Genomic DNA, 115,343 nt, shown 5'->3' with positions numbered 1-115,343 from the left:
GAGGCGCTTGACACGACGGCGCTGCCGGTCCGCGTCCTGTTCGCCGAGCGGACGGTCGCGCGGATCTGCCGCCGGTTCACCGAACTGGAGGAGACGCCCGGACGCCTGGAGGCCGTAGCCGCGATCTGGTTGGAGGTGGAGGCCATGACCGAGGAGCAGCTCGCCGCGCGCCTCGGATGAGGCCGGGATCAGCCGGGCTCGGGCTCCGGACGCAGCGTCGCGGTCCGGAGCCCGGTGAGCGTGAGGGCCAGCGCGAGGGCGAGGACGGCGCTCACCGTCCCGTACAGGACGATGGCGGCACCCGGGGCGAGGAACCGGCCGAGCGCCCCGGCGCCGAGCGCTCCGACGGCGCCGCCGCCCGTCTCCTGCGCCGACCACAGCGCGTTCACACGGCCGAGGTGCGAGTCGGGCGTATGGGACTGGATCAGCCCGTACCGGAGGATCTCCTCGACCGACTGGACGAACCCGTACACGAACAGGATCGCGACGGCGAGCGCCGGGTGACGCGCCAGACCGAGGCAGGCGAGCGCGGCGAATCCGGAGACGGAAGCGACGAGCAGCGCCAGGCCCGGTGTCCTGGCCCGCCCGGCCCAGCCGCTCGTCAGGGAGGCGAGGACGGCGCCGCACGCCGGCGCCGCGAACAGCAGCCCGACCGTGGTGGCGCCGCCGTCCAGGCTCCGGCTCGCGAACGCCGGCATCAGGACGGGGATGCCGCCCGCGACCATGAACAGCAGGCCGAGGAGCATCAGCGAGCCGACGACCCGGTGCGAGGCGACGAAGCGGAACCCGTCCCAGACCGACCTCAGCGGATTGACGTTCGGCTCCGAGGCGGCGGGCTTGAGCTGCGGCAGGCCGGTCAGCAGCCCGAGCGTGCCGAGCGTCCCGGCCGCCGCGGCCGCGTAGTTCCAGCCCACGCCGAACGCCGAGACCACGAGCCCGCCGAGCGCGGGGGAGGCCATCGACCCGAGCCGGACGGTCAGCGCGTTGAGCGCGCCCGCCGCGACGAGCTTGTCCGGCGCGACCAGCGCCGGTGTCGCGGCGAGCAGCGCGGTGATGCTGACGCCGGTCATCAGCCCGTCCCACGCGGCCAGCGCGTAGAGGGCGGTCAGCGAGGGGGAGGGGAGGAACGCGTTGAGCGCCAGCAGGACGAACCCGGCCCCGGCCGCCGCGCGCGCCCGCAGCATCAGGCGCCGGCGGTCGTGCCGGTCGGCCAGCACTCCGCCCCACAGGAACCCGGCGAGGAGCGCGAACCCCTCGGCCGCGGAGACCCCTCCCACGTGCACGGTGGACCCGGTGAGGCCGTAGACCTGCACCGGAAGGGCGACCACCAGCATGCCGATCCCGAAGACCGAGACGGTGCGGGCGACGAACACGTCGCGGAACGGCCTGCTGTCGCGCAGCGGCCCGACGTCGATGACCAGTCGCCGGAGCATCCTCGGGGTTCTCCTCTGCCGATCGGGTAGCTAAGGTTAGCCTAGCCTTACTTGATCGTGGAAAGAGGAGCCGTGCAGCGGACGCTGATGAACGGGAAGATCCACCGGGCGACCGTCACCCAGGCGGACCTGCACTACGTGGGCTCGCTGACGATCGACGCCGACCTGATGGCGGCGGCCGACATCGTGGAGGGCGAGCAGGTCCACCTCGTGGACATCACCAACGGGGCCCGGCTCGTCACTTACGCGATCACCGGCGAGGCGGGCAGCGGGGTCATCGGCGTCAACGGCGCGGCCGCCCGCCTGGTCCAGCCCGGAGACCTAGTGATCATCATTACCTACGCCGCCGTGGAGGACCCGGCCCGGCACGAGCCCCGCGTCGTCCACGTCGACGCTGCGAACCGCATCGTCGCCTTGGGGGCCGACCCTGCCGAGCCCGCGCCCGGCGCCCCCGCCCAGCTCGCGGGACGGTGACCGTGGACGGCTTCACCCCCTGGCCGGCCGACCTCGAAGCCCGATACAAGGCCGAGGGCCACTGGACCGACCGCCTCCTCGGCGACGTCCTGCACGGCGACCCAGACGCACTCGCCCTGGTCGTGGGCGACGACCGCCTCACCTACGCCGACCTGGACTCCCGCGCCGCCCGCACCGCCGCGGGCCTCCTCGCCCTCGGCCTGCGCCGCGGGGACCGCGCCGTCGTCCAGCTGCCGAACACCGCGGGCTTCGTCGTCGTGTTCCTGGCCCTCGTCCGCCTTGGCGCGGCCCCCGTCCTCGCGCTCCCGGCGCACCGCGAGAGCGAGATCCGCTACCTGTGCGAGCTGTCCGAGGCCCGCGCCTACATCTGCGCCGACCGCGACGGCGACTTCGACTACCGCGCGCTGGCCCGCACCCTCCCCGTGGAGCATGTGATCGTCGAAGGCGAGGCCGAGGAGTTCACGCCGCTCGCCTCCGTCGACGCCGACCCGGTGGCCGCGCCCGCCCCCGATCCGTCCGATGTGGGCGTCTTCCTCCTCTCCGGCGGCACCACCGGCCTCCCGAAACTGATCCCCAGGACGCACCGCGACTACGTCTACAACCTGGCGGCCAGCGCCGAGCTGTGCGGCCTCGGCCGCGACACCGTCTACCTGGTCGTCCTGCCCGCCGCGCACAACTTCGCCCTGGCCTGCCCCGGCATCCTCGGCGTCTTCGCCACGGGCGGCACCGTCGTCCTCTCGCCCTCCGGCGCTCCCGACGAGGCGTTCCCCCTGATCGAACGCGAGCGCGCCACGGTCTGCGCGGTCGTCCCGCCGATCGCCCTCCTCTGGCTGGACGCGGTGACCTGGTCGGACGAGGACCTCTCGTCCCTCGAACTCCTCCAGGTGGGCGGCGCGAAGCTCGCCGCCGAACGCGCCGCCGAGATCCCGGCCGCCCTCGGCTGCCGGCTCCAGCAGGTCTTCGGCATGGCCGAGGGCCTTTTGAACTACACCCGCCTGGACGACCCGCAGGACCTGGTCGAACGAACCCAGGGCCGCCCCCTGTCCCCGTCCGACGAGGTCCGCGTGGTCGACGAGGACGGCGAGCAGGTCGCCCCCGGCGAAGTGGGCGAACTCCTGACCCGCGGCCCCTACACACTCCGCGGCTACTACCGCGCGCCGGAGCACAACGCCCGCTCCTTCACCCCGGACGGCTTCTACCGCACGGGCGACCTCGTCAGGGAACTGCCGTCCGGCCACCTCATCGTCGAGGGCCGCGAGAAGGACCAGATCAACCGGGGCGGCGACAAGATCTCCGCCGAGGAGCTGGAGAACCACCTCCTGGCCCACCCCGCGATCCACGACGCGGCCGTGGTCGGCGTCCCGGACCCGGTCATGGGCGAGCGCACCTGCGCCTTCCTCATCATCAGGGAGGGGGAGAAGGCCCCCGGCCTGCGCGAGACGAAGGACTTCCTCCGCACCCGCGGCCTCGCCGCCTACAAGTTTCCCGACCGCCTGGAGACGACCACCGAATTCCCCCGCACCCCGGTCGGCAAGATCAGCAAAAAACTCCTGACCGCCCGCCTCCGCTGAGACGATGCCCCGATACAAGCCGGGCAGCTCCGTGTCATCTACCGACGCATCCCCGCCCGGCGACTTGGGCCACCTTCACGGAACGAAGGTCTTGAGAAGACCGGCGAAGGCATCGACCTGTTTCAACTGGGTTTCCGTGAGCGGGTTGGGTCGGAAGTGCGCCACCTCGTTGCGGATCTTACGAACCGCGTCCAGCCTGGTCACGAAGTCGTCACGGTGCAGCGCCCAGGGCAGCCGTGCCCAGCAGTCCGGCTTGGCGAACACCTGCTGGATCTGCCAGATCGTGAGGTCCTCCGGGCAGTCGGCCTTGTTGTTACCAGACGCTGCACGAAGTTCCTCTGCCGTGCCGCACATCCGGTTGACGCATTTGCGGAGCCGTCGCTCGATCTCGCCGAGACGCAGAAAAGGGCCAGTGAGCCGACCGAACTCCAGGCTCAGATCCGCGACCGTCACGAGTCCGGTGATCTTGTGATCGTCATGTACGAACACGCAGTTGTTCTCGATGATGTCGGGAATGGTGACCAGGAGTTCCGCGTCGATGCTCACCTCCCGGGCCGGCTCCGTCACGTCTGTCAGCGATTCACACTGCCCGCGGGCGTGGGCCATCGCGATCGACTGCCAGCTGACCACGCCCTTGAGCATGACCCCCGACAGCACCGGGAGTTGCGAGAAGCGATTCTCGAGCATCAGCATGCGCGCGCGTGGCAGGTCGTCTTCCGGGAGTAGATGGACGAGTGCCCCATCCGGCATGCGCGCCGTCGGCAGATCTCCGATGCGCAGGGCGGTGGCGGCGAGGGTCTCTTCCTCTCCACCGGGTTCCGGGGCCTCCCTGGCCTCCTCAAGCGGTCCCACGGTCACCGTCGAGCTCAGGTTCCCGTGGATCAGTGACGGGACGCAGCGAAGCCCGGCTTCCGACAGCGCGGTGTCGATCCCGGCGACGATCCCCGGATCGCGATTGCGCTCGCCGAACAGCGCCAGCAGTCTTCCCACCGTGAGCTCGACAGGGTCGGCCGCCGCATTCTGGAGTTCGGGCGGAAGAGTCATGCCACCAGCTCCGGGTCGGTCTCGTAGTCGGCCGCCGACTCCGAAGCCTGCTCGGCCGGGATCGCCGCCTTACCCATCGCCTTCTCGATCAGGGCCCGCAGTTCTGCCGCGCGGTTCTGGTAGAACAGGTCGAAATCTTCGGACCGCAGTGCGGCGGGGTCGACCAGATGCGTGGCGATGATGTCGTCCAGCCAGTTCGCGGGCAGTCCGGTGTCGGTCTCCAGGGTCTGCAGGTAGGACCGGGGGGACTTCTTGCCCATGAGCTGCCCGGTCCGGCGGGTGAGCACCGTCTTGTTGACGATGCTCTCGGCCTTCTCCCACGGGATGCCGTGCCTGTCGCACCAGCCCTTGGAGAAGATCTGGTAGATCCCGGCCTGGTGGTTGCGGAAGACGTCCTCGTCGATCGCCTCCCGGTTGTAGGTCCAGTCCTTGGCGCCCTGTTGCATGACCAGCGCGTACAGGCCCTTGTAGGCGGCGCTGTTGCGGCTGCGCATGGTGCCCAGCCGGGCTTCCCGGAAGATGGCCTCCCCGACGGAGGCCGGCTCATCGCCGTCACGAACCCAGCCGATCACTTGCTCCAGGTCGCGCGGGAGCCGGGTCTCGGGCGATCCGCCGTACTGCTCGCCGAAGACGCCGCACCAGAACCAGCGGGAGATCTTCTCCTGGGCGTCCTCCGTGTCGGTCTCCTTGCCGAGGACGGTCCGGATCGCGGCCAGCGCGACCAGTTGGGTCATATACGGGATGTCCGCTACGTCGAAGACGCACTGCTGCCGCAAGAACCGTGCGGTCCAGTGGTAGGCGTCGAGCACTCGGGGGGACCATGTCCGGTACTCCTCGAGCGGCAGCTCAAGGATGTCCTTGCGTTTGCAAGCTGCGCGCGCTCTCCTCCGGAAGTGCGTGGACACCAGGGTGATGGTCTGGAGGAAGTCGGTGTTGCTCAACCCGGCACGAGCACCGACCAGCATTGTGCCGCCGTCCAGTTCGCTCCAGATCCGGTCCCAGTCCTCATGGAGTTGGAAGTCGTCCACGGCATACGAGGCGGTCATCAATTCGAAGACGGTCAGGGGAACGCCGCCGGTGTTCACTTTCTCGAAGACCGTGCAGACGGCCTCCTTCGGAGTGTCCTTGGTAAGGCTGATGACGGGGATCATGTACTGGGCGACGTTGTGGATCACCTTTGAGTTGAACTTGTCCCACACGTCCCAGTGGGCGCCATCGAGGCCCACGTAGATGCGCATCCACTTCTGGGTCGCGGACTGGTCGAGGACCAGCCGCAGCGGGAACAGCCCGGCCGCCGCCTCCTTGTCCGGGGTGCTGAGATCGTAGGTCACGCCCCTGCCGAAGTCCTCTCGCAGGATGCGGTCTTCGGGTACGGAGAGGATCGCCTCTTCGCGGTCCACGTCGTCATCGACGGCCTTCGCGATGTCGATGTAGTACCAGCGCCGCAGCTTCTTCTTGCGCGCGTCCATGGTTTCGACCGGGGCATCAGAGCGGAGGGCCTGGTAGAGGGAGGTGAGCCGCTGCTGACCGTCCATGAGCAGTATTTCTGGTTCGAGGTCGGCGACCGGCGCCCCGGCCAGCGGCCGCGGTTTGAACCTCGTTCCAGGACCGCCCGTCTGGAGCGCCATGAACACGCCGACCGGATAGTGCCGGGTCACGGTTCCGAGCAGCGCCACGATCCGCTCGTCGTCCCACTTCCAGGACCGCTGGAAATCGGGCAACTGGATCTTTCCCTCATGGACCTTGTCAAGTAGGTCTTTGAGTCCTTCTTGGGGGGTGTGGAACGGCACGCGCCGGCACTCCTCGGATCCGGTTTCGGTTTACGTGCGAGAGTAGCGCCGCCCATCGCGTTGTAAACGCCGAACGGCTCCCTGGGGCCGCATGTGGCAAAGTTCCCCGTTTGTGATCCGCTCAGGATGCGGACTGTCGGTGACTACTCCTATCCTGTCCAGGCACGACACCACCGGGGATGGGCAGGCATGGCGACGGGCGGTAACCGCTGGCAGGGAGCGCGATCAGAGTTCCCCTGGGAGCAGGACGCCCTCGACTTCGTCCGTGAACGCATGCCGTCCGCCGAGCCCTACCGTGCCTGGACGACGTTCACCTTCACCGCCAAGTCAGGCCACGTCCGCGAGGTCGACCTGCTCATGGTCACCCCGTCTGGCCTCTATCTGGTGGAGATCAAGAGCCACCAGGGCCGCCTGGTCAACAACGGCTCCACCTGGATGTTCCACCACCGCGGCCGGGTCAGCACGATCGAGAACCCGCTGCACCTCGCCAACCGCAAGGCCGTCGAGTTGAAGGAGCAGCTCATCTGGGCGCTGCGCCGCAACCCGGCACGCGGCCTCGCCGTCCCCTACATCCGGGCGGCGGTCTTCCTTTCCGACCCGGCGCTGAACTCGGAACTGGACGAGGTGCAGGCCACCGGCGTCTACGCGCGCGACCGCTCCAACGGCCTGCCCGCAATCTGGGGCGACCTTCTCGGGGCCGGACGTCCCGCCGGGCCGGCGCGCAACGAGGCCACGTTCTCCCGCAAGATGCCCGAGCTGATGGAGGCCATCGGCATCCAGGGCTACCGCAAGCACCGCACGGTCGGTACGTGGCGGCTGGAACCGAAAGCGATGGACGCCGGCCCCACCTGGGAGGACTACCTCGCCGAGAACACCGCCCTCGAAGGCGATCACCGGCGGATCCGCCTCTACCTGTCTGAGCTGGGCGCGTCCCGCGAGGCGCAGGAGTCGACGCGCCGCGCCGCCCGCCGCGAATACCTCGTCCTCCAGGGCATCGACCATCCGGGGATCGTCAAGGCAGAGCAGTTCAGCGACGACCACGACGCGGGCCCTGCGATCGTGTTCCCGCACCGCCCCGAGTGGCTGCGCCTCGACCACTACATGGCCCAGTACGGCGACGGCCTCGACGTCGAGACCCGCCTGGACATGATCCGGCAGCTCGCCGAAGCCGTCGAGCATGCGCATCGCCGCCACCTCTACCACCGCGCGCTCGCCGCCCGCAGCGTCTACGTCGCGTTCCACGGCGCCGGCTACGAACCCGCCCTGAAAATCGTCGACTGGCAGGCGGCGGCCCGTCCGGGTGGCGGTTCCGGCGGCGTGGCGCAGGGACGCACCTCCACCCTCGCCGGGAACGCGGCCACCGCCGCCGGGCATATCGAACGCTCGGCCGAGGCGTACCTCGCGCCCGAGTTCGGACGTGCCGAGGCCGACAGCGTCCCGCTCGACGTGTTCGGGCTCGGCGCTCTCGGCTACCTGATCATGACCGGGACGCCGCCCGCCGACAGCCGCGGCACCCTTGCCAGCCGCCTCACCGAGGAGCACTGCCTCACCCCGTCCGCGGTGGACGAGTCCATCACTCCGCTGATGGACGAGGTCATCCAGGACGCCACCCAGCTCGAAGTCTTCAAGCGCTGCGAGTCGGCGAAGGACTTCCTGGAATACCTCGACATGATCGAGGAGGAACTGACCGCGCCCGACGCCGAACCCGACCAGGACCCCCTGGACGCCGTCCGCGGCACAGTCGTCCACGGTTGGACGGTCCAGCGCAACCTCGGCCAGGGCTCCACGTCCCGCACGTTCCTCGCCGAACGCGAAGCGCCCGACGGCACGCAGACCGGCGTCCTGAAGGTCGCGCTGACCGAGGCCGCCGCCGACCGCCTGCACGCCGAGGCCGCGCTGCTCGCCCGGCTGCGCAGCACCCGCATCGTCGGGCTGATCGAGGGCCCGTTCGAGGTCGCCGGCCGCACCGTCGTCGCGCTCGAATACGCCGGGCAGGCCACCCTCGCCGAGCACATCAAACGGCAGGGCCGCCTCTCCCCGGACGAGCTGGAGAAGTTCGGCGACGAGTTGTTCGACGCCGCCGACTACCTGGAGGAGGAAGGCGTCCGGCACCGCGACATCAAGCCGGAGAACCTCGCCATCCGACGCCTCGCCAACAACACCAGCCGCCTGGTCATGCTCGACTTCTCCATGGCGGGCACCCCCGACACCGCCGTCAAAGCCGGAACCCCCGACTACCGGGACCCGTTCGTCGGCATCGACCGCCGCCCCCGCTACGACGAGCACGCCGAGCGCTACGCCATCGCCGTCACCCTCCACGAGATGGCCGCCGCGGAACGCCCCTCCTGGGGCGACGGCATGGCCGAGGCCGAGTTCATCGACAAGGCCGAGTCCACCCCGCAGATCTCCGAGGACCGCTTCGACGCCGGCCTCCGCGACGCGCTCGCCGCGTTCTTCCGCAAGGCGCTGCACCGCGACGCAGATAAGCGGTTCGCGTCGCTCAAGCAGATGCGGGACGCCTGGCGCGGCATGTTCCTCGACCTCGACCAGACCGCGCCGCCGACCACGCCGGGCAGCACCGACGAGGACACCGACGACGTCATCCAGGCCCGCAAGGCCCAGGCCGAGGCCGCCGAACCGGGGACGCCCCTCGTGGAGGCCGGGCTGTCGCCGCGCGCTCTGTCCGCCGCGATCGACGGCCTGGGCGTGTCCACGGTCAAGGACCTGATGGCGATCCCGGCGACTCGCGTCCACCGGCTGAGCCGTCTCGGTATCGGCTCCCGCCCCCGCAACGAGCTGCTGGACCTGGCGACCGGATGGCGGGCGAAGTTCCACTCGCGCGAGTCGGTCACCGACGCCGCGAAGGACCAGCGCGCCGCCGCCGAGGACATCTCCGTCGCGGGCACCACCGCCAAGGACAGGTTCAAGAGCCTCAGCCTCGACGAGATCGCCGGCCGCCTCGTCCCCAAGGGTGACACCCAGGAGACCCAGATCATCAGGCTCGTCCTCGCCCTGCCCGGCCCGGACGGCGCCAAGGCCCCGCTGGAACTGTGGGCGCCGCAGCGGGACATCGCCGACCTCAAGCGCATCAAGCCCACCGACGTCTCGCAGGCCCTCGCCGTCGCCCGCCGCCGCTGGACGGCGGACAGCGCGATCCGGCCGCTGCGCGAGGACGTCGTCGCGATCCTCGCCGAGAAGGGACGCGTCCTCGAAGCGGACCAGCTCGCCACCGAGCTGCTCGCCCGCCGCGGCAGCGGCCTCGCCGACCCGGACGCCCGCCGCGCCGTCGCCGGCGCCGCCCTCCGCGTCGCGATCGAGACCGAGGAACGCCTGGACGAGCCGCGCCTCGCCAAACGCCGCACCGGCCCCGGGGGGAAGGTCGTCCTCGTCGCCCTCCGCGCCCCCGAGGACTCGGACCTGCCCAGCGCCGCCGACCTGTTCGACTACGCCGAGGAGCTCGGCAAGCGCGCCGACGACCTGGCCGGGATGGACCCGCTGCCCAGCGCCGTCACGGTTCGCGGAACGCTCCGCGAAGTGATCGTCCCGGCCGAGATGCCGCTGCTCCCCGATACGGCTCTCGTCGCCTTGGCAGCGGCCGCGTCCACGAACGCGGCCGTCACCGCCCGCCTGGAGCTGTACCCGCGCGACCTGGACCCGGTGCGTGCGCTGAAGCTGGCGCAACTCTCCGGATACCTGGCGGGGGACGGCATCACGCCGCGAGACCTGCGCCGCCGCGTCCTCGCCCGCTTCCCCCGCATGACCACACTGCCGGATGGTGACGGTTTCCCCGCCGCGCTGTTCAAGGCGCTTCGCAAGGCGGACTACCAGGTCGAATGGAACAAGGACGGCAAGCGCCTCGTCGACAAGCGGTTCGACAACGCCGCCCGCACATACAGCCACGGGCGCAGCTCCGGGACGTCCGCAACCGGCCACCTGGACACCGACCAGGTCACCGGGCGGCTCCTCGGCAGCATCGACGGCGGCGGCTTCCTCGCCCTCAAGACCCGCACGAGGCACGCAGAGGCCGTGCTCGCCGCACTCGCCGTGTTCGACGAGGTCACACCCATCAACGTGACCACCGAATTCATGCGGGCGCTCCGCGAAATCGTCGCCGCTCGAGGCAAGCCCACTTGGACGACGATGCTCGGCGCGGACCCGGCCACCGCCCCGCCCGTCTACCACCAACTCGTCGCCCAAGCGTTCACGGACGTCGAGAAGGTGATTCGTGCGGCCGGCTGCGTGCCGCTGCTGCACGACGCGACACCCCTCGCGCGCTACAAGGGTGGGCCGGAACTCCTGTCCCGCCTCGCCGACGCGGCCCGCGACCCGCACGAAGCGCCGCACGGACTGTGGCTGCTCTGCCCGATGCAGGACCCGAAGGCCCTGCCCCTGCTGGACGACGTGGTCGTCCAGACCAACACCAGCAACGAACGCCTCGTGCTGCCCGGAACCTTCGGGCAGCACGACGAACTTTCGACCGGGAGAGCCTCATGATCGACCGCAAGGCGCTGCTCGCCGACCTGAAGAAGCAGGTCGGCGCCCTCGAAGGCGACTTGCGGGAGCGCGCGGCCGACGACGGGGACATCCACGCCCGCCTGTACGGGGAGTGGCAGCAAGCCCGTGCGGCGAGCCGGATCGCGGCGACGTACGAGTCGTGGTTGGACGATCGGGTGACACAGGCGGCGGTCGCCTGGGTGCTGGGCACGGTGTTCCTGCGGTTCTGCGAGGACAACGGCCTGATAGAAGTGCCGTTCCTGGCCGGGCCGGGGGAGCGGCTCGACTTGGCGCAGGAACGGCAGGCCGACTACATCCGGCAGCATCCGCATGACACTGACCGGGACTGGATCCTGGCGGGGTTCGGAGAGATGTCGCGCTCCCCGGTTGCGGCGGGGTTGTTCGACCGGGCGCACAACCCGATGTGGCAGATCGAGATCCCGCACCACGCGGCGAAGGCGCTGCTGGCGTTCTGGCGGCGGCGGAGCGAGGACGGGGAGATCGTCCACGACTTCACCGACCCCGAGTGGGACACCCGGTTCCTGGGCGACCTGTACCAGTACCTGTCTATTGAGGCTCAGGAGAAGTACGCGCTACTGCAGACTCCGGAGTTTGTGGAAGAATTTATTCTCGACCGAACTCTTGAACTTGCCGTCGACAGCTTCGGACTGAGGGGTCTTAGGGTTATCGACCCCACCTGCGGCTCTGGACACTTTTTGCTGGGTGCATTCAATCGAATTTTCCGCAAGTGGCAAAACGCGGAGCGTGGAGCGAATAAGTGGGACCATGTCCGCCTAGCGTTGTTGTCGGTCCATGGAGTAGACAAGAACCCTTTTGCGACTGGTATAGCGCGGTTTCGGCTACTCGTTGCGGCGATGAGAGCAGGTGAGGTTTCTTCACTTGCAGGCGCGCCTGATTTTCCGATAGTTATAGCGACCGGAGACTCGCTGCTTCATGGGAGAGGTGCGCCTGGGATACAAGCGGACTTGATCTCGCAGGCGGAGCCGCACGTTTATGCGACAGAAGACATTTACGATTATGTGAGTGCCCAGCCGAAGAGGGGCGTGGAAGAAGCAGATCTCCTCGGCGTGGGAAGTTATCATGTTGTGGTGGGAAATCCACCCTATATTACCCCTTCTGATGCTCAGGAAAGCCTTAACTATAGGGCCTATAGTAGTTGCTATAGGGAGTATCAATTGTCAGTACCTTTTGCTGAGCGCTTTTTTCAACTAGCTGTCCGGGGTGAGGTAGGTGGAAGCCCTGCTGGCTACGTTGGACAAATAACATCGAACGGGTTTGCCAAGCGTGATTTCGGGAGGAAACTTGTAAATGACTTCTTGCCGACTGTAGATCTATCATTGGTGATCGACACTTCCGGTGCGTTCATTCCTGGCCATGGGACCCCCACAGTTATTCTCATAGGCCAGCGTCGCTGGCCTAAGGAGACCACTCCGGTTCGAACTGTAATGGGCATCCGTGGTGAGCCGCGAGAACCAGCAGACCCGAGTAGAGGAAACGTCTGGCAAGCTATTGCTAATGGCTACGATGAGCCGGGATTCATCAACGAGTGGGTTAGCGTAGCTGATGTCGCTCGTGAAGTGTTCCGCAAGCATCCATGGTCTTTGGGTGGCGGGGGCGCAACTGATCTTATTAAGGATATTGAGTCTGCTGCGCACGATCGGCTTAGAAAGGTCGCTGCCTCTATTGGGTATACCGGCCAGACTAATGCTGATGACGCCTTCCTGTTCACGCCCGAGACTCTCCGACGGCTAGGCGTGGAGGCTGACTGCTGGCGTGCGTTCATAACAGGTGACGACGCTCGTGACTACCAGGCCATCAGCAAGAATGTTGCCATTTTCCCTTACCGGGAAGAAGCCCGCCTTGTTGATATTGACATGCGGCCCATGCTTAAGAAATTGATGTGGCCGAACAAGACGCGTCTTTGGGCTAGGGCGACCTTCGGGAGATCAACTTATCGGGATCAGGGACGATCCTGGTGGGAGTGGCATCAGGTTGCAAAAACGCGGCTAGGCGGGCCTGTACTGACTTGGCCATTCGTTCAAACTCATAATCATTTTGCATACCTACCTAGCTGCAGATTGCATAATCGACATGCCCCGGTGATCCAACTCTCCAGGGAAGCTACGGAAGAGGAATACGTTCAACTTTTGGGCTTGCTCAACAGTTCCGTAGCCTGCTTCTGGCTTAAGCAGGTATGTCATAATAAGGGTGCGCAGGGGGTAAACGAGGGCTTCAAATCCCAGGATTGGGAGAGGTTTTTCGAATTCGCTGGCAACAAGTTCCAAGACTTCCCGTTGCCCGAGAATCTGCCATTGGCATATAGCCGTGCTCTCAACAGTCTTGCCGCGCAACTCTTGCAGTCAAGTCCCGCAAGCGTAATCGAGGACGGTCAAGTAAACCGTAGACTTCTCGACAAGGCCCGCGATCGATGGGAAATGCTTCAGGGGCGGATGATTGCGCTGCAGGAAGAGCTCGACTGGGAGTGCTATACGCTCTACGAGCTTCTCGGTGAGAAGTTGACCGTGCCAATTGATGAGCTACCTGCTATTCGCCTAGGCGAGCGAGCATTTGAGATTGTGCTCGCTCGCAAAATAGAACGAGGCGAGTATGAGACCGAGTGGTTCAATCGACATGAATCTACGCCGGTCACGGAGATTCCTGAACATTGGCCAGAGAATTATCGGCAGCTCGTCGAGAAGCGGATTGAAATAATCGAACTTCGGCGAGATATTGCGCTGATCGAGCGGCCGGAGTGTAAGCGGCGGTGGGCCACGGAACCTTGGGAGAAGCAGGAAAAGTCTGCACTTCGGAGCTGGTTGCTGGATCGGTGTGAAGGGCGTTCGCTCTGGTTTAAGAACGATGAGTACGGTGTCGAGCAGCCGCAGGCTATGACGGTGAACCAACTTGCTGACCAGCTTCGGCGGGATGAAGACTTTGTGTCCGTTGCTCGTCTGTACGCGGATGATGACGCAGAGTTGGCCAAGGTGGTCGCGGAGATCGTGCAGGATGAGCATGTGCCACATCTAGCGGTTCTGCGCTACAAGGACCCGTCTGGCCTGCGGAAGCGGGCGCAGTGGGAGGACGTCTGGGAGCAGCAGCGCGAAGAGGACCGGACGGGTAAGCGGCTCGACATTCCGGTACCTCCCAAGTACACCTCGGCTGACTTCCTCAAGACCTCGTACTGGCGGAACCGTGGGAAGTTGGATGTGCCCAAGGAGCGGTTCATCTCGTACCCGGGGAGTGGGCCGGACGGGGACTCGTCCATGCTTCTCGGGTGGGCTGGATGGGATCATCGGGAGCAGGGTCAGGCGCTCATGACATTGATCGAGGAGCGGGCCACTCAGGACGGGTGGGACGCAGCTCGCTTGACTCCGTTGCTCGCCAGTCTGGCCGAAGTACTGCCATGGGTGCGGCAGTGGCATGGCGAAGTTGACCCGGCGTTCGGGCAGAGCCCAGCCGACGCCTACGGCATGTACCTAGAGGACAAGCAGCGCACGTATGGGATCTCGGACGACGATCTCAAGAACTGGCGTCCCGAGAAGCCGAAGCGCGGCGGTTTCAGGAAGAAGACCTCCTGACCGTGCCGAGGTCGGGAATGCCCGCTTAACTCGTTCGGGCGAGTCGAGCAGGGCTGTCCGCTCTTGGCGCATCAGCTTCAGGGCCGGGCCGATACCGTGAGTCTTGGGGTCACGAATTCCTGTGGCGTCCTATCAATTTGACCGGATGGCACCAAGGAAGGTTGCCCACTCTGGACGTGTGAACTCTAGGGTCGGGCCGATGCCTTGCTCCTTGGAGTCGCGAACACCGATGGTCTGTTGGTTCGTGGCCAAGGCGACCTCGACGCACTCGGCTCCTGCTTCACTGCGACGCGCCTTGCGCCAGTGGGGGTACTTCTCCCTCATGAATGGGGTCCTGTCTGCTCGGTCAGTCGATCCGCTATGTCGGTCAGCATCGCGATGCTGTCCTCTGGGGGGAGTGCGGCTTGGCTGAGGTGATCGTACCTCCGTGTGTACCGCTCAACGTCCTGCCGCGCGGTGTGGATGATGTCCGTTGTGACTGTGTCGACAACGGTCATCGGCGGATCGTCCTGGTCAGGGAAGGTGTAGAGAAAAAACGGGACGGTGGGGAGGGGGTACCCTTGTATACAAAAGTTGACTGGCAGGACTTGGATGTTGAGGTGAGGCACCTCCGTGACTGTCCTAATGATGTGGCGCACCTGTGCTGCAAAGAGCGACTGGGGGACGACGATGCGGCGGAGAACAACCTCATCCAGGATGAAGTCGTACCGCGGACCACCAGGGCGGAGAATTTCTTCTTGGCGACGTAGGCGTGCCTGGGTCATCTTGGCGGGCACGAAGTCGGACGTCCCCTCGGCCTTCGCCAGCCGGATCATGGCAGCGATCATCTCTGGGGTTTGCAGTACCCCGGGGATGGAACTGGGACTGTAGCCGCGGATGGTGGCTGCCCCAGACTCGATATCCGCGTAGAGCCGCTGACGCGCTCCCATGGCCTCGCCATAACGATCCCACCAGCCTCTCTCAGCGGCAACTGTTGCGAGGCGAATGAGTTTCGTCCATTGGTCGTCAGGGACTTCCAACGCGTCAAGGATCTTGACGACGTCGGCGACGTCGGCGACGTCGGGGCGGCCGTGGGCGTTCTCCAGGCGGCTGATCTTCATGCGCGAGTAGTGGATGCGCTTGGCTAGCTCGTCCGCCATCATGCCGCGCTCCTCGCGGAGCTTGCGGAGTTAGGCCGCCAGACGCTGGCGTCGTACGTACGGGCTGGCCATGCTGACCCCCGAGAGGTGGGACCGTAACCATGTCACTACCGTGTGTACACGGTGCGTCCATCACTCGGCAGAGAAATGAACGCCCGGTCAGCCCGAACGCGGGGACAATTGTGTATCGAACAGGTCCTATGCGCTGTCGGGACAGCGTTCGCTGGCCCGACGTCCACCGCTCCCATGCACGTCCGGCTGCCCGAACCGTGAGGACCCTTGCCTGGGAGGCACGTCACCCATTGCGCCGTACTCACATCCTCAGGCACGAGTCGGCTTCCGGCACCTCCACCGCGCCGTCTTCACGCGTCGGCGCTGGACGGGCGCCTTGGTGAGCCGCCAACGCCGGCCACCGCGTAGAGTTCGGCATGCTTGATCGCGTCGTCGAACACATTATGAGCAAGAGCAGGGCCACCGCCCACACGCGGCAACGGGCGTTGCTCTGACAAGGACAGTCGTGGACGCCCAACCGCGCTGACAGCATCAACCCAACCAACGCGCCTCGGCCTACCGCTGAGACGGGCATCCGGGCCGAGCCTCGCCTACCCCCGGCGGGACCCCAGTCGACCTGTTGGCCATGCTTCGCCCGCCGAAACTGGTCCGTGATCAGGCCGGGGTCGGGGCAGCGGCCAGATCGACGTATCCCCGGTGTCCTTGTGGACCACGAGGCATGAGCCGCCGATGGTCTCCGGTGGACGGGCGGGACCCTCGCGCGGCCGGGGCATCCCGCTCCGCCGCGATCCCGCCGGCCGTCCCACCGAGGTCCGGGAGATCAGGGAAGGTCGCAGAGCCCGCAGGTTCGGCGGCCACTGCGGGCGCGTCGACGAAGCGGACCGACGCCGTTCACGTTTTGCCAGTGCCCGTCGCCCTACGAGATCCGCCCCAACGGGGATGTGTCCCGCCAAGCCGCGAGCCACTCAGCGGCGTACTCGGCAGATTCATCGACAAACTGCTCCAACTCCGCGTCATCGGGGTCTTCCTCGAAGACAAGGGCAATCAGGAGGCAGAGCTGGGCGCGCACCATGGTCGCCTGGTCGGCGCCGAACGGCGGGCGGGCGCTGAGGGTTGGGTCGCCGAGCGCATGGCGGAGGAGTCCCTCGGCGACCTGAGGGTTCACCTCATGCGCGCCTTCCCCAAGGCCGAGTCGGACATCGGCGACGTATCGGATGATCTGCGGCAATGAGTAGGTGGGCGAGAACCTCCGGTGCGCCGCCCTGGCGAGTGCGCTGTTCATCAGGAATGAGAACCCGAAGTCGTCCTCGTGCTTGAGTTGCTCCTCGTACCGCTCGGCCCAGACAGCCGGGCCCTGCACGAGGAGGGTACGCAACGCCGCCACGTGCATGTCGCTGAACATGATAGGTCGACTGTCCATCTCTCCTGCTTCCCGGCTGCTGATCGCCGTTCAGCCGATATGTGCGTCTGCCTCGGCCCGCGCCTTGACCAGGAAGGCTTCGAGTTCGGCTTCGCTGAGCTCGGCGTCGGCGGTCAGCGCCGCGAGGAGAAGGATCTTCGTGCCGAGAAGCGTCTCGCCATCGACGTCCTCACTGATCGGTCCCTTGCCCAGAGCATGCAGGACGACCTGCTCGGCAACGTCCGGATCGAGCTGCTCGGCCGCGACGGGGTGAGCCGAGCGCTGAGAGGCGATGAAGTCAAGGACCTCGCCCCTGTCGGCCACCCTGCCGTCGGTGATGAACCTACGATCAACGGCCTCGAAGAACGCTCCGGTTACCAGGGCTATGTAACCGGACTGGGCCTCTGGTGTGTCCAGTCGGTCCAGCAGACGTTCGTGCTCCTCCGACCGCCCCGCGAGTTGAGCGCGCAGGGTGGCGACCTGATCATCAGTTATCGGCATGATCTCTCCGTCTTGGATTACCGATCTTCCGGTAAGTCTGTAGCGCCCAGCCCGCGACTGTGAGCGTGACTATTACGGCGTTCCCTAAGGCATCTGCAGGATTCCCTACGTGAGCATCAGGCGCATGTATGGTGGTATCTGCTCTGACTTCGGCGCGCCCTGTCGGCGGTGGTTTCGCCTGGAGATCTTCCACCCCTCTGAGTACCTTCTTCGTCGCGTCGAATGCGGTATGGGCGCGATCGAAGTTCTCCCATCGACTCCGTCGCCCGTCCTCCGGGTCAGGATTCCGATCCGCGGGATCGTCCTCGGGGGAGACGGGGTCGCTGTGATCAGCAGTTCCGGACGGAGCGTGTTCGGGTAGCCGGCGGTATTTGTCTGTTTCATCGTCGGTGGTGGCAGGGGATTCCGGTCGTGCCTCGGCATTCCTATCACGGGCTCCGACCTGAATCCCGGGTGTTCCCTCTCCGACTTGGACGACCGGGGATGTCCAGCGGGTGACCCCTTCTTCCGGCTCCAGTGGCCAGGTTGCCGCCGCATTTCCGGGCATGCCGGACGGTTCAGGTGTTTCGGCTGCCGAGAACTGTCCGTCCGCCGTCCGCTGCACGTCGCCCTCGGTGGGCGGCTGGGCGTCTGATGTGCCTTCCGGTGGCTCGGCTGGGATGGGGCCGGGTGCGTCTTGGGAAGCCTGTCGGTGACCGGTGGGCGGGTGATCGGCTTGAAGGATCTGCCCGGTGGCGGCTTCCTGACCGGTGCCGGTGGTGACGGATGGTCGACCGTCCTGCGGGGGGAGCGGCTGCCGGTCGCGGGCTTCGGACTGGTCATGCTCGCCGGGCGGTCGCGGTGCGGCCTCATCGGCGTCCTGGGCGCGGCGCTTCTCCCCGTGCCCGTCCGGACGTCCCGCCTGATCGGCTTCGGGTCCGGTCTCGGGTTGGTCGGCCGGGTCCTCAGTGGCCCCCGGCTCGGCGGTCTCTTCCGGGTTCTCGGCCGCCCCGGCCGGAGACGGCTCGACCTCCTCGTCCTGAGTTTCCGTGGGCCATCCCGCCTCTGTCTCTGGCGCGAGTTCGTCGGTGTCCGAGGTGCCGAACTCCGCTTGCGGCTCGTCCTGCCGCGTCGCCTCGGCGTTCTCAGGCCCTGGCGGCGAGTCGTCACGTTCGCCGAGCCCGGAGCCGACTTCGGACTCGGTCTCGCCGGCCTCAGCCCCCTTCTCCGACTCCTTCGGGTCGTCCTGGTCCCCTTGCCGCTCGCCGGGGGGTTCGGCGGGGGAGGACTCGGCCGCCGTCTCCTCCCGTTCGTCTGGCTGCTCGGTGCCGGTCTCCGGTGGGGCGGCCTGCCCGCTCGCCAGCTCGGCCGCGCGGGCCTCTTGGGCTTCGCGGGCGGCGCGGAGACTTTCGAGGCGGGACGGGAAGCCGGGCTGTCCGGGCCGGTCGGGCGGCGGTCCCGGTGGACGCTGGGGAGCCTGGGGCTTGTCGGCGTCCTCCGCGCGGGCGTCGGTCCCGCCGGACTGCTCGATGCCCACGCTGCGTCCTTCCACCCGGGGGAGCGGAGCCCAATTGCCGGAATCGCCTGACAGTGGACTTAACGCCCTTTTTGTTCCATGTTGGACAGAGTTCCGGCGGACGTGCGGGGGCGACCTCCGGAGGCGTCACCGACCATGTAAGCGTGAACGTTCGGGATTTGCACGTTCAGCCGCCGAACGCACACACCGCATATATCCGAGTTGGTGGCGTGGGCACGGGAGGGGCCGTCGGTTCGGCGGAGATGACGCTCCAGTTCTGCGTTCGTCGCGTGGGTGCGCTGTTCTGGAAGGGATCCGCAGACCGTGGCGGTGGCGCTCTCCTTGTCGCGCCGCCGGCCGTGGCCGGGTACGGCGGTCAGGTTGACGCCGGAACGTCCGCGGAGCACAGTGCGTCTGACTGGAAAGTGTCCGAACTGTCACGACCTCGGTTGGAAGTGGAACTGATGCGCGATCACACCGAAGTCGGCCCCTACGAGATCGCCTACCTGTGCGGTGGCCCTGAGCGTGTCGCGATGACCGTGCTGGTCAGGTTGGCCGGAGACGGTCAGATCAGGGTCTCGCCGGATCGGCACCGGGTGTACGCGGAACGGCGCGAACCCCGCGACCCCGTCGAGAGCGCCGCACTGGAGGTCGTGCCGAAGGTCGGCAGGGTGCTCGGCCTGACCATGCTGATGATCGCGGACTCCCCAGCGGTCGAGGAGGTCGGCCGGCGGCTTCGGGTGCAGCGGCTGCTGCCGGGCTCCCGCGTCCATGCGCTGTGGCAGTGGGGCCGGGTCCGGCGGGCCCGGCGGTTGCGCCGTGCGCTTGACCGGGGGCTGTCGCTGGACGCCCTGTCCCGCGTCGCGGCCACCGGCGCCGCGGGCATCGCCGACCACGAACTCCGGATGATCTTCGAAACCCACACGTGGGAGCCGCCGGTATCCATCGAGATCAGCATTCCGAAGCCGCGGGTCAGTGATCCGCTTCCCGAAGTGCCTTACCGGTCCGGCCTGTACGGCGCGTACTCCGACTTCGGGGGCTACTGAACCCGGACCCGCGGGGTGGAGCAGTCCGGCGGCGGGGCCGGGTCCGCCGCCCGCCGGTTCTAGCGGACGGCCTGCAGGAGTCGTGCGCAGCTTCTCGGGGGTGGTCTCACGAGGATCGGACAGGTCGATCTCGTGGTCCAGGTCGTGGTGCGTAACTCCTTGCACCTTCATCAGTGCGGCCCTGCGCGCCAGAAGCGCGGGCTCGTCCACGTAGGGGCTGCGGTGCATCATCTGGACGCACCGCCCGTCGATGTACATGTCGGCCTGGCTTTCCGGCGGTGCGCGAGGGGCGACGACGAGGTCGCCTACGTTCGCGCTCCGACCGGAACCGAGCAAGGACGAGGCGGTGCGCTCATCGCCTGGCTTCGGCACTCGCCCGCAAGTGATTCGACACCTGGCCGGAACCGGCACCGTGCAACTGGTCGCTTTTGACCTGGGACGTCGTCGACTGGTGTCAAAATGATCAGGAACTTGAGGGAGATGCCATGCCATTCTTCATTCCTGTCGTACTGGTTGCTGTCGGAGCCGCCACCGGGGGCGGTGGCGTTGCACTGGGCGGCAAGGGCGCCTACGACCTGAAGAAGGCCAACGAAAGGGCGAAGAAGGCGGCTTGCGAGTATGAGCAGCGCCGTGCCGTCACCGAGAACAAGCTCGAGAGCAGCAATCAGAAACTCAAGGCACTGGGGATGCAGCAGGAGCAAGCCCTCATCGATGTCGTCGTCCGGATGGGGGACTTCCTGCGCCGCCACGAGCGCCAAGTCCGCGAGAGCGATCGCCTGTTGGTCGAAGGTATAGGCGCCACTATGACGCAGGTGCCTGAACAGCAGGGCTTGGAGATGGAAGCTGCGGCTTTCATCGGCGGAGCTCTCGGGGCCGCGGTCGCGGGAGCGGGAACCGGAGCCGGCGTCACGGCTGCGGCCGGCAGCCTGGGTGTGGCCAGCACCGGGGCCGCGATCGGGGGGCTCAGCGGCGCTGCCGCGGAGTCCGCCACCCTGGCGTTCCTGGGGGGCGGGAGCCTCGCCTCCGGTGGGGGCGGCATGGCGCTGGGAGCCGCCGCCCTGAACTTCGTCACCATCGGCCCCGCATTGCTCGTCGGCGGCCTCGTCGTCAAGGGGCAAGGTGCAAAGGCGATCACCAAGGCCCGTGAGCGCGAGGCCGAGATCGCCGTGGCCATCGCGGAGCTGGACGAGACCGAGGTTCGGCTCGAAGGCGTCGACGCCCGCGCCGATGAACTCGGTGACCTGCTCGCGAAACTGTCGGCACAGGCGACGTCAGCGCTCGACATCTTGGAGTCCGAGCCTTTTGACTCCCAGGTACACGCGCCCCGCTTCCAGCGGGCGATGAGCCTGGTGATGGCCGTTCGCGACGTTGCCGCCACGCCGATCATCGACGCTGAGGGCACCCTGACTGAACGAAGCGCCAACCTCACTGTCAAGTACCGGGCCATGGCCGAGGAGACTGCCGATGCCTGACCAGCCGAAGGTCCACGAAGGCAGGGTTGTCCCGCCGCCCAAGGGCGGTGGACCCCCTGCCATGGAGGCCTTTGCCGCGCTCAATCAGGTCGTCGAGGCGGTGCGGGACTGCATCAAGACCCACGAGGAGCGAGCGACCATCCGCAGCCGTATCGCCGCCTATGAGGCCACGGAGGTGGCTCGCATCAAGGCGGGCGAAGCGGTGCTCAAGGACTACTTCTCACAGGTCTTCGCCGAGCGGCGAAGCCTGTACGACGAACTGTTCTCCCGACTCGACCGGGCTTTCGACGAAGGCAACGGCGAAGCCCTGAACAGTGTCGTGCGCGGCATCGTCGACATCGCACAGAAGTCACCGCTGGCAGACATCGGTGACCTCAGCCAGGTACGCGCTGCCCTCGACGACCCCGACCAAGTATGGGATTTGTAGCTGCGGGAGACGAGCGGGGAGTCGGGGGGCAGCGTTCTGGCTTGCGGCCGGTGGGGAAGGGGAGAGGCCCAGACGTAACCGTCGCTGGCCTGGGTGTTGCCCGGCCGCGTCACCGCCTACGCGGCCCGGCCCCCGCCATGTCAGAGACATCGCTCTCGGTGATGCGCACGGGCTTCCGGATCGAGCGACGCGTTCCGTCGTGAACGCCGGCGACAGTGTTGGCACCGCTCAACCACATCACGTCCGGCCGTGGTGTGCCGGTAGCGTGCGGCCTGGGGAAACCGGATCACGGAGAGGGCGGCATGGATCAGATGGCGCGGGCGGGCGACCTCAAGGGGGAGCTGGTGAGCTTCGCCATGTCCGACCGTGTTTCGGACGTGCTGGAGGAGTTGATACTGGACGCGTTCCCGGGCGGTTTCGTCCACGACGAAGGCGTCTTCGCGGCCGCTATCGAGGACTTCCTGTTCACTCACCGGCTCCCGAACGGTTCCCGGGTGGTGGAACGGTTCGTCGCCGAGCACCGTGACCTGGAAGAGCAGGACAAGGCCCTGGTCCTGGGCTGGCTCGACAACGTGCAGGGCATGTTCGAGATCATGGAGCCGTACGGCGACGACGGCATCATCGCCTACAACCACGTGGACGAGCTCACGTACCGCGTCCGCTCCAACATGGGACCCAAGGGTGTTGAGTCGCTGACCCCCGGCACGATCGTCATCGGAGGGATCGTGCCGGTGGGCGCCGAGTGGATGATCAGCGGTACGCCGATGGCCTTCGCCGCCGAACAGGCCGACGACGTCCTGGCCGGCCTCCCCGAGATCGTGATGCGGTATCCGGCGCGCGCGTTCCGTAACCCCGAGATACTCGCCCGAGCACGCGAGCTGCAGGATGAGCAGCGCCGGGCCTTCATCGACCTGTACGGCGATGACCTGACTGTCGTCTCCGGGGACGAGGTCGACCAGACGCTGATGGCCTTTTACCGTCACGTCTACGAGTTGGGCGGCAGCAAGGCGGGACCGTGGACCGAACCGAACCTGCCGCAACTGCCCGGCGAATGGACGGACGCGGACACGTCGCGCTCATCTACGACGCCGAGGACGGCCTCGGCTTCTACGTCGACTACGCCGCGGCCCAGCAGGCGTTCGCCGAACCCGACCTCATCCGGCGGCGGATCTACCGCGAGGTCGTCTCCGCTTACCTGCGGGAGGAGGAGATCAGCCCCGTCCCGATCCGGCGCCTGGTGGCCGAAGCCGGTCCCGACGCCGCCAGCAGGGTGTTCCAGAAGCTGCTGAAGAAGCCGCGTTTCTCCTGGGATCGCGACGGCGAGGCGTTGCTCCGCAGGCACAAGGTCCACTGGTACGCCAACCCGCCGCTGCCCCGGGTGACGCCTGTTTCGCCCGCCGTCGCCCGGCGGCTCCAGGACGCAAACCGTCAATGAGCCGGAGAACGTTCCTCTCGTGAACGTGCGGGCCATGTAAGGCCCAGCTGGACGACGTGCATGCCGCAGGCGTGCGAATCAGTTGGCTGACCTGGGATTTCCCGTGTGATCGCCGGTGCCTGGTGTGACGATGAACACGCACGATGACGAACCGGCCACGACGCGCTGAGGGACCTATGTCCCATCCGATTCCCACACTGTCCGTCCCCGAGACCGCGCAGCGGTGGCGGCGCGCCTTCCCCGGCGAGCTCGTCCAGGCCCGCGCCGCCCGCCGCTTCACCACGATGCTCCTCGACGGCTGCCCGCTGCTCGACGAGGTGCTCCTCGCCGTCGACGAACTCGTGGTGAACGCTCTGCGGCACACCAAGTCCGGCCAGCCGGCGGGACCTTCACCGTCGAGATCACCCGCTGGGGTGCTGCGGTCGCCATCGCCGTCACCGACGAGGGCGCCCCATCCGAGCCCTCCGTCATCGAAGCCGTCGAGGACGCCGAGTCCGGTCGAGGCCTGCGGACCGTCTCCCTCCTGGCCACCGGCTGGGGCTGGTTCGGCAACGACCACTCCCGCACGGTTGCGGCCCTTTTCGGCACGACCTTGGGCGAGGCGGCGTGAGCGGCCACGACCTGCGCGAATGGACGGTCGGCCAGGTACGGTCCGCGATGACCTACGCCATGCGCGCGGATCCGGACGCCCTGGACCGGCTCGCCGGAGCGAACTCCGCCGTCCTCGACTCGCACAGTGCGGCGTTCCTGCGCTCGGCCCGCATGCTGACGCTGGGGACCTCCGCGGCGCTGTTCACCGTCCTCACCGTCCACCGGTCCGAGCGCGACCGCCACGAGCGGCCCGTCTGCGCGGCTTGCGGCACCGGCCGCTGCCGGACGGTTCGCGCGATCTCCGACGCCCTCGCCGCCTACGGGCTGCAGAGCCGTCTGGTCGACCGTGCCGAAGCCTGGCGCCGCGCCGATGCCTGGTACACCCGGGCGGCGGCCCGCCCCGTCCTCCTCTCCATCGAACCCTTCGACGAGGGCTTCATCGCCCGCCCCACGCCCCATCCGGACACCCCCGACGGCATGCTCGTCGTAGACCGCCACACCGGCGCCCTCACCCAGTGGCCCTCGCTGGACACTGACCACCTGGCCGCCGAGTACCACACCTACAAGCACGGGAACCGATGACTCGTCATGGGCAGGGCGGAGTCACGGGGCGATGATGGCGTTCCGCAGCTCCGGGAAGCGGGCGAAGACGAGGAGGGCGATCAGGAGCAGCACGTAGTACACGGCGGGCATCCGCCACATGCGGCGAAGCAGGGTGTCGAGCGCATCGATGACACCGAGCATCCGCCGCAGCGCCGACTCCCAGCGGTCGAGCCGGCGGCCCTGCCCGTCGCCGCCGGACGCGGCAGCCTGCCGGGCGTGCCCATCGTCCGTCGTTCCCCGCCACGCCGCGCAGTCCTCGCACGGGCCGCCGGAACCATCGCGGGGAGCGCTCCGCCGGTTCCGGTCCACGGGACCGGACGCGCCGAACCGCTCTGCCTCCTGTGACACCTCCGGACGAAAACCGGAAGCGGTCTCCCACGGGCCGATCCAGGAAGGGCGGGGAGCGGCCCGGAGGAGGAACAGCACCGCTGCCTCGGCCTCGAAACCGTTCCCGGTGATGAAACCGTGGATCGAGGCCCGCAGCCGCGGGTCGTGCGCGAGGTCGGACACCGGGAGCGTGAAGGCGCGCAGCCCGCGGTCCCACCGGACGCGGTGTCCGCTCGCTGCCTTGAGCGTCTCGTTGAGCCGCAGGGAGTAGCCGAACCGAAAGACGATCTTCGTGTCGATGCGGAGCACCGAGCGGGTCATCGGAAACCTCCAGGAGGATGCGCTAACACGCATGGAGAATATTCGAGGGCGGTCGTCTGCGCGGGATGGTTGCCTGGGTTGAGGTGACGGAGAGGTGCTCACGCGACGGCACTGTGCCGCCCACGCATAGGAGGATACCTCCGGATCCGCTAACACGTACTATGTTTTTTGAAGACCGGCGTGCCCCCCACGCCCTGCCTGCCGCCCCGACTAGGGTGACGTGACGTCAGGCGGACCTCGTGCGGGACGGCGACGATGGCGAGGAGACACTGAGTGATCGACCGGGCTGCCCTGCTCGCCGACCTGAAAAAGCAGGTCGCGGGCCTGGAGTACGGCTTGCGGGAGCGCGCGACGGAGGACACCGGCACCCGTGGACGCCTGCAAGAGGAGTGGCGGCGCGCGCGCGAGGCGCGGCGGACGGCGGCCACGTATGAATCGTGGCTGGACGATCAGACAGGGCAGACTGCGGTCGCATGGATCCTCGGGACGGTGTTCCTGCGGTTCTGCGAGGACAACGGCCTGATCGAGATGCCGTTCCTGGCGGGTCCGGGGGAGCGGCTGGACCTCGCGCAGGAGCGGCAGGCGGAGTACATCCGGCAGCATCCGCACGACACCGACCGGGACTGGCTCCAGGCAGGGTTCGCGGAGATGTCGCGCTCCCCGGCCGCCGCAAAGCTGTTCGACGAGGCCCACAATCCGATGTGGCAGATCGAGATCTCGCACCACGACGCCCAGTCGCTGCTCGCGTTCTGGCGCCGGCGCGGTGAAGGCGGCGAGGTCGTCCACGACTTCACCGAGCCCGGGTGGGACACCCGCCTCCTGGGTGATCTCTATGAGGGACTGTCGGAGCATGCGAAGAAGACGTATGCGCTGCTGCAGACGCCGGAGTTCGTTGAGGAGTTCATCCTCGACCACACGCTGGAACCCGCCACCGACCAGTTCGGACTGGAGGGCCTACGCCTGATCGATCCCGTCTGCGGTTCGGGTCACTTCGTGCTCGGCGCCTTCCAGCGCGTCCTGGGCAGATGGCGGAAGGCCGAACCTGACACCGACGTATGGGAGTTGATCCGCCGGACGCTGCTGTCGGTGCACGGTGCGGACAAGAACCCGTTCGCCACCAACATCGTTCGTTTCCGTCTTCTCGTCGCCGCGATGAAGGCTGGGGACATCTCCACACTGGCAGACGCCCCTCGTCTCCCCTTGGTCGTGGCGACAGGCGACTCGCTACTTCACGGCCGCGGGGCGCCTGAGGTTCAGGATGCGCTGTTCGACGAGCCGCTCATGTTCCCAACCGAAGACATCGGCGAATACGTCCGGCTGTACGACCTGCTCGGCGCGGAAAGCTATCACGTCGTGGTCGGCAACCCGCCGTACATCACTCCCAAGGACAAGGTCGAGGCCTTGACGTACCGACGGGCCTACCGATCGTGTACGGGGGCGTTCTCTCTCGCTGTGCCTTTTGTCGAGCGCTTCTTCGGGCTCGCGAAGAAGCCCGGAAAGGCTGGCGAGGCTCGCGCGGCCGGACACGTTGGCCTGCTCGTGGCGAACGCATTCATGAAGCGGGAGTTCGGCAGGAAACTGATCGAGGAATTTCTGCCCACGGTGGACCTGACGCATGTGATCGACACGTCCGGTGCCTACATCCCAGGACATGGGACGCCGACCGCCGTGATCTTCGGCAGGCAGCGTTTCCCCCACCCCGGCGGGACGGTGCTTACCGTGATCGGAGTGCGAGGGGAGCCCGCCGCGCCGGAGAGGCCCGGCGAGGGGCGGGTCTGGCAGTCGATTCGGGACCACGTGGACGGGGCGGACGTGTCCGACGAGTGGACGCAGGCCGTATCCGTCCCCCGCGATGAAATGGCCCGGTTTCCTTGGAACCTGGCCGATCCGGCAACGTCCGACCTGCTTCGCACGATGGGCGAGGGCGGGCGCCTGGCCGACCGTGTACTGCGGATCGGATATGTCGCGAGCACGGGCGCGGATGATGTGTTCACCGCACCTGGGGCATCCTGGCGGCGGGCGGGAGTGGAGACCCGGCCACTCGTGCACGTGTTTACCGGCTCGGAAGTGCGGGACTGGGTGGTCACGCCCGAGCGGCAGGCGTTTCTGCCGCATGCCGCCCCCGAAGAGGGAAATCGGTGGGCGCCGATCGGCGACTTTCCCGGCCACTTCCGGCGGCTCTGGCCTTACCGGACGGTACTGAGGAACCGGATCAACTTCTCCGGCCAGACGTTCGAGAAGGCGGGCCGAAGCTGGTACGAGTGGCACCATCTGACGCTGGACCGGGCGGCGCATCCCTGGTCCATCACCTTCCCGTGGGTGGCGACTCATCCGAGTTTCGCGATCCTTGCGGACGAGGCGGTGATGCCGCTCAACTCGGCACCGGTGATCAGGCTGCTCGGCACGGCGTCAGAACAGGAAGTGATCCAACTCGCGGCGGTGCTCAACAGTTCGGCGGTCGCGTTCTGGCTCAAGCAGCACAGCCATTCCAAGGGTCGGCAGGGAGGGGGGCCGTCTGGAACCGGCGAACCGTGGAGTGCCTTCTACGAGTTCACCTCCACGTGGCTGGGGAAGTTGCCGCTGCCGCCCGAACGTGCCGTGGGTGCGCGCTGGTCGGCGTACGCTGAAGCACTCCATGCCACGGCGCAAGAGCTCGCGCGTTGCCTGCCCGAGGCCGTCCTCCAAAGGTCCGGGCGGCCGGCCCGGCTCGCCTCGGCCGAAGCGCGCGACCGGTGGGCCGGCCTGAGGGGGAGGATGATCGCGCTGCAGGAGGAGCTCGATTGGGAAGTCTATGCACGTTACGGCATCTCCCCGGACGAAGAAATTCCACTTGACCCGGAGCACGTCCCGGAAATCGATGCCGGTGAGCGGGCGTTCGAAATCGTCCTGGCACGGAAAATGGCGCAGGGGCAGGCGGGCAGCACATGGTTCGAAAGGCATGGTGTGCAACCGGTGCTGGAAGTGCCTGAACGCTGGTCCGACGACTATCGTGAGCGGATACTGCACCGCATCGAGTTGATCGAAAATCATGAAGCGATTGGGTTCTTGGAACGTCCGGACTTCAAACGGAGATGGGCGACGCAGGGTTGGGATGCCTTGCGCGACAAGGCTGTCCGCGAATGGCTCCTCGACCAACTAGAGGACCGTGACCTGTGGTTTTCGGAAGGCCGAGCGGCTCCGCGCACGGCTGAGCAGCTCACCGATCTGCTTCGGCATAGGTCAGACATATTCGAGGCAATCGAATTGTGCAGTCCCGGGATGGATCCGTGTGCGGTCGTGAAGGAACTCCTGGCCGAGCATCAGCTCCCCTATGTCGCGGCCTTGTATCTCCGTAGTCCAAGAGGTCTGAAGAAACACGAACGGTGGCTTGAAGTATGGGCGCTTCAACGAGCGGAGGATGAGCAGGGGCGACGGCTCGACATCCCGGTTCCGCCGAAGTATGTCCCCCAGGACTTCCTGCGCCCCGGCTACTGGAGACAGCGTGGCGGCTGGAATGTTCCGAACGAGCGGTTCATCGGTTATCCAGGACACCAGCTGTTCGGATGGGCAGGCTGGAACCATGAGGAACGCGCCATGGTGCTCGTCGATCTCCTGGAGAACGGCGGGGACCCGTACCCGCTGCTGGCAGGGCTTCTGGAATTGCTGCCCTGGTTGAGGCAGTGGCACGGTCAGATTGACCCCGACTACGGGCAGAGCCCGGCGGACGCCTTCGAGGCCTACGCCGCTGACATGATGCGCAAGCGTGGTCTCACCGAGCACGACGTCCTCCAGTGGGGCCCGCCGCCGCCAAAGCGGGGACGACCCCGGAAGGTGCGCTAGGCGGCATACTTGACCGGAACGTTTCGCGAGTTGAGAGAGCCGATGACGAAGCTGCTGCGCGACCTGATCGACATCCCGGCGCGGGTGCACGCCGGGGATCTGGTGCTGAAGCTGACCGCCGGGATCGCCGACCACGGGACTGTGACCGAGTACGTGGTCACGCCGCAGCTCGCCGGGTCGTTCGACCGGGCGCTCGGCATCGTGCAGTCGGCCGTGGAAACGGGCACGTCGCACGCCGCCTACATTGATGGGTCGTTCGGGTCCGGCAAGAGCCATTTCATGGCGATGCTCCATGCACTGATCCAGCAGGATCCGGACGCTCGCAGCAAGGAACTGCTGCGGCCCGTCGTCGACAAGCACGACGGATGGCTGCGGGGCCGCAAGATCCTGCTGGTGCCCTACCACCTGAGCGGGTCCACCACGCTGGCGTCGGCGGTGCTCGGCGACTATGTCAAGCATGTCGCCGAACTCCACCCGGAGGCGTCCCCCGCTCCGGTGTACCGGGACGACCTGCTGCTGGAGAACGCGCGGGCGCTGCGGGCGTCGATGGGGGACGAGGCGTTCCTCAATGGGCTACCGGCGACTGAGGACGACGAGTGGGGTGCCTCCGGCTGGACGGCCGAGACGCTCGACGCCGCGCTGAACGCGACGCACGGTGATCCCAAACGGCAGAACCTCGTCTCCGATCTGCTGGCCACGCACCTCGCCGCCTACCGGCAGGCCGTCAGCGGCGACGCCGACGCCTTCGTCCCCCTGGACGAGGGGCTCGCCATCATCAGCCGGCACGCCAAGGAGGTCCTCGGCTACGACGCCCTCATCCTCCTGCTGGACGAGCTGGTCCTGTGGCTGAATACCCACCTCGCCAAGCCCGCGTTCGTCGCCGAGCAGGCCAGCATGGTCGCCAAGCTCGTCGAGTCGGCCGACTGGCGGCGGCCCGCGCCGATCATCAGCTTCGTGCCGCGCCAGCGCGACCTGCGCGAACTCGTGGGCCGGGACGTGGCGGGCGCGCAGCAGACCTCGCTGTTCGACACCCTCAAGCACTGGGACGGCCGGTTCGACTTCATCCGGCTCGCCGACGCGAACCTGCCCGAGGTCGTCCGGCAGCGGTTGCTGCGGCCGAAGGACGAGCAGGCCCGTGCCGAGATCGAAGCCGGGTTCGAGCGGATCACCCGCACGCAGGCGCAGGTGTGGGAGGCGCTGCTCGACTCGCAGGGCGGCGGCACCGACCAGGCCGCGTTCCGGTCGGTGTACCCGTTCAGCCCGGCGTTCTTGCACACTATGGTCGACATCTCCAGCGCCCTCCAGCGGGAGCGAACGGCGCTGAAGCTGATGCTGCAGTTGCTGGTCGACCACCGCGACACCCTGCCCGCCGGGCAACTCGTGCCGCTCGGTGCGATCTTCGACGTGCTGCTGACCGGCGGCGTCGACCCGTTCAGCGACAAGCTGCGCTCGGAGTTCGACCAGGCGAAGAACTTCTACCTGCAGCGGCTGCGGCCCTGGCTGCTCGCCCGGCACCGGCTCGACGAGGACGCGGCCGCGAAGCTGCCGCCCGTGCACGCCTTCCGGGCCGACGACCTGGTCGTGAAGACGCTGATGCTGAAGGCGCTCGTGCCGAATGTTCCGGCTCTGAAAACCCTCAATCCGGGGCGCCTCGCGGCCCTCAACCACGGATCGATCCCGTCCATGCTGCCGGGACGCCAGGGCGAGGTCGTGCACAAGACGCTGCGTGATCTCGCCAGCGAGTTCGGCGAGATTCGGCTGCAGGGCGAGGGCAACCCCACCGTGGACGTCGCGCTCATCGGAGTCGACACTAAGAGCATTCTCGACGCGGTGCGCAACGTCGACGATGAGGCGGCCCGGCGGCGCCTGCTCAAGGAGATGCTCTGGGAGGAGTTGAAGGCGGGCGACAGCGACGCGTTCGTCAGTCGCCGCGCCATCACCTGGCGCGGAACGTCCCGTGTCGTGGAGTTGGTGTTCGCGAACGTCGCCGACCCGAAGACGTCCGCCGACGTGTTCGCGGCTGAGGAACCAGGCGCGCTGCGCGTCATCGTTGACTACCCGTTCGACGATGTTTTTGGCCCCGCCGAAGACCGCAACCGCGTAGAGGAACTGCGCGCCGATCCGCGCCGGGCGAACCTGTCCACGCTGTGCTGGCTGCCCTCCTTCCTGTCGAACGACCGCCTGTCTGACCTGGGCGAGTTGGTCGTCATCAAGTACATCCTCGAACGCGACCGGCTGCGCGAGCAGACTCCGCTCCTGACTGACGAGGACCGCTACCACGCCCGCACCCAGTTGGGGAGCCGCTGCAACGCGCTCGAAACCCGGCTCAAGGACGTCCTGAAGAAGGCATACGGGCTCGCCGCGCACGACGACGCCGACATCGGGCAGCAGATCGACCAGCACATCATGGGCATGGACGCCGCCGTCGACATTCGACCGCCCGCCGCACTCGGATTCGACGCGGCGCTGGAACACATCTGCGGCAAGCTCCTCGACCACCGCTACCCCAAGCACCCCAACTTCGCGCCGTCCGGCAAGCAGGCTCCCTACCGGCTCAAGGACCTCCAGGTTGCGCTCGCGGCCATCGAGCAGGCGATGGAGAACGACGTCCGGCGGCACGAACCGCCGCGCGTCGAAATCCCCGTCATCCGCCACATCGTCAATCCCCTGGACCTCGGCGCGATGGGGGAGGCCGCGCTCGTCCTGAACGACAATTGGCCGATGGCGCTGGACCGGCACGTGGCGGCGGCGGGTGCGGCTTCTGGGGACGTCACCGTGACGCAGGTCCGCGGTTGGATCCTGCAGGAGCAGCCTGGTCTGCCCCCCGATGTAACCAACCTGGTCGTCTGCGCGTACGCGCTGATGCGGGCGCGGGCGTGGGTGCGGGGTGGGCAGATCGTTCCGCAACCCGACCTGAAGAACATCCCAGGCGACTACGTACTCCGGCCACAGGAGCTTCCTTCGCCGGAGGAGTTCGAGGCCGCAGGGAAGCGCGCCCATGACGTCTTCCAGGCGACCCGCCCGCCGGTGCGCAGCCCGCGGTCGGTGCATGCGCTGGCCGACCAAGTGCGCCGTACCGCCAGTCTGCGACTCCCGCACACCACGGCGCTGGTCACCGAACTGGAGCGGCACGCGGATCTGCTCGGGCTGGCGGTCGGTGACAGGCTGCCGCTGGCCCGCACCGCGCACCGTCTCGTCGAGTCGCTTGTCGGCCAGGAGGACACGCCGCTGCTCCGCGCGCTCTCCGGGTTCGACCTTGGGACCGTCCAGCCGGTCGCGCTCGGTGTCACGCTGCGCGAGGCGCAGCCGGTCTCCGAGGCGCTCGCGGCTGCCGACTGGCAGTTGTTGAACCGGTTGTCGGACCTCGCCGCGGGTGGCGGCGACCGGGCCGAACCGGCACAGCTCATCATGGAGCGGCTGCGCGCCGTGGCCCGCCGCGACGAGCAGGCCGCTCGGCTGGCGCCCGCGCTCGCCGACGCCAAGCAGGCCACAGTCGCCCTCCTCATGGACGACCCGCCCCCGCCCCCACCTCCACCGCCGCCGCCCCCGGCCCGTGTCTCGGGGGAGGCCCAGGTCCTCGCTGAAGGGCTGGACCAGGTCGTCGAGCGCATCCGTCAGGACATGTCGAGACTCCCGGGCGCCGAGTTCGAGATCACCTGGCGGAGCCTCCAGTGACCGGCTCCGCGGTGGCCCCGGCGAGGCGGGCCGCGCCGGTCGCCACTCCAGGGATCGTGACCGCGGAGATCCGGCGGGCCAGGCGCCGCCATCCAGACGGCGGCACACTCTTCCTGCGCGCCGCCCCGCAGTGGCACGGTCCCGGCACCTTCGACGTTGACGGGGCGACCGTCCAGGTCGTGCCGTGCGGGACGCTGCTCGCCGTCCTCGACGCCGTGTCGGCCAAGCACACCGACTACCTGGTGGTGCTGTCGCCCTCCGAACGACGGGACCTCGGCGACTCCCTGCTCGCGCACGCGATCGGCCAGGACATCGTCGCCGTCAACCGCTGGGACCTGGTACGGCACGCCTTCGGCGCGAAAATGCTGGACCCGCGCCTCACCGGGCCCGACAACGGTTGGGTGTCGGACGCGCTGCTCGAGACGCAGCCGGACGGCGGGTGGCCGAAGGTCAAAGGCGCGCTGCTCGACTACGACACCGCCCTCGGCGCGGTCGCCTCGGCGCGGCTCGGCACCGGCGGCGCCACCGACGCCGCGAGCCTCCTGGAATGGGCCGAGGACATCGCCGCCGTGTCCCGCTTCACCGCGCTCGCCGAGGAGGAGCAGACCGGCATCGCCGACTGGCTCGCCCGCACGGCCGGCCCTGTCGCGGACGTGCTGTTCCGGCTCGTCCGCGCCGGGCACGCCACCGACGCCGTCGCCGTCGGTCTCGTCGCCGGAATCCTGTTCGCCCGCAAGGAACGACGGCAGGCGGTGCTGGCCGCGCGGGTGCGCGCCGAGCGGCTGTTCGGTGGGGCGCTGCCCGCCGAGCCCGCGCTGACCGTGTTCGCCGAGGCATGTGAATCGCTGCTGCTGCGCCGGATCGAAGCCGATCCGCTCCGGGCCGACGCCGTCCTGCTGCGGGCCCAGGATCTGCTCGACGACCTGCAGGCGGGCGACCTCGCCGGAGGGAGCCGTGTCCTGGAGGCCGGATACCGGCTGCGGTTGCGTGTGCTGACCGATGCCGTCGCGGCGGCGGTGCCCGACCCGCTGCCCGCCGATGTGGCGGAAATGGACCGGGCGCTCGCCGAGCTCACCGACCACCATCTGCACCGCGCCCATACCGAGGAAACCCAGGCGGCCGAGATGGCGGCGCGCCTCGTCCGGTGGTTGGCGCGGGACCCCGAACCGGCCGGGTCGCTCCGTGAGCACGTCGACCGGCACGTTCGCGACGGCTCCTGGGTGGACCGTGCGGTCACCGGCATCCGGGATGCCGGTGACGACGCCTTCGGCGGGCTGCTCGACGCCGTCCAAGCCCGCCGGGATGCGTCCGACCGGGAATTCGCCGAGCGGCTCGCCGCGTGGAGCAGCGTCTCCGGCAGCGCCGAGGAACTCGTCCTGGTGGAGAACCTGCTTGAGGCGATCGCCCGCCCCGTCGCGGAGCAAGCCGCCCCGCTGATCGTCGTTCTTGACGGGATGACCGCCGCGATCGCCGGTGCGGTCACCGCCGAGATCACCGGCGCCGGCCGGTGGACGGAGACGGGCCGGCGCGCGCAGGGACGCGAGGGCGCGCTCGCCACCGTCCCCTCCATCACCGCGTTCTCCCGCACGACGCTGCTCAGCGGGGAGCTGCGGGCTGGGCAGCAGGCTGACGAGGAGCGCGGATTTCGCGACTTCTGGGGCACCCGCACGACACGGCTGTTCCACAAGGCCGATGTGAGGGACGGCCTCAGCAGCGAGGTGAAGGCGGCCGTCGCCGACCGCGGGACCGTCGTCGGCGTCGTCCTCAACGCCGTAGACGACAGCCTTGACAAGGGCCGCGCCGACGGGCGCGCCGACTGGCACCCGAGCGGCATCGCCGGCCTTGACCGGCTGCTGGAGGCCGCCTGGCGCGCGGGCCGCCCTGTCGTCCTCACCTCCGACCACGGCCACGTCCTGGACCGCGGCGACGCCTTGATCACCGTGCGCGCGGAGGCGGCCCGGTACCGGACCGGGGAACCGGGCGATGGCGAGGTCACCATCACCGGCCATCGGGTGCTCGCGCCTGGCGGCGCGGTCGTAGTCCCGTGGAACAGCCGCATCCGCTACAACGCACGCAAAGGCGGCTACCACGGCGGCGTCTCCCTCGCAGAGATGGTCGTACCGATCGTGGTTCTCGTCCCGTCCGAACGGCTCGTGCCGGAAGGGTGGGAGACCTACAGCCCGGCCATGCACGAACCCGTGTGGTGGACTCCGTTCACCCCTCCCGAGCAAGCCGATACCCCGAAGCCCGCAAGGAAGCGCGCCGAGGAGCCGCTGTTCGACGTACCCACCTCGGGCCGCTTGGCTGAGGCGGACAAGGCGGACGGCATCGGCGCGCGGGTCGTCGCCTCCGAGTTGTTCGCCGCGCAGCGCGAGCAGCACACCCGCGCCCCCGTCGACGACTCCGGCCTCATTGCGCTGGTCGACGCGCTCGCCGGAGCCGGTGGGAAACTGCCGCTGCCGGTCGCGGCCCAGCGCGCCGGGCAGCTACCCGCACGCATGCACGGATACGTTTCGACGGTGGCGAAGTTCCTCAACGTCGACGGGTACCAGGTGCTCGCCGTCACCGACGGCGGCCGCACCGTCGCCCTCGACCTGCCGCTGCTGCGCGAACAGTTCCTCGGGGGTGGAGGCTGATGGCCGCGGTCAGCGCCGCCCGGCGCCGCGAGGTCGTGGACGCGCTGCGCCGCGGCACCGTCCCGCAGGCGGGCCTCGACCTGTTCGCGGTGGGCCTCGGGCGGTTCGAGACCGCCGTCGACGACGAACTCGCCACGGCCGTCTCCGGCGGCGCGGTGTTCAAGGCCATCCGCGGCGAGTACGGGTCCGGCAAGACGTTCTTCACCCGCTGGCTTGCCGAGCGCGCCAAGCGCCGCGGCATGGCCGCCGCCGAGATCCAGATCTCCGAGGCCGAGACCCCGCTGCACCGCCTGGAAACCGTCTACCGGCGGGTCATCGAACGGCTGACCACCGCCTCCTACCCGCCGAGCGCGCTGCGCGACGTCGTGGAGGCATGGTTCTTCACCCTGGAGGAAGAGGTCCTCGCGGCGGGCACCGTCCCGCTCGGAACTGACGGGCAGCCCGACCTGGCAGCGCTCGCCGCCGGCGTCGACGAGCTGATGGAGCGGCGGCTCGCGGACGTCGCCCGCACCACCCCGATGTTCGCGTCCGCGCTGCGCGGCTACCGGAAGGCGCGGCTGGCCGACGAACACGCCACCGCCGAGGCGCTGCTCGCCTGGGTGGGCGGCCAGCCGAACGTCGCGGCGTCCGCCAAGCACGCCGCGGGTATCAAGGGTCCCCTCGACCACTTCGGCGCACTCGGCTTCCTACAGGGGCTGCTGACCGTGTTGCGCGACTGCGGCCATCCGGGGTTGCTGGTCGTCCTTGACGAGATCGAGACGCTTCAGCGAGTGCGGTCTGACGTGCGGGAGAAGGCTCTCAACGCGCTGCGGCAGCTCATCGATGAGGTGGACGGCGGACGCTTCCCCGGCCTTTTCCTCGTCATCACAGGGACGCCGGCGTTCTTCGACGGGCAGCAGGGAGCCCAGCGACTCCCCCCGCTCGCGCAGCGGCTCGCCACCGACTTCTCCACCGACCCGCGCTTCGACTCACCGCGCGCGGTCCAGCTCCGCCTCAGCGGGTTCGACCTGCCCAAACTGGTGGAACTAGGCGGCACCGTCCGCGATCTATTCGCTTCCGGCGCCCGTCACCCCGACCGGGTCGCCGCCCTTGTCGATGACGCCTACATCTCCGAACTCGCCAAGGCGGTCACCGGCGGGCTGGGCGGCCAGGTGGGCGTTGCACCCCGTGTCTTCCTGCGCAAGCTCGTCGCCGACGTCCTCGACCGCGTCGACTACCTGGACGGCTTCGACCCGCGCCGCGACTACCAGCTCACCCTGGCCTCATCTGAGCTGAGCGAGGTCGAACGAAACGCCGCTGCCTCCACGCTCCGTGCCGGCAGCGCAGACGAGGTGGAGCTCGACCTGTGATGGACGGACTGCACCCGTCCCTCGCGCACCACATCGTCAACGTGCTGGGCTGGCCGTCCCTCCGCCCCCTTCAGGAGGCCGCGCTGGAACCCGTCCTCGAAGGGACGGACGCGCTGCTTCTCGCACCGACCGCGGGCGGCAAGACCGAAGCCGCGATCTTCCCGCTCCTGTCGGCGATGGCCGCGCAGAAGTGGACGGGCCTCTCCGTCCTCTACGTGTGCCCGCTCAAAGCCCTTCTCAACAACCTGCTGCCCCGGCTGGAGACCTATGCCGCCTGGCTCGGGCGGCGGGTCGCCCTGTGGCACGGCGACGTCTCTCAGCCGCGCCGCCAGCGCATCATCGCCGATCCGCCCGACATCCTGCTGACCACTCCCGAGTCGCTGGAATCGATGCTCGTCAGCACGAAGGTCGACCATGACCGCCTGTTCGAGGGCCTGCGCGCCGTCGTGGTGGACGAGGTGCACGCGTTCGCCGGCGACGACCGCGGGTGGCATCTCATCGCCGTTCTGGAACGGCTGACCCGAGTAGCGGGGCGGCCGCTCCAGCGCATCGGCCTCTCAGCCACCGTGGGTAACCCCGGCGATCTGCTCGGCTGGCTCCAGGGATCGGGAACGCACCGACCACGCCAGGTCGTCGCCCCCGAAGCGGGGCCAGCCCCCGAACCCCATGTCGAACTCGACCACGTCGGCTCCGTGGAGAACGCGGCCAAAGTGATCTCGGCGCTGAACCGGGGCGAGAAACGCCTCGTCTTCTGCGACTCCAGGCGGATCGTCGAGCAGCTCGGCGCCGCGCTGCGCGCCCTCGGTGTCACCACCTTCCTTTCCCACGCCTCCCTTTCTCTGGACGAACGCCGCCGCGCGGAAGAGGCGTTCGCGGAGGCACGCGACTGCGTCATTGTCGCCACGTCCACCCTCGAGCTGGGCATCGACGTCGGCGACCTCGACCGCGTCATACAGATCAACTCACCCCCCACCGTCGCCGCTTTTCTGCAGCGTCTCGGCCGCGCGGGTCGCCGTTTCGGCACCCGCCGCAACTGCCTCTTCCTCGCCCTGGAGCGTGAGGACGTCTTGCGAGCCGCCGCCCTCCTGCTGCAGTGGAGCCGCGGTTTTGTCGAGCCGATCGCCCCTCCGCCCGAACCGCGCCACATCGCCGCCCAGCAGCTTCTCGCCCTCTGCCTTCAGGAACACCAGGTGGGGGAGAGGCTGTGGCCCGAATGGTGGGGAGGGCTCGGCCCGTTCGGGGCCTCGGCCGCGCCCATCGCCCGCCACCTGGTGGAACAGGGGTACCTCGACTCCGATGGCGGCATGCTCTTCATCGGCCCCGAGGCGGAGAAGCGCTTCGGCCGCATCCACTTCCGCGACCTCACCGCAGTCTTCACCGCCGCGCCCGAGTTCACCGTCCTCAGCGGCCGCACCGAGGTCGGCCGCGCCGACCCTATGCTCCTCACCGAACGCGTCACCGGGCCTCGGCTCCTGCTCCTCGGCGGCTACAGTTGGCGCGTCACATGGATCGACTGGAAGCGCCGCCGATGCCACGTCGAGCCGGCCGACGGCGGTGGCAAGGCCGGCTGGATAGGCACCGGCACCGGCCTCGTGTCCTTCGAGCTGGCGCGTGCGGCGCGCGACGTCCTGCTCGGCGACGACCCGCCCGTCATGATGACCCGCCGTGCGACTGCCGCCCTCGCCGCCATCCGTGACGACCTGGACTTCTCTGTCCATCCCGGCGGGACATTGATCAGCCGCAGCCCGTCCGGGGATCTGCGCTGGTGGACGTGGGCGGGCGACCGTACGAACGCCACCCTGCAGGCGACCCTGGGCGACCTCGCGGACCAATCCCAGCGCATCGACCCCGGCCATATCCGGCTTCGTGGTGACCTGCGTCCCGACGGATGGCGCTCCGCCGTCGCCGCGCTGGCGGACCACCTCGTCCTGCCCGAGGTGGACGGCCGCGCCGTGCACGGGCTCAAGTTCTCCGCGGCCTTGCCACGCCATATGGCGGAGGCCACGCTCGCCGTCCGCCTCGCCGACCTCGAGCACGCCGCGCAGGTCCTCGGTGAGCCGCATCGCTTCCTCATGCCGTCGCGTTGAGTGGGTGGGCCGGACCGAGGAGGCCGAGGAGCTGTGGCGGCGGGCGGTCGGCACCGACCCGTACCACCTGCCGTCGGTCTACAACTTCGGCCTGCACCGATGGCGGGCGGGCCAGGAGACCGGCGAGGAGGTCGTCTCCAACATCGAGGCCGCGTTGGCCGCGTCCGGAGCCGGCCAGGCGGGACATGGCGCTTTTCTGCTGGGTGCGGTGCAACTGGAGCGGCACGATCACGAGCGGGCCGGCGAACTGCTGCGGGAAGCGGTCGCCGCCGATCCCGCCTCCCCGGACGCCGCCGAGGCGCTGGCCGAATGGGAGCGCCGTCCGCCGCGGGTCCACGCCGACCTCGACGGCCGGAACCGGAAAAGCCCCCGCCTTGAGGACGACGTCTCCGCGGTGGCGGTCAGCGCGGACGGCGGCCTCCTCCTGTCCGGCGATCGGACGGGCAGGCTGCTGCTGTGGGAGACCGGTTCCGGCCGGCGACCGCGCACACTGGCGAAGCGCGGGCGGCCGGTCGCCGCCCTGGCGATGGACGCGGGCGGCGCGCTCGGGGCCGCTCTCCTGGAGGACGGCACCGTCGAACTGTGGGATCTCAAGCGAGGCCGGCGGCAGTGGAGTCGGCCTGCGGTGAACGACGCTCAGATCGTGGCCGTGAGCGGCGACGGCCGCTACGTGGCGACAGGGTCCGCGCAGGGCACGATCCAAGTGTGGGAGAGCGGTGAGGCGCACTGCGTCGCCGCTTTGCGCGGACATGCGGGACCCGTCACATCTCTGGCGCTGAGCCAGGACGGCCGCAGGGCCCTGTCCGGCTCGTTCGGCGGGGACCACGACTGCACGGTCCGCTCGTGGGATGTGGCAGGCGGACAGTGCGTCGGCACGCTGGCCGGACCCGTCAGAGGGACGTTGCACGGCAGACCGGTCCACACCAGCGCGATGGACGTCGGCGGAGTGTCGGCCGACGCGCGATACGCCCTGGTCGCCTGGTGGGAGGGGCCCCTCACCTTGTGGGACGCGCGGCGGTGCGCCGTGGTCAGCGAGGTGCCGCACGCATGGCGGCATGTGGAGGACGTCGCGCTCGCCGCGGCCGGGCCGACCGCGGTGACCTCGGCTGACGGCGGCAGCCAGGTGCAGGTGTGGGAGGCCTCGACCGGCCGCTGCGTGCGCACGCTCGACCGGGAACTGCCGTCCGACGCCGGCTGGGCATGCTCCCTCGACGTCAGCGCGGACGGCCGGGCGGCGGTGGTCGGACTGCCCTGGGGGCGCGTCGCGGTGCGGTCGCTTCCCACCGGCGGCTACCAGGCCCCCTGGTACTACGCGCGGCCGCGGTCGGCCCGCGAACTCACCCGCGCGGACGACGTGTTCCGCGATCTGATGGACCGCGCCGACGAGCTCGCGAGCCGGGGCCGGTACCCGGCCGCGGCGGAGGCGCTGAGGTCCGCCCAGCGGATGCCCGGCTTCGGCCTTCACCCGGACCTGCGGGCGGCGTGGGCGCGGGTGGGCGAGCACGGCCGCAGGTCCACCCTGCTCAGCGCGTCGCCGCTGTACTCCTACGACGCGCACAGCGAGTTCACGCAGCCCCCGACGTTGGCCCTGCGCGAGGACGGTCTCATCGCGGCGACCGGCCGGTGGACCGGTGAGGTGGACGTCTGGGACGTCGCCGCGGGGGAGCGGCTGCACACCTTCGACCGCGGCGAGGGCGGCAACGCCAGGGACATCCGGTTCGCCGTTGACGGGATGCTGCTGCTGGTCCTGACGTCCTCGGGAACGATCCGCCAGCTGAGCCTCGAAACCGGTGTCAAGCGCCTGTTCACCGACGAGTTCGGCGCCATCAGCGCGTTCGCGGTGAACCCGGTGGGCGACCGGATCCTGATCGGCGACCAGACCGGGGGCCTCCGTCTCCGCGACCTGCCCGCGGGCCGCGTCCTGCGCGAGTGGCGGGCGCACGGCGGCGGCGTCCACGCGGCGGCGCTCAGCCCGGACGGCCGGTACGGGGCCACGCTCGGAGCCACGCACCCGGAGGCGAACCGCTTCGGCGGCCCGTCCGACCAGAACGAGATCCATCTGTGGCCGCTGGGGGAGGACCTCCCCGCGTGGACGCTGCGGTCGCGTCCGCACGGCGAACGCCTGGACTTCAGCGCGGACGGCCGAACCCTGTTCGTTTCGCACGGCCTGTTCGTCGGCGCCTGGGACGTGGACACCGGCGAACTCCGGTACTCCTTCCTCAGCCAGGGGGCGAGCGGCGGGCTGGACACCCCCGTCGCCTTCAGCGCCGACGGCAGGCTCGGCGCGTCACCCGACCGGGACGCGCTGCACGTGTGGCGGACCGACACAGGCGAAATCGTCACCACCTTGGCGATCCCGAACTATCTCAGCGTGTTCGCCCTCAGCGCCGACGGGACGTTCGCGGTCACCGGCGAGGACCGGCAGGTCCGGGTGTGGGAGATCGGCTCCGGACGCTGCCTGCGCACGCTGGAAGGCCATGGCGCGCCCCTCTACAGTGCGGCGCTGAGCCGGGACGGCACCCTGCTGGCCACCACCGACCTCGGATCGGGCATGTGGGTGTGGGAGATGGCGTGGGACTTCGACTTCCCGCCCGCCACCGATGACTGAACGGCGCCTCGACCCGTGACCGCCTCAACTTCCCCGATGCCCCCGGAACGCCTGTGACGACGGCGAGTTGGACCGCAGAGGACCTGGTCGCTCTCTCGTCATCCACGTGGACGACGAGAGAGAACCGCGATCAGGACGTCGGCAGCGGCGCCTTCGTGAGGACTCCGTTCAATTCGAAGTCGTAGACCAGGTTGTTGAAGCGGAGCGAGTCGACCGCGCCGTAGAACGGGGTGTCCCTCCCCTTGCTGATTCCCAGACTCAAGGTGATCTCGGCGTTCGGGAGCTTGGTCTTGAGATCAGCGAACGAGCACGGGCTCACCGGAGTGCAGCCGATCGTGGTGCCCGTGCTCCCCGTGGCGAACCAGGCGCTCCCCGACGTGGTGGCGTCGTAGCGCTGCCAGACGTACCTGACCGGGGTCGGGGCCGACGGGCTGGTGGAGGCCGTCGGCACGTAGTTCAGGCTCGAGTAGGTCACGGCCGGATTCAGTTTGGGGTCGATCTCTATGGTGATACCGGGGAAGGCGATGCCGGTCAGGTCGTCCATCCCGGCGTTTATCCAGTACCTCAGTATGTTGATGTCGGCGAGCCGTATTCCGGCGAAGTCCGATTCGTTCCCGAATTCGATCTTATCTGTGCCGCTGCCCACGATGATTCCCAGGCTTCCCAGGCCGTAGGGCGGTGGTTGCTGAGCCGAAGGACTGCTGGTCGGACGCCCGTACGGTCCGTAGCGCAGAGTGGCGCTCGGGGAGCCGGTCGTGTTCCGGTAGACCACCCCCCATTTATACGGAGTTGTGGGGTTGGGAACCCGGGCGCTGGCCGCCGCGGGTGCGCTCACCGCGGAGATAGCGGTGAGGGTGGTGCCGAGCAGGGTGATCAACGGTCGTCTGGCAGTTCGCATGCTTCTCCCCTTGTCGGATTTGGAGATGTGTTCCGCGTTCGGGTGATTCGGGAAAGCGGCGCCACGCGATGCCGGATCGGTCCTCGGGCTCCGACTGGCGCGAATACGAGGCGATCCTTCCCTTGCGCGAATTGGATCACGCCCCATGGAGAGAGATTTTGGGGTCTATTTGCATTCCGGCGTGGCGTAAAGCGAAGAAGGGCTTGCAATTGGTGCATCATGCCATCGGAGGCGGCGTTCGCGCTGGCATGGGCGGAGAAAAGCATCGCTGAGAAATTCATATCCCGGGGCCGGGTCGAACGCGGTGACCAGCCTGTGGTGACTTGGTCCACAAGTGGAAAAAAAGACGTTGGTCGATCTTGCGCGACATGAACGTTCGTCGGCCCGGCTCTCGGACCGGTTCGCCCCTGCGCCGGCATCACCGGGGCCGGATGCCCTGCCCCCCGCGGCTCCCCTAAGTCGATGAGTTGCTCCATCTCAGGGGACCGGCGCTGACCGGACAAGGCCCGCCTGGCCGGAGGGCAGGAGAGCGATGGAGTCATCGTCGGGCTTATTCTAGTACTAGAGTATACGGGTGCCTGCCGACGACCTGACGCCCGCTGAGCTGACCCTGCTGGGCCTGCTCGTGGAGAAGCCGAGACACGGCTACGAACTGGACGAGGTCATCACCGCGCGCGGGATGCGCGAGTGGACCGAGATCGGCTTCAGCTCGATCTACTACCTGCTGAGCCGGCTGCGCGACCGCGGGCTGATCAGCGACGTCGAGGCGCCGCGGGCCGTCCGGGGGAAGGGCCGCCGGGTGTACGGGCCGACGGACGAGGGCCGCCGGGCGTGCGCGCGGGCGGCCGAAGCCGCGGTGGCCGAACCCCGTCCGGTGTTCCCGCCCCTCCTGGTCGGTCTGGCCAACCAGCCGGTCATCCCGCCCGACCGCCTGCGGGCCGCGCTCGACCGGCGGGCCGCGGCCCTCGCGGAGCGGACGGCCGCCGTCCGAGCGGCCCGCGACGCGCAACCCGAGGCGCCCGGCTTCGTCCGCGCGATCTTCGACTACTCGCTGGGCCAACTGGCCGCCGAGCAGCAGTGGCTGGCCGGCTACCGGGCGGCCGAAGGCGACGACCGACCTCCCACCGAACCCCGCACCAGGAAGGCCGACGGCCATGGACCGCTATGACATCAAACGAGAACTCAAGCAGTGCTACGCGCCGAAGAACGCCGACTGGGCGCTGGTCGAGGTGCCCGCGCAGCGCTTCATCGCCGTGGAGGGAAGCGGGGACCCCAACACCAGCGAGGACTACGCCCGCGCCGTCGAGGCGCTCTACACGGTCGCCTACACGCTCAAGTTCGCGAGCAAGGCCGCCGGGCGGGACTTCGTCGTCGGGCCGCTCGAAGGGCTGTGGTGGGCCGACGACCCGGAGGTGTTCATCACCCGCGAGAAGGACGCCTGGCACTGGCGCATGCTCATCAGCCGGCCCGACTGGATCAGCGACGACCTCGTCGACGAGGCCAAGCGGACCGCGCTGGCGAAGAAGGGCCTCCCCGCGATCGCCGAGATCCGCGCCGAGACCCTGAAGGAGGGCACCTGCGCCCAGCTCCTGCACGTCGGCCCCTACGACGATGAAGGGCCCGCACTGGCCAGGCTCCACCACGAGTACCTCGCCGCCAACGACCTGCGCATGGCCGGGCACCATCACGAGGTCTACCTCGGGGACCACCGCCGGACCGAGCCCGCCAGGTTCAAGACCGTCCTCCGGCAGCCGGTCCAGGCGGCGAAATAATGCGATTCCGGGGCAGATGGTCATCTGCCCCGGAATCTCAGCGGATGTAGCCGTTCACGACCATCGGCAGCGACGCGTCCAGGCCCGCCATGTTCAGCACGCCCTCGTCGCGGGGGTCGCCGACGGTGTGCCCGTTCGCGGCCATCGCCGCGAGCACGACCCGCACGCCGCCGTTCACACCCTGGCGGTACGCGGTGAGCGCCTGCGACGCGTGCTGCCGCCCGGCCCACGTCTCGTTGTCGGTGAACAGCACCATCCCGTCCACCTCGAGACGCTGCTGCTGCGCCCACTGGAAGGGCAGCGCCAGGTCCGTCCCGCCGCCCGAGGGGCGCCACTGGGAGATCTCCCGCAGGTTCGTGCGCGCCGTCACCCGGGACGCGTGGACGCTGGTGTCGACGTCGATGACGTGGCAGTCGCCGCCCTCGATCCGGTTCAGGATGACCGCCATCGCGTTCGCGACCTCGTAGCAGGTCCCGAGCGGCGCACCGCCCGAGGTGATGCGGTGGAAGCCCATGGACCCCGAGGAGTCCACCGCCACCAGCAGGCGCCGGCCGGACGGCTCCGTGTGCCCGAACGACAGCTCGTACGCCTCTTCCAGCGCGTCGACGACCGCCGGGACCGGCGACCAGTGCTGCGCGTCGGCGCGCGGGTGCGGCTTCGCCTGACCCGCCCCGTACACGCGCAGCGCGAGGAACAGGTCCATCGGGTGGATCCGGGCCTTCGCGAGCGCGTCGGCGTTCGTGAGCCGCGCCGCGGCACGCCGGGTCGCGTCGCCCATCGGGGTGAGCGTCCCGATCCGCGTCATCCGGGACAGGTTCCGGATCAGCGCGGTCATCCCGATCGTGTCGACGAGCTCGTCCCACACGCCGGGCTCGGTGAGAACCGCGTCCGGGAGGAACTCCCACGGCACGCCCCGCTCCCGCACGACGCCGATCGCCTCGACCGGACCGGTGACGGCCTGCGCGGTGAGGAACGCGTCGACCGCGGGCACCTGCGCGCGGACGTCATCGTCGGAGACGTTCCCGGCGATCCACCCGAACAGGGCACGCCGCGCCGGCGAGTCGGCCTTGGGGTGCGCGATGCGCAGCGCGTCCCGAAGCGCGAACGCCTCACCGGCCGGGGTCTTGCGCTGCCGCGCCTTGCACACGCGCCACGCGACCTGGTCGACGTCGCCGTTGAGGAACCACGACGCGATCGCGGACCGCATCGCGCGCCCGATCACCGGCGCGGTCCCGCCGCCGGTGGCCTTGCCGCCGAGGTTCTTCCAGTAGCCGAAGAACGACGCGAGATGGTCCGTGGTCCGCGCGACCCGCGCCAGCGACGCCTTCACGGCCTGCCGGGTGCCGGCGTCGCCCCGCGCCGCCGCCGCGGCCAGGACGAACAGCGCGGGACGGTTCTTCGGAGCACGCGGCGGGCGCGCCGTGGAGATCTCCGTCGCGAGGTCGACGGCCCGGACACCGTCGGCCGCGATCGCGTCGAACACGACCTGCGCGTTGTCCGCGGTGAGCCTGTCCTCACCGACGTAGTAGGTACCGCCGGTGGTGCCGAGGATGATGAAGTCCTCCAGCCGGGTCCACAGGTCCTTGGCGAACACGTGACCGCCGGCGTTGTTGCGGACCTGCTCGGCCTCGCGACCGGGAATCGGCCGGCTCTGCGGCGTCTGGAAAGCGGAAACAGATGCGAGAGGGTCACGAGCCATCTTGGACCTCCAAGGATCTTCGACCCGCCGCTGGGGCGGATGTGGGGGGAGGAGCCGACCTTAGGGAAGGGCGGATGTGGTGGTGTCCGCCGGGTTTTTAGCCCGATGCGCTGCCTGGCTGCGCTACCACCCGACTTCGTCGGATGGGCAGGATTCGAACCTGCGACCTTTGGGTCCCGATAACCGACGGGCTTCGACCCGCCCTTCCCTTTACGGCCGGCTCGACCGTAGGGCCGGGCACTCGCACGGATGTGGAAACGACCACCGGATTGCATCTGGGAGAGAGATAACCGATGCTCTTCGACCCGTGCGGGCACCGGGCCCGACGCGCTGTTCAGAAGGTAACCTGCTCCCGGATCCGCTCGCATCCGAATATTTGGAAGACTGCTTGCATGCGACCGGAAAAAAACCGTCCGGCCAGCGAACAAGAAGGCGCGGGGAGACGCTTGCAAGCTGTTGTGGAAGCTCTCCAGGGAACACGGCACTGGTATCGGCCTGCATGAGCGGCGCGGCGTTTCTCGTTCACATGGAACACCCGTGCCGCCGTCGCCTGCTGGTCTCGGCCGCCATGGCCGGGGCCCTGGCCACGCCAGCGTGCTCGCGGCCCGCCGACGAAGCCGAACCGCCGGCCAACGTCACGTTCACCGGCCTCGACGACGCCGATCTCCGTACCCGCGTCGGCCGCTGGTGCAGGTCTGCCTCACCTACGGCAACCCGCAGCGTCAACTCATGCTGGACTTCAACGACCACGGGAAGAACGGGCTCTCGGGACTTCGAGCCGCCCTGCCCTGCACGTCAAATCCGATCCGGTGGCAGCGGTGCTCGCACGGATGTGGAAACGGCCACCGGGTTGCGTCTTCCCAAGGAGATGTCGGAAAGAGATGACCGATGGTCTTCGACCCGCGCGGGCACCGGGTCAACGTGCCGATCAGAAGGTAACCCGGCCCGAAGCCGTTCGCATCCGAATATCGATGGGACCGTTCGCGCGCGGCTGGTGACGACCCGGCGGGCTCTGGACCGGACAGACCATGATCGATTAGGTTCTCCGTCGTGGTTCCGGGACTTCTCTGCGTCCATCGCTGGCTGGACGAGGACGACCAGCGGCGACTGGCGGCGAGCATAGACTCCGCTCCCTGGTCGGCGCAGCTGCGGCGTCGTGTCCAGCACTACGGGCACCGCTATGACTACGGCAGCCGTGGCGTGGGCGGCGCTCCGGCACCGCCGCTACCCGGCTGGGCGGTGACGCTGGCCCGACGGCTGCGCGAGGAAGGTCACTTCGACGGTCCGCCCGACCAGGTGATCGTGAACGAGTACCTGCCCGGCCAGGGCATCAGCGCCCACGTCGACAACGTCCGCGGCTTCGGACCGGTAGTCGCATCGGTCAGCCTGCTGTCGGCGTGCGTCATGGACTTCACTCGCCCGGAGGACAAGACGCGAGTGCCGGTGCCTCTTGCCCCCGGAAGCCTGTGCGTCATGACCGGCCCGGCGCGATTCACCTGGCGGCACGCCATCCCACCGCGCAAGACCGACCCTGGCCCAGACGGACGCGTCCCACGCGGCCGACGAGTGTCGGTGACGTTCCGGACCGTTCTTTAGGAAGCGGCTGCCTTGACGACGGCGGCCGCACTCCCCACCGGATCAGTCATGGCGTTCGATCGTTGCTGCGTCCTCGTCTTCTCGGGGCCATCGGCCCTCGATGTGGAGTTGGATCAGCGCGGCGTGGGAGATCGGGCTCGCAGGATCGGCGACGTCGCCGTTGGTGGTGTAGTCGAGGAGCACGACGTCCTTCTTCTCGCGGAGCCGCTCGACCAGATCAACGACACGATGCTCGAGAACCCAGCGGTAGGCCGGCAGGTAGATCCGGCGTCGGGCCGTCTCGTAGGGCAGAAGTCGGTCGCCTTGCAGACCCGTGCGGTGACCCTTGACGGGGCCGTATCGACGCACCGTCCGCTTCAGCCCCTTCATCGTGGTGATCTCGAGCTTCGCGGGGTCGACGTCGCAGTCCTGGAACACCTTGAGGGCCTGCCAGATGCCTTCCACGGACTGTCCGGTCACACCGTCGCAGTAGGGGACCGGGATGCCGCCGTGCGGGTAGAACGGACTCAGGCGCACCCAAGGCTCCGATGCCCGGGAGGTCACATCGACGAACTCCGCGCCGGGAAACGCCGCTGTCAGCGACGCCGTTCCCCGGCGACGGCCGGCAACACGGATCGGCAACTGGAGGCTCCCTGTCTCGGTGACTTGAGCCGCCAGCATCCCCGTTGCCACTGACAAACAGGCCCGAGCCTCCGCCGGCGTGCGGGGGAGGGCGGATATGGTCACGCCCACCGGGCTCTAAGTGCTCTACCGATTGAGCTACCGGGCTGACGCCCGGACGGGACTCGAACCCGCAACCTCTCCATGAAAGTGGTAACCGACGGGACTTCGACCCGTCCTCCCCTGCACGTCCAATTCGACCCGCAGGGCCGGGTAATCGCACGGATGTGGAGACGCCCACCGGATTGCATCTGTTTCGAAGAGATAACCGATGGTCTTCGACCCGCGGGCACCGGCCCTAGGTGACGATCAGAAGGTAACCCCGTCCGGGAACCGCGCGCACCCGAATATCGCCCGAACTGGCTGGAGCGCGACTTTCCCGTTGATCCAGGCTGGTCGCGCGCCTGTCGTTCACGCGCTTCGGATCGGGCTACGGCTTCGATGCGATCATGGCGAGCACCTCGGACGTCGGCCGGACGTCGCCGAAGGACCGGTAGATGGTGTGCAGGGTGGCGTTGTGGTCCTGGTCGCGGCGTGCCGCGTTCGCGTCGGCGACCATGATGACCCGGAATCCGAGGGTGCTCGCGTCGCGTGCGGACGACTCGCAGCACACGTTGGTGACGGTCAGCACACGATCCCGGAGCCCAAGACGGAACAGCCCAGCTCAGCGTGCTCCCCGCATTCTCTGCGAGGGCACGGGTTCGCATCACCCCGCGAGGTCTTTGCCTGGCCGACGCGGCGGGCCGCCCCAGCGGACCAAGTGTTGGAACAGCTCGGCCTGCTCGATCGCGTCGTCCAGCGCGTTGTGCGTGTGCGGCCGGTCGGAGAGCAGTTCGGCGGGCATCTGGCTTTTGGTCGAGCGGATGATCTGGCTGCCGGCCTTGGTGGCGTACGCGGTCTTGATATCCAGGTGCCGGGAGTGCCCGAAAGGGGACCCCGCCTCGGTGAACCGCGTCCAGTACCAGTACAGGAACATCCAGTCGAAGCCGAGTGGATAGGCCACCAGTACGGGCGAGGCCTCCACGGAGGCCGCCACCGCCCTCACCCAGTCGGCGGCGGCGTCCATCGCCTCGCTGGGCTCGCGCCCCTCGGCGGCGAGGCGCTCGCGATCCAGGCCACTGACGGCCAAGGCCTCCGGGACGTAGGCGTCGCTGATCGGCTTCAGCTCCGCATAGAACGTGGTCTCAGCCGGATCGACCGGCCTGAACCCGTCCCCGTCAAGGGCCCCGCACGCGCTCATCCCGAAACTCAGCATGGAATACGCCCCTGGGATAGGCCCATCAGCCTCCACATCAACCGAGACGTACACCTCACGCTTGCCCACCGGTGATCTCCGTCCCGCTCTACAGTGCGTCGGCTGATTATCTCAAGCCGGCGTGAACGTCGGGTTCGGGTTCGGCGCGTTTCGAATCGAGGGGTCCGTGGCGATCATCGCGGAGGGGCGGGAGGCCACGCGGCCTTCTTCCTTGAGAACGATGGGAACGCTGCCTATGACCGCATAGGAGTCGTCTCCGTCTATGATGAACTCGCGAGCGCCGATGTTGAAGACATAAAATTCGTCGTTCTCTCTGATCCACCGGTCGTCCAGGCAGAAGGTTCCCATTGTCCAATTGGGCTCGAAATGGGCGCGGACGAGTTCGCGGGCCTGCTCGTAGGTCACAGCCATGGCGTGCCTCCACTTGCGGCTGGTTCTCAGGGTTCGAGAAACGGGTCTATCCGATTGCTGGACGGTGTCGGGAGGTCATCTACTCGAAGATACTTCGTGGAGTGCCCGACGGTGAAGTAGTGGGCGGCATCGCGGATGGGAGGTTTCGGCTGGCCGTCAACAAAGCGGACCCTGCCTCCAACATTCTCAACGCTGAACACGTGTGCGCCGGTATTGACGCCATTCCAGGCGATGTAGACGATACCTCGCGATCCTGGCTGTTTGAACGCCTCTTCGATCTCGGCCTTGGTCCCAGAAGTGAAGTTGGCACCCCACGCTTGTTCGATGACGCTGAGGTCGCGGCCACCCGGACCGTTCTGGTCGGACCGCAGGGGTTTCTCCAGTGGTCCGGCCTCCACTCCATGGCCGCGTCGCCGTAACTCGTTCGCCTGAACGACACTGGTGCAGTTTTCGGAATAGTCGGAGCGGGACCAGTCGAACTTCGGATTGACTTTGGGAAGCGTCCGGTCGATCTCGTCATCCACTTTCTGGTCGGCAAGCCGGGCCAACTCCTTGCCGAGGTCCGCTTGCCGATCAATCTCGCTTCCGCTTCCCGAGGCCATCGCCGGCTGTTCGGCACCCTCTTCGGAGTCGCGGTCCCGGATCTCGGCCTGCGCGTCGAAGCCGCTCTCGCCGGTGGCCTCTGGCAAGGCCTCGGACTGTTCCATCCTGGTGTCCGAGGATTCGCCGACCGGTTCCTCGGTGGCCTCACCGTTGGCTGTGGGGCCAGGCTGCGCGTCAGTGGGGACCGGGAACGGCGACTTGGTCGACTCTGGTTCGAGGCGTTGGTCGGTGCCGGGTTCTGGTGGGGGTGCCTGTCGGACTTCTGGTTCGGCTGCGCGGGCTTCTTGGGCTTCGCGGGCGGCGCGGAGGCTTTCCAGGCGGGACGGAGGGTCGGGCTTCTCAGCGGTTTCGGGTGAGGGTGCCGATGGCGGGCTCTGGCGTTCGTCCGGAAGGTCGTCCCGACTGGTTTCGGGGTCGGGCTCACGAGAGCCTGAATCGTCCTTGGCGGCCTCTTCGCCAGATGGGGGATTCGGGTCCTCTGCGGAGACCTCGGTTTCCTCGGCCTGGTCGCGTTCCTCGTCGGCGGTTGGTTCGCGGTCGGACTCACCGATCTCTGTGTCGGGCTCCCGGCGGTCGTCCGCTGTATCGGTTTCCCCTGGTTCCTGCTGTTCCTCGCGTAAGGACTCGCTGTCGTTGTCTTCGCCGTCGTCGCGCTGTTCGGTCCCGGATTCCCGTGTGGGGGTCTCGCGGTTCTCGGCCGCGCGGGCCAGTTGGTCCTCGCGGGCGGCGCGGAGGCTCTCGAGACGGGACGGGGTGCCGGGCTGTCCTGGTCGCTCGGGGGGCGGGGCCGCGGATCGGTCCCGGCCCTGCGGTTCGTCGGCCGACTCGACGCGGGTGTCGGTCCCGCTGGGCCGTTCAATGCCCACCCTTTCGGTCCTTTCCGGCGGAGGAGCGGAGATCTGGGCCGCTGCCGGTCTGGCAGCGGGCCTGTCGTCCTTTTCAACGCGCCTTGGACATGTTCCGGCGGGCGTGCGGGGGCGGCCTCCGGAGACGCCACAGCCCATGTAAGCGCGAACGTTCCGTGCCTGCACGTCTCGGCCCGCGGGATGGCCGGTGGTGGCCTGCGCTCGTGGTGGCGCGGGCGTTAGAGGGCGGCGGGTTGGCAGGTGGGGCACCAGACCGTTCTGCGGCCGGACAGGCGGCGGCTTTCCAGTGGGGTGCCGCAGCGGGGGCAGGTGGGGCCCGGGGTGTCGCGGGCTCCCGTCAGCCAGGTCTTTCGGGGCGGGACGCGTTCCGCCTTGACGGAGTCGCGCAGGACGCGGCGCGTCGCTCGGTGGAGGCCGGTGATCTCGGCGGCGTCCAGGTCGCGGGCGGGGCGCAGGGGGTTGATGCGGGCGCGCCAGCAGATCTCGTCGGCCAGGAGGTTGCCCAAGCCCGCGATGACCGATTGGTCGGTCAGGGTTGTTTTGAGGCGTCCGCGGTGGTGGGAGAGGGTGGTGGCCAGGTCGTCGCGGGACAGGTCCAGGGCGTCCGGGCCCAGGGGCTCAAGGGTTTCGTCCGCCTCCTGGAGGTCGGTGGCCAGATGGACGCCCTGGAGTTTGCGCATGTCGCGGAAGCGCAGTTCGCCGTCGGGGAGTTCCCAGATGACGCGGTCGTGGCGGTGGCGCGGGTCGTCCGGCGGTGCCAGGTGAGGGAGCCCGTCATGCCGAAGTGGAGCAGGACGACCGGGCCCTGCGCCGGGGCCAGCAGCCACTTGCCGTGGCGGTGCGGTTCCTCGAAGCGGTGGCCCCGTAGTGCGGTGTCCAGGTGTCGGGCGGTGACCCCGCGCAGGACGCCGGGGTCGAGGACCGACACGGAGGCGATCGGGCGGCCGATGTGCTCGGCGAGCACCCGGCGGAAGCCTTCGACGTCAGGAAGTTCCGGCATGGCGGGTCCCTACCCGCCGATGCCTCAGGTTTGCGGGACGACGTGCGGCGCGATGCTGGAGAGCTTCTCGCAGGTCTCCTCGTACTCGCGGTCGGGGGTCGAGGCGGCGACGATGCCGGCGCCGGCGCGCAGCCACGCGCGGCCGTTCTCGGCGTAGAGGGCGCGCAGTACGAGGGCGGAGTCCAGCGCGCCGTCGTGGGAGACGGTGACGACGGCGCCCGAGTACAGGCCGCGCCGCTCCTCCAGGCGGGTGATGGCCTCGACCGCCTCCGGCTTCGGGATGCCGGACGCGGTGACGCCGGGGAAGAGGGCGTCGAGGGCGTCCCATCCGGTGCGGCCGGGGGAGAGGGAGCCGCTGACGCTGGAGCCCAGGTGCTGGACGCTGCCGCGCTCCTTCACCGTCATGAAGCCGGTCACCCGGACGGTCTCCTGGTCGCACACCCGGTACAGCTCCTCCTGGGACGTCCGGACGGAGACGGCGTGCTCGTAGATCTCCTTGGGGTCGGTCTCCAGATCGCGGCGGGTGCGCGCGTCGGTGTCGGCGCCGAGGCCGAAGGCGCGGGTGCCGGCCAGGGGCTGGGTCATGACGTGCCCCGCCGGGTCGACGCTCGCGAGCACCTCGGGGCTGAACCCGGTGGCCTGGAATCCGCCCAGGTCGAGCAGGAAGGAGCGGGCCGGGGTGTTCGCCTCGCGGCCCCGGACATAGGTCGAGACGACGTCGACGGGATAGGGGACGTCCAGGCGGCGCGACACGATGACCTTCTGGTAGCGGCCCGCGTGGATCTCGGCCACGGCCTCGGCGACACGCGCCCGGTAGGGGCCGCCACCGGCCCTGACATCGACGGGGGAGGGCTCCCCGGCGGGGCGGCCCTCGGGTTTGGCCAGGAGCTTCTCGACCTGCTCGATGTCGGCCTCGTCGACGCCGGTGATGGTGACGCGGCCGTTCTCGGCCCGTACCTCGGTGCGGGGGACGATCAGGTGCGCGAGCCGTCCGGTGGGGCGAGGGGCGGCGCACTCGAACGCGATCCAGCCGTAGGCGTTCCAGGCGGGCAGCGGCGCGGCGGCGAAGGCGTCGCGGAGCGCGTCGGCGGGGCGGCCCGTCCATGGACGGGTGGCCGGGGCTTGGCCCGGCCAGTGGGCGTGGACGGCGCCGGCGTCCAGGACGACCTCGGCGAGCATGCCCCCCGCGAACGTCCATGAGCCGGGCCGCTCGTAGACGACGTAGTCGCCGAACAGGCCCGATCCGGCCAGCCGGGCCATGAGGGCGAGCGGCGCCGAGGAGTGCTCGACGACCCGCTCGGCGGGGTGCGCAGCGGTGCGCGGACCAGTGGACAAGGCAGCTCCCTTTTCGCGGCCGGGAAGGTCAAACTTAGGTAAGGCTAACCTTGCATGATTTTCATAGGCAAGGCTAACCTAACCCGCGATGGCGGAGCCGACGACGAAAGAGTTGAGCGTGCGGGAGCAGACGACGGCGGCGCGGCGACGCGAACTGATGCGGCGGATGATGGCGGAGGCCGGCCTGGGCGCGGACACCGCCCGGCTCGCCCCCCGCGGATCGGACGGGCCGGCGCCCCTGTCCTCCGCGCAGCAGAGCATGTGGCTGCACCACCGCGCCTTCCCGGACAGCCCCGCCTACAACGTCTGCCTGCTCGTCCGCATGACCGGCCGGCTCGACGCCGAGGCCCTCCGCGGGGCGCTGCGGGCGCTGATCCGGCGGCACGCCGTCCTCCGCACCGTCTACGCGGACGCCCCCGAGCAACGGGCCGTGCAGATCGTCACCGACGACGACTCGCTGGACCTGCCGCCCGTCGCCTGCGCGGACGCCGAGAAGCGGGCGGCGGAGCTGGCCGCGGTCCCGTTCGACCTGCGGGCCGAGCGCCCGATCCGGCTGGAGCTGCTCAGGCTCGGCGAGGACGAGCACGCGCTGGTGCTCGTCGTGCACCACATCGCCTGGGACGGCATGACCTGGGGTTCTCTCTCGCGCGACCTCTCCGCGCTCTACCGCTCGGCGGTCACCGGTGAGCCCGACGGACTGCCCTCGCTGGACGTCCAGTACGCCGACTACGCGGAGTGGGAGCAGCGGCGGCCCGTGGCCGAGGACGACCTCGCCTACTGGCGCGAGCGCCTCGATCCGCCGCCCGCGCCGCTCGACCTGCCCGCGGACCGCCCGCGAGGCGCGGCCGTGTCCGAGCGCGGGGGACGGCGGGCGCGCCGCTTCGACGACGCCGTCACCGAGGGCATGCGCGAGCTCGCCGCCGAGGAGAACCTCACCCCCTACATGGTGATGGCGGCCGGTTACGCGGCCCTGCTGCACCGCTACACCGGCTCCGACGACGTGGCGGTCGGGTCGTCGGTGATGAACCGCGAGCACGCCGAGGTGGAGCGGCTCGTCGGGAACTTCGGCAACACGCTCGTGCTGCGCACCGACCTGTCCGGGGCTCCGACGTTCCGGGAAGCGCTGCGCCGTGTCGGCCGCACGGTCGGCGAGGCCTTCGCGCACCAGGCGCTGCCGTACGACAAGCTGGTCCAGGAGCTGCGGCCCGCGCGCGGACGGGGTCGCTCGGCCTTCTTCGACACGATGCTCCTCTTCCTCGCCCAGGAGATCGGCGAGCTTGACCTGCCCGGCATCGCGTCGAGCTGGACGCACGTCCACAACGGCACCACGCACTTCGACCTGTCGCTGGAGGCGTTCGTCCGGCCCCAGGGGATGACGGTCGAGGCGACGTTCCGGCGCGACCTGTTCGAGGACGAGCGCGTCGACGCGCTGCTCGCCCATCTGGAGACGCTTCTCCACGACGCGCTGGACGACCCCGACCGGCCGATCGGCGCGCTGGAGGTCATGAGCGCGGACGAGCGCGCCCTGGTCGGCGAGGCGAACGCCACCGAGCGGGGCCTGCCCGCGACCGACGTCGTCGCGCTGTTCGAGGAGCAGGCGGCCCGGACACCGGACGCCACGGCGGTCGAGGCGGGCGGCGCCGCCCTCACCTACGCCGACCTCGACGGGCGGGCCTCAGCGCTGGCCGCGCGGTTGCGCGCCCGAGGCGCAGGGCCGGAGACCGTCGTCGCGCTGGCGCTGCCGCGCACGCCCGACCTCGTCGTCGCCCTGCTCGGCGTCCTGAAGGCGGGCGCCGCCTACCTGCCCTTGGACCTCGACCACCCAGCCGACCGGCTCGCCTACATGCTGGACGACGCCGGGCCTCTCTGCGCGATCGCCACCGCCGACACCGCGCCGCTGCTCCCGGACGGGACCGGCCTCCTCGTCCTCGACGGCTCCCAGCACCATGCCGGAAACACGCGCACGGCGCCCCGGCACCCCGACGACCTCGCCTACGTCATCTACACCTCCGGCTCCACCGGCCGGCCCAAGGGCGTGGCGATCCCGCACGGCGCGCTCACGAACTTCCTGCTCGCGACCCGCGAGCGGCTCGACCTCGGCACCGGCGACCGGCTCGTCGCCGTCACGACCATCGCGTTCGACATCGCGGCCCTGGAGCTGTTCGTCCCGCTGACCAGCGGCGCGACGGTCGTCCTCGCCGCCCGCGACACCGTCCGCGACCCGGCCGCCCTCGCGGGGCTCCTGGCGGGCGCGACGATCGTCCAGGGGACCCCGTCGCTGCTCGGCACGCTCGACCCGCGGGCGTTCGAGGGCCTGCGGGTCCTGGTCGGCGGCGAGGCGCTGCCGCCCGCGCTCGCCGCGTCGCTGGCCGGGTCAGCGGCGCTCGCGACCAATATGTACGGGCCGACCGAGGCGACGATCTGGGCGACCTCCGCGGACCTGCCCGCGGGCGGCATCGGCACCCCCTTCTGGAACACCCGCGCCCACATCCTGGACGCCGCCCTCCGCCCGGTGCCGCCGGGCGTCCCGGGCGAGCTGTATCTGGCGGGCGCCCAGCTCGCCCGCGGCTACGCCGGACGCCCCGACCTCACCGCCGAGCGCTTCGTCGCCGACCCGTCCGGCCCGCCCGGATCCCGCATGTACCGGACGGGCGACCTCGCGCGCCGCGCCCGCGACGGATCCGTGGAGTACCTCGGCCGCACCGACGACCAGGTGAAGATCCGCGGATTCCGGATCGAGCCCGCCGAGGCGCAGGCCGTGCTCGCCGCGCAGCCGGGCGTCGCGCGGGCCGCGGTCGTCGTCAGGGAGGACCGCCCCGGCGACCCCCGGCTGGTCGGCTACTACGTCCCGGCCGAGGGCGCGGACGAGGCGGCCCTGCGCGGCGCGCTCGCCGAAGCCCTGCCCGACTACATGGTGCCGTCCGCCCTCATCGCCCTGGACGAACTGCCCCGGACGGTCAACGGAAAGCTCGACCGCGCCGCGCTGCCCGCCCCCGAGGCCGAGGTGTCGGGACGCGCGCCGCGCGACGCCCGCGAAGCCGCCCTCTGCTCGATCTTCGCCGAGCTGCTCGGCGTCGAGGGCGTCGGCATCGACGACGACTTCTTCGCCCTCGGCGGGCACTCGCTGCTGGCGGCGCGCCTCGCGGCCAGGGCCAGGGCCGTCCTCGGCGCGGAACCGTCCATCGCGGACGTGTTCGAGGCGCCGACCGTCGCCGCGCTCGCGCCCCGCCTGGTCGCGACCGACACCGTCCGCGTCCGCGACATCGCGCGCCCCGAGGTCGTCCCGGCCTCCGCCGCGCAGCGCGGCCTCTGGCTGGAGGAAAGGCTCCGCGGCCCGTCCGCGTCCTACTCGCTGCCGCTCGGCATCCGCCTGCACGGTCCCGTCGACGAGGACGCCCTCGACCGGGCGTTCGCCGATGTCGTCGCCCGCCACGAAGCGCTGCGCACGCTCCTCGTCGAGGGACCGGACGGCCTGCCCGTGCAGCGCGTCCTCGGCCCGGACGTCCCGGTGCGCCTCGCCGTCCTCGACGCGCGGGACGAGCCGCCGGAAGGCCGCGCGGCCATCGAGAAGGCCGCCACCGCGCACGTCTTCGACATCGGACGCGACCTCCCCGTCCGGGGCACCCTCGTGAGGACGGGCGACGCCGACTGGTCGCTGATCCTGCTCCTGCACCACGCCGCCGCCGACGAGTGGTCGTTCACGCCGCTGCTGGCCGACCTCGCCCGCGCCTACGAGGCCCGCCGGGACGGACGGGATCCCGGCTGGGAGCCGCTGCCCGTCCAGTACGCCGACTACGCGGCCTGGCAGCGCGAAACGGCCTCCGGTACGGCGCCGCAGCTCGACTTCTGGGCGGAGGCGCTCGCCGGGCTGCCGGAGGAGACGGTCCTGCCGTCCGACCGGCCCCGGCCCGCCGAAGCGAGCCGGCGCGGCGGGCTGGTGCCGTTCCGGCTCCCGGCCGCGGGGGCGCGGCGCCTGGCCCGCGAGACCGGCGCCAGCGTGTTCATGGTGCTGCACGCCGCCGTCGCCGCGCTGCTCCAGCGGTCCGGCGCGGGCGACGACATCGCCCTCGGCTCCCCGATCGCCGGACGCGCCGACGAGGACCTCGCGAACCTCGTCGGCGTCTTCGTCAACCCGCTCGTGCTGCGCACCGACCTGTCCGGCGACCCGACCTTCGCCGAGCTGCTCCACCGCGTCCGGACGGCCGACCTCGCCGCGTTCTCCCATGCCGGCGTCCCGTTCGAGCGGGTCGTGGACCGGCTCGCCCCCGAACGCTCCCTCGCCCGCAGCCCGCTGTTCCAGGTGATGATCGTCCACCGGCGGCCGGACGACGTGCGGCTCGCGCTGCCCGGCGTGCGCGCGGAGCCGTTCCTGCCGGAGACCGGCGGCGTGAAGTTCGACCTGGACCTGTACTTCGCGGAGGGCGGCGACGAGGTCGAGGGGTTCGCCGCGTTCGCCGCCGACCTGTTCGACGCCCCGACCGTCGAGCGGCTGATGGAAGACCTCGCCGCGCTGCTCGACCAGGTCACCGCCGACCCCGGCCGCCGGCTGTCCTCCCTCGGCGCGCCCTTCGAGCATCCCGACACCGCGTGCGACCTTCCCGTGCACACGGCCGCGGGCCTCATCGAGGCGCAGGCGGCGCGGACCCCGCACAGGCCCGCCGTGGTCTTCGGCGACGCCTCCCTCACCTACGCCGAACTCGACCGCCGCGCCGAGGCGCTCGCCGACCGGCTCGCCGCCGCCGGTGCGGGCCCCGAACAGGTCGTCGCGCTCGCCCTGCCCCGCTCGGACGAGTTCGCCGTCGCCCTGCTCGCCGTGCTCAAGACGGGCGCCGCCTACCTGCCGATCGACGTCTCGTACCCGCCCGCCCGCGTCGCCGCGATGCTCGACGCCGTCCGGCCGCTGCTGGTCCTCGGACGCGACGAGCCGCCGCCGGACGCGCCCCGCCGCCAACGCCCGGAGGTCCACCCCGGCCACACGTCCTACGTCGTCTTCACCTCCGGCTCGACCGGGACGCCCAAGGCCGTCGCCGGAACCCAGCGCGCCCTCGCCAACCGGCTCGCCTGGGGCGCCGGCCTCGCCGCGCCCGGGATCCGCGCCGCCAAGAGCTCGCCCGCGTTCATCGACGGGACGACCGAACTGCTCGGCGGCCTCGCCGCGGGCGACACGGTCGTCATCGCCGACGCGGAGACCGCCGCCGACGCCGTCGCCCTCGCCGACTTCGTCGAACGCCACGGCATCGGCCTCGTCACGCTCGTCCCGAGCCTGCTCGCGGTCCTCGCGGACAACGGCCTGCCGCCCTCGGTGACCACGTGGATCAGCAGCGGCGAGGCGCTGCCGCCCGCGCTCGCCGAGCGGGTGCCCGCGCGGCTGGTCGACCTGTACGGGTGCTCGGAGGCCGCCGGGGACAGCCTCGCCGCCGAGGCGGGCGGGCTGCGGCCCATCGCCAACACGCGGGCCCACGTCCTGGACGCCGCGCTCCGCGAAGTCCCGGTCGGGGAGCTGTACCTCGCGGGCGACGGGCTGGCGCGCGGCTACCTCGGGGACCCCGTCCGCACGGCCGAGCGCTTCGTCGCGAACCCGTTCGGCCCCGCCGGCTCCCGCCTCTACCGCACCGGGGACCGCGTCCGCCGCCGCCCGGACGGCGGCCTGGACTTCCTCGGCCGCGCCGACGACCAGATCAAGATCCGCGGCTTCCGGATCGAGCCGGGGGAGGTGGAGGCCGTGCTCGCCGCACAGCCGGGGGTGCGGCGGGCCGCCGTCGCCGCGCACGGGTCCCGCCTGGTCGGCTACGTCGCGGGCGAGGTCGACACGGACGTTCTCGCCGCCTCGCTGCGCACCCTGCTGCCCGACTACCTCGTCCCCGCCGAGCTGGTCGTCCTGGACGAATTCCCCCTCAACCCGAACGGCAAGACCGACCGGCGCGCCCTCCCCGAACCCGGCCGCCCGCCGGGCGGCCGGGCCCCCGCCACCGGACCCGAGCGCGTCCTCGCCCGCCTCGCCGCGAACGTCCTCGGCCGCGACGCCGTGGGGGCCGACGACGACTTCCTTCGCACCGGAGGCGACAGCATCAGCGCGGCGCTCCTCGTCGCCCGCGCCCGCCGCGCCGGCCTGTCGTTCACCGTCCGGGACGTCTTCCGGCTGCGGACCGTCGAGGCCCTCGCCCGCATCGCCGCGCCCTTCGAGGAGAAGAAGGCCGCCCGCGTACCGGACCCGGCGGCCGAGCTGCCCCTCTCGCCGCTCCAGGAAGGGCTGCTCTACCACCTGATGCTGGCCGGCGCGGACCGCGACGTCTACGTGCAGCAGGCGGTGGTGACGCTTTCCGGCCCGGTCGATCCCGAGCGGATGGAGCGGGCGGTGCGCGCCACGCTGGAGAAGTTCCCCAACCTCCGCGCCGGGTTCCGGACGGACGGCGACCGCGCGGTCCAGTTCGTCCCGGAACGCTTCGAGACCCCGTGGACGCACGCCGACGTGGCGCCGCGGGACCTGGAGGCGTTCGTCGACGCCCAGCGCGCCGAGCCGTTCGATCCCGCCGCGCCGCCGCTGATCCGGTTCGCCCTGGCGAGCCTGAGCGGGAGCGACCACCGGCTGGTCCTGACCTCCGAGCTGATCCTGCTGGACGGCTGGTCGGGCGGCCTGCTCGTCACCTCGCTGCTCGACGCCTACACCGACGCCGCCGCCGAGGCCCGCCGCGCCGTCGCGCCCTTCGGCGCGTTCCTCGACTGGGTCAACGGCCGCGACAGGGACGCCGCGGCGGACGCCTGGCGCCGCGCGCTCGACGGCTTCGACGAGCCCGCCCTCCTCCGGCCCGGCCTGGTCGACGCGCCCGCCGACCTCGCGGGCGCCGGCGAGGTGCGCCGCGCGCTGCCCGGAGGGCTCGCCGAACGGCTGGACGAGGCCGCCCGGGACCGGGGCGTTACGCCCGGGACCCTCTTCCAGACCGCCTGGGGCCTCGTCCTGATGGGCCTGACCGGACGGGACGACGTGGTCTTCGGCGCCTCGGTCTCCGGGCGCCACCCCGACGTGGACGGCGTCGAGTCGATGGTCGGCCTGCTGTTCAACACCGTCCCCGTCCGCGTGCAGGCGGGCCCGGCGGACGCCCTCGCCACCGTCCTCGACCGGGTCCAGGGCGCCCGGTCCGACCTCTTCGACCACTCCTTCGTCGCGCTCGCCGACGTCCAGCGCGCCACCGGGCTCGGCACCCTCTTCGACACGCTGTTCGTCCACCAGAACTTCCCGGGCATGCCGACCGGCCGCGCGTTCGGCCCGGGCGGCGACCTGCGGGTCCTCGGGCGCGAGGTCCGCGACGCCACCCACTACCCGATCACCATGGTCGTCGAACCGGACGCGGGGCTGCGCGTCATGTACCGGGGCGACGCGTTCACCGCCGCCGAGGCCGAGCGCGTCACCGACCGCTATGTCCAGGTCCTCCGCCGCCTCGCCGAGGCGCCCGGAACCCCGTGCCGCGACCTCGACCTCCTCGTCCCGCAGGAGCACGACCGGCTCCGGCGCGACTGGGACGAGGCCCGCCGCCCGGTGCCCGAGCTGACGGTCGCGGAGCTGCTGGCCCAGCGCGCGGCCGAGCGCCCCGGAGACCCCGCGCTCGTCTCCCTTCCGGACGTCCGCCTCACCTACGGCGAGCTGAACGCCGAGGTCAACAGGCTCGCCCGGCTCCTGCTCGCCCACGGCGCGGGGCCCGAGAAGGTCGTCGCGCTCGCCCTGCCGCGCTCGGCGCGGATGGTCGTCGCGCTGTTCGCCGTCCTGCGCACGGGCGCCGCCTACCTGCCGCTGGAGCTCGACTACCCGGCCGACCGGCTCGACTACATGCTCCGGGACGCCGCGCCGGTCTGCCTGGTCTCGTACCGCGGCATCGCCGCGGGCCTCACCCACTCCGGGGCCGTCCTCGCGCTGGACGACCCGGCGACCGCGCAGGCCCTCGCCGCGCAGCCCGCCCACGACCTGGCGCCGGAGGAGCTCCCCGGCTTCGCGTTCGGCACGCCCGGCAGGCTCGACCACCCCGCCTACGTCATCTACACCTCGGGCTCCACGGGACGGCCCAAGGGCGTGGTGACTCCCTACCGCGGCCTGACCAACATGCAGTTCAACCACCGCGCCAACATCTTCGACCCGGTTGTGGCGTCGGCAAGGAGGCGGCTCCGCATCGCCCACACCGTCTCCTTCTCCTTCGACATGTCGTGGGAGGAGCTGCTCTGGCTCATCGAAGGCCACGAGGTCCACGTCTGCGACGAGGAGCTCCGCCGCGACGCCCAGGCACTCACCGCCTACCTGCGGCGGCACGAGATCGACGTCATCAACGTGACGCCGACCTACGCGCAGCAGCTCCTGGAGGAGGGCCTCCTGGACGGCGGGCACCGGCCACCGCTCGTCCTGCTGGGCGGCGAGGCCGTCCCGACGGCGGTGTGGGAGCGGCTGGCCCGCGCCGACGGCGTCCTCGGCTACAACCTGTACGGCCCGACCGAGTACACGATCAACGCGCTCGGCGGCGGTACCGGGGACAGCACGACCCCGACCGTGGGCAGGCCGATCTGGAACACCCGCGGGTACGTCATGGACGCCTGGCTGCGCCACGTCCCGCCCGGCGCGCCCGGCGAGCTGTACATCGCGGGCGACGGGCTGGCCCGCGGCTACCTCGGCCGCGCCGACCTGACCGCCGAGCGCTTCGTCGCCGACCCGTCCGGCCCGCCCGGATCCCGCATGTACCGGACGGGCGACCTCGTGCGCGTCAGGGACGACGGCAACGTCGACTTCCTCGGCCGCACCGACGACCAGGTGAAGATCCGCGGCTACCGGGTCGAGCCGGCGGAGATCGAGACCGCGCTCGCCGCCGAGCAGGGCGTCGGCCAGGCCGCCGTCGTCGCGGCGGAGACCGGCGTCCCCGGGGTGAGGCGCCTCGTCGGCTACATCGTCCCGGACGGCTCCCGCGAGGGCGCCGCCGAGGAGCAGCTCGCCGAGTGGCGGCAGATCTACGACACCGAGTACACCGAGGTCGGCACGGTCGTCCACGCCGAGGAGTTCGCGGGCTGGGACAGCAGCTACGACGGCGCCCCCATCCCGCCCGCCGACATGCGCGAATGGCGCGAGACCACCGTCGAGCGCATCCGGTCGCTCGGCCCCCGCCGCGTCCTGGAGATCGGAGTCGGCGCGGGGCTCCTGCTCACCCGCCTGGCGCCCGGCAGCGAGGAGTACTGGGGCACCGACTTCTCCGAGCCGGTCATCGCCAAGCTCCGCGCGGACCTCGGCGGCGGCGCCGAAGGCCCCGCGTCCCGGGACTGGCAGGACGTCGGCCCGGACTGGCACGTCCGCCTCAGCTGCCGTCCCGCCCACGACACCGGCGGCCTGCCCGAGCGGCACTTCGACACCATCGTGATCAACTCGGTGGTGCAGTACTTCCCGGGCGCCGCCTATCTGGAGGACGTCATCGCCCAGGCGATGCGGCTGCTCGCACCGGGCGGGGCGCTGTTCGTCGGGGACGTCCGAGACCTGCGCACGGTCCGCTCCCTGCACGCGGCCGTACAGCTCGGACGCGGCGGAGGCGACCTCGGCTCGATCGAGCGCGCCGTCCGCCTGGAGAAGGAACTCCTCCTCGACCCCGCCTTCTTCGCCGTGCTGGACGTCCCCGCCCGCGTGGACGTCCTCATCAAGCGAGGCACCCGCCACAACGAACTCACCCGGCACCGCTACGACGTCGTCCTGCGCAAGGACGCGGCCCCCGCCCCGCCGACCCCGGCGGTCGACTGGACCACCCTCGCCGACCTCAGGAGCAGGCCTTCGGGCCCCCTGCGCGTTCGGGGGATCCCCGATCCGAGGTCGTCGGGCGAGGTCGCGGCGCTGCGAGCGCTGCGCGAGGGGGCCTCGGCGGACGAGGCGCGCGCCGCGCTGACCGCCGCCCCCGAGGGGATCGAGCCCGAGACGCTGCACGCGATGTTCCCGGACGCCGTCCTCACGCCCTCCGACCAGGCCGGCCGCTACGACGCCGTGTTCGGCGGGGGAGCGGCGTGCCCGCCCGCCGAGCCCGGCCGCGCGCCGGCCTCGTACGCCAGCGACCCGGTCGCGGCGCGCGACCACGGCGTGCTCGCCGCGCGGGTCCGCGAGAGCCTCCGGGCGCGCCTGCCCGGATACATGGTCCCGAGCGCGATCATGACGCTGGACGCGCTGCCGCTCACGGTGAACGGCAAGCTCGACCGGCGCGCCCTCCCGAGCCCCGGGCAGGACGCCCCGCGCCGCGCGGGACGGGCCCCGCGCACCCCCGTCGAGCGCCTGCTGTGCACACTGTTCGCCGAGGTCCTGGACGCGCCCGGCGCCGGGATCGACGACGACTTCTTCGACCTCGGCGGCCACTCGCTGCTCGCGACGAGGCTCGTGGGCAGGGCGCGGGCGGTGCTCGGCGCCGAGCTGGCCATCCGCGACCTGTTCGAGGCGCCCACCGTCGCCGAACTGGCCGGACGGCTGCACCGCGGCGCGCCGGCGCGGGCCCGGCCCGTCCTGGAGCCGCGGGAGCGGCCCGAACGCGTGCCGCTGTCGTCCGCGCAGCGGCGGCTGTGGATGCTCGACCAGCTGCTCCGCGAGGACGACGGGCCCCGCGACGCCTACCATCTGCCGCTCGCCGTCCACCTGCGGGGAGACCTCGACCTCGCGGCCCTGGAGGCGGCGATCGGTGACGTCACCGCCCGGCACGAGAGCCTCCGGACCGTCTTCGCCGAGCACGACGGCGTCCCGTACCAGCGGATCCTGGACCCGGGCGCGTCGAAACCCGTCCTGGAGGTGGCGACGTGCGCGCCCGAGGACGTCATCGCCAGGCCGTTCGACCTCGCCGCGCAGATCCCCCTGCGGGTCGCGATCCTCCCGCAGGGCGAGCGGGAGCACCTCCTGCTCGCCGTCTTCCACCACATCGCCTTCGACGAGTGGTCGTTCGGGCCGTTCGCGCGCGACGTGGCCGAGGCCTACGCGGCCCGGCTGGACGGCGAGGAGCCCGCCTGGGAGCCGCCGCCCGTCCAGTACGCCGACCACGCCCTGTGGCAGCGGGAACTGCTCGGCGACCCCGCCGACCCCGGCAGCGTCCACGCCCGGCAGCTCGACCACTGGACACGGGCCCTCGCGGACCTGCCGGAGGAGATCCCGCTGCCGGTGGACCGTCCGCGCCCCGGCACCGTCGGGCAGCGCGGGGGGACCCTCACCGCCGACCTGCCGCCCGGCCTCACCGGCAGGCTCGGGCGCCTCGCGCGGGAGGCGAACGCGAGCGTGTTCATGGTCTGCCAGGCCGCCGTCGCCGCGCTGCTGCACCGCATGGGCGCGGGAGACGACATCCCCCTGGGCAGCCCCGTCGCCGGGCGCACCGAGGAGGACGCGCGGGACCTCGTCGGCTTCTTCGTGAACACGCTCGTCCTGCGCGCCGACGTGTCCGGCGACCCGACGTTCGCGGAGCTGCTGGCCCGCGTCCGGGAGGCCGGCCTCGCCGCGCTCGCCCACCAGGACCTGCCGTTCGAGGCGGTCGTCGAGGCGCTGCGGCCGCGCCGCGTGCCCGGGCGCAACCCGCTGTTCCAGGTGATGGTCGGGTACGAGAACCAGGGCGCCCTCGACGTGCGGTTCCCCGGGCTGGAGCAGCGGGAGGCGCTGTTCGGGCCGGGCGCGGCGAAGTTCGACCTCGACTTCATCTTCCGGGAGCGGCCTGAGGGCCTGCGGCTCGTCGTCGACCACTCCGCCGACCTGTTCGACCGCGCCACGGCCGCCGCGCTGGCGGACGGCCTGATCGCGCTGCTCGCGGCGGTGGCCGACGATCCCGGTGTCAGGGTCGCGACGCTGCCGGCCGTCCTGACCGCCCGCCCCGCGACCCCCGGCGCGGCCCCGGACACGGCGCGCCGGGGCGACGACCGGGAGGCGGCGCTGTGCCGGATCTTCGCCGAGGAGCTCGGCGTCCCGGGCGTCGGCCCGGACGACGACTTCTTCGACCTCGGCGGGCACTCGCTGCTCGCGATGAGGCTGGTGCGGCGGATCCGGCGCGAGCCCGGCTGCGCGGACCTGAGGATCGCGGCCCTGATGGCGGCGCCCACGGTGGCGGGCCTGCTCGCCCGCCTCGCCCCCGTGGGCGGCGGCCGTGCGGCCCCGGGGGAGTGAGGCGGGTCATACCGGCCCGGCCATTGCCTAGTTAGGTAAGGCTAACCTAATATTCCTGATCAACGCCCTCCGGCTTCCCCGCCCCGAACATGGAAGGTCCGCTATGCGCACCATGATGCGGCGCCTGACCGCCGCCGCCGCGCTCGTCCTCGGTCTCGCGACGGCCGCCGCCTGCGGCGACGACGAGCCCGCCGGCGGCTCCGGCGGCTCCGGCGGCGCGGCCGGGGCCTTCCCGGTCACCGTCTCCCACAAGCTCGGCTCCGCGGAGGTGAAGGCCGCGCCGAAGCGGATCGTCGCGCTCGGCGAGGTCGACCAGGACGCGCTGCTCGCCCTCGGAGTCACGCCCGTCGGCATGGCCGAGCTGACCGGCGTCCAGCCCGACGGCCTGGCCCCCTGGAGCGCGCCGAGGCTGACCGGCGGGAAGCCCAAGCTGCTCAAGCAGGGCGAGGCGGGCTTCGACCTGGAGCAGATCGCCGCGCTGCGGCCCGACCTGATCCTCGCCGCCGGCGACTTCGCCATCGACAAGGAGTACGGCAAGCTCTCCAAGCTCGCGCCGACCCTCGCCTACCAGAACGGCCCCGCCGAGGACTCCTGGCAGCAGATCACCCGGCAGGTCGCCGCCGCGATCGGACGGCCGGAGGACGGCGGGAGACTGGTCGCCGACGTCGAGGCGAAGATCGGCGAGGTGAAGTCGAAGCACCCCGAGCTGAACGGCAGGGAGTTCGCGTTCACCAGCGTCTTCCCCAACGGCAACATCGCCGTGATGAAGTCCGGCGACGACACGAGCGTGAAGCTGCTCCAGCAGTTCGGCATGGCGCTCCCCGAGTCGCTGAGGAAGCTGCCGGGCGACGGGTTCGCCGCCGAGCTCAGCATGGAGAAGGTCTCCGTCCTGGACGTGGACGTCCTGATCAGCCACTACAACGACGACCCCGCCACCCAGAAGAAGATCGAGGGCAACAGGCTGTTCGCCGGCCTCGGCGCCGTCGAGCGCGGCTCCTACGTGCCCCTCGACCTGAAGTCGTTCTGGCCGCTGCGCACCCCCACCCCGCTCGCCGTCCCCTACGTGGTCGACCAGGTCGTCCCGAAGATCGCCAAGGCCGCTGCCGCCGCCGGGCCCGCCTGATGCCGGAGGAGAGCGTGCGCACCCCCGTCCGCGACGTGGTCGGCATCGGGTTCGGCCCGTCCAACCTGGCGCTCGCCGTCGCGCTGGAGGAGGAGCACGGCGGCGCGGACGCGGTGTTCTTCGAGAAGCAGCCCGCGTTCGGCTGGCACCGCGGGATGCTGATCGACGGCGCCACCATGCAGGTCCACTTCCTCAAGGACCTGGTGTCGCTGCGCAACCCCGCCAGCCCCTACTCGTTCCTGGCCTACCTGCACGCCCGGGGCCGGCTCGTCGACTTCGTCAACCACAAGACGATGTTCCCGACGCGGCTGGAGTTCCACGACTACCTCGAATGGGCCGCCGCCGCGTTCGAGGACCGCGTCCGGTACGGGGCGGAGGTCGTCGCCCTCCGCCCCCGCGACGACGAGGCCCTGGAGGTCGTCGTGCGGCGCGGCGACGAGCTGGAGACGCACCTCGCCCGCAACGTCGTCATCGGCGCGGGGCTCGAACCCGTCCTGCCGGAGGGCGTCCGGCAGGGGGAGCGGATCTGGCACACCGAGGACCTGCTCACCCGGCTCGGCGAGCGCCCGGACTGGGACCCCCGCCGGATCGTCGTGGTCGGCGCCGGGCAGAGCGCCGCCGAGGCCGCCGAGTACCTGCACCGCACGTTCGGCGGCGCCGAGGTGTGCGCCGTCTTCGCGCGGTACGGGTACTCGCCCGCCGACGACAGCCCGTTCGCCAACCGCGTCTTCGACCCCGAGGCCGTCGACCACTACTACGCGGCGCCCGGCGACGTGAAGCGGATGCTGTTCGAGTACTCGCGCAACACCAACTACTCCGTGGTGGACCTCGACCTCATCGACGAGCTCTACCGGCGCGCCTACGCCGAGAAGGTCGCGGGCGCCGAGCGGCTGCGCATCCTCAACGCCTCCCGCGTCCTGGACGTCGCGGACGGCCCCGGCGGAGTCCGGATCCGGGTCGCCTTCCTCCCCACCGGCGAGACCGCCGATCTGGACGCCGACGCCGTCGTCTACGCCACCGGCTACCGCGAACGCGACCCGTTCGCCCTGCTCGGCGAGGCGGGCGCGCTCTGCCGCACCGGCCCGGACGGGCGCCCGGTCGTCGGCCGCGACTACCGCCTCGCCACCGAGCCCGGCCCCGAATGGGGCGTCTACCTGCAAGGAGCCACCGAGCACAGCCACGGGATCGCCTCGTCGCTGCTGTCCATGACCGCCGTCCGCACCGGGGAGATCGTCCGGTCCATGGCGCGGAGGTCCGCCCGCGTCGCCCCCGGCGGCGTCTCCGTCGGCCCTTAGCTGCCTGCCTTTTCCCTGCATTGCTCCGCAGGAGTTTCGCTCCTCCCCGCCCTAAAGGACGGGGTATCCACGAAGGAGATCCGATGACCAACCCGTTCGACGACCCCGACGGGTCGTTCCTCGTCCTCGCCAACGCCGAGGGCCAGCACTCCCTGTGGCCGGCGTTCGCCGACGTCCCCGCCGGCTGGACGACCGTCCACGGGCCAGGCTCTCGGTCCGACTGCATCGGGTACGTCGTGGACAACTGGAAGGACATCCGCCCGCGGAGCCTGGCCGCCGAGACGCCGTGACCTCCCCACGGGGCACGGGCGCCCGGCCGCCGGGCCCCGCGGCGCGGCGGCCGGGCGGAGCTCAGGGCTTCGGCAGGGACGGCCGGTCGGCGAAGAACCTGGCCATGAGCTCGCTGGCGTAGTCGGGCCATTCGTGCCCCCCGCGCTGCCTGGTGCAGAGGGCGACGACGACCGGGCCCGGGCCTGTCCCGACGCAGTCGTCCGGCCCGTCAGGCACCGGCCATGACAGCGCGGGCAGCTTGTCGATCCACCTCCAGTACTCCATGAGGAGCTGGACGGGGATGAACGGGAAATGGACGTCGGCGTCCATGTTCCCGCCCCCCGTATAGGGGACGGACGGGTCCCACGTCCCGTGGAAGGCCAGCACCGACACCGGCTTCTTCGGCGTGCAGCCGATGGCGAGGGCACCTGACACGACGGCGATGCCCGCGACCTTCTCCGAACGCTCGCAGGCGTACCGGTACGCCATGCCGCCGCCGTTGGAGAAGCCCGTCACGAAGACGCGGCGGGGGTCGGCGACGCCCTGCCGCACCAGCGTGTCGATCAGCTTGTCGAGGAACGCGACGTCGTCGACGCCGGTCCACCGGGCGAACCAGCAGCAGGCGCCGGCGTTCCAGGTGCCGAGGAGCCCGTCGGGATAGGCCACCGCGTAGCCGTGGCGGTCGGCGACCTCGTCGAGCCCGCTCTGCCTGCGGACGTACTCGGAGTCGTTCAGGCCGCCGTGCAGCGCCACGATGAGCGGCAGCGGCGCGGGGGCCTCGCGGCCCGGCGGGACGTGCAGCAGGTAGGGGCGGTTCCAGTCGCCCATGGGAATGGTGTGCTTCGAAGTTCCCGGGGCGTCCTCGAACGCTCCGGCGGGCAGGGGGTGGGCGATGAGCGTCGCGAGGATCGCCACGATCATCGCCGCCCGCGCGGCGATCTTCATAGCGCGATCCAACCCCGCCGCGCCCCGCCCGGCTACGCACCTCCGCGCAGAAAAGGCGGGCGTTTTTTGGCGAGGGCCGCGCAGGTCGTCGCGCCGCGCGGCCCGGGGAGCGCCGCGGCGCGCGATCCCGGCCCGGCCCCGCAACTCCGGCCCCTAGGACTCCGGCCCCGCCCGACCTCCGCCGCCTCGGTGACCCCGGCCTCCGGCTCGGCCCGTCCGTCCAGCTCGGCCTGGCGACGCTCGGCGCCGACGAGGTCGCGGTGGCCCGCCGTCAGGATCACGATGCCGAGGACGATCGCGCCCGCGCCGACGGCGAACGGGACGTGCAGGTTCGTGTGCTCGGCCAGCCGGCCCGCCGCGTACGGGGCGAGCCCGCCGTCGATGAACCGGTCGAACCCGTAGGCGGCCGACGCCACCGGGCGCTCCACCGGCGCGACCATCATGACCCGCCTGCGTGGTGGCGGGCGGGGCCGCGCCCGGGCGGGTCGTTGACGGAGGGGCGGTGACGAAAATATGGTGAACCGACCGGTCGGTATGTGCGGAATTCGCGCGTTCAGACCGTTCCTCTCGCCGTCGCGGGCCTTCGGAGAATTGCCATGATCCTCAGCACGATGCAGGAATTTCCGCTGTCCGTCGCCGCGATCCTGCGGCACGGAGCGCGCGTCTACGGCCGCAGCGAGTGCGTGACGTGGACGGGCGGCGGCGCGCCCCGGCGGGCGACCTTCGCGCAGGTCGCGCGCAACGCCGAGCGGCTCGCGGCGGCGCTGGCCAGGCTGGGCGTCCGTCCCGGCGACCGGGTGGCGACGTTCTGCTGGAACAACCAGGAGCACCTGGAGGCGTACTTCGCGGTGCCCGCCATGGGGGCGGTGCTGCACACGCTGAACATCCGGCTGTTCCCCGAGCAGCTCTCGCACATCATCAACCACGCCGACGACCAGGTCGTCATCGTCGACGACAGCCTCGTCCCGCTCCTGGCGCGCGTCGTTCGCGAGCTCCCCGCCGTCGAGGCGTTCGTGGTCGTCGGGGACGGCGACGCCTCGCCCCTGGAGGCCAACGGCAACGGCGCGCCCGTCCTGCGCTACCACGAGATCCTCGCCGCGGAGGAGACCGGCTACGCCTGGCCCGAGGTGGACGAGCGGTCCGCCGCGTCCATGTGCTACACCAGCGGCACCACGGGCGACCCCAAGGGCGTGGTGTACTCGCACCGCTCCACGTTCCTGCACGCGATGGCCGTGCAGTCGGCGTCGCTGATCGGCATCACCGAGGCCGACCGCGTCCTCACCATCGTCCCGATGTTCCACGTCAACGCCTGGGGCCTGCCGTACGGGGCGTTCCTGTCCGGGGCGACGCTGCACATGCCGGGGCCGTTCATGCAGCCGGAGCACCTCACGAGGTTCGTCGCCGCCGAGCGCAGCACGCTGGCGTCCGCCGTGCCGACGATCTGGAACGCGATCCTCGCCCTCGGGGAGCGGGAGGAGCTCGACCTGTCGTCGCTGCGGGCGGGCACCTCGGGCGGGGCCGCCGTGCCCCGGGTCCTGCTGGAGCGCTTCGAGCAGCGGTACGGCCTGCGCATCGTCCAGGGCTGGGGGATGACGGAGACGAGCCCGCTCGGCGGCATGGCGTTCCCGCCGCCCGGCGTCGAGCCCGGCACCGAGGAGGACGTGCACTGGCGGCTGAAGTCCGGCCGCGTCGCGGCCGGCGTCGAGATGCGCATCGTGGACGACTCCGGCGCCGAGCTGCCGTGGGACGGCGAGTCCGTCGGCGAGATCGAGGTGCGCGGGCCGTGGATCACCGGCTCCTACCACCGCGACCCCGCCCCCGCGAAGTTCGACGGCGGCTGGCTGCGCACCGGCGACATCGGCACCATCGACGACCGCGGCTTCTTCCAGATCACCGACCGCGCCAAGGACGTCATCAAGTCGGGCGGCGAGTGGATCTCCTCGGTGGAGCTGGAGAACCACCTGATGGCCCACCCCGCCGTGGCGGAGGCGGCCGTCATCGGCGTCCCCGACCCCCGCTGGGACGAGCGCCCCCTCGCCTGCGTCGTCCTGCGCGAGGGCGCCGCCGCGACCGCCGGCGAGCTGGCCTCGTTCCTCGCGGACAAGGTCGCGCGCTGGCAGGTCCCCGAGTACTGGACGTTCCTGGAGGAGATCCCCAAGACGACGGTCGGCAAGTTCGACAAGAAGCCGCTCAGGGCTCGGCACCGCGACGCGGAGCTCAAGGTCGAGCACGTGGACCGCTGACGCCTGTGGGGGCCGCCACGCGGCCCCCCGCCGGCTACTTCTCCAGGCCGTGGAGGAGCAGATCCACGTAGTGCTCGCTGATGGCGGCCGTCTTGAGGCGGCCGCCCGGGCGGTACCAGGCGCCGATCTGGTGGACGGTCCCGAAGAAGAAGTGGACGGCGATGTCGGCGGGCGTCTCGGTGCGGAACGTGCCCTCGCGCTGGCCCTCTTCCACCAGGGCGCGGAACCGCTCGTGGTAGCGGCGCCGCTCGGCGCGGACGGCCTCGCGGCGGTCGCGGGGGAGCAGGTGCGTCGAGCGGAAGAAGACGGTGAAGTCGTCCAGGTAGAGGAACGAGGTGTTGAGGACGTCGACGGCGGCGGCGCGGAGCCTCTCGGCGGCCGTGCCGGGGCCGTCCGCGATCTGCTCCAGCCGGGACATCTGCAGGCCGAGGAGCCGGTGGTAGATCTCGTAGAGCAGGTCGTCCTTGGAGCCGAAGTAGTGGTACATCGCCCCCTTGGTGACACCGGCGGCGTTCACGATCTCCTGGACCGAGGTGCTCTCGAAGCCCTTCTCGGCGAACATCCGGGTCGCCACGGCCAGCAGCCGGTCGGGCAGCGGCAGCGTGCCGGAGACCTTCTTCGCGGGCGCCTGGGTCATCACTCCACCTCCGTCCGGAACGCCCCCGGGCCTCGTGCCGCCCCGGCGCGGCCTCCCGCAACTCGCCGATCAGCCTACCGCCGGGCGTGGGACCGCCGGCGCGGCCGCCGGGTGGGTGCGGATCCGCTGTTGACCGGAGCGCCCGGTGATTCTATCTTCATGGAACCGACCAGTCGGTATGTGCATTTCGGCCTCGGGGGATTCGCGCTGATTCATCGGCGAGGTGAGGCGACATGTCCGGCTTCTCCGCGACCCTGGAACTCCGATCGGTGACCGTCCGCTTCGCCGGGCTGGTCGCGTTGGACCGCGTGTCCCTCACGGCGCCCGAGGGCCGGGTCACCGGGGTGATCGGCCCGAACGGCGCGGGCAAGACGACGCTCTTCAACGTCGTGTGCGGGTTCGTCCGGCCGGACGCGGGCGAGGTGCGCTGGCGGGGCCGGGCCCTGCGCCGGCACCGCCCGCACGACCTGACCCGGCTCGGCATCGCGCGCACCCTCCAGGGCCTCGGGCTGTTCCCGGGGCTGACCGTGCTGGAGAACGTCATGGTCGGCGCGGAGCCGCACGCGAAGGCCGGGTTCTGGTCCGGCCTGCTCGCGCTGCCGCGCGCCGACCGCGACGAGGCGGCCCTGCGCGAGCGGGCCATGGCCCGGCTGGCGGAGCTGGGCGTGGCGGGCGAGGCCGCGCGGCCGCCCGGGCAGCTGCCCTACGGCGTGCAGAAGCGGGTCGCGCTGGCCCGCGCGCTCGTGGCCGAGCCGGACCTGCTGCTCCTGGACGAGCCCGCCGCCGGCCTGTCCGCGGCCGAGATGGACGAGCTGGCCGAGCTGATCCGCGGGCTGCGCGGCGGGCCCGCCGTCGTCCTCGTCGAGCACCACATGGACCTCGTCATGAGCGTGTGCGACCAGGTGGTCGTGCTCGACTTCGGCAAGGTCATCGCGAGCGGGCCGCCGGACCGGGTCCGCGACGACCCGGCCGTCCTCGACGCCTACCTCGGCGAGGAGGTCCCCGGTGCTTGAGGTGAGGGACCTCACCGTCTCCTACGGCGCCGTCCGCGCGCTCGGCGGCGTGGACCTGTCGGTCGAGGAGGGCTCGGTCACCGCCGTGCTCGGCGCCAACGGCGCGGGGAAGACCACGCTGCTGCGCGCCGTCTCCGGCCTGCTGCGGCCTCGCGCGGGACGCGTCGGGCTGGACGGCGCGGACATCACCGGCCTGCCGGTCGAGGAGGTCGTCCGGCTCGGCGTCGCCCACGTCCCGCAGAGCGGCGGCGTCATCACCGAGCTGACCGTGCAGGAGAACCTGCGGCTCGGCGGGCTGTGGCGGCGCGACCGGGCGGCGCTCGCGCGGCGGGTCGCCGAGATGTACGAGCTGTTCCCGCCGCTCGCGCAGCGGCGGTCCCGCACCGCCGCCACCCTGTCCGGCGGCGAGCGCCAGATGCTCGCGCTGGCCCGCGCGCTCACCGGCGCGCCGCGGCTGCTACTGGTGGACGAGCCGTCCCTCGGCCTCGCGCCGCGGGTCGTCGCCCAGCTGATGGCCGTGCTGCGCCGGCTGTGCGACGAGGACGGGCGCACCGTGCTGCTCGTGGAGCAGAACGCGCGCAGCGCGCTGTCGGTCGCCGACCGCGCCGTCGTCCTCGACCTCGGCCGCGTGGTGGCGGACGAGGCCGCCGCCGTCCTCGCCGCCGACGACCGCCTCCGCCACGCCTACCTGGGGTTCTGATGGTGCGCTTCATCAATCTCACGCTCGCCGGCATCACCTCCGGGGCGGTGTTCGCGGCGGTCGCGCTCGCGCTGGTGCTGATCTGGCGCTCGACCCGCATCGTGAACTTCGCGCAGGGCGGCATGCTGATGTTCACGACGTTCCTCGCCTGGAGCGTCATCGACGCCGGCGGCTCCTACTGGCTCGCGCTCGGCGCCGCGCTCGCGTCCGGGCTGGTGCTGGGCGCGGTCGTCGAGCGGGTCGTGGTCCGGCCCGTCGAGGACAAGCCGCCGCTGAACGCCGTCATCGTCACGCTCGGCCTGCTGGTGCTGCTGCAGGCGGCCGCGGGCATGATCTGGGGCGACACGCCGCACTCCTACCCGCCCGCCTTCACCATCAAGGGCCTGTCCGCGGGCGGGACGCGGCTGCTGCTGTCGCCGTTCGACCTGTTCGTCATCGGCGCCGTCGCCGCGGTGATGGTGCTGCTGACGCTGCTGTTCGTCCGCACCGACCTCGGGCTGCGGCTGCGCGCGTCGGCGTTCGCCCCCGAGATCGCCCGCCTCCAGGGCGTCCGGGTCGGCCGGATGCTGACCCTCGGATGGGCGCTCGCCGCGCTCGTCGGGTCGCTCGCCGGGGTGCTGGTCGCCCCGTCGGTGTTCGTCGGGCCCGCCCAGTTCGACGCGATGCTCGTCTTCGGGTTCACCGCCGCCGTGATCGGCGGGCTGGACAGCCCCGCGGGCGCCGTCACCGGCGGCCTGCTGCTCGGCTGCGCGCTCAGCTACGTCTCCGGCTACCTCAGCTCCGACCTGGTCGCCTTCGGGGCGCTCGCCGCGCTCATCACCGTCCTGATGATCAGACCGAACGGGCTGTTCGCCGCGAGCACCGGACGGAGGGTGTGACCACGTGACCGCGCCCATGCTCGTGCCCGTGCGAAGCGTCCTGCGCCGCTCGACCCTGGCCCGGCACGCGGCCGGCGCCCTCGTCGCGCTCGCCGCGCTGTACCTCCTGACCACGGCCGCGAGCCCCTACCGGGACCTGCAGATCGCGCAGGCCGCCTACCTCACCTGCGCGGTCGCCGGCCTGACGGTGCTGACCGGGCTCGGCGGCCAGATCTCCCTCGGGCACGGCGCGTTCATGGCGGTCGGCGCCTACACCGCCGCGCTGGTCATCGGGCACTGGGGCTGGCCCCTCGCGGCGGTCCTCGCGGCCGCGGCCGGCGTCACCGCGGTCGCGGGCACGGTGGTCGGCGCCGTCGCCGCCCGGCTGCACGGCCCCTACCTGGCGGGCGCGACCCTAGCGTTCGCCGTCGGGCTGCCCGGCCTCGCCAACTACGAGCCGCTCGCCGGCGTGCTCGGCGGCCAGAACGGGCTGACGGTCGCCCCGCCGGTCCCGCCCGCCGCGCTCGGCCCCGCGTTCCCGCTGGAGCGCTGGCAGGCGTGGATCTGCTGCCTCGGCGCCGTCGCCACGCTGTTCCTGCTCGCCAACCTGACCGGCGGCAGGTTCGGGCGGACGCTGCGCGCCGGCCGCGACGACGAGATCGCCGCCGCGCTGAGCGGGGTCCGCGTCGCCCGGGCGCGGATCGCGGCCACCGTCGTCTCGGCTGCCTGCGCCGGGCTCGCCGGCGGGCTGCTCGCCGTGGTCGCCACGCTGGCCGCGCCGGGCGCGTTCCCGCTCACGCTGTCCCTCCAGCTCATCGCCGCGATCATCATCGGCGGGCTCGGCACCCTGCCGGGCGCCGTGTGGGGCGCGCTGATCCTGGTCTACGTGCCGACGTGGGCGGCGGACCTGTCGTCCTCGTCCGGCCTCTCGCACAACATCGCGTCGAATCTGCCCCTCGCCGTCTACGGCCTCGTCCTCATCGCGGTGACGCTGGCCTTCCCGCGCGGCGTCCAGGGAGGCCTGCGCGACATCGGCGGCGCCATGCGGCGCCGCGCACGCGGGACGCGCGACCGGGCTCCCGGGCCGCGCGGTCCCGCGTCGAGCGACAGATCGGGGCCCACCACAACGCACCCAGGAGGAGCAGATGAAGCGACCCCGGACCAGGCGGGCGCTAGCCCTGATGACCGCGGCGACGCTGGCGGTCGCGGCGAGCGGCTGCGGCGGTGACGGCGGGGACGGCGGCTCGGCGCCGGGCGTGACCGCCACGACCGTCACGATCGGCAGCCACCAGCCGCTGACCGGGCCGGCCGCGCCCGGCTACAGCGCCAACTCCGCGGCGTCCAAGGCGTTCTTCGACTACGTCAACGCGAACGGCGGCGTGCACGGACGCAAGATCGTCTACAAGTACGTGGACGACGCCTACAACCCGACGCAGACCGTCAGCGTCACGCAGAAGCTCGTCCTCCAGGACAAGGTGTTCGCGATCTTCAACGGGCTGGGCACGCCCACGCACTCCAAGGTCGTCGACTACCTGAACGCCCAGCGCGTCCCGGACCTGTTCGTCGCGTCCGGGTGCGGCTGCTGGGACCAGCCGGACAAGCATCCGCAGACGTTCGGCTGGCAGGTCGACTACATCCGCGAAGGCAAGATCCTCGGCGACCACGTCAAGAAGACCTACGCGGGCAAGAAGGTCGCCTACTTCTACCAGAACGACGACTTCGGCCAGGACGGGGTGAAGGGCCTCGACAAGTACATCCCGAAGGACCAGGTCGTGTCCCGGCAGACCTACCAGCCCGGCGGCACCGACATCGGCGCGCAGGCGCAGGCGATCGCCCAGTCCAAGGCGGACGTCGTCGTGCTGTTCAGCATCCCGACCTACACCGCGCTGTTCCGGCTCGCCGCGCTGAAGCTGAACTACAAGCCGACGTTCGTCGTCAGCAACGTCGGATCCGACCCGATCACCCTCACCGGCCTGCTGGAGAGCTTCGCCAAGAAGGGCGGCAGCGAGGTCGAGGGGAGCCCGCTCATCCAGGGCATGGTCACCGACGGCTACCTGGCCGCGCCGGGCGACGCCGCCAACAGCTGGACCGCGCTGTTCAAGAAGATCCACGGGCAGTACATCCCGAAGCTGCCGTTCAACGGGAACATCGTCTACGGCATGTCGGTCGCCTACACCTTCGTGCAGGCGCTCCAGGCGGCCGGCAAGAACCCGACGCGCAAGGGCCTCGTGGACGCGCTGGAGAAGTCCCACTTCACCGGGCCGGGCGTCGTCCCGTTCGCCTACGGCGCGGGATCGCACGCCGGGTACACCGGGGCGGTGATCGGCACGATCAAGGGGCAGAACGTCGTGCCGCAGGGGCAGCCGCTCACGACCGACGACGGTGACGGGCCGATCCAGCCCTACACGACCCCGCAGCCGCAGGCGCCCGCGAACGGCGTCCCCGCCGCCGGCTGACGCGCCACCGCCGCCGTCCCGCGCCCTCCCGCGCGGGCCGGCGGTTCAGGCGCGGACGACCTCCGGGCCGGCGGCGGCGAGGTCGGCGGCGAGGTCGGTGTCCAGCCCGGTGTCGCTGATCAGCACGTCGACGTCGGCGAGGCCGCCGAACCGCATGAGGTGGTCATGCCCGATCTTGGTCCGGTCGGCGAGCAGCACCCGCCGCCGCGACGAGGCGATCATCGCCCGCTTCACCGCGGCCTCGGCCTGGTCGGAGGTCGTCAGCCCGCGCTCGACCGAGCAGCCGTTCGTCGCCATGAACGCCACGTCCACCCACAGGTCGGCGAGCGGGCGCAGCACCGCGACCTGCTGCACAAGCTGTCCCCGCCGGCACATCCGCGCGTAGGTACCGTCCGGCACGCCCGGCGGCAGGCTGCCGCAGCCGACGACCCGGCTGGCGGAGCGGGCCGCGGCCGCCACCGCGGCGCCGACCTCGTCCAGCTCCCCGGGCGACAGGGGCCCGCCGGGCTCGTTCAGCTTGGTGACGACGCCGCCGGGTTCGGCGATCGCGACGTTGGACCGGGTCCGGCCGCCGACGCGCACGGCGTGCACCCGCAGTCCCTCGGTCTCCAGCAGCCGGCGCTACCGGTCGCCGTCCGAGCCGCCCACCGCGACCACGGCCGCGGACTCGACGCCGTTGGCCAGCAGTGCCCGGGACACGTTGACGCCCTTGCCGCCCGGGTCCAGCCGCGCGGACCGGGCCCGGATGACCGCGCCGCGGGTCAGCGCGTCCACCTCGATCGTGCGGTCGAGGCTGGGGTTGAGCGTCACCGTCACGATCATGCGCCGCCCGCTCCCGGCTTCATATTGCTTCCCTTCTGTTTGAGTTGGTTTCTATTGTTTTCGATCCGTTTTCCGCCGGGTCAAGGGGGCCCGGGCGAGGGAAGAGGTCCGGTCGTGGTCGGCTCGTCCGGGGGCGGGCAGGATGATCTGTGGTGGGCGGTGCGGTGCGCGAGGCGGGAGGGGCGGCCTGATGGCGTGGTCGATCGGCTTCAGCCTGCTCGCGGCGTTCCTGTTCGCCGCGGCCGCCGCGCTGCAGTACCGGGCCGCGCGGAGGGCGGTGCACGGCGGATCGGACGCGTCCGCCGCCCACGGGCTGATCCGCCGGCTCGTCCGCGACCCGGTGTGGCTGACGGGGTGGGGCGTCAACCTCGCCGGGTTCTTCACGCAGGCCGTCGCGCTGCACTTCGGCTCGACCGCCGTCGTCCAGCCGCTGCTGGTCACCCAGCTGGTCTTCACGATCGCGCTCGGCACGATCGGCACGGGGCGCCGGCCCGCGCGGCTGGACCTGCTCGGCGGCGCCGCCGTGTCCGCGGGGCTCGCCGTCCTGTTCACGGTGCCGGGCGCGATCCCGCCCCAGGGCGAGCCCTCCCGGCCGCGGATCCTGCTCGCCGGCCTCGTCGCCGCGCCGATCGTCGTGGTGCTGTCCCGGGCGGCGTGGCTGCGCAGGGGCCCGGTGCGGTCCGCGCTGCTCGGCGTCTGCGCGGGCCTGTGCTTCGCCGCGACCGCCGTGCTGATCAAGCTCACCACCGCGGACCTGGTCGACCGGGGCGTCGCGGCCACCGCGGTCGACTGGCCCGGCTACGCCCTGGCGGGCAGCACGCTGCTCGGCCTGGTCATCGAGCAGCGCGCGTTCGCGGCCGGGTCGCTGCCCGTCGCCATGACCGCGATGACGATGACCAACCCCATCGCCTCCTACCTCGTGGCCGCCTTCGCCTTCCAGACGCTGCCGCCCCGGACGGCCGCGGCGTTCACGGCCCTGTCCTTCAGCGTGCTCCTGCTCACCGCCGGCGTGGCGCTGCTGTCGCGGTCCGCGCACGCGACGCGCGAGGGCGATACGGTTCCCGGACCCTCCCGAGAGGACGCCTCTTGATCACCCGACGCGCCCTCGTCCTCGGCGGGCTCGGCGGCATCGGGGCCGCCGCGGCCACGGGCGGCACCGCCTACGCGCTGGTGGAGAGCGAGGTCCTCCCCGGAAAGGTGCGGCTCGACCGCGCGCTCGGCAAGTGCGGCGACGCGCCGGCCCCGCCCGCCGCGTCCGTCGAACCCGAGCGGGTGACGTGGCGGTCGGCGCACCGCCGCGCCGCCGTCACCGCGACCATCGTCCCGCCCGCCGCGGGCCGGCCGCTGCGCGGCCTGCCCGTGGCCGTCGCGCTGCACGGCACCGGCGACGACGGCTCCTCCCTGGTGCGCAAGCTCGCCCTGGACCACTACCTCCCCGACGCCGTCGCGCGCGGCGGGGTGCCCCCGTTCGCCCTGGTCAGCGTGGACGGCGGGCCCGACACCTACTGGCATCCCCGCGCCGGCGGCGACGACCCGCTCGGCATGATCGTGGACGAGCTGCTCCCGCGGCTGCGCGAGCGCGGCGCCAGGACCGGCCGCGTCGGCGCCATCGGCTGGTCCATGGGCGGCTACGGAGCCCTCCTGCTGGCCCGCCGCCTCGGCCCCGCGCGCACGGCGGCCGTGGTCGCCGCGTCCCCGGCCCTGTTCGCCTCCTACGAGGACGCGGTCGCCGCCAACCGCCGCTCGTTCGACGGCGCGGCCGACTACGAGCGCCACGACGTCTTCCGCGCGCTGGACGAGCTGAAGGGAGCCCCGCTGCGCGTCGACTGCGGGACGAGCGACCCGTTCGCCGGCCGGGTGCGCGAGTTCCGTGAGCGGGTCCGGCCCGAGGGCGGGCTGGAGGGCGGCTGCCACGACGCGGCCTTCTGGCGGCGGCAGCTCCGCCGCGAACTGGCGTTCCTCGGGCACCGCCTGGGCGGCCGCTGAGCGCGGCTAGGCCGTCCGCTCGGCGCGGCCCGTCCGCACCAGCCAGCTCAGCAGCAGCATGAGGTCGAGGCGGCCGTCGGGCTCGGTGAACCGGCCGCCGGTCAGCTCGGTGATGCGGCGCAGCCGGTACCGGACGGTCTGCTCGTGGATGTGCAGCCGCTCCGCGGCGATCACCGCGTTGTCGCCGCACTGCAGGTAGGTCAGCAGGGTCTCGGCGAGCGGCTGCCGGCGCGCCGGCGGAAGCTCCAGCAGCGGCCCGAGGACGGCCCCGGCGGTCGCGCCGACCAGTTCGTCCGCCGTGAGCGTGGCCAGCGGCGCGATGTGGTCCACGCACCGGACCGGGCCGTCGTCCGGCAGCAGGCCCCGCTCCGTCAGGGTCAGGGCGTGCCGGGCCCAGCGCAGCGACACCGCGCCCTGCCCGAGCGGGACGGTCGGGCCGACCGCCGCCGTGCCGAGCCTGCGCAGCGCCGGCCACACCCGGTCCTGGCCGGGGCCCTCCGGGTCGGGCACCACGAGGAAGGGGACCGGGGCCTCCCAGTCGGCCAGCACCGCGGGCGGCAGGATCCGGGCGCCCGCCGGAGCCCCCGGCGGCAGCGCCACCAGCGCGATGCTCTTCGGCAGCTCCCAGCGGGCCGCGACCGCGAGCTCGGCGATCGCCTCGGGCGCGGGCGCGGGCTCGGCGACCAGCAGGTCGCGGAGCCGGTCGCGGCGGCGCTCGCGCTCGGTCGCCAGCTGCCCCTGCTCGCGGGCGTAGCCCTGCGCGGCGGCGTCGGCGACCCGCGCCAGCAGCATGAACAGCGAGTCGGTCAGCCGGCCCAGCGTCTCGCGCGACCAGCCGAGCCGGTAGGCGTCCTTGATGAACCGGCGGCAGGCGACCTGGCTGCTCACGCGCATCGCGTTCTGCAGCGCCGCCAGGCTCCGGCCCTGCCGCGCCTCCTCCTCGCCGAGCCGCATGTACATCTCGGTGATCTTCCGCGCGTCGGCGGTCGGGTGGTCGACGGAGTCCACGAAGAACGCGACGGTGTCGCTGACCGTCCGCTCCACCCTGCGGGCGTACTCGCCCCCGTCGGCGCCGGCGTACTCGGGGACCTGGTCGCGGATCTCCCGTTCCATCTCGTCCACGGCGGCCTGGAGGTGCTGCCGCAGTACGTCGGGCAGCTCGGCGGGCATGGGCCCTTCTGTCATCCGGTGTCCGTTCGGCGGGGTGGGCTCGGGCGAATCACCCTAGGCAAGAAAACTCACCCTGTCATCACCCGTGCCACCGCCCGGCAGGCCCGGGACGGCGGTCAGGACGGGCGGTCAGGAAGCGGCCGCCTGCGGCGCGGGGACGGGCGCGGGGGAGCGACGCCGTGCCGTCAGGCGGCGTCCGAGGTCCTGGGCGGGGCGTTCGACGTAGCGGTGCGCCAGCGCCGCCGAGGTGAGGACCGACGCCAGCAGGACCACCCCCCAGGCCGCCCGGACCGGCACCGGCAGGCCCCAGGTCTCCCGTCCGGCGGCGTGCCAGACCGCCTGGACGACGAGCGGGTGCAGCAGGTACACGGAGTAGCTGACCATGCCGAGCCACACGAGGACCCGCGGCATGGAGAGGCGGCGCACGGCGAGTCCGGCCAGGAACGTGAGCCACGCGGCGCCCACGGCGATGGACCAGTCCGGGCCGAGCGGGTTCGGGTTGGCGTGCAGGGCCCAGCTGGTCGGCGTGCGCATGCCCGCCGCCAGCGTCAGGGCCGGGACGATCGCCACCATCGCCGCGGCGGGCAGGGGCCGGAGCCGCCCGTCCTGGATGCCGCGGATCGCGGTCCCGGCGAACATGGTGGCGATGATGCACAGGCTCTCGATGGCGCCGATGCGGCTGTTCAGCACGAGCAGGACGAGGGCCAGCGCGGCCACCGCGGCGACGCCGGCCCGCCGCAGCCCGCGGTGCGGGGCGACCATGGCGGCCAGGCCGCCCGCGAGCAGGAGCGCGGCGGCGAGGACCGTCCCGCCCGGCCACCGCGAGGCCAGCAGCGCGGACGGCAGCGCCACCCCGAGGATCGCCGCGCCCACCCCGAAGCCGAGGGCCACCCGGGCGCTGGCCCGGTGCACGCCGGCGACGAACATCGCCGTCACGAGGAGGTAGAAGACCATCTCGTAGGAGAGCGTCCAGAAGACGTTGACGACGTTCGGGACGCCCAGCAGGTCCTGGAGCATCGTCAGGTGCGCCAGCGCGGACGCCCAGGGCCGGTCGCCGATCGGCGCGGGCAGCCCGTAGGAGAGGCCGGCCGCGCCGAGCAGCAGCGCGAGGGCCACCGACACGCCCCAGGCCGGATACAGCCGGAAGAACCGGCCCACCCAGAACTGCCGGACGCTGCCGCGCCGCTCCAGGGAGAACGGCACCACGTAGCCGCTGACGAGGAAGAAGACGAAGACGCCGTACCTGCCGAAGTCGAACCAGGGCCCGGTGGCCCGGCGGACCTCGGGCAGCAGCACGTCCAGGGAGTGCTCGAACACCACCACCAGGGCGGCCAGGCCGCGCAGGGCGTCCAGCCAGCCCATGCGGGGCGCCCTCGCCGGGGGAGCGCCGATCGTCTTGTCCGGTGGGGTCAGGGTGTTCGTCGGCATCCGGGCCACGATAGGGGCCGAACCGTTACCGTTTCTAACCGGCAAATGAGATTTCCCTGAATCGTCGTACCCGCCGCCTGACGCAGCGTCACGATGCCCGGGCGCCGGATGAGCGGTGAGAGCAGGGCGGGCGCGCAGAACCGGAGAAGGCCGCCGGTGGGGGCGGACCGGATCGATGTGAGCAACCCCACAACCGCGTCAGCGGACGCCCACGGCGCCGTACATCACCGGTTCGCCCGGCGGTCGGCCGGGCCCGACCGGGACGAGCGGCGTCACCCCCGGCGGCAGCGGGCGGAACGGCCCGAGCAGCCGGGCGATCTCGGCGCCGCCGCGCGGGCGCACCGGCAGCGAGGCCGCCTCGCGGTAGAGCCGCGCGGCCTCCGCGACGGCTTCCGGGGCGAAGTCGCCGGTGGCGTGCGAGACGACCAGTGCGCTGCCGGGCGCGGTCGCCGCCGCGAGGCCGGCGACGATCTCCTCGGCGCCGGGGACGAAGTGCAGGACGCCGGAGAACACCAGCGCCACCGGCTCGGCCGGGTCGATCAGCCGCCGCACCTCGGGACTGCCCATGATCGCGTCGGGGTCGCGGATGTCGGCCCGCAGCGCCGCGACGTTGCCGCCGTCGATGAGCAGCGCCCGGGCGTGGGCGATGACGAGCGGGTCGTGGTCGACGTAGACGACGCGGGTGCCGCCGGTGCGGCGCGCGGCCATCTGGTGCACGTTGTCGGTCCTCGGCAGGCCGCAGCCGAGGTCGACGAACTGCCGCACTCCCCGTCCGGCGAGCAGGGCCATGGCGGCGCCCAGGAAGGAGCGCGCGGCGCGGGCGGCGCCGGCGGCCTGCGGCACGACCCGCAGGATCCGCTGCGCGAGGTCGCGGTCTGCGGCGTAGTTGTCCTTGCCGCCGAGGAGGTAGTCCTGGACGCGCGCCGGACCCGGCCTGTGCAGGGCGAGCGGCGTCTCCGGCACCCTCGTGCCGACCATGGGCATGGTGCTCACCTGTCGCCTTCACCAGAGGGGATCGGTGCAATGGCTCACTTGCGACGGTAGGCCCCGGGCCGGGCCGGGAGGCCGCCCCGTCCGGCGGGCCGCCCGAAAACCGGCACGGCCGTGGCCGCTTCGGGCCAATCAGGTTTGGCGCGCGCACGCCCGGTTCTGCGGCGGGCGGCCGGGGCCGCGGGCATTCCCCGCCGCGGGGGACCCTGACGGATGGCCTTTTCCGGCCATGACAGGCACTTAACCGAAGCCGTCGATGCGCGGTGGAGGCCCCTCGGGATCAGCGCTCGGGGTCGCGCCACATGAGCCAGACCGGCGGGCACCCCTTGCCCGGCAGCGGCAACTCGCGCGTCACCCGGAAGCCGAACCGCTCGTAGTAGGGGACGTTCAGCTCCTTGGACGACTCCAGGTAGGCGGGGAGGCCCTCGGCGTCGCAGCGGTCGAGCCGCGAGCGCAGGAGGGCGGCGCCGAGGCCGTTGCCCTGCGCGGGGGGATCGGTGCCGAGCACGGCCAGGTACCAGTGCGGCTCGCGCGGGTGGTGCTTCTCGATCGCGCTGAGGGTGCGCAGGGTGGCGGGCGTCCTGGCGCCGAGGATGCGCAGGAGCGGGACCGCCTGGGCCGCCTGGAGCCGCAGCGGCACGCTCCACCGGCCGGGCGGGTCCCACAGCGCGGCGGCCTCCGGCGCGTCCCCGCGCGCGGCGGTCTCGGTGGCGCCGTGGGGGAGGTGCACCCGCCGGAGCAGGATGCCGAACAGGGCGGTCATCCGCCGCACGCGGGAGGCGTCGTCCGGCAGGAGCCACCGCCAGACGGGGTCGTCGTCGAAGGCGCGTCCGAGGACGGCGGCGACCGCCGCGGCGCCGGCGCCGTCCGCCGCGCGGACGAGGGGGGACGACGGGCGGGGCTCGGACGTCATGCGGGGCCTCCTCGGGGACGCGCCGATCCTCACCGGAGCCGCGGCCCCGCGTCAAGGAGGCGTCAACCGCGGGCGCAGTGCTCCGACTTCGCCCTCGCCAGCTCCTCCAGGACGAGCGAGACCCCGATCCCCACCAGCCAGGTGTCCTTGGCGAGCGGGATGCCCTGCGGTGAGGGGCGCAGCCCGCCCTCCTGCCGCATGCCGGGCAGCCGCAGGTACAGGCCGGCCAGCCCCGCGGAGAACGCGGTGAGGGCCGCGCCCGCGAGCAGCGAGGGGACGAGCGGGACCACCAGCGCCGTGCCGAGGGCGACCTCCGCCCGGCCGAGCACGCGGGTGAAGTCCTTCGGGTCCCTCGACTCCAGGAACGGGTAGGCGGTCTTCGCCGTCCCGTGGGTCTGTTCGGCGGCCCCCTCCAGGTCCTGGAGCTTCGACAGGCCGGAGTTCAGGACGAACGCGCCGACGGCCAGCCGGACGGGCATCTGGTGAGCGCGGGCTAGAAGACGCATTTTTCCCCATCAACTATCGGAATACCGGGCGCAAGGCATCATTCCCGCCGCTCGCCTCCCGCATCTGATGGCCGGGTCAAGTCTCGGCCTGCCCCCGTGCCGAAGGCCGGCTACCACGCGGGGAGCAGGCGGCCCCGCGGCCCGCGGCTCCGCGCGGGGCAGCCGGAAGGACTCCGGGCGGCCGACGCCGGCGCCGGCGCCGCCGTCGCACGATCGGGGCGTCGTCGAGAGAACCGGGAGCATCGAGATGCCGACCGTCCGGTCGCGGCCGGCGGCCGCGGGGCAGCTCTGGCGGCCGCGGCCGCCGGTGCGCAAGACCATCACCGTCGTGCACGCGACCGCCGGCGGGGCGGTCGTGCCCGCCGGGCGGCGGTGGGAGCAGGTGGCGGTCGTCTCCTGCCAGGTCCTCATGCTGCTCACCGCCACCGCCCTGTCGGTCTTCAAGCCCCGGGGCCGCGTCGGCGGGCGGCGCGCCCGCTCATGAGGCGGGCCGCCCGTCCGGCAGCCGCTCCGCGACGGTCCGGAGCGCGTCCACGCAGGCCTGGACGGCCGGCCGGTCCGACCCGGCGCGCCACACCGCGTAGATCTTGCGGCGGACGGCGGGCCGGGTCGCGACGACGCGGACCCCGCCGGGGACCGGTAGCGTGGCCGCACGTGACGACTCCGGAATGGGCGCCCGAGCGCGAGGTGACGGCAGAGCTGGCGAGCGCGCTGATCGGGCGGAGGTTCCCTGAGCTCCGCGGCGCCCCGGTGGAGCGCCTCGCCGCCGGCTGGGACAACACCGTCCTCCTCGTCGGCGGGGAGTGGGCGTTCCGCTTCCCGCGCCGGCGGATGGCGATCCCGGGGGTCGAGCGCGAGATCGCGGTGCTGCCCGTCCTCGCGGGGCGGCTGCCGCTGCCGGTGCCCGTGCCGCGCTTCGTCGGCGAGCCGTCGGACGACTTCCCCTGGCCGTTCTGGGGCGGGCGGCGGATCCCGGGCCGCGAACTCGCCGAGGTGCGGCCGCCGGACGAGCGGCGGGTCGCCCTCGCCTCCGAGGCCGGGGCCTTCCTGCGGGCCCTGCACGACCCGGCCCTGGCCGCCGAGGCGGGAGAGGGGCTGCCGGTCGACCCGATGGGACGCGCCGACCCCGCCGGGCGCGCGAGGCTGACGCGCGGCCGCCTCGACGCCCTCGCCTCACGCGGAGTGTGGAAGCGCGACCCGGCCGTCGGTGAGTTCCTCACTGAGGCCGGGGGTCGGGCCGCGCCGGGCGGCGACCCGGTGCTCGTCCACGGGGACCTGCACGTCCGGCACCTCCTGCTCGCGCCGGACGGGCATGCCGCGGGAGTGATCGACTGGGGGGACCTGTGCCTCGCCGCCCCGGCGGTGGACCTCTCGCTGGCCTACGCCGGTTTCGCGGGCGCCGCGCGGGAGGCGTTCCTGGGGGAGTACGGGCCGGTCCCGGCGGAGCAGGAGGCCGCGGCGCGCGTCCTGGCGCTGAACCTCAGCGCGACGCTGGCCGAGTACGCGGCCTCCACCGGGCGGGACGCGCTGCTGGCCGAGGCGCTGGCCGGGCTCGGCCGGGCGATCGACTGAGGCCGGGGGTCAGGTCCTCATGTAGACGCGGATGGCCGTGCCGTCCGGTCCGGTGTGGACGCGGACGAGGTCGGCGAGGTGGTTGACCATGAGGATGCCGCGGCCGCCGTGCGGGCTCATGTCCGCCGGTCGGCGCCCGGCGAGCGGGTCGCTGATCGTCCCGGCGTCCCGGACCTCGCAGACGACGTGCCCGTCCTCCGCCCAGAGCCGCGCGGTGCCCCCGCCGCCGCCGTGCAGGCAGGAGTTCGCGGCCAGCTCGTTCACGGCGAGTTCGAGGTCGCCGACGGAGGCGGCGCCGAGGCCGAACCGCGCCCCCCAGTGGCAGGCGAACTCGCGGACGGCGGGGAGCGCGTCCAGGTCGAAGGTCATCGCGACCGCCTCGGCCGGCTCGGGCAGCGGGAGGTTGTACTCGCTGATGACGCGGTGCGGGGCGTAGCCGCCGCTCGCGCGCTCGCCGCGCCGGTCGATCACCACCGGGTGGGTGGCGAGGGCGTCGGCCAGCGCCACGCGGTCCAGCCGGGCGGCGTCGTAGGGGCACAGGATGGTCGCCGCGCGACCGGCGAAGGCCAGGTTGATCAGGGCCTCGTGCTGGGCGCAGGCGGGGTACTCGGTCGCCGAGCGGCCGGGCCAGACCGGCTCGCCGATGATCCGCACCCGGCCCCCGGCGTGCCGGTCGGCGAAGCGCCGCAGCACCCCGGGGATGATGCGTCCGGGGTTGCGGCCCGCCTTCGCCATGTCGAGCCAGGTCACGCGCGCGGCGGCGGGGCCGAGGTAACCGCGGAGCACGGCCAGGCGGTCGCCGGGCACCGCCACGGCCACGGGCTCGCCGGCCTCGAGTCCCGCGCGGATGAACCGCGCGCCGCCAGCGAGGTACTCCTCGTCGCCGTGGTAGAAGAGCGCCTGGTGGACGAACGCCTCCGCGCGTGCCGCGCCCGCCCCGCCGAGCCCGAGGCTCATCGAGGGGCCGCTTCGTCCGGTTCCGCCGTCGCGCGCATTCGGTAGAGGGTACGCGCTGGCGGGAAGCCGTGCGAGCAGGGTCATGCGGACATCCCCCGAGGTCAGCCGATTCTTGTTCCGAACGAGCGGTACCCCCGAAGGGGGTCTTGAAAACAGACAATATCCGGACCAATTGCGTTCGCGGCCGCCTCACCCCCCTCCGTCGCCGCACCGGGGCCGGCGGTCGCGCAGCATGACGGCGTCGACCACGTCGGTCAGCCGCCCGCGCCGGCGGTAGGCGCCGCGCTGCCGCTCCGCGCCCGTCCCGCCCGCGACGAGGCGCCGCACGCCACGGGCGACGGCGTCGCGGTCGCCGGCGGCGCGCAGGGCGGGCGCCACGTGCGCCAGCAGGTCGCCGGCCAGCGCGCCGAAGTCGGCGGGACGGCCCGTGCGCACGTCCACGCCCCGCCCGGCGAGACCGTGCCGCGCCGCCAGCCAGTAGGCCGCGCGCAGCATCTCCTGGGGCGGGTCGGGAGCGCGCTCGCCCGCCTCCACCAGGTCGGACGACACCTGGACCAGCGCCCGGACCAGCGCGGCGAACACCGCCGCCTCCCCGGACGTCGGGGCGACGTCCGCGAGCCTGATCTCCACCGTGGGCAGCCGTGCCGACGGCCGGACGTCCCAGAAGATCGTCCCGCTGTCCATCAGGGCGCCGCACTCCAGCAGGCTCCCGACGAGGTCGTCGTAGTGTCCGGCGGACGCGAGGTAGGGCGGCGGCCCCGCCACCGGCCACCGCGCCCAGGCCAGCGCGCGCCAGCAGGCGTGGCCGGTGTCGCGCCCCGCCCAGTAGGGCGAGTTCGCGGCCAGCGCCAGCAGCGTCGGCAGCCACGGGCGCAGGTGGTTGCTGACCTGGACGGCGCGCTCGCGGTCGGGCATCTCGACGTGGACGTGGCACGAGCAGATGCACTGCTCGTCGTCCAGGCCCCGGTAGACGGCGAGGCTCTCGGCGTAGCGGGCGCCCCGGGCGATGGGGGCGGGCACGAGGTCGCCCAGCACCGGGGTGCCGGTCGCGGCGAGCCGGACGCCCTCGGCCGCCGCGGCGGCAGCCATCACGCCCCGCATCAAGCGGATCTGCTCGCCGAGCTTGTCCAGGTCGTCGCAGGGGGAGGTCTTGGCCTCGGCGAGGTAGGCGACCAGTTCCGTCGAGACGCGCTCGCCCAGCGCCGCCCGCGCCCGGCGCACCACGGCGGCGGCGCGGGGGACGACCTCCCGTGAGACGGGATCGACGACGAAGTACTCTTCCTCGATTCCGAATCGCAGGGCCATCCCACCACCTCGGGCTCGGGGGCGACGCAGGCGGCCAAGGTCCCTACGAAAGTACGTCGCCGCCGCGAAGCCCGCACCTGCCGGGCGGCCCGGAATAGGGAGAAAAGGGTCTCTTGACCCTATTTTGACTCGCCGCTCCGCGGGCATCGTCGGGGGAGGACCGGCGGAAGAGGAGGTGAGGTCGGATGCTCGGGTCCACTTCGACCGGCGTGCTCGTCATCCTGGTCGCCGTGGGGGTGTTCCTCCTGGTGGGGATGTTCTACTTCGGCGACAAGCGCAAGGGCCCGCCCAACGGCTCGGATCGCGGCCGCTGAGGCGGGCCCCCCGCATGCGGTGCGCGTGGCGCGCGGGGCTCCCGGCCGCCGTCAGGGGCCGGGGTCCACGAAGTACATCGACAGCGCGACCAGGTGCGTGAGGACGACCACGCCGATTCCGAAGAAGAACAGCATCTTCGCGGGCCCGTGCGGGAAGACGGTCCCCGGCTTGAGAGGGCCGCGCTCGCGCTGCCGCGCGGCGATCCGCTCCTCGATGGGCGGCCGGCCGAACACCGCTACCGCCGGGGCTCGTCGACGACGACGTCGGTCATGATGTCGACGGCCAGCGCGATGATGCCGCCGATCACGGTCACCGCGGCGCCCACCCCGAACACGGCCCAGTCGGGGCCCATGGTGACGCCGACGCCGCCGATGGCGAAACCGACGAAGATGATGGCCACGGCGGCCCAGGACTTGGGGCGCCCGGCGTGGCTGCCAGTCGACATGCGTTCGTCTTCCCTCTGCGCGGTTCGGGGGCGGGCTCTACGACGCCGAACTCTAGCAACGCCCCTCGCCACAGGGCCTTGCGGGGTACCCGGAGATCGTCCGCGCGGGAGGGGGACCGCCGCCGCGGCGACGGTCAGACGAACGCCCCCATGCCCGTCGCGGCCCGCCCGACGATCAGCGTGTTGATCTCCCGGGTGCCCTCGTAGGAGTAGAGCGCCTCGGCGTCGGCGACGAAGCGGCCGATGCCGTAGTCGAGGACGATCCCGTTGCCGGCCATCAGCTCGCGCGCCCAGCCGACCGCCTCGCGCATGCGGCTGGTGCAGTACGCCTTGGCGAGCGCGGAGTGCTCGTCGCGGTAGAGGCCCTCGTCCTGGAGCTGGGCGAGCCGCACCACCATGCCGAGCGAGGCGGTGGCGTTGCCCAGCATCCTGACCAGCAGGTCCTGGACGAGCTGGAACTTGGCGATCGGCCGCCCGAACTGCTCGCGCTCCACCGCGTAGTCGCGGGCGATCTCATAGGCGGCGAGCATCACCCCGACCGCCTGCCAGGCGACGCCGCTGCGGGTCTGGCGCAGGATCGCGGCGGTGTCCCGGAAGCCGTTCGCCCCCGCGAGCCGGTCGGACTCGGGGACGCGGCAGTCCGCCAGGACGATGTCGGCGTTCTGCACGGTCCGCAGAGCGATCTTGTTCTCGATGCGGGTCGCGGTGAACCCCGGCGTGCCCTTGGCGACGACGAACCCCTTCACCTGGTCGTCGGCCTCGTCCCTGGCCCACACGACGGTGTGGTCGGCGAACGTGGCGTTGCCGATCCAGCGCTTCGCGCCGTTCAGCACCCAGTGGTCGCCGTCGCGGCGCGCGGTGGTGCGCAGGCCGAGCGCGACGTCCGAGCCGCCGTCCGGCTCGGTGAGCGCGAACGCGCCGATCTTCTCCATCCGCCCCATCGCGGGCAGCCACCGCTCGCGCTGCTCCGGGGAGCCGCACCGCCCGATGCTGCCCATCGCGAGCCCGGCGTGGACGCCGAAGAACGTCGCCATGGACGGGTCCACGCGGGCCATGTCCATCGCGAGGAACCCGGTGAGCAGGCTGCTCGGCTTCTCGCCGGGGCACTCGTCGTAGGCCAGGCCGGCGACGCCGAGCTCCCCGTACCGCGGAACCAGCGCGAACGGGAACTCGGCCCGCGTCCAGCAGTCGTTCGCGATCGGCGCGACCTCCGCCTCCAGGAAGCCGCGCACGTTCCCGAGGATCTCCTTCTCCCGCTCGTCGAGCAGTTCCTGCATGTGGTAGAGGTCGCCGGGGAGCGATTCGAGGGCCATGGCCACCCCCCTTCCCCGAGGCCGGAGCGCTAACCGGCGGCTCCGCCCGGGCCCGGGTACTGGTCAGCGGGACCCGGTTTTGAGCCGGATTCGGCCGCTCGCCTACCATCCAGGCATGACGGTGCCGCCTGAGGAACTCGAACTGGCCGCCGCCTTCCCCACGGCCGACCGCGACCGGTGGCGGGAGATGGTGAAGGGGGTGCTGCGCAGGTCCGGCGCGGCGGGCGAGGACACCCCCCTCGACGAGATCGAGGGTCTGCTGACCCGCGAGTCGTACGACGGAGTGCCCATCGCCGCGCTCTACACGCGCGACGACGCGCCGCCGGGACGCCCCGGGCTGGCCCCCCGCGTGCGCGAGGTGCGCCCCGACGGCGAGGGCATCGCCGGATGGGACGTCCGGCAGCGGCACTCCCACCCCGACCCGGCCGTCACCCGCGAGGCGGTCCTCGCCGACCTGGAGAACGGTGCCACCTCCGTCTGGCTGCGGCTCGGCGAAGGCGGCATGCCGGTGGCCGCGCTCCCCGAGGCGCTGCGCGGCGTCCTGCTCGACCTCGCCCCCGTCGTGCTGGAGGCGGGCGCCTCGGCGGGCCAGGCCGCCGAGGCGTTCCTGGCCCTGGTCGCCGAGCGCGGGAACGCGGCCGCCGCGTCCGGCAACCTCGGTGCCGACCCGCTCGGCCTCGCGGCGCGCACCGGGACGCCCGGGTCCCTGGACGAGGCCGCCGCGCTCGCCGTCCGCTGCGCCCGGGAGTTCCCGGGGCTGCGCGCGGTCGTCGCCGACGGGACCCCGTACCACGACGCGGGCGGGAGCGACGCCGAGGAGCTCGGCGCCGCGGTGGCCGCCGGAGTCGCGTACCTGCGCGCCCTGACCGGCGCGGGGCTGAGCGTGGACGAGGCGTTCGGGCAGGTCGAGTTCCGCCTCGCCGTCAACGCCGACCAGTTCTCCTCGATCGCCAAGCTCCGCGCCGCGCGCCGGCTGTGGGCGCGCGTCGCGGAGGTCAGCGGCGCCGCGGACGGCACCGACGCGCGCGTCCACGCGGTCACCTCGTCGGCGATGATGACGCGGCGCGACCCGTGGGTGAACATGCTCCGCACGACCGTCGCGGCCTTCGCCGCCGGGGTCGGCGGCGCGGACGCGGTCACCGTCCAGCCGTTCGACGCCCGCCTCGGCCTGCCGGACGGCTTCGCCCGCCGCATCGCCCGCAACACCCAGACGCTGCTGCTGGAGGAGTCGAGCCTCGCCCGCGTCGTCGACCCCGCGGGCGGCTCCTGGTACGTCGAGAGCCTCACCGAGGGCATCGCCCGGGCGGCCTGGGCCTGGTTCACCGAGATCGAGAGGGCCGGGGGCTTGGCCGCCGCCCTCGACTCGGGCCTCGTCGCCCGCCGCCTCGCCGCCACCTGGGAGCGGCGCCGCGAGGACATCGCCCGGCGCAGGGCGCCGCTCACCGGCGTCAGCGAGTTCCCGAACCTCGCCGAGACCGCGCCTTCGCGCGACCCCGCGCCGCCGGCGCCCGGCGGCGGCCTCCCGGTCGTCGCCTACGCGCAGGACTTCGAGGCCCTGCGCGACCGCTCCGACGCGCACGCCGAGGCCGCCGGCGCCCGTCCGAAGGTCTTCCTCGCCACGCTCGGGCCGATCGCGGTCCACACGGCGCGCGCGTCGTTCGCCGCCAACCTCTTCCAGGCGGGCGGGATCGAGACGGTCGCGGGCGCCCCCGAGGAGTTCGGGGCGTCCGGCGCCGCGGTCGCCTGCCTCTGCTCCAGCGACGCCCTGTACGAGGAGCAGGCCGCGGAGGCGGCGCGGATCCTGCGCGACGCGGGTGCGGTGAAGGTCTGGCTTGCGGGTAAGGGAACCTACGAGGGGGTCGACGACCGGGTGCATGCCGGGTGCGACGCGGTCGAGGTGCTGGAGACCACCCTCCACGATCTGGGAGTGAACGAATGATCCCCGACTTCACCGAGGTCGAGCTCGGGACGGCGCCCCCCGCCGACGAGGCCGCCAAGCGGTGGCGCGCGGCGGTCGAGGGCGCGACCGGCGCCGAACCCGAGGCCCAGACCTGGGACACCCCGGAGGGCATCGGCGTCAAGCCCCTCTACACCGGCGACGACCTGGCGGGGCTCGACTTCCTCGGCACCTACCCGGGCATCGCGCCGTTCCTGCGCGGCCCCTACCCGGCGATGTACGCGACCCAGCCGTGGACGATCCGGCAGTACGCCGGCTTCTCCACCGCCGAGGAGTCCAACGCCTTCTACCGCCGCAACCTCGCGGCCGGGCAGAAGGGCCTGTCGGTGGCGTTCGACCTGGCCACGCACCGCGGCTACGACTCCGACCACCCCCGCGTGTCCGGCGACGTCGGCATGGCCGGGGTCGCGATCGACTCCATCTACGACATGCGGCAGCTCTTCGACGGCATCCCGCTGGACCGGATGAGCGTGTCGATGACCATGAACGGCGCCGTCCTGCCCGTCCTCGCGCTCTACATCGCCGCCGCGCAGGAGCAGGGGGTGAGGCCCGAGGCGCTGGCGGGGACCATCCAGAACGACATCCTCAAGGAGTTCATGGTCCGCAACACCTACATCTACCCGCCGCAGCCGTCCATGCGGATCATCTCCGACATCTTCGCGTTCACCTCGCAGCGGATGCCGAAGTACAACTCCATCTCGATCTCCGGCTACCACATCCAGGAGGCTGGGGCCACAGCCGACCTGGAGCTCGCCTACACGCTCGCCGACGGCGTCGAGTACATCCGCGCCGGGCGGGAGGCGGGCCTCGACATCGACGCGTTCGCGCCGCGCCTGTCGTTCTTCTGGGCGATCGGCATGAACTTCTTCATGGAGGTCGCCAAGCTCCGCGCCGCACGGCTGCTGTGGGCGCGGCTGGTGAAGACGTTCGAGCCGCGCAACCCGAAGTCGCTGTCGCTGCGGACGCACTCGCAGACGTCCGGGTGGTCGCTGACCGCCCAGGACGTGTTCAACAACGTCGCGCGCACCTGCGTCGAGGCCATGGCCGCCACGCAGGGGCACACCCAGTCGCTGCACACCAACGCGCTGGACGAGGCCCTCGCGCTGCCGACCGACTTCTCGGCCCGCATCGCCCGCAACACCCAGCTGCTCCTCCAGCAGGAGTCCGGGACGACCCGCACGATCGACCCCTGGGGCGGCAGCGCCTACGTCGAGCGGCTCACCTACGACCTCGCCCGCCGCGCCTGGGGCCACATCGCCGAGGTCGAGCAGGCGGGCGGCATGGCCAAGGCGATCGACGAGGGGCTGCCCAAGCTGCGCATCGAGGAGGCCGCCGCCCGCACCCAGGCCCGCATCGACTCGGGGCGGCAGCCGGTCATCGGCGTCAACAGGTACCGCCCCGACACCGAGCAGGAGATCGAGGTCCTCAAGGTCGACAACGCCTCCGTCCGCGCCCAGCAGATCGACAAGCTGCGCCGGCTGCGCGAGGAGCGCGACGAGACCGCGACCCGGGCCGCGCTGGAGGCGCTCACCCGCTCCGCCGAGGCCGCGGAGAACGGCACCCGGCCGAACGACCTGGAGCACAACCTGCTGGCGCTCGCCATCGACGCGGCCCGGGCGAAGGCGACCGTCGGGGAGATCTCCGACGCCCTCGAGAAGGCCTACGGGCGGCACGCGGCGCAGATCCGTACGATCTCCGGTGTGTACCGGGAGGAGGCGGGCCAGGTGACGGGCATCGAGAGGGCGCGGGCCGCGACCGCCGCGTTCGAGGAGGCCGAGGGCCGCAGGCCCCGCATCCTCGTGGCCAAGATGGGGCAGGACGGCCACGACCGCGGCCAGAAGGTGATCGCGACCGGGTTCGCCGACCTCGGCTTCGACGTCGACGTGGGCCCGCTGTTCCAGACCCCCGCCGAGGTGGCCCTGCAGGCCGTCGAGGCCGACGTGCACATCGTCGGCGTCAACTCGCTCGCCGCCGGCCACCTGACGCTGGTCCCGGCGCTGCGCGAGGAACTGGCCGCGCTGGGCCGCGACGACATCATGATCGTCGTCGGCGGCGTCATCCCGCCCGGGGACTTCGACGAGCTGCGCGCGGCGGGCGCGTCGGCGATCTTCCCGCCCGGCACCGTCCTCGCGGACGCGGCCGCCGGCCTGCTGGAGGAGCTCACCGCCAGGCTCGGGCACGCCGCGCCGGAACACGCCTGAGGAGCGGCGGAGGAGTGACGAGCGGAGACGGCGCCGGCCGGCGCCCGGCCGGCCCGCGGGGTGCGCGGTGAGCGCGCCGGGCGTCGACGACTACGCGGCCGGGGTGCGGGACGGGTCGCGGGCGTGGATCGCGAGGGCGATCACGCTCGTGGAGTCGGCCCGCCCGGACCACCGGGAGCTGGCGCAGAAGCTGCTGGTCGAGCTGACCCCGCACGCCGGGGGCGCCCGCCGCGTCGGGATCACCGGCGTGCCCGGGGTCGGCAAGTCCACGTTCATCGACGCGCTCGGCACCCGGCTGACGGGGGAGGGGCACCGGGTCGCGGTCCTCGCGGTGGACCCGTCCTCGACCCGGACGGGCGGCAGCATCCTCGGCGACAAGACGCGGATGCAGCGCCTCGCCACCGATCCGGGCGCGTTCATCCGGCCCTCGCCCACCGCCGGGACGCTCGGCGGCGTCGCGAAGGCCACCCGCGAGGCGATGGTGGTCATGGAGGCCGCCGGGTACGACGTCGTCCTGGTCGAGACGGTCGGCGTCGGGCAGTCCGAGACGGCCGTCTCCGAGATGGTCGACTCCTTCCTGTTCCTCACCCTCGCCCGGACCGGCGACCAGCTCCAGGGGATCAAGAAGGGCGTCCTGGAGCTGGCCGACGTGATCGCCGTGAACAAGGCCGACGGCGAGCACCGGAAGGAGGCCGAGCGCGCCGCCCGCGAGCTGTCGGGGGCGCTGCGCCTGCTGCGCAGCGACGAGCGCGTCCGGAACACGCCGGTCCTGACGTGCAGCGCCAGGGAGGGCACCGGGCTGGAGGAGGTCTGGGGCGCGCTCGTCGAGCACCAGGACCGGCTCCGCGAGTCCGGCGAGCTGGAGGCCCGGCGCCGCCGCCAGCAGGTCGGCTGGACCTGGGCGCTGGTCCGCGACCGCCTCCTGTCCGATCTGCGCGGGCATCCGGGCGTCCGGGAGCTGGCGCCCGGCCTGGAGCGGGAGGTCGCGGACGGCGCGCTGACGCCCGCGCTCGCCGCCGAGCGGATCCTGGAGGCGTTCTCGCGGGACCGCTGAGCCCGGTTCGCGTGCGTCCGAAACCGTGGGTTGTGCCAGGTCCCGGTCACGGCGGACACGGATCAGGTACAAAAGTCGGATGGACGTCATCGCGCTCGATGATCCGACGGACGCGCAGATCCGGGAGTGGCACTCTGTGCTCGCCGCCGTCCACGCGGCCGAACCGGACGGCGAACCCGCGCCCGACCCGGAGCGGACGGCGCGGCTCCTGCTCGGCGCGGAGGCCGGCTCGCGGCAGCGGCTGTGGGCGGCGGCCTCCGGGGGGCCCGGGGCGGGCGGCGCCCTCGCGGCGGTCGCGGCGCTGCGGCTGCCCGGCGAGCCGGGCGAGGGCCGGCCCGGCGAGGTCGACATCCGGGTCCGCCCCGAGCACCGGCGGCGCGGGCTCGGCGGCCGGCTGCTCGCCGAGGCGGCGGCCGGCCTGCGCGCCGACGGCCGCTCCAGCGTGATCGCGCAGGTCCTGGCGGGCACGCCCGCCGTCCCGTTCCTGGAGTCGCACGGCTTCGAGTGCGTGCTGACCCTGCGCGGCATGCTGCTGCGGCTGGACGAGGTCCCCGCCGCGCGGGTGGCGCGGCTGCTGGCCGAGGCGCCCGGGGGGTACCGGCTCGCGCGCTGGAAGGGCGTGGTGCCGGACGAGCACGCCGACGCCCTCGCCCGCGCCAAGCACGCCATGGCGGACTTCGCCGAGTACGAGGGCTCGTCCTGGGACGCGCACCGCGTCCGCGAGATGGCCGAGATGGTCGCCAAGCGCGGCGACGACCTGTACACGGTCGCGGCGCTGTCCGGGGGCGTCATCGCGGGGTTCACCGAGGTCGTGGTTCCCGCCGGGTGCGCCGGGCGCGCGGCGCAGTACGACACGGCCGTGCTGCCCGAGCACCGCGGGCGGCGCCTCGGCATCTGGGTGAAGGCGGCCATGCTGCGCTGGCTCGGGGAGGAGTGCCCCGGGGTGCGGGAGATCGAAACAGACAATTCCGGCGACAACGCTCACATGCTCGCCGTGAACGAGGAGCTCGGCTTCCGCCTCGAGCGCGAGTCCCTGGAGTACCAGGCCTCGGTGTCCGCCCTCCCCTCCGCCGGTTCCTGACCGGAAAACGCCTTGCCTCGGGGCCCTGCCGCTGGGCATTCTCATGGTGGCCTTCCGGGAAATGCCCGGAAGGCAGAGAATTGCCGAAGCATTCCCTTGTAGTTCAACGGCAGAACGCCGCACTGTTAATGCGGATATCCAGGTTCGAATCCTGGCGGGGGAGCGGCACGGGCTAGGGAGGTGACCCGGTGAACGTGCTCGTCCTGAACGCGTCGTACGAACCCATGCAGAGGGTCGACCTGCGGCACGCCATCCGCATGCTGGTGCGCGAGGTGGCCGTCGTGGAGGAGGCGGAGGAGGGCCGCACCTTCGGCCCTTTCCCGGTGCCGCGGGTCCTGCGGCTCGTCCGCTACGTCGCGATGCGCTGGAGGCACGGCAGGCGCCCGCCCTGGACCAAGCGCGGCGTGTACCTGCGCGACGGGGGCCGCTGCTGCTACTGCGGGAAACGCGGCGACACGATCGACCACGTGCACCCGCAGTCCCGGGGCGGCGCGGACACCTGGGAGAACACCGTCCTGGCGTGCGGGAGGTGCAACAACCGCAAGGGGGACCGCACGCTCGCCGAGGCCGGCCTCCGGCTGCTGTCGCAGCCGCGGGTGCCGCGCTGGGAGGAGCTCGTCGGGACGTGACGGGGGCGCCGGGTGCCCGGCGCCGACCGGGGGAGGGGGCCGGACGGCATCGCGCCGTCCGGCCCCCGGACGTCTCCCCACGCCGGCGCCCCTCCGGTAGCCCCGGCGTGACGCTGTGTGTTTTGTGAAGCTTGTGAGGTAATTAGGGCGATTGTGGTAGCGTGCCGCCAATCTTGAGCTTTGTTATCTAGGAGAGATCTGTGGCGGCCCTCGATCCCCCCGGCAGGACGCCCCGCCCCCAGCGCGGGCGCAGAACGGCGAAGCGCCTCGCGGCGCTGGCCATCGCGGTCGGCGTCTCGGCGGCCCTGCCCCCGGTGTCCGGGAGCGCGGCGAGCCTCCCGCAGGAGCCGAAGGACCTGAAGAAGGAGTACGCCCGGCTCAAGGCGCGCTCGGAGAAGCTGTCCAAGGAGTACCGGGGCGAGCTGGTCTCCCTGGAAGAGGCGAAGAAGGCCGCCGAGCGGGCGGGCGCGGACGCGACCAAGGCCGGTCGCGAGTACGACGCCGCCCGCGTGGACGTGGCCCGCATCGCCTCCACGACCTATATGACCGGCCGCCTCGACGTGATCCCGATGGTCTCCTCGGCCGAGCCGGGCGCCGCCGTCCGCGACGCCGCCGTGATCGAGCACATCACCCGCAACAACGGCCGCCGCGTCCAGAGCCTGCAGGCGCTGAGCGCCAGCGCGGCCAAGTCGCAGGCGACCGCCAGGCAGAAGCTGGCGGAGGTCAAGAAGGAACTCGACGACCTGGAGGGCCAGCGCGCCCGCGTCAGGAAGCTGCTCGCCAAGTACAAGCCCGAGGTGACCCGCACCAGCGTGCCGAGCGGCGGCGGCCGCCCGGACGGGGCGAGCGGCACGAAGTCCCCGATCGTCGGCAACTCGATGACCGCGCGGATGCGCACCGCGCTGCAGGAGATCGACGGCAAGTTCGGCGCGTTCCCCACCATCGGCTGCTCGCGGCCCGGCGACCCGCAGGACCACGGCTCGGGCCGGGCCTGCGACTTCATGGAGAGCACCGGCGGCAAGATGCCGAGCGCCTCCGCGCAGGCGCACGGCGACCGCGTCGCCCAGTACGTCATCGACAACGCCTCGCGCCTCGGCATCAAGTACGTCATCTGGAAGCAGCGCATCTACGACATGCGCGGCAGCGGCGGCTGGCGGCAGATGGAGGACCGCGGCAGCATCACCCAGAACCACTTCGACCACGTCCACGTTTCCGTCCTCTGAGCCTCCGTCCTCCGACCTGCGTGCGCGAGGTGCGCTACTGATCGCCGAGGTCGACGACGGCGGCGTCGCGGGCCGAGCGGGCGGCGGCCTCGATGACCTCCAGCCCGGTGATCGCGTCGGCGAGGGTGACCGGGGGCGGGGCGCCGTCCCGCAGGGTGCGCAGGACGCTCGAGTAGAACTCCTGGTAGGCGCCCGCGGCGGTGGGCTCCCGGCTCTCCTTCCCGGGAGTGCCCAGCAGGCCGCCGGACCCGGTCGGGGCGATGCCGTAGCCGGAGTCCTTGGGAGTGAGGCCCGCGCGGAGCTGGTCCTCCTGGACGTCCATGCCCGAGACCGTGTACGCGGCCTTGCTGCCGAGGACGCGGAAGCGCGGGCCCAGGTGCGAGGCGGTGGCGCTCATCCAGAGGTGCGAGCGGGTGCCGCCCGGGTGGGTCAGGGCCACGAACGCGTCGTCGGGCGCGCTCGCCCTGGGGCGGCGGGTGTCGATCTCGGCGTAGACCCTCTCCGGCCGCCCGAACAGCGCGATCGCCTGGTCGACGAGATGGGAGCCGAGGTCGAACAGGATGCCGCCCGCGTCGCGGGGGTCGGTGCTCTCCTTCCAGCTCTCCCTGACCTCGGGGCGCCAGCGCTCGAAGCGGGACTCCAGGCGCCGGACCTCGCCGAGGGCGCCCGCGGAGACGAGCCGCCGCGCCGTCTGGTAGTCGCCGTCCCAGCGGCGGTTGTGGAAGGGGAACACCGGAAGGCCGCGGACGGCGCTCAGCGCGGCGAGGGAGCGGGCCTCGGCCGCCGCGGCCGCGACGGGCTTGTCCACGACGACGGGGACGCCCGAGGTCAGCGCGGCCCGGGCCAGCGGCACGTGCTGCCGGTTCGGGGCCGTGACCACCACCAGGTCGCAGGCGCCCGACGCGCCCCACAGCCGGTCGACGGTGTCGAGGACCTCCGCCTCCGGGTACCGCTCCCGCACGGCCCGCTGCCGCTCCGGGGCGCCGGTCACGACCGCGGCCAGCCGCATCCCCGGCACCGACGAGATCAGCGGCGCATGGAACACCGAGCCGCCGGTGCCGTATCCGATCAGCGCAACACGCAGGTCCATGTCACGATCATGACCGATGGCGGGGCGGCGGCCGGGCGGCGGGGCCCCCGCTCGGTGAGCGCGCCCGGTGAGCCCGCCTGGTGAGCGCGGTCCGGCGCGGCGACGCCGGTTCCACGTAGGCTTTTGAGTGCGGATGTGATGGATTGAGGGGGACGTGTGTCCAAACCAGTGCTGCTGACGGTCGACGACGACCCGGGCGTGTCCCGGGCCGTGGCGCGGGACCTGCGCCGCCGGTACGCCGAGTCGTACCGCATCGTGCGCGCCGAGTCGGGCGGGCAGGCCCTGGAGGCCCTCAGCGAGCTGCGGCTGCGCGGTGACGACACGGCCGTGCTGCTCGCCGACTACCGGATGCCCGGCATGGACGGCGTGGAGTTCCTCGAACGCGCCATGGACCTGTTCCCCTTCGCGCGCCGGATCCTGCTCACCGCCTACGCCGACACCGACGCGGCGATCCGCGCGATCAACGACGTCGACCTCGACCACTACATGCTGAAGCCGTGGAACCCGCCGGAGGAGAAGTTCTACCCGGTGGTCGACGAGCAGCTGGACGCCTGGAAGCGCGTGGAACGGCGCCCGCCGGACGAGCTGAGGGTGGTGGGGCACCGCTGGTCGGCCCGCTGCTACGAGGTCCGCGACTTCCTCGCCCGCCACCAGGTGCCCTACACGTGGCTGATGGACGGCGACCCGGAGGGCGCCCAGCTGGTCGCCGCGGCCGACTGCCCGGAGCTGCCACTGATCGTGACCGCGGACGGGGCGACGCTGTCGGCTCCCTCCGACGGCGAGCTCGCCGCCGCCGTCGGGGTGCCGAGCACCCCGACCGCCGACTTCTACGACCTGATCGTCGTCGGCGGCGGCCCGTCCGGGCTCGGCGCGGCGGTGTACGGCGCGTCCGAGGGCCTGAAGACGGTGGTGGTGGAGCGGCGCGGCCTCGGGGGCCAGGCCGGGCAGAGCTCGCGCATCGAGAACTACCTCGGCTTCCCCGACGGGGTGAGCGGCGCGCAGCTCGCCGACCGGGCCCGCCGCCAGGCCGACCGGTTCGGCGCCGAGCTGCTGCAGGCGGGCGAGGTCACCGCCCTGGAGTCGCGGGGCAGGACCCGGGTGGCGCGGCTGGCCGACGGCACGGAGATCGCCGCGCACGCCGTCATCCTGTCCACCGGCGTCTCCTACCGCCGCCTCAACGCCGAGGGCGTGGACGACTTCGTCGGGCGCGGCGTCTTCTACGGCGCCGCGCTCACCGAGGCGCCCTCCTGCGCGGACGAGGAGGTCGCCGTGGTCGGCGGTGCCAACTCCGCGGGCCAGGCCGCCGTGCACCTGGCCAAGTACGCCAGGAAGGTGCACATCATCGTCCGGGCCGACGGCCTGCGGAAGTCGATGTCGCACTACCTGGTCGAGCAGATCGCGGCGACGCCCAACATCGAGGTCCACACCGGCAAGACGGTGTGCGCGGCGGAGGGCGCGGACCGGCTGGAGCGCCTCACGTTCGCGTGGCCGGGCGGGAAGAAGACCATCGACGCGCACTGGCTGTTCGTGTTCATCGGAGCCGAGCCGGGCACGCAGTGGCTGGCCGGCTTCGTCGAGCGCGACGCGCGCGGGTACGTCCTGACCGGGCCCGACCTCGTCGGCGGGGGCCGCCGCCCCGCCGGCTGGCCGCTCACCCGCCAGCCCTACCACCTGGAGACCAGCGTCCCCGGGGTGTTCGCGGCGGGCGACGTGCGCTCGGAGTCGATGAAGCGGGTGGCGTCCGCGGTCGGCGACGGCGCGATGGCCGTCGCGTTGGTCCACCGTTATCTGGAGCAGGCATGAACACGGCGACACCGGAGCAGCTGCGCGAGCTGTTCCTCTTCGAGGCCCTCGACGACGAGAAGCTCGGCTGGCTGTCGGCCTGCGGCACGGTCGCCGACTACCCGCGGGACGGGATCATCTGCGCCCAGGGCGAAGCCGCGGAGTTCCTGTACGTGCTGCTCGACGGCGAGATGGTCATGACCCAGAACGTCCGCGGCCACGAGGCGCAGGTCAGCCGGACCGACCGGCCCGGCACCTACGGCGGGGCCGTGCAGGCGTACCTGGGCGACAAGATCGAGCAGCGGTACCAGCACTCGCTGCGCGCGACGCGGCCCTCGCGGGTCTTCGTGCTGCCGGCGTACAAGTTCGGCAAGATGGTCCGCAAGTGGTTCCCGATGGCGACGCACCTGCTGGAGGGCGTCTTCTTCGGAATGACCGCCCAGCGGCGGGTCGTCGACCAGCGCGAGCGGCTCACCGCCCTCGGCACGATCACCGCGGGCCTCACCCACGAGCTGAACAACCCGGCCGCCGCGGCGGCGCGGGCCAGCGCCGAGCTCGGCGACCGGCTGGTCGGCGCGCAGAAGAGCCTGGCCGACCTCGCCGCGCAGGGGGTCGACTGCACGCACCTGAGCAGGCTCGTGGCGCTGCGCCCGGCGCTGCCCGCGGCGCCCGGCGGCCGCCGCAGCCCGCTGGAGGTCAGCGACGCCGAGGACGAGCTCGGCGACTGGATGGAGGAGCACGGCGTCGACGACGCCTGGGACCTCGCGCCCGGCCTGGTGGCCGCCGGGATCGGCATCGAGCAGGCCGAGGAGGTCGAGCGCGCGGCGGGCGGGCACCTGCCGGCGGCGATGCGCTGGCTGGCCGAGGTGCTGGAGGTGACCCAGCTCCAGGCGGAGATCTCCGAGGCGATGGGCCGCATCACCGCGCTGCTGGAATCGGCCCGCCAGTACTCCCAGCTCGACCGCGCGCCCTACCAGCGCACCGACCTGCGCGAGCTGCTGGACAGCACCCTCACCATGCTGAAGCGCAAGTTCGGCGATGGCGTGACGGTGAAGACCGTCTACGACGAGACCCTGCCGCCCGTCCCGGTCTACGCGGCCGAGCTGAACCAGGTGTGGACGAACCTGATCGTGAACGCGCTCCAGGCGATGCAGGGCAGCGGGACGCTGACGATCCGCACCGCCCGCGAGGACGACTGCGCGATGGTGGAGATCGCCGACACCGGCGTCGGCATCCCCGAGGAGCACCTCGACCGGATCTTCACGCCGTTCTTCACCACCAAGCCGGTGGGGCAGGGCACCGGGCTCGGCCTCGACATCTCCTGGCGGATCGTCGCGGGCCGGCACGGCGGCGACATCCGGGTGGAGTCGCTTCCCGGCGACACCCGGTTCCAGGTCCTGCTCCCGCTCACCGAGGCCGCCGGGGAGAGCGCGGAGGAGCCGGCCGAGGAGGACGCCGGGGAGCGCGCTCAGTAGGACTGGAGTTCCAGCAGGTACCCGCCGGGGTCGCGCAGGTGGGCGGTGCGCAGCCCCGGCCCCCACTCGGGGCGGTCCCGCGGTCCGGCGACCTGGACCGCGCCGAGTCCGCGGAGCGTCGCGGCCGCCGCGTCGACGTCGTCCACGCGGAACACCAGCATCGAGCCGTCCCGCCCGGAGGGCGCGGGCAGGTCCGCGGCGCCGACCGCCTCCACCATCCGGGAGCGGCCCATCACGACGAGCGCCGCCTCGGCCCCGAGGTCCCAGTTCGCGTACTCGGCCTCCGGGATCAGCTTCACCGGGTCGATCCCGAGCAGCGCGCGCAGCGCCGCCTCGTAGAAGTCCGCGCAGGCGCGGAAGTCGTCCACCAGAAGGCGCGGATACAGCGCGTCCATACCGTCCCCAATTCATGGGTGCTTACCAATGATTGGTGCCACCCTACAATAGCGGGATGGAGGACACCGCCGGACCGCTGCCGCCCCGCCTGCTCGGGATCACCACGTTCGTGCTCGCCCAGGTCGGGCGGGCCGGACGGGCGAGGATGGGCCGCCTGATGGACGAGCACGGGCTCGGCCTCTGGCACTTCGCCGTCCTGTCCGCGCTGGACGACGCCGCGCCCGCCTCCCAGCGCGACCTGGGGGTCCGGCTGCGCATCGACCCGAGCGACCTCGTCGAGGTCGTGGGGCGGCTGGAGGGCGCCGGGCTCGTCCGCCGCGAGCGCGACCCGGCCGACCGCCGCCGCTACGTGGTCGAGCTGACCGCCGGGGGACGCGCGGAGCTCGACGAGGTCACCCGCCGCGCGGCCGAGCTGGACGCCGAGCTGCTGGCGCCGCTGACCCCGGGCGACCGGGCCGCCTTCGAGCGCATCGCCCGGGTCCTGCTCGCCCACCACGACCCGCGGGCGCGGCCGGGGCGCGCGAAGGCCCCGGCGCCGCCGAGCGCGCCGGGGCCGGGGGAGGAGCCGCCTAGTCGAACAGGTCGGGCTGCTCGCGGGTGATCTGGTCGTAGAGGGGCTGGTAGTTGATCCAGCCGACCAGGTCGTTGCCGATCTGGTCGTGGGTGAGGACGGCGTTGTCGTGCTCGATCGGCACGACCTGCCCGGCGGCCTTCGCCAGGAGCTGGACCTGGCAGGAGCGCTCCATCGTGATGAACCACCAGGCGGCGGCGTCCACGGTGTCGCCGACGGTGAGCAGCCCGTGGTTGCGCAGGATGACGGCCTTGTGGCCGCCGAGCGCCGCGGCGATGCGCTTGCCCTCCTCCAGGTCGGTGACGACGCCGGTGTAGTCGTCGAACAGCCCGTGGTCCTGGTAGAACGCGCACACGTCCTGGGTGATCGGCTCCAGCCTCTGGCCGAGCGCCGCGATCGCCCGCCCGTGGGTGGAGTGGCTGTGCGCGGCGGCCACCACGTCCGGGCGCGCCTGGTGGACCTGCGAGTGGATCGCGAACGCGGCCTCGTTGACCGGGTAGCGGCCCTCCACGACCTTGCCCTCGTGGTTCACCAGGATCAGGTCGCTGACCCGGATGTGCTTGAACGACATGCCGAACGGGTTGACCCAGAAATGGTCGGTGCGCTCGGGGTCGCGGGCGGTGATGTGCCCCGCCACGCCCTCCTCGAAGCCGAACTTCCCGAAGATCCGCAGCGCGGCGGCGAGGCGCTCCTTGCGGTGCCTGCGCTCGTCGGCGACGTCGTCGAACGCGGGCGGCAGCCGGAAGATCAGGTCGGTCGGCAGCTTCTCCAGGAACTCTTCCTCGTCGGACATCGGGCACTCCTTGGGCTCGTCTCCCGACCACCGAACACCAAGGCCCGGCCCTCCGGCTAGACCGGCGGCGCCCAACGCCCCCGCGTCCGGTTGTCCGGAAGGGACAAGCGCGGCGCACAATGGGGGGATGAGGCCCAGCGGAGGCGACCGATTCCTGCGGTTGCTGATCGAGCAGACCGACGATCCGGTGCTGCTGGAGGCGACGGTCCGCGCCGCACGCGGCCGTTCCGAGCTGGTGGCCGCGCTTCCGGAGGAGGAGACCAGGCGGCACACCCGCGCCCTCGTCCGCGGGGTGCTGGCCGCGCTGGAGGACGGCGAGCCGAGCGAGGAGGTCCTCGCGGCGGCGGAGCGGCTCGGCTCGGACCGGGCCAGGCAGGGCGTGCCGGTCGCGGCCTTCCTGGACGGTTTCCAGGCGGGCCGCGCCCACCTCGTCCGGGCGCTCGTCGCGGGCGGCCGCCGGATGGGCGTGCCGGACTCGGCGCTGCTGGACGGCGTGACCCGCATCGACGAGATCACCACCGCGCTGGTGCAGCGGATGGTCCACGCGCACCGGATCGCCGAGCTGGAGATGGCGCGGACCGCCCGCGAGGAGCGGCTCCAGATGCTCCGGCAGCTGCTGCACGGTGAGGCCGCGCCCGTGCTCGCACCGCTCGACCCCCGGGCCGCCTACCACTGCGTGGTGTCCGACGTCAGCGACCCGGTCGTGGCGGGGCGGCTGGAGGCGGCGCTCACCGCCGCCGGCCCGGGCCTGTGCGGGCTGGTCGACGGGCGGCTCGCGGCCCTGGTCGCCCGGCTCCCCGGCCCGGGGGAACCGGCCACCGGGCCGTCCGGCCCGCTGCTGGTCGCCGCTCCGCCCGTCCGTCCCGCCGGCGTGGCCCCGATGTACGCGCTCGGCCGGCGGGCGTTGCGGGCGGGCGCCGCCGCGGGCCTCACCGGGATGCGGGAGCTGGCCGACCTCGCGCTGCTCACCGCCACCGAGGCCGAACCGGAGCTCGGCGGCCTGCTCGCCGGCGCGCTGCTGGCCGGCCTCGACCCGGTCGATCCGTTCCACCGGGAGCTGGCCGAGACCGCACTGGCCTACCTCGACCACGGAGGGCGGATCGGGCCGACGGCCGCGGCGCTGCACGTCCACGGCAACACCGTGAAGTACCGGATCCGCCGCTTCCAGGAGCTCGCCGGGCGGCCGCTGCTCGACCCCGCCGGGGGCGCCGCGGTGTCGCGCTCCGCGAACTGGTGGTGGGCCCTGCGCCGGTGGCTTGCGGGGTCCGGGGCGTGACCGGGCCCGGCGGCATGTATCTATTTGGGGGGACGTTCCGCGGGGGGACGCCCGGGGGAGAACGGAGGAACAGGTGACCGCACCGAGCATCGGCACCGTGATGTGGCCTATGCAGTCCTGGCCGGAGGCCGGGGAGCTGTGGCGGCGCGCCGAGGACCTCGGGTTCCGGCACGCGTGGGTGTACGACCACATCGCCTGGCGCGGCACGACGCCCTGGTACGACGCCTACACGACGCTCGCCGCCGCGGCGGCCGTCACCTCCCGGGTCCGCGTCGGCACGCTGGTGACCTCGCCGAACTTCCGGCATCCCGTGCCGGCCGCGCACGCGATCAAGACGATCGACCACGTCAGCGGCGGGCGCCTGACCGTCGGCATCGGGGCGGGCGGCACGCGCCGCGCGTCCGACGCCGGGGTCCTCGGCGGCGGCGACTGGAGCCCGGACGAGCGCGCCTCCCGGTTCGCCGAGTGGGTGGACCTGCTGGACCGCCTGCTGACCGGCCCGCGGACCTCCTTCGAGGGGGAGTACTACACCGCGCGCGAGGTCGTGCAGGAGCCCGGCTGCGTCCAGCGCCCCCGCGTGCCGCTCGTCATCGCCGGGGACGGGCCCCGGGGGATGCGGCTCGCCGCACGGCACGGCAGCGGCTGGGTGACCAGCGCCCACGGCGCGGGGGACGAGCCGTACGGCATCGTCCGCTCCCGGCTGGAGGCCCTGCGCGCCGCGTGCGAGGCCGAGGGCCGCCGCCTCGACGACCTCGTCCTGCTGACCGGCTTCAACGAGGAGCCCTGGCTGGAGTCGGCCGGAGCGTTCGCCGACCTCGCCGGCCGCTACGGCGAGCTCGGCATCACCGAGATCGCGCTGCACTGGCCCCGGCCCGGCTCGCCGTTCGACGCGGACATGAAGGTCTTCGAGGCGATCGCCGCCGAGCACGGCGAGGCCCGCTGATGCCGTTCCTGATGCTCGGTCTCGCCATCGCCTTCGAGGTCACGGCGACGCTGGCGATGCGCGCCTCCGACGGGTTCACCCGGCTCGTGCCGTCGCTGATCGTGGTGGCGGGGTACCTGGTCTCGTTCGTCTTCATGGCCAGGGCGCTGACGTCGCTGAACGTCGGGCCCGTCTACGCCATCTGGTCCGCGCTCGGCACGATCGGCGCCTTCGCGGGCGGCGTCCTGCTGTTCGACGAGCCGGTCAAGCCGGTGACCATCGCCGGCGCGGTGATCATCGTGCTCGGCGTCGTCGTGATGAACCTGGGGGGCGGCGTGCACCAGGGCTGACCCCGCCGGGCTCAGGCGGGGACCTCGGCGAGCGCGGAGGCGCGCTGCTGCTCCGACCGGCCGCCGACGAGCTCGGTGGGGGTGCAGCCGGAGAGGGCGCGGAACTCGCGGTTGAGGTGGGCCTGGTCGTAGTAGCCGCAGGCGAGGGCCGCCTCGGCGAGCCCCGCCCCGCCGAGGAGCAGGTCGACGGCGCGCTGGAAGCGCAGTACCCGCGCCATCACCTTGGGCGGCAGCCCGGCCTGCTCCCGGAACCGGGCGGTGAGGTGCTTGCGGCTCCAGCCGACGTCGGCGGCGATGCCGGCGACGGAGACGGCGGGGTCGCCGGTGAGCAGCCGCCACGCCCGGACCACCTCCCGGTCGGGGACCGGGCCGATGTCGAGGCGGCGCAGGAGGAAGGCGTCCAGGATGTCGAACCGGGCGCCCCAGCCCGGCGCGGCGCCGAGCCGTTCGACCAGGGCCCGCGCCTCCCGGCCGAGCAGGTCGGGCAGGTCGGCGGCGGCGTTGGTGAGGTGCGCCATCGGGACGCCGAGCAGCGTGTAGGCGCCGAGGGGCGTCACGTCGAGCTGGATGCCGCGCTGCCCGCCGGGGCTGAGGTACATGCCGTGGCCGTCGTGCATCCCCGCGACGAACGATCCGTAGGCGCGGTCGCGCACCCCTGGGTGGGGGACCTCCAGGTGGAGCGGGGGCCCCAGGTTGAGGATCACCACGGTGGTGCGGGTGGGCAGGGTCCGCATCCGGGTGGGGACGGCCTCCGTCTCCCAGTAGCCGTCGTAGGAGCGCAGGAACGGGCGCAGCGCGGGATGGGGGCGGCCCCGTGCCAGCCACCAGCCGCCCCGGTCGCTGAGCTCGACCGGCCTGTCGCCCATGGTGCCAGTCCTACCACGCGGGACCGACAGGACGGGCTACTCGTACATCTGGCCGCACACGGCGATGCGGGCCAGATCGGCCCAGCTCATCGTGGTGACCGGGCGGACGTAGGAGCGGACCGGCGGCTCGCCCGGCCCGGCCGGCAGCGGCACGCGGGCGCCGTCGGCCGCGTCCCAGCCGCCGAGGCTGCCCGCGACCGCGCACTCGAGATAGGTCGCCGGGTCGAAGTTGTACCAGCGGGAGGGGGTGGCGCGGGCCCCGGAGCCGGGCGGACGGGGCGCCTCCACGCCGAACCGGGCGCGCGGGCCGGGGGGCGCGGCCAGGAAGTCCTCCAGGTCGGCGATCTGGGAGAGCAGGACCCGCTCCCAGTCGGCGTACCCGTCCGGCGCTTCTCCGGGCAGCGACAGGTCCTTGCCGCTCCAGGCGGGGTCGAAGGCGGCGGGCGGCGTGGCGGCGGCCGCCGCGAACATCGCCGCCACGTCGTCGGGCTCGTGCCGCGCCTGGTCGGCGAGCACGGCGCCGACCTTCCACAGCGAGCGCAGGAACGCCGACAGCGACCACGACGCCGCCCTGGCCTCCTGGCCGAGGTGCAGGAACACCAGGTACAGGTCGCGGTTGGTGCGCACGGCGGGGCCGGGCGGGCCGTCCACCCAGTACATCTGCCGGTGCCGGACACCGCTCTCCAGGACCATGGCCTGGGCCAGCGCGGAGATCCGGGAGTCGTGCGCCGCCACGCGGAAGGTGTTTCCGAGGTCGTCCTGCCGCATGACGTCCCAGGTCTGCATCCTGTCCGGCTCCTCCGCGGTCGGTGGGATCCACGCTCCCTGCCCCGAAGTGTCCCATTCCGGGATCAGGCCGCCAGTAGCGGCCACATCACTTTCGGGCCTCGAAGTCGTGCCTTCCGTTCATGTAGTACGTGCCGGAAAGAGGGCGGGGCCCGGCGGCCGGCCGCCGGACCCCGCCCCGGATCGGTGCCGCCGGGGCCGCTCAGGCCTTCGAGCGGTGGATCACCTGGAGCTCGGTGAACCCGTACAGGCCCCAGGGGCCGTTCTCGACGCCGACGCCGCTCCACTTGAACCCGCCGAACGGCTGGTGCGGGGCGAGGGCCAGGTGGGTGTTGACCCAGGCGGTGCCGCACTCCAGCCGCCCGGCCACCTCCGCGGCCCGGTCGGCGTCGGCCCCCCACACCGACCCGGACAGCCCGAAGTGGGTGCCGTTGGCGCGGGCCAGGGCGTCGTCCAGGTCGGTGTACTTGACGATCGGCAGCGCCGGGCCGAACTGCTCCTCGTCCACGATCCGGCTGCCGTCGGCGACGTCGGCGAGGATCGTCGGCTCGAAGAAGTAGCCGGGCCCGTCGATCGGCCTGCCGCCCGCTGCGGCGCGGGCGCCGCCCGCGAGCGCGTCGGCGACCAGCTCGCCCACCCGCTCGTACTGCGCCCGGTTGTTGATCGGCCCGTACTGGACGCCCTCGTCCATCCCGTTGCCGACCCGGGCGGCCTTGGCCCGCTCGGCCAGCGCGTCCACCACGTCGCCGTAGAGGGCCTCCGGGACGTACACGCGCTTGATCGCCGAGCAGACCTGCCCGTTGTTCTGGAACGCGGCGCCGAACAGCCGGTCGGCGACCGCGCCCGGGTCGGCGTCCTCCAGCAGGATGGCGGGGTCGTTGCCGCCGAGTTCCAGCGTGACGCGCTTGAGGTCGGGGGCCGCCGCGGCGGCCACGCGCTTGCCGGTCGCGACGCTGCCGGTGAAGCTGATCTTGCGCGGGACGTCGTGCGAGGTCATCCAGGCGCCGAGCTCGTCGCCGCCGGTGACGACGTTCAGCACGCCGGGCGGCAGGACGTCGCGCAGCACCTCGCCGAGCTTCAGGCTGGACAGCGGGGTGTACGGGGACGGCTTGAGGACCATCGTGTTGCCCGCGAGCAGCGCCGGAGCGAGCTTCCAGATCCCGAGGAGCAGCGGGTAGTTCCACGGGGTGATCGCGGCGACCACGCCCATCGGGCGGCGCACGACCTCCACCCGCGCGGCGGCGTCGTCCTGGATGACCTCGCCGGGCAGTTCGAGCTCGGCGAAGTACTTCAGCCACACGCCGGCGCCGACGACCTCCATGGTCGCGTCGGCCAGGGGCTTGCCCTGCTCCAGCGTGAGGATCCGGCCGATCTCCTCGGACCTGGCGAACATGGTCTCGGCCGCCGCGAGCAGCGCCTTGCGCCGGGCGGACTCGTCGCGGCGCCACTGCGGGTACGCGGCCTGCGCCGAGGCCATCGCCGCGTCGAGCTGCTCCCGGGACGCGGCGGGCGCCTGCTCGGCCACCTCGCCGGTCGCCGGATCGATCACGCCGAAGGTGCCGGGCGCGGTCACGGCCTGGCCGTCGATGGTCATCGAGAAGTTCTCGGACACCTGGTCCTCCGCTCACGGGAATACCGAACGGGATTCAGTATTCACCCTCACCGGTCTCCTGACGAGAACCGGGGCGGTCCCGGGGACGGGGAGCCCGGACGGCGACGGGCGCCCCCGCGTGGTGCGGGGGCGCCCGGGGGTCGTTCCGGTCAGGCGGCGTAGATGCGGTCCAGGAGGTCGCGGTAGCGCCGCAGCGTGAGCCGGAGGCGCTCGGTGTCGGCCTGCTCGCCGCCGTCCAGCGCCTCGGTGAGCGACCGCCGCTGCGCGGCGAGCGCACGCCCGAGGGCGTCGACGGCCTCGGAGGCCAGGGCGTCGGCCTTGCGCACCGACTCGCCGGGGTCGTCGACGAACGCGGCCTGCACCTCGTGCCATCGCTGCCGGAGCCGCTCGGCCTCGGCCGGGTCGAACAGCTTGTCCGGGGCGCCGCCGGCAGCGGTACCCGGAGTGCCCGGCTTGCGGGGGGCGGCGTGCTTCGGCTCCGTGCCCTGGACGGGGATCCCGGTCGGGTCGGTGTCCCGCGTGGACGCCTTGGCCGTGTTCGTGTCGTTGACGGGGGTCCTGGCCTGGTTCGCTTCCTGGCTGGGGGTCTTGAGCGCGCCCGCGTCCTTCACGGGTGCCGCCGCCGGGTTCGCGTTCCTGGCGGGGGCCGCACCCGGGTTCGTGTCCCGGCCGGGCGCCCGTCCCGGGATCGGGTCCGGGACCGTGGGCGGCGCGGTCTCCGGGGCCTGGGCCCCGGGGGCGGCCGGTGCGGGCCCGGCGACGTGCTGGTCGTCGGTCGTCCCGGGGTCCGCGGTTCCGGCGGCGCGGGCGCGCTCGCCGGTGAGCGGCCCGGCGGCCGCCGGCGTACCGGTCTCGGGTCGCCTGTGCTCCATCGGGTCAGCTCCTCATGTTTCGGTCGTCGCCGCGGTGTCCGGCGGCCGGCCCGGTGGGCGCGGCGGCGTGGTTCCCGGCGTCTTGGTCGGCGTGGTCGACGGCGCGCTCCTCGGCGCGCCGCTCGGCGTGCTTCGCGGGGTTCTTCGTGTGGTGCTCGGCGGCGTTCTCCCCGCCCTTCTCGTGGTGGGCGCCGGCGTGGGCCAGCAGCTCCTCGAACAGGGCGCGGTAGTGGACCATGGCCTGGCGCAGGTCCTCGGTGGACGCCTCCTTGGTGGCGGCCTTCCCGCTGATCGTGTGGGCCCGCCGGTAGTGGTCCAGCGTCTGGCCGTGCTCGACGGAAAGGTGGGCGACCTTCTCCTCGAAGCCGTGGGTCGGGTAGCCCCGCTCGCCCATCACCACCGTGACGAGCCGGTCCGCCTCCTCGACCGCCTCCCCGGGGGCGTCGACGAAGCGCTCCTGGACGCGGACCCACTGCTCGCGGTACTCCTCGCGGCGGCGGGGGTCGAGGTCGCGCAGTTCCAGCTCCTCATGGCGCTGCTCGCGGGAGCGCAGCTCCCGCTCGGCGGCCGAGCGACCGCCATGGCGCTCCAGGACCCGGTCGTACTCGGGGCCGAACCGCCGCTTGAGCCGCGCCGTGCGGGACCGGGTCCAGGCGAGGTACCCGGCCGCGGCGAGAACGGCGACGACCACAAGGGCGACGACGACCCAAATCGCGGTCGACATTGTTTCCTCCAACGTGCGTCGGATCGAATGAGACCGCGATGCCCGTTCAATGGCGTTCAAAACGAACCACCATAAAACGGTACGGATATCCTGCGCCGTCGCTGATGCCCGTGTTCTGATTGAGGCGCCACGGGAACCCGGCGCCCGGCGCCGGGCGCGTTCGAATGGAAGTGATGCGCGGTGCGCCATGCGTTCGGCTTCGTCCTCGGCGTCCTGCTGACCCCCGCGCTGGTGTACGGCGCGGCCTGGGGGTACGTCCAGGCGGGCCAGTCCTTCGACGGCACCGGGCAGGAGATCACCGACCGCACGCGCATCTACGGCGCGTTCGCCCTGCTCGCCGCAGTGGGCCTGGTGACGGGCGTGGTCATCGTCGCGCGGTGGGCGTCGCCGCTGGTCTCGCTCGTGCCGGCGCTGGCGCTGCTCGGCGCGTCCGCCTACTTCCTGTTCGACCCCGGCCGCGCCCTCGATCTGCCCGGCAGGGTGCCGCCGGCGGGCGACATGGACTTCGGGCTGCGCATGCTGCTCGGCTCCGGCGTGTACGCGATGATGGGGTTCGCGCTGCTGATGCCCGCGTGGGCGCCCCGGCGCTGGGGCTCGGGCCGCCGCGATGACGCCGCCGACGTGGACTTCTACTCCGCGAGGGGACGCTGAAGGGCCGGGCCTGCGCGCGAGGCCCGGCCCGCGTCCGGTCTTGCCCGCCGGCCGGGCCGGCGAGGCCGCTCAGCCCTGCTTCGCCTTGGTGACGAACCGGGTGGTGTAGGTCTGGCCCAGGTCGATCTGGTCCTTCTTCTCCGCGACCTCGGGGGAGAACTGCGCCAGTACCTTCAGGACGTTCTCGGCGGCCTCCGGCTTCATCACGCCGTCCCCGTTGAACATGCTGATCGAGTCGCCGACCGCCTTCTCGTACAGCGCCGGGTCGCCGCCCGCGTAGTCCTTCGGCATCTTCGCCGCGATCTCCGCCGGCCGGTGCCCCTTGATCCAGCCGAGCGTCTTGACGAAGGCGTTGGCCAGCTTCTGCACGGTCTCGCCGTGCGACCTGACGTACGCGCAGTCCATGTAGAGCGAACTGGACGGGTACAGCCCGCCGAGCGCCGCGCGGGTGCCCTCCTCGGTGCGCATCTCGACCATGACCTTGGCCTTGCCGGTGCTGACCAGCTTGGCGACGGTGGGATCGGTGGTCATGCCCGCGTCGATGCCGCCGTTCTCCATCGTGGCGATGAACGTCTGGCCCGCGCCCGCCTTCACCGTCGTGTAGTCGGAGGTCTTGACGCCGTTGCGCACGGCCAGCGCGCGGGTGATGAAGTCGGTGGACGACCCCGGGCTGGTCACGCCGAGCTTCTTGCCCTTGAACCCGGCCGGGGAGGTCAGGGAGCCCGCCTTGGACGTCGACACCATCTCCGCCTCGCCTGGCACGTCGGCCATCTGCACGACGCTCTGCACGCACTTGCCCTTGGTCTGGAGGTGGATGGCGTGGTCGTAGAAGCCGACGACGCCCTGGACGTCCCCGGAGATGAGCACGTTCTCGGCCTGCGCCCCGGCGGGCTCGGTGAGCAGCTGGACGTCCAGGCCCTGCTCCTTGAAGTAGCCGAGCTGCTCGGTCAGCTTGGCGGGCAGGTAGATGACCTTGTCGATGCCGCCGATCATGATCTTGACGGTGCCGCCGGAGCCGCCGTCCGCGCCCGACCCGGCGCGGGAGTCGCGGCAGGCGGACAGGGACGACAGGGCGGCGAGGGCGGCGAGCGCGGCGGCGCCCGCCCGTGCGGCGGTGCTGGGCATGACGGTTCTCCTGGTCGTGCGACGGGGGTGGGAGGGCCCGGCCGCGGGGGCCGGGCGGGGCGGGGTCAGATCTGGACGTCGTGCCCGGACGCGGCGGGGCGCCAGCGCAGCAGCCGGCCCTCCAGCAGCGTCAGCAGGTACTCCGCCAGCAGCGCCAGCATCGTGATGATGATCATTCCGGCGTAGATGCCGGCGGCGTCGAAGGTGCCCTGGGAGTGGTTGATGAGCAGGCCGAGGCCCCGGTCGGCGCCGGTGTACTCGCCGACGACCGCGCCGATGATGGCGAATCCGAACGCCGAGTGCAGCGAGGCGAGGATCCACGACGTGGCGCTCGGCACCACGATCGTCCACAGCACCTGGAACCGTCCCGCGCCGAGGATCCGCGCGTTGTTGACCAGGTTCCGGTCGACCTCGCGGGCGCCCTGGAAGGCGTTGAAGAAGACCGCGAAGAACACCAGCACGAACGCGGTCGCGATCTTGGACTGCATGCCGAGCCCGAACCAGATGATGAACAGCGAGGCCAGGATGATGCGCGGGATCGCGTTGACGGCCTTGATGAACGGCGCGCACACCTCGGCCAGGAACCGGCTGCGGCCGAGCACGATGCCGAGCACCACGCCGCCCGCGGCGCCGAGCGCGAAGCCCGCGACGGCCTCCTGCAGGGTGACCGAGATCTGCTCCCAGATCGACCCCTGCGAGGTGCCCTCGGTGAACCACTGGACGAGCCGCTCCCAGATCTTCGAGGGCATCGAGTAGTAGAACGGGTCGATCCAGCTCCGCGCGGCCAGTTCCCACGACCCGAGCCAGGCCGCGACGAGCGCGACCCGGACGGCGGTGACGCCGAGCGTGCGGCGCAGCCCGGCGGTGCGCAGCCGCGCGATCGCCGCCTGGTCGCCGCGGTCGCCCGGCCCGGAGGCGGCCGGTGCGGTCCGGTCGAGGGCCGCCGGCGGGACGGTCTGCGTCTCGGACGCCTTGATCTCGGGCGCTTCCGCCTCGGGCGCCTTCGTCTCACGCGGCATGGCCGGCCCCTCTCTCGCGGGTGATCTGGACCTCTTCGCGCAGCGAGTCCCACAC

At 71.8% G+C, this 115,343-nt stretch carries 90 protein-coding genes, 1 tRNA gene and 3 pseudogenes (2 of these 94 running past the window's edge); 48 read left to right on the top strand and 46 right to left on the bottom strand.

All coding sequences use genetic code 11. From position 1 onward, the window contains the following. On the top strand, positions 1-180 hold the end of the coding sequence (locus tag FKD65_RS04515) for a non-ribosomal peptide synthetase (protein ID WP_141576286.1). 3,183 nt of this gene lie to the left of the window's left edge; 180 of the gene's 3,363 nt are visible here — the last part of the coding sequence; its start codon lies off the left edge, out of view; its stop codon occupies positions 178-180. A gap of 8 nt (positions 181-188) precedes the next feature. Here the strand turns inward: FKD65_RS04515 and entS are convergent, their stop codons facing one another. Continuing rightward, on the bottom strand, positions 189-1,433 hold the full coding sequence (gene entS, locus FKD65_RS04510) for an enterobactin transporter EntS (protein ID WP_141576285.1): 1,245 nt from the start codon (positions 1,431-1,433) through the stop codon (positions 189-191). 72 nt (positions 1,434-1,505) lie between these two features. Between entS and panD the strand changes: the two genes are divergently transcribed. Both panD and FKD65_RS04500 read left to right on the top strand, forming a co-directional pair. Then, positions 1,506-1,907 carry an aspartate 1-decarboxylase gene (panD, locus tag FKD65_RS04505; protein ID WP_141586355.1) on the top strand — a complete coding sequence of 134 codons (402 nt, stop codon included), beginning with the start codon at positions 1,506-1,508 and terminating at the stop codon, positions 1,905-1,907. Between the two features lie 2 nt (positions 1,908-1,909). Next, on the top strand, positions 1,910-3,478 hold the full coding sequence (locus FKD65_RS04500; protein ID WP_141576284.1) for a (2,3-dihydroxybenzoyl)adenylate synthase: 1,569 nt from the start codon (positions 1,910-1,912) through the stop codon (positions 3,476-3,478). Between the two features lie 75 nt (positions 3,479-3,553). Here FKD65_RS04500 and FKD65_RS04495 read toward each other — a convergent pair whose 3' ends face one another. Further along, the gene (locus FKD65_RS04495; protein WP_141576283.1) at positions 3,554-4,522 is read right to left on the bottom strand and encodes a CBS domain-containing protein; all 969 of its coding nucleotides are present in this window, start codon (positions 4,520-4,522) and stop codon (positions 3,554-3,556) included. Further along, the gene (locus FKD65_RS04490) at positions 4,519-6,312 is read right to left on the bottom strand and encodes a DUF262 domain-containing protein (protein ID WP_141576282.1); all 1,794 of its coding nucleotides are present in this window, start codon (positions 6,310-6,312) and stop codon (positions 4,519-4,521) included. Before FKD65_RS04490 ends, FKD65_RS04495 begins: the two co-directional genes overlap by 4 nt. A gap of 189 nt (positions 6,313-6,501) precedes the next feature. Here FKD65_RS04490 and pglW point away from each other — a divergent pair, with 189 nt between their 5' ends. Continuing rightward, the gene (pglW, locus tag FKD65_RS04485; protein WP_168220948.1) at positions 6,502-10,806 is read left to right on the top strand and encodes a BREX system serine/threonine kinase PglW; all 4,305 of its coding nucleotides are present in this window, start codon (positions 6,502-6,504) and stop codon (positions 10,804-10,806) included. After that, positions 10,803-14,405 carry a BREX-2 system adenine-specific DNA-methyltransferase PglX gene (gene pglX / locus FKD65_RS04480; protein ID WP_141576280.1) on the top strand — a complete coding sequence of 1,201 codons (3,603 nt, stop codon included), beginning with the start codon at positions 10,803-10,805 and terminating at the stop codon, positions 14,403-14,405. Before pglW ends, pglX (FKD65_RS04480) begins: the two co-directional genes overlap by 4 nt. Before the next feature lie 132 nt (positions 14,406-14,537). Here the strand turns inward: pglX (FKD65_RS04480) and FKD65_RS04475 are convergent, their stop codons facing one another. The 6 genes and pseudogenes from FKD65_RS04475 to FKD65_RS44020 form a co-directional block, all read right to left on the bottom strand. Further along, the gene (locus FKD65_RS04475; RefSeq protein ID WP_141576279.1) at positions 14,538-14,729 is read right to left on the bottom strand and encodes a DUF397 domain-containing protein; all 192 of its coding nucleotides are present in this window, start codon (positions 14,727-14,729) and stop codon (positions 14,538-14,540) included. Next, on the bottom strand, positions 14,726-15,334 hold the full coding sequence (locus tag FKD65_RS04470; protein WP_302931613.1) for a DUF5753 domain-containing protein: 609 nt from the start codon (positions 15,332-15,334) through the stop codon (positions 14,726-14,728). Before FKD65_RS04470 ends, FKD65_RS04475 begins: the two co-directional genes overlap by 4 nt. Before the next feature lie 78 nt (positions 15,335-15,412). Continuing rightward, positions 15,413-15,562 (bottom strand): annotated as a pseudogene (locus FKD65_RS46180) (helix-turn-helix domain-containing protein); the annotation flags it as partial. Positions 15,563-16,472: 910 nt separating this feature from the next. Continuing rightward, positions 16,473-16,958, bottom strand: a complete 486-nt coding sequence (locus FKD65_RS04465) for a hypothetical protein (RefSeq protein WP_141576278.1) — start codon at positions 16,956-16,958, stop codon at positions 16,473-16,475. 48 nt (positions 16,959-17,006) lie between these two features. Next, the gene (locus FKD65_RS04460; protein ID WP_141576277.1) at positions 17,007-17,456 is read right to left on the bottom strand and encodes a hypothetical protein; all 450 of its coding nucleotides are present in this window, start codon (positions 17,454-17,456) and stop codon (positions 17,007-17,009) included. Next, on the bottom strand, positions 17,443-18,972 hold the full coding sequence (locus tag FKD65_RS44020; RefSeq protein ID WP_168220947.1) for a hypothetical protein: 1,530 nt from the start codon (positions 18,970-18,972) through the stop codon (positions 17,443-17,445). Before FKD65_RS44020 ends, FKD65_RS04460 begins: the two co-directional genes overlap by 14 nt. Before the next feature lie 269 nt (positions 18,973-19,241). Here FKD65_RS44020 and FKD65_RS44015 point away from each other — a divergent pair, with 269 nt between their 5' ends. From FKD65_RS44015 to FKD65_RS04430, 5 genes are all read left to right on the top strand, one after another. Beyond that, on the top strand, positions 19,242-19,997 hold the full coding sequence (locus FKD65_RS44015; protein ID WP_168220946.1) for a TIGR04222 domain-containing membrane protein: 756 nt from the start codon (positions 19,242-19,244) through the stop codon (positions 19,995-19,997). A 485-nt stretch (positions 19,998-20,482) separates the two neighbouring features. Beyond that, on the top strand, positions 20,483-21,469 hold the full coding sequence (locus FKD65_RS04450; RefSeq protein WP_141576276.1) for a hypothetical protein: 987 nt from the start codon (positions 20,483-20,485) through the stop codon (positions 21,467-21,469). Beyond that, positions 21,462-21,896, top strand: coding sequence for a hypothetical protein (locus FKD65_RS04445; RefSeq protein WP_205718547.1), 435 nt, complete (start codon positions 21,462-21,464; stop codon positions 21,894-21,896). The genes FKD65_RS04450 and FKD65_RS04445 overlap by 8 nt, the downstream gene beginning before the upstream one ends. 302 nt (positions 21,897-22,198) lie before the next feature. After that, on the top strand, positions 22,199-23,185 hold the full coding sequence (locus FKD65_RS04440; protein ID WP_141576275.1) for a hypothetical protein: 987 nt from the start codon (positions 22,199-22,201) through the stop codon (positions 23,183-23,185). 752 nt (positions 23,186-23,937) lie between these two features. Further along, the gene (locus FKD65_RS04430) at positions 23,938-24,504 is read left to right on the top strand and encodes a hypothetical protein (protein ID WP_141576274.1); all 567 of its coding nucleotides are present in this window, start codon (positions 23,938-23,940) and stop codon (positions 24,502-24,504) included. A gap of 21 nt (positions 24,505-24,525) precedes the next feature. Here the strand turns inward: FKD65_RS04430 and FKD65_RS04425 are convergent, their stop codons facing one another. Beyond that, the gene (locus FKD65_RS04425) at positions 24,526-25,173 is read right to left on the bottom strand and encodes a hypothetical protein (RefSeq protein WP_141576273.1); all 648 of its coding nucleotides are present in this window, start codon (positions 25,171-25,173) and stop codon (positions 24,526-24,528) included. Between the two features lie 273 nt (positions 25,174-25,446). Between FKD65_RS04425 and pglX (FKD65_RS04420) the strand changes: the two genes are divergently transcribed. The 6 genes from pglX (FKD65_RS04420) to FKD65_RS04395 are packed head-to-tail and all read left to right on the top strand — an operon-like array spanning position 25,447 to position 41,347. After that, complete coding sequence (pglX, locus tag FKD65_RS04420) at positions 25,447-28,992, top strand: BREX-2 system adenine-specific DNA-methyltransferase PglX (RefSeq protein ID WP_141576272.1); 3,546 nt, start codon at positions 25,447-25,449, stop codon at positions 28,990-28,992. Between the two features lie 42 nt (positions 28,993-29,034). Beyond that, a complete protein-coding gene (locus FKD65_RS04415; RefSeq protein ID WP_141576271.1) occupies positions 29,035-32,667 on the top strand; it encodes a phage resistance protein in 3,633 nt (1,210 codons plus the stop codon). Next, the gene (gene pglZ, locus FKD65_RS04410; protein WP_168220945.1) at positions 32,664-35,303 is read left to right on the top strand and encodes a BREX-2 system phosphatase PglZ; all 2,640 of its coding nucleotides are present in this window, start codon (positions 32,664-32,666) and stop codon (positions 35,301-35,303) included. Before FKD65_RS04415 ends, pglZ begins: the two co-directional genes overlap by 4 nt. After that, entirely contained in the window at positions 35,303-36,652 is a 1,350-nt protein-coding gene (brxD, locus tag FKD65_RS04405) for a BREX system ATP-binding protein BrxD (RefSeq protein WP_141576269.1), read from the top strand. The genes pglZ and brxD overlap by 1 nt, the downstream gene beginning before the upstream one ends. Then, on the top strand, positions 36,652-38,739 hold the full coding sequence (locus FKD65_RS04400; RefSeq protein ID WP_141576268.1) for a DEAD/DEAH box helicase: 2,088 nt from the start codon (positions 36,652-36,654) through the stop codon (positions 38,737-38,739). Before brxD ends, FKD65_RS04400 begins: the two co-directional genes overlap by 1 nt. Before the next feature lie 4 nt (positions 38,740-38,743). Beyond that, positions 38,744-41,347, top strand: a complete 2,604-nt coding sequence (locus tag FKD65_RS04395; protein ID WP_141576267.1) for a WD40 repeat domain-containing protein — start codon at positions 38,744-38,746, stop codon at positions 41,345-41,347. A gap of 130 nt (positions 41,348-41,477) precedes the next feature. Here the strand turns inward: FKD65_RS04395 and FKD65_RS04390 are convergent, their stop codons facing one another. Beyond that, the gene (locus FKD65_RS04390) at positions 41,478-42,245 is read right to left on the bottom strand and encodes a hypothetical protein (RefSeq protein WP_141576266.1); all 768 of its coding nucleotides are present in this window, start codon (positions 42,243-42,245) and stop codon (positions 41,478-41,480) included. A gap of 574 nt (positions 42,246-42,819) precedes the next feature. Here FKD65_RS04390 and FKD65_RS04385 point away from each other — a divergent pair. Together FKD65_RS04385 and FKD65_RS04380 are read left to right on the top strand one after the other, a co-directional pair. After that, a complete protein-coding gene (locus tag FKD65_RS04385) occupies positions 42,820-43,413 on the top strand; it encodes a PadR family transcriptional regulator (RefSeq protein WP_141576265.1) in 594 nt (197 codons plus the stop codon). After that, on the top strand, positions 43,400-44,017 hold the full coding sequence (locus tag FKD65_RS04380) for a GyrI-like domain-containing protein (protein WP_141576264.1): 618 nt from the start codon (positions 43,400-43,402) through the stop codon (positions 44,015-44,017). Before FKD65_RS04385 ends, FKD65_RS04380 begins: the two co-directional genes overlap by 14 nt. A gap of 37 nt (positions 44,018-44,054) precedes the next feature. On the opposite strand, the gene FKD65_RS04375 is transcribed toward FKD65_RS04380, so the two are convergent. After that, complete coding sequence (locus FKD65_RS04375) at positions 44,055-45,716, bottom strand: TROVE domain-containing protein (protein ID WP_141576263.1); 1,662 nt, start codon at positions 45,714-45,716, stop codon at positions 44,055-44,057. A 1,050-nt stretch (positions 45,717-46,766) separates the two neighbouring features. Here FKD65_RS04375 and FKD65_RS04370 point away from each other — a divergent pair. Further along, complete coding sequence (locus FKD65_RS04370; protein ID WP_205718546.1) at positions 46,767-47,312, top strand: alpha-ketoglutarate-dependent dioxygenase AlkB; 546 nt, start codon at positions 46,767-46,769, stop codon at positions 47,310-47,312. Between the two features lie 42 nt (positions 47,313-47,354). Here the strand turns inward: FKD65_RS04370 and FKD65_RS04365 are convergent, their stop codons facing one another. The 8 genes and pseudogenes from FKD65_RS04365 to FKD65_RS04335 all read right to left on the bottom strand — a co-directional run bounded on the left by FKD65_RS04365 (position 47,355) and on the right by FKD65_RS04335 (position 53,442). Beyond that, the gene (locus FKD65_RS04365) at positions 47,355-47,933 is read right to left on the bottom strand and encodes a hypothetical protein (RefSeq protein ID WP_141576261.1); all 579 of its coding nucleotides are present in this window, start codon (positions 47,931-47,933) and stop codon (positions 47,355-47,357) included. 469 nt (positions 47,934-48,402) lie between these two features. Then, positions 48,403-48,603 carry an isochorismatase family protein gene (locus FKD65_RS04360; RefSeq protein ID WP_205718545.1) on the bottom strand — a complete coding sequence of 67 codons (201 nt, stop codon included), beginning with the start codon at positions 48,601-48,603 and terminating at the stop codon, positions 48,403-48,405. 75 nt (positions 48,604-48,678) lie between these two features. Next, positions 48,679-49,296 (bottom strand): exonuclease, encoded by a 618-nt coding sequence (locus tag FKD65_RS04355; protein WP_141576260.1) that lies wholly within the window; start codon positions 49,294-49,296, stop codon positions 48,679-48,681. A 42-nt stretch (positions 49,297-49,338) separates the two neighbouring features. After that, positions 49,339-49,638, bottom strand: coding sequence for a hypothetical protein (locus FKD65_RS04350; protein WP_141576259.1), 300 nt, complete (start codon positions 49,636-49,638; stop codon positions 49,339-49,341). Between the two features lie 26 nt (positions 49,639-49,664). Next, on the bottom strand, positions 49,665-51,107 hold the full coding sequence (locus tag FKD65_RS04345) for a toxin glutamine deamidase domain-containing protein (RefSeq protein WP_141576258.1): 1,443 nt from the start codon (positions 51,105-51,107) through the stop codon (positions 49,665-49,667). 218 nt (positions 51,108-51,325) lie between these two features. After that, a complete protein-coding gene (locus FKD65_RS45345) occupies positions 51,326-51,787 on the bottom strand; it encodes a zinc finger domain-containing protein (protein ID WP_240809960.1) in 462 nt (153 codons plus the stop codon). A gap of 71 nt (positions 51,788-51,858) precedes the next feature. Further along, positions 51,859-52,107 (bottom strand): annotated as a pseudogene (locus FKD65_RS46540) (DNA-formamidopyrimidine glycosylase family protein); the annotation flags it as partial. Positions 52,108-52,131: 24 nt separating this feature from the next. Next, a complete protein-coding gene (locus FKD65_RS04335) occupies positions 52,132-53,442 on the bottom strand; it encodes a salicylate synthase (protein WP_240809959.1) in 1,311 nt (436 codons plus the stop codon). Positions 53,443-53,530: 88 nt separating this feature from the next. Between FKD65_RS04335 and FKD65_RS04330 the strand changes: the two genes are divergently transcribed. The 4 genes from FKD65_RS04330 (at position 53,531) to FKD65_RS04315 (ending at position 68,280) form a co-directional block, all read left to right on the top strand. Continuing rightward, on the top strand, positions 53,531-65,572 hold the full coding sequence (locus tag FKD65_RS04330; protein WP_141576257.1) for a non-ribosomal peptide synthetase: 12,042 nt from the start codon (positions 53,531-53,533) through the stop codon (positions 65,570-65,572). A 103-nt stretch (positions 65,573-65,675) separates the two neighbouring features. Further along, positions 65,676-66,695, top strand: a complete 1,020-nt coding sequence (locus tag FKD65_RS04325; protein WP_141576256.1) for an iron-siderophore ABC transporter substrate-binding protein — start codon at positions 65,676-65,678, stop codon at positions 66,693-66,695. Further along, positions 66,695-67,990, top strand: coding sequence for a lysine N(6)-hydroxylase/L-ornithine N(5)-oxygenase family protein (locus FKD65_RS04320; protein ID WP_141576255.1), 1,296 nt, complete (start codon positions 66,695-66,697; stop codon positions 67,988-67,990). Before FKD65_RS04325 ends, FKD65_RS04320 begins: the two co-directional genes overlap by 1 nt. Positions 67,991-68,073: 83 nt before the next feature. After that, on the top strand, positions 68,074-68,280 hold the full coding sequence (locus FKD65_RS04315) for an MbtH family protein (protein ID WP_141576254.1): 207 nt from the start codon (positions 68,074-68,076) through the stop codon (positions 68,278-68,280). Positions 68,281-68,341: 61 nt separating this feature from the next. On the opposite strand, the gene FKD65_RS04310 is transcribed toward FKD65_RS04315, so the two are convergent. Continuing rightward, positions 68,342-69,205 (bottom strand): PHB depolymerase family esterase, encoded by an 864-nt coding sequence (locus FKD65_RS04310; RefSeq protein WP_141576253.1) that lies wholly within the window; start codon positions 69,203-69,205, stop codon positions 68,342-68,344. 32 nt (positions 69,206-69,237) lie between these two features. Further along, positions 69,238-69,633 (bottom strand): hypothetical protein, encoded by a 396-nt coding sequence (locus tag FKD65_RS44745; protein ID WP_205718543.1) that lies wholly within the window; start codon positions 69,631-69,633, stop codon positions 69,238-69,240. Positions 69,634-69,816: 183 nt separating this feature from the next. Here FKD65_RS44745 and FKD65_RS04300 point away from each other — a divergent pair, with 183 nt between their 5' ends. Further along, entirely contained in the window at positions 69,817-71,448 is a 1,632-nt protein-coding gene (locus FKD65_RS04300) for a long-chain fatty acid--CoA ligase (protein WP_240809958.1), read from the top strand. Between the two features lie 34 nt (positions 71,449-71,482). Here the strand turns inward: FKD65_RS04300 and FKD65_RS04295 are convergent, their stop codons facing one another. Then, complete coding sequence (locus FKD65_RS04295; protein ID WP_141576252.1) at positions 71,483-72,085, bottom strand: TetR/AcrR family transcriptional regulator; 603 nt, start codon at positions 72,083-72,085, stop codon at positions 71,483-71,485. A 233-nt stretch (positions 72,086-72,318) separates the two neighbouring features. Here FKD65_RS04295 and FKD65_RS04290 point away from each other — a divergent pair, with 233 nt between their 5' ends. The 5 genes from FKD65_RS04290 to FKD65_RS04270 are packed head-to-tail and all read left to right on the top strand — an operon-like array spanning position 72,319 to position 77,111. Beyond that, a complete protein-coding gene (locus tag FKD65_RS04290) occupies positions 72,319-73,098 on the top strand; it encodes an ABC transporter ATP-binding protein (RefSeq protein WP_141576251.1) in 780 nt (259 codons plus the stop codon). After that, positions 73,091-73,798: an ABC transporter ATP-binding protein gene (locus FKD65_RS04285; RefSeq protein WP_141576250.1), complete on the top strand. Its 708-nt coding sequence runs from the start codon at positions 73,091-73,093 to the stop codon at positions 73,796-73,798. The genes FKD65_RS04290 and FKD65_RS04285 overlap by 8 nt, the downstream gene beginning before the upstream one ends. After that, positions 73,798-74,676 (top strand): branched-chain amino acid ABC transporter permease, encoded by an 879-nt coding sequence (locus FKD65_RS04280; protein WP_141576249.1) that lies wholly within the window; start codon positions 73,798-73,800, stop codon positions 74,674-74,676. The genes FKD65_RS04285 and FKD65_RS04280 overlap by 1 nt, the downstream gene beginning before the upstream one ends. Positions 74,677-74,680: 4 nt before the next feature. Continuing rightward, positions 74,681-75,883, top strand: coding sequence for a branched-chain amino acid ABC transporter permease (locus FKD65_RS04275; protein ID WP_205718542.1), 1,203 nt, complete (start codon positions 74,681-74,683; stop codon positions 75,881-75,883). Further along, positions 75,801-77,111, top strand: a complete 1,311-nt coding sequence (locus FKD65_RS04270; RefSeq protein ID WP_141576248.1) for an ABC transporter substrate-binding protein — start codon at positions 75,801-75,803, stop codon at positions 77,109-77,111. Before FKD65_RS04275 ends, FKD65_RS04270 begins: the two co-directional genes overlap by 83 nt. Positions 77,112-77,156: 45 nt before the next feature. Here FKD65_RS04270 and FKD65_RS44010 read toward each other — a convergent pair. Further along, a pseudogene (locus FKD65_RS44010) lies at positions 77,157-77,447 on the bottom strand (D-beta-D-heptose 1-phosphate adenosyltransferase); the annotation flags it as partial. Between the two features lie 285 nt (positions 77,448-77,732). Further along, positions 77,733-77,933 carry a PfkB family carbohydrate kinase gene (locus FKD65_RS44005; protein WP_168220944.1) on the bottom strand — a complete coding sequence of 67 codons (201 nt, stop codon included), beginning with the start codon at positions 77,931-77,933 and terminating at the stop codon, positions 77,733-77,735. A 190-nt stretch (positions 77,934-78,123) separates the two neighbouring features. On the opposite strand from FKD65_RS44005, the gene FKD65_RS04260 reads away from it, so the two are divergent. Further along, on the top strand, positions 78,124-79,023 hold the full coding sequence (locus FKD65_RS04260) for a DMT family transporter (protein ID WP_141576247.1): 900 nt from the start codon (positions 78,124-78,126) through the stop codon (positions 79,021-79,023). Continuing rightward, the gene (locus FKD65_RS04255; RefSeq protein WP_205718541.1) at positions 79,020-79,919 is read left to right on the top strand and encodes an alpha/beta hydrolase family protein; all 900 of its coding nucleotides are present in this window, start codon (positions 79,020-79,022) and stop codon (positions 79,917-79,919) included. The genes FKD65_RS04260 and FKD65_RS04255 overlap by 4 nt, the downstream gene beginning before the upstream one ends. Positions 79,920-79,925: 6 nt before the next feature. On the opposite strand, the gene FKD65_RS04250 is transcribed toward FKD65_RS04255, so the two are convergent. From FKD65_RS04250 to FKD65_RS04230, 5 genes are all read right to left on the bottom strand, one after another. Then, positions 79,926-81,104, bottom strand: a complete 1,179-nt coding sequence (locus tag FKD65_RS04250) for a helix-turn-helix domain-containing protein (protein ID WP_141576246.1) — start codon at positions 81,102-81,104, stop codon at positions 79,926-79,928. A gap of 114 nt (positions 81,105-81,218) precedes the next feature. Beyond that, a complete protein-coding gene (locus tag FKD65_RS04245; RefSeq protein ID WP_141576245.1) occupies positions 81,219-82,517 on the bottom strand; it encodes an acyltransferase in 1,299 nt (432 codons plus the stop codon). A gap of 198 nt (positions 82,518-82,715) precedes the next feature. Beyond that, complete coding sequence (locus tag FKD65_RS04240) at positions 82,716-83,501, bottom strand: SAM-dependent methyltransferase (protein WP_240810283.1); 786 nt, start codon at positions 83,499-83,501, stop codon at positions 82,716-82,718. Between the two features lie 286 nt (positions 83,502-83,787). Continuing rightward, on the bottom strand, positions 83,788-84,420 hold the full coding sequence (locus FKD65_RS04235; RefSeq protein ID WP_141576243.1) for a GNAT family N-acetyltransferase: 633 nt from the start codon (positions 84,418-84,420) through the stop codon (positions 83,788-83,790). Between the two features lie 62 nt (positions 84,421-84,482). Then, complete coding sequence (locus tag FKD65_RS04230) at positions 84,483-84,926, bottom strand: DoxX family membrane protein (RefSeq protein WP_141576242.1); 444 nt, start codon at positions 84,924-84,926, stop codon at positions 84,483-84,485. A 247-nt stretch (positions 84,927-85,173) separates the two neighbouring features. Here FKD65_RS04230 and FKD65_RS04225 point away from each other — a divergent pair, with 247 nt between their 5' ends. Continuing rightward, complete coding sequence (locus FKD65_RS04225) at positions 85,174-85,410, top strand: hypothetical protein (protein WP_141576241.1); 237 nt, start codon at positions 85,174-85,176, stop codon at positions 85,408-85,410. 170 nt (positions 85,411-85,580) lie between these two features. Continuing rightward, positions 85,581-86,498, top strand: a complete 918-nt coding sequence (locus FKD65_RS04220; RefSeq protein WP_240809957.1) for a phosphotransferase — start codon at positions 85,581-85,583, stop codon at positions 86,496-86,498. A 9-nt stretch (positions 86,499-86,507) separates the two neighbouring features. Here the strand turns inward: FKD65_RS04220 and FKD65_RS04215 are convergent, their stop codons facing one another. Together FKD65_RS04215 and FKD65_RS04210 are read right to left on the bottom strand one after the other, a co-directional pair. After that, positions 86,508-87,455, bottom strand: a complete 948-nt coding sequence (locus tag FKD65_RS04215; protein ID WP_141576239.1) for a sensor histidine kinase — start codon at positions 87,453-87,455, stop codon at positions 86,508-86,510. A 189-nt stretch (positions 87,456-87,644) separates the two neighbouring features. After that, positions 87,645-88,760 carry a glutamate--cysteine ligase gene (locus tag FKD65_RS04210; RefSeq protein WP_141576238.1) on the bottom strand — a complete coding sequence of 372 codons (1,116 nt, stop codon included), beginning with the start codon at positions 88,758-88,760 and terminating at the stop codon, positions 87,645-87,647. A gap of 185 nt (positions 88,761-88,945) precedes the next feature. Here FKD65_RS04210 and FKD65_RS46175 point away from each other — a divergent pair, with 185 nt between their 5' ends. Beyond that, positions 88,946-89,074 (top strand): hypothetical protein, encoded by a 129-nt coding sequence (locus FKD65_RS46175; protein WP_302931585.1) that lies wholly within the window; start codon positions 88,946-88,948, stop codon positions 89,072-89,074. A gap of 51 nt (positions 89,075-89,125) precedes the next feature. On the opposite strand, the gene FKD65_RS04205 is transcribed toward FKD65_RS46175, so the two are convergent. From FKD65_RS04205 to FKD65_RS04195, 3 genes are all read right to left on the bottom strand, one after another. Continuing rightward, complete coding sequence (locus tag FKD65_RS04205) at positions 89,126-89,308, bottom strand: hypothetical protein (RefSeq protein WP_141576237.1); 183 nt, start codon at positions 89,306-89,308, stop codon at positions 89,126-89,128. 2 nt (positions 89,309-89,310) lie between these two features. Further along, on the bottom strand, positions 89,311-89,520 hold the full coding sequence (locus tag FKD65_RS04200) for an HGxxPAAW family protein (RefSeq protein ID WP_141576236.1): 210 nt from the start codon (positions 89,518-89,520) through the stop codon (positions 89,311-89,313). A 134-nt stretch (positions 89,521-89,654) separates the two neighbouring features. Beyond that, positions 89,655-90,833: an acyl-CoA dehydrogenase family protein gene (locus FKD65_RS04195; protein WP_141576235.1), complete on the bottom strand. Its 1,179-nt coding sequence runs from the start codon at positions 90,831-90,833 to the stop codon at positions 89,655-89,657. 115 nt (positions 90,834-90,948) lie between these two features. On the opposite strand from FKD65_RS04195, the gene FKD65_RS04190 reads away from it, so the two are divergent. The 7 genes from FKD65_RS04190 (at position 90,949) to FKD65_RS04160 (ending at position 98,978) form a co-directional block, all read left to right on the top strand. After that, positions 90,949-92,772, top strand: coding sequence for a methylmalonyl-CoA mutase subunit beta (locus tag FKD65_RS04190; protein ID WP_141576234.1), 1,824 nt, complete (start codon positions 90,949-90,951; stop codon positions 92,770-92,772). Continuing rightward, a complete protein-coding gene (scpA, locus tag FKD65_RS04185) occupies positions 92,769-94,991 on the top strand; it encodes a methylmalonyl-CoA mutase (RefSeq protein WP_141576233.1) in 2,223 nt (740 codons plus the stop codon). The genes FKD65_RS04190 and scpA overlap by 4 nt, the downstream gene beginning before the upstream one ends. 67 nt (positions 94,992-95,058) lie before the next feature. Further along, positions 95,059-96,045, top strand: coding sequence for a methylmalonyl Co-A mutase-associated GTPase MeaB (gene meaB / locus FKD65_RS04180; protein ID WP_141576232.1), 987 nt, complete (start codon positions 95,059-95,061; stop codon positions 96,043-96,045). Between the two features lie 79 nt (positions 96,046-96,124). Next, positions 96,125-97,126 (top strand): GNAT family N-acetyltransferase, encoded by a 1,002-nt coding sequence (locus tag FKD65_RS04175; protein ID WP_141576231.1) that lies wholly within the window; start codon positions 96,125-96,127, stop codon positions 97,124-97,126. A gap of 92 nt (positions 97,127-97,218) precedes the next feature. Further along, positions 97,219-97,289: transfer RNA gene (locus tag FKD65_RS04170), tRNA-Asn, on the top strand. Positions 97,290-97,314: 25 nt separating this feature from the next. Continuing rightward, the gene (locus tag FKD65_RS04165; protein ID WP_141576230.1) at positions 97,315-97,755 is read left to right on the top strand and encodes an HNH endonuclease; all 441 of its coding nucleotides are present in this window, start codon (positions 97,315-97,317) and stop codon (positions 97,753-97,755) included. 200 nt (positions 97,756-97,955) lie between these two features. Continuing rightward, positions 97,956-98,978 (top strand): hypothetical protein, encoded by a 1,023-nt coding sequence (locus FKD65_RS04160; RefSeq protein WP_240809956.1) that lies wholly within the window; start codon positions 97,956-97,958, stop codon positions 98,976-98,978. A gap of 34 nt (positions 98,979-99,012) precedes the next feature. Here the strand turns inward: FKD65_RS04160 and FKD65_RS04155 are convergent, their stop codons facing one another. Then, positions 99,013-100,068, bottom strand: coding sequence for a Gfo/Idh/MocA family oxidoreductase (locus FKD65_RS04155; protein ID WP_141576229.1), 1,056 nt, complete (start codon positions 100,066-100,068; stop codon positions 99,013-99,015). 156 nt (positions 100,069-100,224) lie between these two features. Between FKD65_RS04155 and FKD65_RS04150 the strand changes: the two genes are divergently transcribed. Together FKD65_RS04150 and FKD65_RS04145 are read left to right on the top strand one after the other, a co-directional pair. Further along, entirely contained in the window at positions 100,225-101,871 is a 1,647-nt protein-coding gene (locus tag FKD65_RS04150; protein WP_141576228.1) for an FAD-dependent oxidoreductase, read from the top strand. Then, on the top strand, positions 101,868-103,325 hold the full coding sequence (locus tag FKD65_RS04145) for an ATP-binding protein (protein WP_141576227.1): 1,458 nt from the start codon (positions 101,868-101,870) through the stop codon (positions 103,323-103,325). Before FKD65_RS04150 ends, FKD65_RS04145 begins: the two co-directional genes overlap by 4 nt. On the opposite strand, the gene FKD65_RS04140 is transcribed toward FKD65_RS04145, so the two are convergent. Then, entirely contained in the window at positions 103,319-103,720 is a 402-nt protein-coding gene (locus FKD65_RS04140) for a VOC family protein (protein ID WP_141576226.1), read from the bottom strand. The genes FKD65_RS04145 and FKD65_RS04140 overlap by 7 nt on opposite strands. A 56-nt stretch (positions 103,721-103,776) precedes the next feature. Here FKD65_RS04140 and FKD65_RS04135 point away from each other — a divergent pair, with 56 nt between their 5' ends. Then, entirely contained in the window at positions 103,777-104,322 is a 546-nt protein-coding gene (locus FKD65_RS04135; protein ID WP_141576225.1) for a MarR family winged helix-turn-helix transcriptional regulator, read from the top strand. Here the strand turns inward: FKD65_RS04135 and FKD65_RS04130 are convergent. After that, positions 104,291-105,085 carry a class II aldolase/adducin family protein gene (locus tag FKD65_RS04130; protein ID WP_141576224.1) on the bottom strand — a complete coding sequence of 265 codons (795 nt, stop codon included), beginning with the start codon at positions 105,083-105,085 and terminating at the stop codon, positions 104,291-104,293. The two genes, FKD65_RS04135 and FKD65_RS04130, sit on opposite strands and share 32 nt — an antisense overlap. Before the next feature lie 127 nt (positions 105,086-105,212). Here FKD65_RS04130 and FKD65_RS04125 point away from each other — a divergent pair, with 127 nt between their 5' ends. The 3 genes from FKD65_RS04125 (at position 105,213) to FKD65_RS04115 (ending at position 107,633) form a co-directional block, all read left to right on the top strand. Next, positions 105,213-106,361: a helix-turn-helix domain-containing protein gene (locus FKD65_RS04125; protein WP_141576223.1), complete on the top strand. Its 1,149-nt coding sequence runs from the start codon at positions 105,213-105,215 to the stop codon at positions 106,359-106,361. 73 nt (positions 106,362-106,434) lie between these two features. Continuing rightward, a complete protein-coding gene (locus FKD65_RS04120) occupies positions 106,435-107,304 on the top strand; it encodes an LLM class flavin-dependent oxidoreductase (RefSeq protein ID WP_205718540.1) in 870 nt (289 codons plus the stop codon). Then, complete coding sequence (locus FKD65_RS04115; protein WP_141576222.1) at positions 107,304-107,633, top strand: multidrug efflux SMR transporter; 330 nt, start codon at positions 107,304-107,306, stop codon at positions 107,631-107,633. The genes FKD65_RS04120 and FKD65_RS04115 overlap by 1 nt, the downstream gene beginning before the upstream one ends. Positions 107,634-107,644: 11 nt before the next feature. Here FKD65_RS04115 and FKD65_RS04110 read toward each other — a convergent pair whose 3' ends face one another. From FKD65_RS04110 to FKD65_RS04090, 5 genes are all read right to left on the bottom strand, one after another. Continuing rightward, the gene (locus tag FKD65_RS04110) at positions 107,645-108,499 is read right to left on the bottom strand and encodes an AraC family transcriptional regulator (RefSeq protein WP_141576221.1); all 855 of its coding nucleotides are present in this window, start codon (positions 108,497-108,499) and stop codon (positions 107,645-107,647) included. Positions 108,500-108,535: 36 nt separating this feature from the next. Then, the gene (locus tag FKD65_RS04105) at positions 108,536-109,285 is read right to left on the bottom strand and encodes a hypothetical protein (protein ID WP_141576220.1); all 750 of its coding nucleotides are present in this window, start codon (positions 109,283-109,285) and stop codon (positions 108,536-108,538) included. Positions 109,286-109,487: 202 nt separating this feature from the next. Then, positions 109,488-110,897, bottom strand: coding sequence for an aldehyde dehydrogenase family protein (locus tag FKD65_RS04100; protein WP_240809955.1), 1,410 nt, complete (start codon positions 110,895-110,897; stop codon positions 109,488-109,490). Between the two features lie 149 nt (positions 110,898-111,046). After that, positions 111,047-111,769, bottom strand: a complete 723-nt coding sequence (locus FKD65_RS04095) for a hypothetical protein (RefSeq protein WP_141576219.1) — start codon at positions 111,767-111,769, stop codon at positions 111,047-111,049. A gap of 4 nt (positions 111,770-111,773) precedes the next feature. Continuing rightward, complete coding sequence (locus FKD65_RS04090; RefSeq protein WP_205718539.1) at positions 111,774-112,493, bottom strand: hypothetical protein; 720 nt, start codon at positions 112,491-112,493, stop codon at positions 111,774-111,776. 180 nt (positions 112,494-112,673) lie between these two features. Between FKD65_RS04090 and FKD65_RS04085 the strand changes: the two genes are divergently transcribed. Beyond that, positions 112,674-113,144 carry a hypothetical protein gene (locus FKD65_RS04085; protein ID WP_141576218.1) on the top strand — a complete coding sequence of 157 codons (471 nt, stop codon included), beginning with the start codon at positions 112,674-112,676 and terminating at the stop codon, positions 113,142-113,144. 69 nt (positions 113,145-113,213) lie between these two features. On the opposite strand, the gene FKD65_RS04080 is transcribed toward FKD65_RS04085, so the two are convergent. The 3 genes from FKD65_RS04080 to FKD65_RS04070 form a co-directional block, all read right to left on the bottom strand. Then, positions 113,214-114,269 (bottom strand): ABC transporter substrate-binding protein, encoded by a 1,056-nt coding sequence (locus FKD65_RS04080; protein ID WP_141576217.1) that lies wholly within the window; start codon positions 114,267-114,269, stop codon positions 113,214-113,216. A 65-nt stretch (positions 114,270-114,334) separates the two neighbouring features. Then, entirely contained in the window at positions 114,335-115,288 is a 954-nt protein-coding gene (locus tag FKD65_RS04075; protein ID WP_141576216.1) for an ABC transporter permease, read from the bottom strand. Then, positions 115,278-115,343, bottom strand: partial view of an ABC transporter ATP-binding protein gene (locus tag FKD65_RS04070; RefSeq protein ID WP_205718538.1) — the 3' end only. 780 nt of this gene lie beyond the right edge of the window; only the last 66 of its 846 coding nucleotides appear in the window; its start codon lies off the right edge, out of view; it ends in the stop codon at positions 115,278-115,280. Before FKD65_RS04070 ends, FKD65_RS04075 begins: the two co-directional genes overlap by 11 nt.

It is taken from the genome of Actinomadura sp. WMMA1423, from assembly GCF_006547145.1.
Lineage (GTDB): Bacteria > Actinomycetota > Actinomycetes > Streptosporangiales > Streptosporangiaceae > Spirillospora.
This window is presented reverse-complemented; position numbering and strand designations above follow the sequence as displayed.

Bases quoted from the DNA above. Each gene is read 5' to 3' on its own strand.
- FKD65_RS04075 (WP_141576216.1), bottom strand. From the start codon at position 115,288: ATGCCGCGTGAGACGAAGGCGCCCGAGGCGGAAGCGCCCGAGATCAAG.
- FKD65_RS04470 (WP_302931613.1), bottom strand. From the start codon at position 15,334: ATGGGAGCGCGTCAGCGGCTCTACGCGGATATCGAGTCTGGGGCAGCC.
- FKD65_RS46175 (WP_302931585.1), top strand. From the start codon at position 88,946: ATGCTCGGGTCCACTTCGACCGGCGTGCTCGTCATCCTGGTCGCCGTG.
- FKD65_RS04105 (WP_141576220.1), bottom strand. From the start codon at position 109,285: ATGCAGACCTGGGACGTCATGCGGCAGGACGACCTCGGAAACACCTTC.
- FKD65_RS04300 (WP_240809958.1), top strand. From the start codon at position 69,817: ATGCAGGAATTTCCGCTGTCCGTCGCCGCGATCCTGCGGCACGGAGCG.
- FKD65_RS04295 (WP_141576252.1), bottom strand. From the start codon at position 72,085: ATGACCCAGGCGCCCGCGAAGAAGGTCTCCGGCACGCTGCCGCTGCCC.
- FKD65_RS04235 (WP_141576243.1), bottom strand. From the start codon at position 84,420: ATGACGTCCGAGCCCCGCCCGTCGTCCCCCCTCGTCCGCGCGGCGGAC.
- FKD65_RS04400 (WP_141576268.1), top strand. From the start codon at position 36,652: ATGGACGGACTGCACCCGTCCCTCGCGCACCACATCGTCAACGTGCTG.
- brxD (WP_141576269.1), top strand. From the start codon at position 35,303: ATGGCCGCGGTCAGCGCCGCCCGGCGCCGCGAGGTCGTGGACGCGCTG.
- FKD65_RS04330 (WP_141576257.1), top strand. From the start codon at position 53,531: ATGGCGGAGCCGACGACGAAAGAGTTGAGCGTGCGGGAGCAGACGACG.
- FKD65_RS04465 (WP_141576278.1), bottom strand. From the start codon at position 16,958: ATGTTCAGCGACATGCACGTGGCGGCGTTGCGTACCCTCCTCGTGCAG.
- FKD65_RS04350 (WP_141576259.1), bottom strand. From the start codon at position 49,638: ATGGCTGTGACCTACGAGCAGGCCCGCGAACTCGTCCGCGCCCATTTC.
- FKD65_RS44005 (WP_168220944.1), bottom strand. From the start codon at position 77,933: ATGATCGTGACGGTGACGCTCAACCCCAGCCTCGACCGCACGATCGAG.
- FKD65_RS04460 (WP_141576277.1), bottom strand. From the start codon at position 17,456: ATGCCGATAACTGATGATCAGGTCGCCACCCTGCGCGCTCAACTCGCG.
- FKD65_RS04415 (WP_141576271.1), top strand. From the start codon at position 29,035: ATGACGAAGCTGCTGCGCGACCTGATCGACATCCCGGCGCGGGTGCAC.
- FKD65_RS04230 (WP_141576242.1), bottom strand. From the start codon at position 84,926: ATGCGTCTTCTAGCCCGCGCTCACCAGATGCCCGTCCGGCTGGCCGTC.
- FKD65_RS04425 (WP_141576273.1), bottom strand. From the start codon at position 25,173: ATGACCCGCTCGGTGCTCCGCATCGACACGAAGATCGTCTTTCGGTTC.
- pglW (WP_168220948.1), top strand. From the start codon at position 6,502: ATGGCGACGGGCGGTAACCGCTGGCAGGGAGCGCGATCAGAGTTCCCC.
- FKD65_RS04495 (WP_141576283.1), bottom strand. From the start codon at position 4,522: ATGACTCTTCCGCCCGAACTCCAGAATGCGGCGGCCGACCCTGTCGAG.
- FKD65_RS04155 (WP_141576229.1), bottom strand. From the start codon at position 100,068: ATGGACCTGCGTGTTGCGCTGATCGGATACGGCACCGGCGGCTCGGTG.
- FKD65_RS04125 (WP_141576223.1), top strand. From the start codon at position 105,213: ATGAGGCCCAGCGGAGGCGACCGATTCCTGCGGTTGCTGATCGAGCAG.
- FKD65_RS04290 (WP_141576251.1), top strand. From the start codon at position 72,319: ATGTCCGGCTTCTCCGCGACCCTGGAACTCCGATCGGTGACCGTCCGC.
- FKD65_RS04195 (WP_141576235.1), bottom strand. From the start codon at position 90,833: ATGGCCCTCGAATCGCTCCCCGGCGACCTCTACCACATGCAGGAACTG.
- FKD65_RS04145 (WP_141576227.1), top strand. From the start codon at position 101,868: ATGAACACGGCGACACCGGAGCAGCTGCGCGAGCTGTTCCTCTTCGAG.
- FKD65_RS04310 (WP_141576253.1), bottom strand. From the start codon at position 69,205: ATGAAGATCGCCGCGCGGGCGGCGATGATCGTGGCGATCCTCGCGACG.
- FKD65_RS04140 (WP_141576226.1), bottom strand. From the start codon at position 103,720: ATGGACGCGCTGTATCCGCGCCTTCTGGTGGACGACTTCCGCGCCTGC.
- FKD65_RS04475 (WP_141576279.1), bottom strand. From the start codon at position 14,729: ATGAGGGAGAAGTACCCCCACTGGCGCAAGGCGCGTCGCAGTGAAGCA.
- FKD65_RS04260 (WP_141576247.1), top strand. From the start codon at position 78,124: ATGGCGTGGTCGATCGGCTTCAGCCTGCTCGCGGCGTTCCTGTTCGCC.
- FKD65_RS04080 (WP_141576217.1), bottom strand. From the start codon at position 114,269: ATGCCCAGCACCGCCGCACGGGCGGGCGCCGCCGCGCTCGCCGCCCTC.
- FKD65_RS04240 (WP_240810283.1), bottom strand. From the start codon at position 83,501: ATGCCCATGGTCGGCACGAGGGTGCCGGAGACGCCGCTCGCCCTGCAC.
- FKD65_RS04375 (WP_141576263.1), bottom strand. From the start codon at position 45,716: ATGGCTCGTGACCCTCTCGCATCTGTTTCCGCTTTCCAGACGCCGCAG.
- FKD65_RS04190 (WP_141576234.1), top strand. From the start codon at position 90,949: ATGACGGTGCCGCCTGAGGAACTCGAACTGGCCGCCGCCTTCCCCACG.
- FKD65_RS04115 (WP_141576222.1), top strand. From the start codon at position 107,304: ATGCCGTTCCTGATGCTCGGTCTCGCCATCGCCTTCGAGGTCACGGCG.
- FKD65_RS04175 (WP_141576231.1), top strand. From the start codon at position 96,125: ATGGACGTCATCGCGCTCGATGATCCGACGGACGCGCAGATCCGGGAG.
- FKD65_RS04390 (WP_141576266.1), bottom strand. From the start codon at position 42,245: ATGCGAACTGCCAGACGACCGTTGATCACCCTGCTCGGCACCACCCTC.
- FKD65_RS04270 (WP_141576248.1), top strand. From the start codon at position 75,801: ATGAAGCGACCCCGGACCAGGCGGGCGCTAGCCCTGATGACCGCGGCG.
- FKD65_RS04280 (WP_141576249.1), top strand. From the start codon at position 73,798: ATGGTGCGCTTCATCAATCTCACGCTCGCCGGCATCACCTCCGGGGCG.
- FKD65_RS45345 (WP_240809960.1), bottom strand. From the start codon at position 51,787: ATGCGCAAACTCCAGGGCGTCCATCTGGCCACCGACCTCCAGGAGGCG.
- FKD65_RS04380 (WP_141576264.1), top strand. From the start codon at position 43,400: ATGGACCGCTATGACATCAAACGAGAACTCAAGCAGTGCTACGCGCCG.
- FKD65_RS04210 (WP_141576238.1), bottom strand. From the start codon at position 88,760: ATGGCCCTGCGATTCGGAATCGAGGAAGAGTACTTCGTCGTCGATCCC.
- FKD65_RS04135 (WP_141576225.1), top strand. From the start codon at position 103,777: ATGGAGGACACCGCCGGACCGCTGCCGCCCCGCCTGCTCGGGATCACC.
- entS (WP_141576285.1), bottom strand. From the start codon at position 1,433: ATGCTCCGGCGACTGGTCATCGACGTCGGGCCGCTGCGCGACAGCAGG.
- FKD65_RS04250 (WP_141576246.1), bottom strand. From the start codon at position 81,104: ATGACAGAAGGGCCCATGCCCGCCGAGCTGCCCGACGTACTGCGGCAG.
- FKD65_RS04095 (WP_141576219.1), bottom strand. From the start codon at position 111,769: ATGGAGCACAGGCGACCCGAGACCGGTACGCCGGCGGCCGCCGGGCCG.
- FKD65_RS04090 (WP_205718539.1), bottom strand. From the start codon at position 112,493: ATGTCGACCGCGATTTGGGTCGTCGTCGCCCTTGTGGTCGTCGCCGTT.
- FKD65_RS04315 (WP_141576254.1), top strand. From the start codon at position 68,074: ATGACCAACCCGTTCGACGACCCCGACGGGTCGTTCCTCGTCCTCGCC.
- FKD65_RS04245 (WP_141576245.1), bottom strand. From the start codon at position 82,517: ATGCCGACGAACACCCTGACCCCACCGGACAAGACGATCGGCGCTCCC.
- FKD65_RS04110 (WP_141576221.1), bottom strand. From the start codon at position 108,499: ATGGGCGACAGGCCGGTCGAGCTCAGCGACCGGGGCGGCTGGTGGCTG.
- FKD65_RS04320 (WP_141576255.1), top strand. From the start codon at position 66,695: ATGCCGGAGGAGAGCGTGCGCACCCCCGTCCGCGACGTGGTCGGCATC.
- FKD65_RS04440 (WP_141576275.1), top strand. From the start codon at position 22,199: ATGGATCAGATGGCGCGGGCGGGCGACCTCAAGGGGGAGCTGGTGAGC.
- FKD65_RS04130 (WP_141576224.1), bottom strand. From the start codon at position 105,085: ATGTCCGACGAGGAAGAGTTCCTGGAGAAGCTGCCGACCGACCTGATC.
- FKD65_RS04450 (WP_141576276.1), top strand. From the start codon at position 20,483: ATGCCATTCTTCATTCCTGTCGTACTGGTTGCTGTCGGAGCCGCCACC.
- FKD65_RS04200 (WP_141576236.1), bottom strand. From the start codon at position 89,520: ATGTCGACTGGCAGCCACGCCGGGCGCCCCAAGTCCTGGGCCGCCGTG.
- FKD65_RS04445 (WP_205718547.1), top strand. From the start codon at position 21,462: ATGCCTGACCAGCCGAAGGTCCACGAAGGCAGGGTTGTCCCGCCGCCC.
- FKD65_RS04215 (WP_141576239.1), bottom strand. From the start codon at position 87,455: ATGAGCCTCGGGCTCGGCGGGGCGGGCGCGGCACGCGCGGAGGCGTTC.
- scpA (WP_141576233.1), top strand. From the start codon at position 92,769: ATGATCCCCGACTTCACCGAGGTCGAGCTCGGGACGGCGCCCCCCGCC.
- pglX (WP_141576280.1), top strand. From the start codon at position 10,803: ATGATCGACCGCAAGGCGCTGCTCGCCGACCTGAAGAAGCAGGTCGGC.
- FKD65_RS04325 (WP_141576256.1), top strand. From the start codon at position 65,676: ATGCGCACCATGATGCGGCGCCTGACCGCCGCCGCCGCGCTCGTCCTC.
- FKD65_RS04225 (WP_141576241.1), top strand. From the start codon at position 85,174: ATGCCGACCGTCCGGTCGCGGCCGGCGGCCGCGGGGCAGCTCTGGCGG.